This window comes from Microbacterium sp. LTA6 (assembly GCF_045690355.1).
Taxonomy (GTDB): Bacteria; Actinomycetota; Actinomycetes; order Actinomycetales; family Microbacteriaceae; genus Microbacterium.
In genome coordinates, this window is sequence record NZ_CP147855.1 from 512,388 (window position 1) to 624,366 (window position 111,979).

General features: G+C 67.1%; 113 protein-coding genes and 1 riboswitch (1 of these 114 running past the window's edge). Of the genes, 48 read left to right on the forward strand and 65 right to left on the reverse strand.

What is annotated here, in order from left to right:
- Positions 1-64 precede the first annotated feature (64 nt).
- Complete coding sequence (locus LTA6_RS02370; RefSeq protein ID WP_407358562.1) at positions 65-895, reverse strand: sulfite exporter TauE/SafE family protein; 831 nt, start codon at positions 893-895, stop codon at positions 65-67.
- 25 nt (positions 896-920) lie between these two features.
- On the opposite strand from LTA6_RS02370, the gene LTA6_RS02375 reads away from it, so the two are divergent.
- From LTA6_RS02375 to LTA6_RS02405, 7 genes are all read left to right on the forward strand, one after another.
- Positions 921-1,436, forward strand: coding sequence for a GNAT family N-acetyltransferase (locus tag LTA6_RS02375; protein ID WP_407358563.1), 516 nt, complete (start codon positions 921-923; stop codon positions 1,434-1,436).
- Between the two features lie 150 nt (positions 1,437-1,586).
- Complete coding sequence (locus tag LTA6_RS02380; RefSeq protein ID WP_363551157.1) at positions 1,587-2,726, forward strand: ABC transporter substrate-binding protein; 1,140 nt, start codon at positions 1,587-1,589, stop codon at positions 2,724-2,726.
- On the forward strand, positions 2,723-3,661 hold the full coding sequence (locus LTA6_RS02385; protein ID WP_407358564.1) for an ABC transporter permease: 939 nt from the start codon (positions 2,723-2,725) through the stop codon (positions 3,659-3,661). The genes LTA6_RS02380 and LTA6_RS02385 overlap by 4 nt, the downstream gene beginning before the upstream one ends.
- Positions 3,658-4,452: an ABC transporter permease subunit gene (locus LTA6_RS02390; RefSeq protein ID WP_341975868.1), complete on the forward strand. Its 795-nt coding sequence runs from the start codon at positions 3,658-3,660 to the stop codon at positions 4,450-4,452. The genes LTA6_RS02385 and LTA6_RS02390 overlap by 4 nt, the downstream gene beginning before the upstream one ends.
- Positions 4,449-5,528 (forward strand): ABC transporter ATP-binding protein, encoded by a 1,080-nt coding sequence (locus LTA6_RS02395; RefSeq protein ID WP_341975869.1) that lies wholly within the window; start codon positions 4,449-4,451, stop codon positions 5,526-5,528. Before LTA6_RS02390 ends, LTA6_RS02395 begins: the two co-directional genes overlap by 4 nt.
- Before the next feature lie 132 nt (positions 5,529-5,660).
- Positions 5,661-7,682, forward strand: a complete 2,022-nt coding sequence (locus tag LTA6_RS02400; protein WP_341975870.1) for an aldo/keto reductase — start codon at positions 5,661-5,663, stop codon at positions 7,680-7,682.
- Positions 7,661-8,695 (forward strand): LacI family DNA-binding transcriptional regulator, encoded by a 1,035-nt coding sequence (locus tag LTA6_RS02405; RefSeq protein ID WP_341975871.1) that lies wholly within the window; start codon positions 7,661-7,663, stop codon positions 8,693-8,695. Before LTA6_RS02400 ends, LTA6_RS02405 begins: the two co-directional genes overlap by 22 nt.
- 61 nt (positions 8,696-8,756) lie before the next feature.
- Here LTA6_RS02405 and LTA6_RS02410 read toward each other — a convergent pair whose 3' ends face one another.
- The 4 genes from LTA6_RS02410 to LTA6_RS02425 are packed head-to-tail and all read right to left on the reverse strand — an operon-like array spanning position 8,757 to position 12,125.
- A complete protein-coding gene (locus tag LTA6_RS02410) occupies positions 8,757-9,104 on the reverse strand; it encodes a DUF202 domain-containing protein (protein ID WP_341975872.1) in 348 nt (115 codons plus the stop codon).
- A complete protein-coding gene (locus LTA6_RS02415; protein WP_341975873.1) occupies positions 9,101-9,463 on the reverse strand; it encodes a DUF202 domain-containing protein in 363 nt (120 codons plus the stop codon). The genes LTA6_RS02410 and LTA6_RS02415 overlap by 4 nt, the downstream gene beginning before the upstream one ends.
- Entirely contained in the window at positions 9,460-10,314 is an 855-nt protein-coding gene (locus tag LTA6_RS02420; RefSeq protein ID WP_341975875.1) for a formylglycine-generating enzyme family protein, read from the reverse strand. The genes LTA6_RS02415 and LTA6_RS02420 overlap by 4 nt, the downstream gene beginning before the upstream one ends.
- Positions 10,311-12,125, reverse strand: coding sequence for a sulfatase (locus LTA6_RS02425; protein ID WP_341975876.1), 1,815 nt, complete (start codon positions 12,123-12,125; stop codon positions 10,311-10,313). The genes LTA6_RS02420 and LTA6_RS02425 overlap by 4 nt, the downstream gene beginning before the upstream one ends.
- Positions 12,126-12,278: 153 nt before the next feature.
- Between LTA6_RS02425 and LTA6_RS02430 the strand changes: the two genes are divergently transcribed.
- The 4 genes from LTA6_RS02430 to LTA6_RS02445 all read left to right on the forward strand — a co-directional run bounded on the left by LTA6_RS02430 (position 12,279) and on the right by LTA6_RS02445 (position 17,101).
- Positions 12,279-12,872 (forward strand): PadR family transcriptional regulator, encoded by a 594-nt coding sequence (locus LTA6_RS02430; RefSeq protein WP_341975877.1) that lies wholly within the window; start codon positions 12,279-12,281, stop codon positions 12,870-12,872.
- Positions 12,873-13,126: 254 nt separating this feature from the next.
- Positions 13,127-14,467: an MFS transporter gene (locus LTA6_RS02435; RefSeq protein WP_341975878.1), complete on the forward strand. Its 1,341-nt coding sequence runs from the start codon at positions 13,127-13,129 to the stop codon at positions 14,465-14,467.
- A 30-nt stretch (positions 14,468-14,497) separates the two neighbouring features.
- Positions 14,498-16,777 carry a glycoside hydrolase family 3 C-terminal domain-containing protein gene (locus LTA6_RS02440; protein ID WP_341975879.1) on the forward strand — a complete coding sequence of 760 codons (2,280 nt, stop codon included), beginning with the start codon at positions 14,498-14,500 and terminating at the stop codon, positions 16,775-16,777.
- A gap of 141 nt (positions 16,778-16,918) precedes the next feature.
- Positions 16,919-17,101 carry a YegP family protein gene (locus LTA6_RS02445; RefSeq protein WP_341975880.1) on the forward strand — a complete coding sequence of 61 codons (183 nt, stop codon included), beginning with the start codon at positions 16,919-16,921 and terminating at the stop codon, positions 17,099-17,101.
- 109 nt (positions 17,102-17,210) lie between these two features.
- On the opposite strand, the gene LTA6_RS02450 is transcribed toward LTA6_RS02445, so the two are convergent.
- From LTA6_RS02450 to LTA6_RS02500, 11 genes are all read right to left on the reverse strand, one after another.
- Positions 17,211-17,966 carry an amino acid ABC transporter ATP-binding protein gene (locus LTA6_RS02450; protein WP_341978520.1) on the reverse strand — a complete coding sequence of 252 codons (756 nt, stop codon included), beginning with the start codon at positions 17,964-17,966 and terminating at the stop codon, positions 17,211-17,213.
- Positions 17,963-18,760 carry an amino acid ABC transporter permease gene (locus LTA6_RS02455; RefSeq protein ID WP_341975881.1) on the reverse strand — a complete coding sequence of 266 codons (798 nt, stop codon included), beginning with the start codon at positions 18,758-18,760 and terminating at the stop codon, positions 17,963-17,965. Before LTA6_RS02455 ends, LTA6_RS02450 begins: the two co-directional genes overlap by 4 nt.
- A gap of 34 nt (positions 18,761-18,794) precedes the next feature.
- Entirely contained in the window at positions 18,795-19,601 is an 807-nt protein-coding gene (locus LTA6_RS02460; protein WP_341975882.1) for a basic amino acid ABC transporter substrate-binding protein, read from the reverse strand.
- Positions 19,602-19,743: 142 nt separating this feature from the next.
- Complete coding sequence (locus tag LTA6_RS02465; protein ID WP_341975883.1) at positions 19,744-20,046, reverse strand: Dabb family protein; 303 nt, start codon at positions 20,044-20,046, stop codon at positions 19,744-19,746.
- Positions 20,043-20,306 (reverse strand): glutaredoxin family protein, encoded by a 264-nt coding sequence (locus LTA6_RS02470; protein ID WP_341975884.1) that lies wholly within the window; start codon positions 20,304-20,306, stop codon positions 20,043-20,045. The genes LTA6_RS02465 and LTA6_RS02470 overlap by 4 nt, the downstream gene beginning before the upstream one ends.
- Positions 20,303-20,605, reverse strand: coding sequence for a rhodanese-like domain-containing protein (locus LTA6_RS02475; RefSeq protein WP_341975885.1), 303 nt, complete (start codon positions 20,603-20,605; stop codon positions 20,303-20,305). Before LTA6_RS02475 ends, LTA6_RS02470 begins: the two co-directional genes overlap by 4 nt.
- A 95-nt stretch (positions 20,606-20,700) precedes the next feature.
- Entirely contained in the window at positions 20,701-20,799 is a 99-nt protein-coding gene (locus LTA6_RS02480) for a 30S ribosomal protein bS22 (RefSeq protein WP_003792170.1), read from the reverse strand.
- Between the two features lie 115 nt (positions 20,800-20,914).
- Complete coding sequence (locus LTA6_RS02485) at positions 20,915-21,400, reverse strand: hypothetical protein (RefSeq protein WP_341975886.1); 486 nt, start codon at positions 21,398-21,400, stop codon at positions 20,915-20,917.
- 15 nt (positions 21,401-21,415) lie between these two features.
- Complete coding sequence (locus tag LTA6_RS02490; RefSeq protein ID WP_341975887.1) at positions 21,416-21,607, reverse strand: helix-turn-helix domain-containing protein; 192 nt, start codon at positions 21,605-21,607, stop codon at positions 21,416-21,418.
- Between the two features lie 75 nt (positions 21,608-21,682).
- Positions 21,683-22,618 carry a cyclase family protein gene (locus tag LTA6_RS02495; protein ID WP_341975888.1) on the reverse strand — a complete coding sequence of 312 codons (936 nt, stop codon included), beginning with the start codon at positions 22,616-22,618 and terminating at the stop codon, positions 21,683-21,685.
- A gap of 41 nt (positions 22,619-22,659) precedes the next feature.
- A complete protein-coding gene (locus LTA6_RS02500) occupies positions 22,660-23,592 on the reverse strand; it encodes a TetR/AcrR family transcriptional regulator (RefSeq protein ID WP_341975889.1) in 933 nt (310 codons plus the stop codon).
- A 102-nt stretch (positions 23,593-23,694) separates the two neighbouring features.
- On the opposite strand from LTA6_RS02500, the gene LTA6_RS02505 reads away from it, so the two are divergent.
- Both LTA6_RS02505 and LTA6_RS02510 read left to right on the forward strand, forming a co-directional pair.
- Positions 23,695-24,588, forward strand: coding sequence for an ATP-binding cassette domain-containing protein (locus LTA6_RS02505; RefSeq protein WP_341975890.1), 894 nt, complete (start codon positions 23,695-23,697; stop codon positions 24,586-24,588).
- Positions 24,585-25,400 (forward strand): ABC transporter permease, encoded by an 816-nt coding sequence (locus LTA6_RS02510; RefSeq protein WP_341975891.1) that lies wholly within the window; start codon positions 24,585-24,587, stop codon positions 25,398-25,400. Before LTA6_RS02505 ends, LTA6_RS02510 begins: the two co-directional genes overlap by 4 nt.
- A 49-nt stretch (positions 25,401-25,449) precedes the next feature.
- On the opposite strand, the gene LTA6_RS02515 is transcribed toward LTA6_RS02510, so the two are convergent.
- Positions 25,450-25,866 (reverse strand): metalloregulator ArsR/SmtB family transcription factor, encoded by a 417-nt coding sequence (locus tag LTA6_RS02515; protein ID WP_341975892.1) that lies wholly within the window; start codon positions 25,864-25,866, stop codon positions 25,450-25,452.
- Between the two features lie 107 nt (positions 25,867-25,973).
- Here LTA6_RS02515 and LTA6_RS02520 point away from each other — a divergent pair, with 107 nt between their 5' ends.
- Both LTA6_RS02520 and LTA6_RS02525 read left to right on the forward strand, forming a co-directional pair.
- Positions 25,974-27,404, forward strand: coding sequence for a TrkH family potassium uptake protein (locus tag LTA6_RS02520; RefSeq protein ID WP_407358565.1), 1,431 nt, complete (start codon positions 25,974-25,976; stop codon positions 27,402-27,404).
- Positions 27,397-28,068: a TrkA family potassium uptake protein gene (locus LTA6_RS02525; protein ID WP_341975894.1), complete on the forward strand. Its 672-nt coding sequence runs from the start codon at positions 27,397-27,399 to the stop codon at positions 28,066-28,068. Before LTA6_RS02520 ends, LTA6_RS02525 begins: the two co-directional genes overlap by 8 nt.
- Positions 28,069-28,075: 7 nt before the next feature.
- On the opposite strand, the gene LTA6_RS02530 is transcribed toward LTA6_RS02525, so the two are convergent.
- Both LTA6_RS02530 and proC read right to left on the reverse strand, forming a co-directional pair.
- Complete coding sequence (locus LTA6_RS02530) at positions 28,076-28,363, reverse strand: DUF1905 domain-containing protein (RefSeq protein WP_341975895.1); 288 nt, start codon at positions 28,361-28,363, stop codon at positions 28,076-28,078.
- A 3-nt stretch (positions 28,364-28,366) separates the two neighbouring features.
- On the reverse strand, positions 28,367-29,206 hold the full coding sequence (gene proC / locus LTA6_RS02535) for a pyrroline-5-carboxylate reductase (RefSeq protein ID WP_341975896.1): 840 nt from the start codon (positions 29,204-29,206) through the stop codon (positions 28,367-28,369).
- Positions 29,207-29,265: 59 nt separating this feature from the next.
- Between proC and LTA6_RS02540 the strand changes: the two genes are divergently transcribed.
- The gene (locus LTA6_RS02540) at positions 29,266-30,237 is read left to right on the forward strand and encodes a cation diffusion facilitator family transporter (RefSeq protein ID WP_341975897.1); all 972 of its coding nucleotides are present in this window, start codon (positions 29,266-29,268) and stop codon (positions 30,235-30,237) included.
- Positions 30,238-30,239: 2 nt separating this feature from the next.
- On the opposite strand, the gene tadA is transcribed toward LTA6_RS02540, so the two are convergent.
- On the reverse strand, positions 30,240-30,695 hold the full coding sequence (gene tadA, locus LTA6_RS02545; protein WP_341975898.1) for a tRNA adenosine(34) deaminase TadA: 456 nt from the start codon (positions 30,693-30,695) through the stop codon (positions 30,240-30,242).
- Positions 30,696-30,786: 91 nt separating this feature from the next.
- Here tadA and upp point away from each other — a divergent pair, with 91 nt between their 5' ends.
- Positions 30,787-31,419: a uracil phosphoribosyltransferase gene (gene upp, locus LTA6_RS02550; protein WP_341975899.1), complete on the forward strand. Its 633-nt coding sequence runs from the start codon at positions 30,787-30,789 to the stop codon at positions 31,417-31,419.
- A 64-nt stretch (positions 31,420-31,483) separates the two neighbouring features.
- Here upp and LTA6_RS02555 read toward each other — a convergent pair whose 3' ends face one another.
- The 3 genes from LTA6_RS02555 to nadE form a co-directional block, all read right to left on the reverse strand.
- Positions 31,484-32,263 (reverse strand): hypothetical protein, encoded by a 780-nt coding sequence (locus tag LTA6_RS02555; RefSeq protein WP_341975900.1) that lies wholly within the window; start codon positions 32,261-32,263, stop codon positions 31,484-31,486.
- Entirely contained in the window at positions 32,263-35,733 is a 3,471-nt protein-coding gene (locus LTA6_RS02560) for a TM0106 family RecB-like putative nuclease (RefSeq protein ID WP_407358566.1), read from the reverse strand. Before LTA6_RS02560 ends, LTA6_RS02555 begins: the two co-directional genes overlap by 1 nt.
- A gap of 62 nt (positions 35,734-35,795) precedes the next feature.
- The gene (nadE, locus tag LTA6_RS02565) at positions 35,796-36,614 is read right to left on the reverse strand and encodes an ammonia-dependent NAD(+) synthetase (protein ID WP_341975902.1); all 819 of its coding nucleotides are present in this window, start codon (positions 36,612-36,614) and stop codon (positions 35,796-35,798) included.
- Between the two features lie 112 nt (positions 36,615-36,726).
- Here nadE and LTA6_RS02570 point away from each other — a divergent pair, with 112 nt between their 5' ends.
- A complete protein-coding gene (locus tag LTA6_RS02570; protein ID WP_341975903.1) occupies positions 36,727-37,284 on the forward strand; it encodes a nucleoside phosphorylase in 558 nt (185 codons plus the stop codon).
- Positions 37,285-37,311: 27 nt separating this feature from the next.
- Here LTA6_RS02570 and LTA6_RS02575 read toward each other — a convergent pair whose 3' ends face one another.
- From LTA6_RS02575 to LTA6_RS02585, 3 genes are all read right to left on the reverse strand, one after another.
- Entirely contained in the window at positions 37,312-40,377 is a 3,066-nt protein-coding gene (locus LTA6_RS02575) for an AAA family ATPase (protein WP_341975905.1), read from the reverse strand.
- A 34-nt stretch (positions 40,378-40,411) separates the two neighbouring features.
- Entirely contained in the window at positions 40,412-41,581 is a 1,170-nt protein-coding gene (locus tag LTA6_RS02580; RefSeq protein WP_341975906.1) for an exonuclease SbcCD subunit D, read from the reverse strand.
- Between the two features lie 104 nt (positions 41,582-41,685).
- Positions 41,686-41,994, reverse strand: coding sequence for an N-acetyltransferase (locus LTA6_RS02585; protein WP_341975907.1), 309 nt, complete (start codon positions 41,992-41,994; stop codon positions 41,686-41,688).
- A 331-nt stretch (positions 41,995-42,325) separates the two neighbouring features.
- Here LTA6_RS02585 and LTA6_RS02590 point away from each other — a divergent pair, with 331 nt between their 5' ends.
- From LTA6_RS02590 to LTA6_RS02610, 5 genes are all read left to right on the forward strand, one after another.
- The gene (locus tag LTA6_RS02590; protein ID WP_341975908.1) at positions 42,326-43,027 is read left to right on the forward strand and encodes a winged helix-turn-helix domain-containing protein; all 702 of its coding nucleotides are present in this window, start codon (positions 42,326-42,328) and stop codon (positions 43,025-43,027) included.
- 156 nt (positions 43,028-43,183) lie between these two features.
- The gene (locus LTA6_RS02595) at positions 43,184-44,134 is read left to right on the forward strand and encodes a DNA-3-methyladenine glycosylase family protein (protein WP_407358567.1); all 951 of its coding nucleotides are present in this window, start codon (positions 43,184-43,186) and stop codon (positions 44,132-44,134) included.
- 45 nt (positions 44,135-44,179) lie between these two features.
- Positions 44,180-44,383 (forward strand): hypothetical protein, encoded by a 204-nt coding sequence (locus LTA6_RS02600; protein ID WP_341975910.1) that lies wholly within the window; start codon positions 44,180-44,182, stop codon positions 44,381-44,383.
- Between the two features lie 60 nt (positions 44,384-44,443).
- Entirely contained in the window at positions 44,444-44,857 is a 414-nt protein-coding gene (locus LTA6_RS02605; protein WP_407358568.1) for a VOC family protein, read from the forward strand.
- 36 nt (positions 44,858-44,893) lie between these two features.
- Positions 44,894-45,298 carry a VOC family protein gene (locus LTA6_RS02610; RefSeq protein WP_407358569.1) on the forward strand — a complete coding sequence of 135 codons (405 nt, stop codon included), beginning with the start codon at positions 44,894-44,896 and terminating at the stop codon, positions 45,296-45,298.
- Between the two features lie 10 nt (positions 45,299-45,308).
- Here LTA6_RS02610 and LTA6_RS02615 read toward each other — a convergent pair whose 3' ends face one another.
- On the reverse strand, positions 45,309-46,769 hold the full coding sequence (locus LTA6_RS02615; protein WP_363551116.1) for an MFS transporter: 1,461 nt from the start codon (positions 46,767-46,769) through the stop codon (positions 45,309-45,311).
- Positions 46,770-46,834: 65 nt separating this feature from the next.
- A complete protein-coding gene (locus LTA6_RS02620) occupies positions 46,835-48,190 on the reverse strand; it encodes a M20/M25/M40 family metallo-hydrolase (RefSeq protein ID WP_341975914.1) in 1,356 nt (451 codons plus the stop codon).
- A gap of 69 nt (positions 48,191-48,259) precedes the next feature.
- Between LTA6_RS02620 and LTA6_RS02625 the strand changes: the two genes are divergently transcribed.
- From LTA6_RS02625 to LTA6_RS02635, 3 genes are all read left to right on the forward strand, one after another.
- Positions 48,260-49,072: an acyl-CoA thioester hydrolase/BAAT C-terminal domain-containing protein gene (locus tag LTA6_RS02625; protein WP_341975915.1), complete on the forward strand. Its 813-nt coding sequence runs from the start codon at positions 48,260-48,262 to the stop codon at positions 49,070-49,072.
- A 97-nt stretch (positions 49,073-49,169) separates the two neighbouring features.
- Positions 49,170-49,583: a VOC family protein gene (locus LTA6_RS02630; RefSeq protein ID WP_341975916.1), complete on the forward strand. Its 414-nt coding sequence runs from the start codon at positions 49,170-49,172 to the stop codon at positions 49,581-49,583.
- Between the two features lie 57 nt (positions 49,584-49,640).
- Positions 49,641-50,039 carry a DUF1801 domain-containing protein gene (locus LTA6_RS02635; RefSeq protein ID WP_341975917.1) on the forward strand — a complete coding sequence of 133 codons (399 nt, stop codon included), beginning with the start codon at positions 49,641-49,643 and terminating at the stop codon, positions 50,037-50,039.
- Between the two features lie 12 nt (positions 50,040-50,051).
- Here LTA6_RS02635 and thrC read toward each other — a convergent pair whose 3' ends face one another.
- From thrC to LTA6_RS02655, 4 genes are all read right to left on the reverse strand, one after another.
- Positions 50,052-51,455 (reverse strand): threonine synthase, encoded by a 1,404-nt coding sequence (thrC, locus tag LTA6_RS02640; RefSeq protein ID WP_341975919.1) that lies wholly within the window; start codon positions 51,453-51,455, stop codon positions 50,052-50,054.
- Positions 51,456-51,573: 118 nt separating this feature from the next.
- Complete coding sequence (gene erm / locus LTA6_RS02645; protein ID WP_341975920.1) at positions 51,574-52,344, reverse strand: 23S ribosomal RNA methyltransferase Erm; 771 nt, start codon at positions 52,342-52,344, stop codon at positions 51,574-51,576.
- A gap of 221 nt (positions 52,345-52,565) precedes the next feature.
- On the reverse strand, positions 52,566-53,168 hold the full coding sequence (locus tag LTA6_RS02650; RefSeq protein ID WP_341975921.1) for a response regulator transcription factor: 603 nt from the start codon (positions 53,166-53,168) through the stop codon (positions 52,566-52,568).
- Entirely contained in the window at positions 53,165-54,364 is a 1,200-nt protein-coding gene (locus LTA6_RS02655; protein WP_341975922.1) for a histidine kinase, read from the reverse strand. Before LTA6_RS02655 ends, LTA6_RS02650 begins: the two co-directional genes overlap by 4 nt.
- 154 nt (positions 54,365-54,518) lie before the next feature.
- On the opposite strand from LTA6_RS02655, the gene LTA6_RS02660 reads away from it, so the two are divergent.
- Positions 54,519-55,061: a small multidrug efflux protein gene (locus LTA6_RS02660; RefSeq protein ID WP_341975923.1), complete on the forward strand. Its 543-nt coding sequence runs from the start codon at positions 54,519-54,521 to the stop codon at positions 55,059-55,061.
- Between the two features lie 80 nt (positions 55,062-55,141).
- On the opposite strand, the gene LTA6_RS02665 is transcribed toward LTA6_RS02660, so the two are convergent.
- Positions 55,142-56,497 carry an FAD-binding oxidoreductase gene (locus LTA6_RS02665; RefSeq protein ID WP_341975924.1) on the reverse strand — a complete coding sequence of 452 codons (1,356 nt, stop codon included), beginning with the start codon at positions 56,495-56,497 and terminating at the stop codon, positions 55,142-55,144.
- A 151-nt stretch (positions 56,498-56,648) separates the two neighbouring features.
- On the opposite strand from LTA6_RS02665, the gene sigJ reads away from it, so the two are divergent.
- From sigJ to LTA6_RS02690, 5 genes are all read left to right on the forward strand, one after another.
- On the forward strand, positions 56,649-57,596 hold the full coding sequence (gene sigJ, locus LTA6_RS02670) for an RNA polymerase sigma factor SigJ (protein ID WP_341975925.1): 948 nt from the start codon (positions 56,649-56,651) through the stop codon (positions 57,594-57,596).
- A 31-nt stretch (positions 57,597-57,627) separates the two neighbouring features.
- Positions 57,628-57,984, forward strand: coding sequence for a DoxX family protein (locus LTA6_RS02675; protein WP_341975927.1), 357 nt, complete (start codon positions 57,628-57,630; stop codon positions 57,982-57,984).
- A gap of 88 nt (positions 57,985-58,072) precedes the next feature.
- Complete coding sequence (locus LTA6_RS02680) at positions 58,073-59,173, forward strand: serine hydrolase domain-containing protein (RefSeq protein ID WP_407358570.1); 1,101 nt, start codon at positions 58,073-58,075, stop codon at positions 59,171-59,173.
- 90 nt (positions 59,174-59,263) lie between these two features.
- Positions 59,264-60,754 carry a class I adenylate-forming enzyme family protein gene (locus tag LTA6_RS02685; RefSeq protein ID WP_407358571.1) on the forward strand — a complete coding sequence of 497 codons (1,491 nt, stop codon included), beginning with the start codon at positions 59,264-59,266 and terminating at the stop codon, positions 60,752-60,754.
- Positions 60,751-62,007: a beta-ketoacyl-[acyl-carrier-protein] synthase family protein gene (locus tag LTA6_RS02690; RefSeq protein WP_341975930.1), complete on the forward strand. Its 1,257-nt coding sequence runs from the start codon at positions 60,751-60,753 to the stop codon at positions 62,005-62,007. The genes LTA6_RS02685 and LTA6_RS02690 overlap by 4 nt, the downstream gene beginning before the upstream one ends.
- Before the next feature lie 10 nt (positions 62,008-62,017).
- Here the strand turns inward: LTA6_RS02690 and LTA6_RS02695 are convergent, their stop codons facing one another.
- Genes LTA6_RS02695 through thiO form a run of 4 tightly spaced genes read right to left on the reverse strand, consistent with a single transcriptional unit; the run spans position 62,018 to position 65,337 of the window.
- Positions 62,018-63,211: a ThiF family adenylyltransferase gene (locus LTA6_RS02695; RefSeq protein ID WP_407358572.1), complete on the reverse strand. Its 1,194-nt coding sequence runs from the start codon at positions 63,209-63,211 to the stop codon at positions 62,018-62,020.
- On the reverse strand, positions 63,208-63,924 hold the full coding sequence (locus tag LTA6_RS02700; protein ID WP_407359241.1) for a thiazole synthase: 717 nt from the start codon (positions 63,922-63,924) through the stop codon (positions 63,208-63,210). The genes LTA6_RS02695 and LTA6_RS02700 overlap by 4 nt, the downstream gene beginning before the upstream one ends.
- A 52-nt stretch (positions 63,925-63,976) precedes the next feature.
- The gene (gene thiS, locus LTA6_RS02705; protein WP_407358573.1) at positions 63,977-64,216 is read right to left on the reverse strand and encodes a sulfur carrier protein ThiS; all 240 of its coding nucleotides are present in this window, start codon (positions 64,214-64,216) and stop codon (positions 63,977-63,979) included.
- Positions 64,213-65,337, reverse strand: a complete 1,125-nt coding sequence (gene thiO / locus LTA6_RS02710; protein WP_407358574.1) for a glycine oxidase ThiO — start codon at positions 65,335-65,337, stop codon at positions 64,213-64,215. Before thiO ends, thiS begins: the two co-directional genes overlap by 4 nt.
- 15 nt (positions 65,338-65,352) lie before the next feature.
- On the opposite strand from thiO, the gene thiE reads away from it, so the two are divergent.
- Positions 65,353-65,991, forward strand: a complete 639-nt coding sequence (thiE, locus tag LTA6_RS02715) for a thiamine phosphate synthase (RefSeq protein WP_407358575.1) — start codon at positions 65,353-65,355, stop codon at positions 65,989-65,991.
- A gap of 7 nt (positions 65,992-65,998) precedes the next feature.
- Here thiE and thiC read toward each other — a convergent pair whose 3' ends face one another.
- Positions 65,999-67,768, reverse strand: coding sequence for a phosphomethylpyrimidine synthase ThiC (gene thiC, locus LTA6_RS02720; RefSeq protein WP_341975936.1), 1,770 nt, complete (start codon positions 67,766-67,768; stop codon positions 65,999-66,001).
- Positions 67,762-67,869: riboswitch (TPP riboswitch) on the reverse strand. It overlaps the preceding gene by 7 nt.
- Positions 67,870-67,928: 59 nt before the next feature.
- On the opposite strand from thiC, the gene LTA6_RS02725 reads away from it, so the two are divergent.
- The gene (locus tag LTA6_RS02725) at positions 67,929-68,471 is read left to right on the forward strand and encodes a putative immunity protein (protein WP_407358576.1); all 543 of its coding nucleotides are present in this window, start codon (positions 67,929-67,931) and stop codon (positions 68,469-68,471) included.
- Positions 68,472-68,483: 12 nt separating this feature from the next.
- On the opposite strand, the gene LTA6_RS02730 is transcribed toward LTA6_RS02725, so the two are convergent.
- Positions 68,484-68,885 (reverse strand): helix-turn-helix domain-containing protein, encoded by a 402-nt coding sequence (locus tag LTA6_RS02730; protein WP_341975938.1) that lies wholly within the window; start codon positions 68,883-68,885, stop codon positions 68,484-68,486.
- 82 nt (positions 68,886-68,967) lie between these two features.
- Here LTA6_RS02730 and LTA6_RS02735 point away from each other — a divergent pair, with 82 nt between their 5' ends.
- Positions 68,968-69,369, forward strand: coding sequence for a nuclear transport factor 2 family protein (locus LTA6_RS02735; protein ID WP_407358577.1), 402 nt, complete (start codon positions 68,968-68,970; stop codon positions 69,367-69,369).
- 78 nt (positions 69,370-69,447) lie between these two features.
- On the opposite strand, the gene LTA6_RS02740 is transcribed toward LTA6_RS02735, so the two are convergent.
- The 3 genes from LTA6_RS02740 to LTA6_RS02750 are packed head-to-tail and all read right to left on the reverse strand — an operon-like array spanning position 69,448 to position 71,937.
- On the reverse strand, positions 69,448-70,125 hold the full coding sequence (locus LTA6_RS02740; protein WP_407358578.1) for a response regulator: 678 nt from the start codon (positions 70,123-70,125) through the stop codon (positions 69,448-69,450).
- Entirely contained in the window at positions 70,122-71,237 is a 1,116-nt protein-coding gene (locus tag LTA6_RS02745; protein WP_407358579.1) for a sensor histidine kinase, read from the reverse strand. Before LTA6_RS02745 ends, LTA6_RS02740 begins: the two co-directional genes overlap by 4 nt.
- A gap of 4 nt (positions 71,238-71,241) precedes the next feature.
- A complete protein-coding gene (locus tag LTA6_RS02750; RefSeq protein ID WP_407358580.1) occupies positions 71,242-71,937 on the reverse strand; it encodes a DUF2306 domain-containing protein in 696 nt (231 codons plus the stop codon).
- 131 nt (positions 71,938-72,068) lie between these two features.
- Between LTA6_RS02750 and LTA6_RS02755 the strand changes: the two genes are divergently transcribed.
- Positions 72,069-73,106, forward strand: a complete 1,038-nt coding sequence (locus LTA6_RS02755) for an NAD(P)-dependent alcohol dehydrogenase (RefSeq protein ID WP_407358581.1) — start codon at positions 72,069-72,071, stop codon at positions 73,104-73,106.
- Positions 73,106-73,579, forward strand: coding sequence for a DUF6326 family protein (locus tag LTA6_RS02760; protein ID WP_407358582.1), 474 nt, complete (start codon positions 73,106-73,108; stop codon positions 73,577-73,579). The genes LTA6_RS02755 and LTA6_RS02760 overlap by 1 nt, the downstream gene beginning before the upstream one ends.
- Positions 73,580-73,624: 45 nt before the next feature.
- Here LTA6_RS02760 and LTA6_RS02765 read toward each other — a convergent pair whose 3' ends face one another.
- On the reverse strand, positions 73,625-73,858 hold the full coding sequence (locus LTA6_RS02765) for a hypothetical protein (RefSeq protein ID WP_407358583.1): 234 nt from the start codon (positions 73,856-73,858) through the stop codon (positions 73,625-73,627).
- A 113-nt stretch (positions 73,859-73,971) separates the two neighbouring features.
- Here LTA6_RS02765 and LTA6_RS02770 point away from each other — a divergent pair, with 113 nt between their 5' ends.
- On the forward strand, positions 73,972-74,532 hold the full coding sequence (locus LTA6_RS02770; RefSeq protein ID WP_341975947.1) for a hypothetical protein: 561 nt from the start codon (positions 73,972-73,974) through the stop codon (positions 74,530-74,532).
- Positions 74,533-74,534: 2 nt separating this feature from the next.
- The gene (locus tag LTA6_RS02775; RefSeq protein WP_341975948.1) at positions 74,535-75,101 is read left to right on the forward strand and encodes a hypothetical protein; all 567 of its coding nucleotides are present in this window, start codon (positions 74,535-74,537) and stop codon (positions 75,099-75,101) included.
- 433 nt (positions 75,102-75,534) lie between these two features.
- Here the strand turns inward: LTA6_RS02775 and LTA6_RS02780 are convergent, their stop codons facing one another.
- The 4 genes from LTA6_RS02780 to LTA6_RS02795 form a co-directional block, all read right to left on the reverse strand.
- Positions 75,535-76,698 (reverse strand): hypothetical protein, encoded by a 1,164-nt coding sequence (locus LTA6_RS02780; protein WP_404904194.1) that lies wholly within the window; start codon positions 76,696-76,698, stop codon positions 75,535-75,537.
- A gap of 147 nt (positions 76,699-76,845) precedes the next feature.
- Entirely contained in the window at positions 76,846-77,310 is a 465-nt protein-coding gene (locus LTA6_RS02785) for an ASCH domain-containing protein (protein ID WP_404904193.1), read from the reverse strand.
- Positions 77,295-79,253 carry a GNAT family N-acetyltransferase gene (locus LTA6_RS02790; protein WP_407358584.1) on the reverse strand — a complete coding sequence of 653 codons (1,959 nt, stop codon included), beginning with the start codon at positions 79,251-79,253 and terminating at the stop codon, positions 77,295-77,297. The genes LTA6_RS02785 and LTA6_RS02790 overlap by 16 nt, the downstream gene beginning before the upstream one ends.
- 141 nt (positions 79,254-79,394) lie before the next feature.
- Positions 79,395-79,709, reverse strand: coding sequence for a hypothetical protein (locus LTA6_RS02795; RefSeq protein ID WP_404904189.1), 315 nt, complete (start codon positions 79,707-79,709; stop codon positions 79,395-79,397).
- 170 nt (positions 79,710-79,879) lie between these two features.
- On the opposite strand from LTA6_RS02795, the gene LTA6_RS02800 reads away from it, so the two are divergent.
- Both LTA6_RS02800 and LTA6_RS02805 read left to right on the forward strand, forming a co-directional pair.
- On the forward strand, positions 79,880-80,560 hold the full coding sequence (locus LTA6_RS02800) for a hypothetical protein (protein ID WP_404904188.1): 681 nt from the start codon (positions 79,880-79,882) through the stop codon (positions 80,558-80,560).
- 81 nt (positions 80,561-80,641) lie between these two features.
- Positions 80,642-81,121, forward strand: coding sequence for an HAD domain-containing protein (locus LTA6_RS02805; protein WP_404904187.1), 480 nt, complete (start codon positions 80,642-80,644; stop codon positions 81,119-81,121).
- Positions 81,122-81,300: 179 nt separating this feature from the next.
- Here LTA6_RS02805 and LTA6_RS02810 read toward each other — a convergent pair whose 3' ends face one another.
- The 6 genes from LTA6_RS02810 to LTA6_RS02835 form a co-directional block, all read right to left on the reverse strand.
- Positions 81,301-82,074 (reverse strand): SDR family NAD(P)-dependent oxidoreductase, encoded by a 774-nt coding sequence (locus LTA6_RS02810; RefSeq protein WP_404904186.1) that lies wholly within the window; start codon positions 82,072-82,074, stop codon positions 81,301-81,303.
- 11 nt (positions 82,075-82,085) lie between these two features.
- A complete protein-coding gene (locus LTA6_RS02815; protein ID WP_404904185.1) occupies positions 82,086-84,611 on the reverse strand; it encodes a glycoside hydrolase family 2 TIM barrel-domain containing protein in 2,526 nt (841 codons plus the stop codon).
- Between the two features lie 34 nt (positions 84,612-84,645).
- The gene (locus LTA6_RS02820; protein ID WP_407358585.1) at positions 84,646-85,278 is read right to left on the reverse strand and encodes a Gfo/Idh/MocA family protein; all 633 of its coding nucleotides are present in this window, start codon (positions 85,276-85,278) and stop codon (positions 84,646-84,648) included.
- A complete protein-coding gene (locus LTA6_RS02825; protein WP_407358586.1) occupies positions 85,229-85,648 on the reverse strand; it encodes a Gfo/Idh/MocA family protein in 420 nt (139 codons plus the stop codon). The genes LTA6_RS02820 and LTA6_RS02825 overlap by 50 nt, the downstream gene beginning before the upstream one ends.
- The gene (locus LTA6_RS02830; RefSeq protein WP_404904181.1) at positions 85,645-87,918 is read right to left on the reverse strand and encodes a glycoside hydrolase family 3 N-terminal domain-containing protein; all 2,274 of its coding nucleotides are present in this window, start codon (positions 87,916-87,918) and stop codon (positions 85,645-85,647) included. The genes LTA6_RS02825 and LTA6_RS02830 overlap by 4 nt, the downstream gene beginning before the upstream one ends.
- Positions 87,919-87,984: 66 nt before the next feature.
- Positions 87,985-90,471: a family 78 glycoside hydrolase catalytic domain gene (locus LTA6_RS02835; RefSeq protein ID WP_404904180.1), complete on the reverse strand. Its 2,487-nt coding sequence runs from the start codon at positions 90,469-90,471 to the stop codon at positions 87,985-87,987.
- A gap of 187 nt (positions 90,472-90,658) precedes the next feature.
- On the opposite strand from LTA6_RS02835, the gene LTA6_RS02840 reads away from it, so the two are divergent.
- Entirely contained in the window at positions 90,659-91,669 is a 1,011-nt protein-coding gene (locus LTA6_RS02840; RefSeq protein WP_407358587.1) for a LacI family DNA-binding transcriptional regulator, read from the forward strand.
- 70 nt (positions 91,670-91,739) lie between these two features.
- Here the strand turns inward: LTA6_RS02840 and LTA6_RS02845 are convergent, their stop codons facing one another.
- From LTA6_RS02845 to LTA6_RS02855, 3 genes are all read right to left on the reverse strand, one after another.
- Positions 91,740-93,101, reverse strand: coding sequence for an MFS transporter (locus LTA6_RS02845; protein ID WP_404904177.1), 1,362 nt, complete (start codon positions 93,099-93,101; stop codon positions 91,740-91,742).
- Positions 93,102-93,355: 254 nt separating this feature from the next.
- On the reverse strand, positions 93,356-93,766 hold the full coding sequence (locus tag LTA6_RS02850; protein WP_404904175.1) for a hypothetical protein: 411 nt from the start codon (positions 93,764-93,766) through the stop codon (positions 93,356-93,358).
- A 1-nt stretch (position 93,767) separates the two neighbouring features.
- Positions 93,768-94,259 carry a hypothetical protein gene (locus LTA6_RS02855; RefSeq protein ID WP_404904173.1) on the reverse strand — a complete coding sequence of 164 codons (492 nt, stop codon included), beginning with the start codon at positions 94,257-94,259 and terminating at the stop codon, positions 93,768-93,770.
- A 289-nt stretch (positions 94,260-94,548) separates the two neighbouring features.
- Between LTA6_RS02855 and LTA6_RS02860 the strand changes: the two genes are divergently transcribed.
- A complete protein-coding gene (locus tag LTA6_RS02860; RefSeq protein WP_241244671.1) occupies positions 94,549-94,725 on the forward strand; it encodes a helix-turn-helix transcriptional regulator in 177 nt (58 codons plus the stop codon).
- A gap of 1 nt (position 94,726) precedes the next feature.
- Here the strand turns inward: LTA6_RS02860 and LTA6_RS02865 are convergent, their stop codons facing one another.
- The 4 genes from LTA6_RS02865 to LTA6_RS02880 all read right to left on the reverse strand — a co-directional run bounded on the left by LTA6_RS02865 (position 94,727) and on the right by LTA6_RS02880 (position 100,572).
- Complete coding sequence (locus tag LTA6_RS02865; protein WP_127481804.1) at positions 94,727-95,773, reverse strand: TniQ family protein; 1,047 nt, start codon at positions 95,771-95,773, stop codon at positions 94,727-94,729.
- Between the two features lie 5 nt (positions 95,774-95,778).
- Positions 95,779-96,735, reverse strand: a complete 957-nt coding sequence (locus LTA6_RS02870) for a hypothetical protein (RefSeq protein WP_127481803.1) — start codon at positions 96,733-96,735, stop codon at positions 95,779-95,781.
- Positions 96,732-97,823, reverse strand: a complete 1,092-nt coding sequence (locus tag LTA6_RS02875) for a TniB family NTP-binding protein (protein ID WP_127481802.1) — start codon at positions 97,821-97,823, stop codon at positions 96,732-96,734. Before LTA6_RS02875 ends, LTA6_RS02870 begins: the two co-directional genes overlap by 4 nt.
- Before the next feature lie 2,005 nt (positions 97,824-99,828).
- Positions 99,829-100,572, reverse strand: coding sequence for a TnsA-like heteromeric transposase endonuclease subunit (locus LTA6_RS02880; protein WP_127481800.1), 744 nt, complete (start codon positions 100,570-100,572; stop codon positions 99,829-99,831).
- Between the two features lie 385 nt (positions 100,573-100,957).
- Between LTA6_RS02880 and LTA6_RS02885 the strand changes: the two genes are divergently transcribed.
- The 3 genes from LTA6_RS02885 (at position 100,958) to hrpB (ending at position 105,935) form a co-directional block, all read left to right on the forward strand.
- Positions 100,958-101,386 carry a MarR family winged helix-turn-helix transcriptional regulator gene (locus LTA6_RS02885; RefSeq protein WP_341975949.1) on the forward strand — a complete coding sequence of 143 codons (429 nt, stop codon included), beginning with the start codon at positions 100,958-100,960 and terminating at the stop codon, positions 101,384-101,386.
- Positions 101,387-101,484: 98 nt separating this feature from the next.
- Positions 101,485-103,095 (forward strand): SPFH domain-containing protein, encoded by a 1,611-nt coding sequence (locus tag LTA6_RS02890; protein ID WP_407358588.1) that lies wholly within the window; start codon positions 101,485-101,487, stop codon positions 103,093-103,095.
- Between the two features lie 281 nt (positions 103,096-103,376).
- Positions 103,377-105,935: an ATP-dependent helicase HrpB gene (gene hrpB / locus LTA6_RS02895; RefSeq protein ID WP_407358589.1), complete on the forward strand. Its 2,559-nt coding sequence runs from the start codon at positions 103,377-103,379 to the stop codon at positions 105,933-105,935.
- A gap of 29 nt (positions 105,936-105,964) precedes the next feature.
- Here the strand turns inward: hrpB and LTA6_RS02900 are convergent, their stop codons facing one another.
- From LTA6_RS02900 to LTA6_RS02920, 5 genes are all read right to left on the reverse strand, one after another.
- Positions 105,965-106,699: an ABC transporter permease gene (locus tag LTA6_RS02900; protein ID WP_407358590.1), complete on the reverse strand. Its 735-nt coding sequence runs from the start codon at positions 106,697-106,699 to the stop codon at positions 105,965-105,967.
- Positions 106,696-107,460, reverse strand: a complete 765-nt coding sequence (locus LTA6_RS02905; protein ID WP_407358591.1) for an ABC transporter ATP-binding protein — start codon at positions 107,458-107,460, stop codon at positions 106,696-106,698. Before LTA6_RS02905 ends, LTA6_RS02900 begins: the two co-directional genes overlap by 4 nt.
- A 187-nt stretch (positions 107,461-107,647) precedes the next feature.
- A complete protein-coding gene (locus LTA6_RS02910) occupies positions 107,648-108,244 on the reverse strand; it encodes a TetR family transcriptional regulator (RefSeq protein WP_407358592.1) in 597 nt (198 codons plus the stop codon).
- A gap of 55 nt (positions 108,245-108,299) precedes the next feature.
- Positions 108,300-109,055, reverse strand: coding sequence for an AAA family ATPase (locus LTA6_RS02915; protein ID WP_407358593.1), 756 nt, complete (start codon positions 109,053-109,055; stop codon positions 108,300-108,302).
- Between the two features lie 121 nt (positions 109,056-109,176).
- Entirely contained in the window at positions 109,177-110,673 is a 1,497-nt protein-coding gene (locus LTA6_RS02920) for an L-serine ammonia-lyase, iron-sulfur-dependent, subunit alpha (RefSeq protein ID WP_407358594.1), read from the reverse strand.
- Between the two features lie 68 nt (positions 110,674-110,741).
- Between LTA6_RS02920 and LTA6_RS02925 the strand changes: the two genes are divergently transcribed.
- Both LTA6_RS02925 and LTA6_RS02930 read left to right on the forward strand, forming a co-directional pair.
- The gene (locus LTA6_RS02925; RefSeq protein ID WP_407358595.1) at positions 110,742-111,377 is read left to right on the forward strand and encodes a hypothetical protein; all 636 of its coding nucleotides are present in this window, start codon (positions 110,742-110,744) and stop codon (positions 111,375-111,377) included.
- Between the two features lie 94 nt (positions 111,378-111,471).
- Positions 111,472-111,979: the 5' portion of a hypothetical protein gene (locus LTA6_RS02930; protein WP_407358596.1), read on the forward strand. The gene runs 35 nt beyond the window's last position; 508 of the gene's 543 nt are visible here — the first part of the coding sequence; it begins with the start codon at positions 111,472-111,474; its stop codon lies beyond the right edge, outside the window.

The following is a 111,979-nucleotide window of genomic DNA, read 5'->3' on the forward strand; positions in this document are numbered from 1 at the left end:
CGAGACGAAACGCGGTGATCCGACCTCGACTTCGGATCACCGCGTTTCGTCTCGCTCCGCTCGCTCAACGACCGATCAGTGCGAGCGCCGGCGCGATGTTCTCGTTCCAGACATCCACGCCGAGCTTGCCGATGAGCGCGACGACCACGACGAGGAAGACGACACGGATGAAGGTGGCACCGCGCGAGATCGCCATGCGGGATCCCAGGTAGCTGCCGGCCACGTTGGCCACCGCGAGGATGCCCCCGAGCAGCCAGAGCACCGCTCCGTGCGGGACGAACAGCATCAGCGCCCCCGCGTTGGTGGCGAAGTTCACGATCTTGGCCTTGGCGCTCGCCTGCAGGAAGTCGTAGCCCAGCAACCCGACCAGCGTGATCACGAGGAAGGTGCCGGTGCCCGGCCCGATCATGCCGTCGTAGAAGCCGATCGCGAGTCCCGCGGCCCCGGCCATGACGTGGTGCTTGTGTCCTCGGAAGCGCAGCTGCGTCGCTGCACCCAGTTGCGGCTTGAACGCCGTGAAGAGCGCTACCGCCAGCAGGGCGATCACGATGATCGGCTTGAACGCCGCAGAAGGCAGCACCGTCGCGACGGCGGCACCGCCGAAGGACCCGGCGAGCGCGATCGCCGCCATCGGCAGGGCTGTGCGGATATCGGGCTTCGCCCGCCGGTAATAGGTGACACTGCTCGTCGCCGTACCGAAGGCCGAAGCGAGCTTGTTCGTCGCGAGCGCCTGGAGCGGCGAGATGCCGGGGATCAGCAGCAGCGCCGGCAGCTGCAGCAGACCGCCACCACCCACCACGGCGTCGATCCATCCGGCCGCGAACGCCGCCACGATGACGAGGATCAGCATGCCCCAGGTGAGCTGCTCGAGCCCGAGTACTGCGCCGATGTCCATCCCGCCAGAATGCCAGACTGGCATCATGCTCGACGCGCTCCCCCTCCCGCATCCCTTCGATTCCCGTGTCGGACGCGCCGCTCTGCGTCGCGCCACGGCGGAGGATGCGGATGCGGTGATCCAGTTGTTGTCCGACGACGCGATCAGTGCCGCCCGTGGCGACCTGGCCTCCGAGGCGGACCGCCCGGCCTATGTCGCAGCCCTGGTCGGGATCCTCGCTGATCCCTCGAACGACCTTCTCGTCGTCGAACTCGACGGATCGGTCGTCGGCACGCTGCAGCTCACATCGATCCCCGGCATGTCCCGTCGAGGGGCACGTCGGCTGCTGGTCGAAGCGGTACGGGTGCACAGCGACCTGCGCTCCTCCGGCATCGGATCGGCGGTGATGCGATGGGTGTCCGACACCGCAGCGCCGGCGGTCGATGCGTCGATCGTGCAGCTCACGTCGGATGCCGCGCGCACCGATGCGCACCGCTTCTACGAGCGGCTGGGCTACGTGGGATCGCATCGGGGCTTCAAGTACAACGTGCCGCGCGGCTGATCCCGACTCGAAGCGCGCACGCCCCGCACCCGTTCCGCCACCACCCGGACATCTCCCATTCACCCGGCCCGCCTGTCCGAGTAACCCCCGCCCCATAGCCTCCTCTCGCAACCCGGCTTCACCCGCAGCCGGACACCGAGAGGAACACCCATGGCACGTTTCCCCCACCGCGCGCGCGTCGTCGCCGGCATCGCCCTCGCCGCCACCGCGGCGCTTGCTCTGACGTCGTGCGCCGGCGCATCGGCGGCCCCGGCCGACGGCGATACCGCCACTGACGCGGCAGCCGCAACATCGGTCGCCGACTTCGGCACATTCGCCGACCTCGAAGCCGCTGCCAAGGCCGAGGGCCAGCTGAACGTCATCGCCCTCCCCCGCGACTGGGCGAACTACGGCGAGGTTCTCGACCTGTTCGCCGAGAAGTACCCGGAGATCACGATCAACGAGGCTTCCCCCGATGTGTCCAGCGCCGAAGAGATCCAGGCCGCGAAGACCAACGAGGGCCTCGACACGGCCCCCGATGTGTTCGACCTCGGACTCGCCGTCGCGCTGCAGAACACCGACGTGTTCGCACCGTACAAGGTGCAGACGTGGGACGAGATCCCCGACGCGCTGAAGGAGTCGACCGGCCTCTTCGTCGGCGACTACGGCGGATACATGTCGATCGGCTACGACTCGTCGAAGTACAAGGCGCCGGCCGAACTCACCGACCTCCTCGATCCCGCGTACAAGGGTTCCGTCGCGATCAACGGCGACCCGACCCAGGCCGGCGCCGCGTTCGCCGCGGTCGGCCTCGCCACGGTGCAGTCGGATGGCACCCTCGACGACTTCCAGCCCGGCATCGACTTCTTCGCTGAGCTGCAGAAGGCCGGCAACATGCTCAAGGTCGACGTCACCACCTCGACCATCGCCAGCGGCGAAACCCCCGTGGTGTTCGACTGGGACTACCTGAACGCCTCGCACGTCGCGGACAACAAGGACTGGAAGGTCGTCGTCCTCAAGGGCACCGGCTACGCGGGCTACTACAACCAGGCGATCAACAAGGACGCACCGAACCCGGCCGCAGCGCGCCTGTGGCAGGAGTTCCTCTACAGCGACGAGGTGCAGAACCTCTGGCTCAAGGGCGGCGCTCGACCGGCGCGCATGGAGGCCATGACCGAGGCAGGAACGATCGACGCCGACCTCGCCGCCGCTCTTCCCGAGGTTCCGGCCGAGACGGTCGTTCCCACCGAGGAGCAGAGCACGATCGCCGGCACCCTGCTCGGTGAGAAGTGGGCAGCGGCGGTCCAGTGACGACCCTCGCTGCAACGGGAGCGGATGCCTCGGCGTCCGCTCCCACCGCGACCGCCGGCCCCTCGCGCGCTGCGAGGGGCCGGCGGTCCGCGCCGTCGTGGGCGTGGCTGGGACTGATCCCGTTCGCCGCCTACGTGATCGGTTTCCTCGCTGTTCCGACCTTGATCGCCATCGGCTCCGGCTTCTTCACGAAAGACGGTTCGTTCACCTGGACGAACGTCGCCGCCCTCGGCGACCCGGTCGTGCTGAACACCTTCGCGAACACCGGGTGGTTGTCGTTGATCACCGCCGTCGTCGGCGCGGTCGTCGGCGCCCTGGTCTGTTACGCGCTGCTCGGCATGAACCCCGAGGGCGCGATCCGCTCGACGGTGGATGCCGCCGCCGGTGTGCTCGCCCAGTTCGGCGGAGTGATGCTCGCGTTCGCTTTCATCGCGACGATCGGCCTCAAGGGCGTCGTCACCGAGTTTCTGCGCGGCGCATTCGGCGTCGACATCTTTGCCGGCGGCGCGTGGATCTACGAGCTCCCCGGCCTCTACCTGCCGTACATCTACTTCCAGATCCCGCTGATGGTGATCACGTTCATGCCCGCACTCGCCGCGCTGAAGCCGCAGTGGACCGAGGCGAACCTCACCCTCGGCGGCACTCGCGCGAGCTTCTGGCTGCGCATCGGATTCCCCGTGCTCGCCCCGTCCTTCCTCGCATCACTGCTGCTGCTGTTCGCCAACTCGTTCTCTTCGTTCGCGACCGCGGCTGCTCTGTCCAGCCAGGGCTCCCAGATCGTGCCGCTGCAGATCCGCACCGCGCTGACCAGCGAGACCATGCTCGGCCGGGAGAACCTCGCCGGCGCTCTCGCTCTCGGCATGATCATCGTCGTCGGAGTCGTCATGGCCCTGTACTCGCTCATCCAGCGTCGGGCAGCGCGGTGGCAGTCATGAACCGCCTCGGTCCCTCCCTCACGACCCGCTGGATCATCGGGATCGTCGTCGGCGCGTTCTTCGCGATCCCGTTGATCTCGACGTTCCTCTACACACTCCGTGATTCGGCCGGTGGCATGTCGCTCGAACGATGGGTGACGCTGTTCGATCCCGCGACCTCGGCGGCGATCAAGCCCATCTGGATCGGTCTCGGCAACTCGCTGGTGCTGGCTCTGGTCACGGTTCTGATCGTGCTGTTCCTGCTCGCACCCACGATGATCCTGATGAATCTGCGCTTCCCGAAGCTGAGGCCGGTCTTCGAGTTCGCCGTACTGCTGCCGATCTCGATCCCGGCGATCGTGCTCGTCGTCGGCCTCGCGCCGATCTATCTGCAGATCGGGCGGACACTCGGCACCGGCACCTGGACGCTCGCCTTCGCGTATGGGATCACGGTCCTGCCGTTCGCCTACCGCTCGATCCAGGCATCCATCGACGCGGCGGACATGAAGACGCTCGCCGAGGCTGCCCGCTCGCTCGGTGCGAGCTGGCCGACGGTGGTGCTCCGAGTGCTCGCACCGAATCTGCGGCAGGGGCTGCTCGCAGCATCGCTCATCTCGATCGCTGTCGTGCTGGGCGAGTACACCATCGCATCGCTGCTGAATCGGCAGGTGTTCCAGACGGCGTTGATCGTCGTGCAGAAGCAGGATGCCTACGCACCGGCGATCTTCACGCTGCTGGCACTGCTGTTCTGCTTCCTCCTGCTCCTCACCATCGGCCGCGCCGCCCGCGGCACCGGAAAGGCCCGCTCATGACCCTCCCCCGTACCGCCGACAACATGCTGCTCGCCGAGGCCGGCGAAGGTACACGCGTGCAGCTGCAGGGCATCGTCAAGAGCTACGCCGGAAACCGCGTCCTGCACGGCGTCGATCTCGACATCGCCCCGGGCGAGTTCGTCTCGCTTCTCGGTCCGTCCGGCTGCGGCAAGACGACGCTGTTGCGGGTGCTGGCCGGTCTCGAGGGCGCCGACGAGGGTGCGGTGCTGCTCGGCGGCGGCGACGTCTCGCGCGTGCCGACGAACAAGCGCGACATCGGCATGGTGTTTCAGTCCTACTCGCTGTTCCCGCACCTTCGGGTCGTCGACAACACCGCCTTCGGTCTGCGTCGTCGCGGTGCGGGTCGGGCGGAAGCCGCCAAGCGCGCCCTCGACGCCCTCGCTCTCGTCGGGTTGGATGCCTTCGCCGACCGGTTCCCCCATCAGCTCTCCGGCGGCCAGCAGCAGCGCGTGGCGCTCGCCAGGGCGCTGGTCACCGAGCCCAAGGTGCTGCTGCTCGACGAGCCGCTCTCCGCGCTGGATGCGAAGGTGCGGGTGCAGCTGCGCGATGAGATCCGCCGCATCCAGCTCCGCCTGGGGATCACCACGGTGTTCGTGACGCACGATCAGGAGGAGGCCCTCGCGGTCTCCGACCGGATCGCCGTGATGAACGCCGGTCGCATCGAGCAGATCGGCTCCCCCGAGCAGCTGTATACCGAGCCGACGACGGCCGGAGTCGCCGCGTTCGTCGGTCTGTCCAGCGTCGTGTCGGGTGTCGCCGAGGGCGACCACGTCATGGTGTGGGGACAGAGCCTTCCGCTGCGCTCCCCCGCCGACGGCCCGGTCGACGTCTACCTGCGACCGGAGAACGTGTACTTCGCTTCTGAGGCGGATGCAGCCACCGACGCGCTCGTCGAGGAGAGCACCTTCCTCGGCAGTATCCGGCGCACGCTCGTGCGTACGGAATCCGGCGAGCTCGTGCGGCTGCAGCACTCGCCGCGCTTTCACCCTGCCTTCGGCGATCGGGTGCGCATCGCGGTGAATCCAGAGCCGGTGGCGGTGCATCCGCGCGGTTGAGGGTGCGGTCGAGGGCTTCGCGCCCTTCAGTGAGACGTTCGCCGTGATCGTTCACGGTTCGCTTGACCACACCTTCGGATAGGACTATCGTGACAGGCTCGTGAACGTTCACGAATCTGGCTCGAAAGGACGATGGTGACCCCTCAGCTCGCAGTCGAAGAGACACACACCCGCACCGGTGGATGGGCCGTGCTCGGCCCGGGGAACATCGCGCGCACATTCCTCACCGGCCTCGCATCGAGCGCGGGTGAGCTCGTCGCGGTCGGCAGCTCGGATGCCTCGCGGGCCCAGTCGTTCGCCGACGAAGCGAAGCAGCAGGGCGCCGCCGACGTGACGGCAGGCGACTACGCGCACGCCCTCGCCGATCCTCGCGTCGACGCGGTCTATGTGTCCAGCGTGCACACGGCTCACGCCGCTCTCGCGATCGCGGCGATCGAGGCCGGCAAGGCCGTGCTCTGCGAGAAGCCCCTCGCCGTGAACCACGGGACGGCAATGGCGCTCGTCGATGCCGCCCGGCAGGCCGGAGTACCGCTCGTCGAGGCCTACATGTACCGCTTCCACCCGCAGACCCGTGCTGTGCTCGACCTCGTGCGCGCGGGAGCCATCGGCCGCGTTCTCCACATCGATGCGTCCTTCGCCTTCCGCGTCGGTGAGCGCCAGGGGCGACTGTTCGACCCGGCCTTGGCGGGCGGCGGCATCCTCGATGTCGGCGGGTACACCGTCACGATGGCATCGGCCGTCGTCGACGCCGCGGATGGCGTGCACGCATCCGAGCCCGTCGACCTGACGGCCGGCGGCACCCTCGGCCCCACCGGCGTCGACGAATGGACCGTCGCCAGAGCGACGTACCGCAGCGGCATCACGGCGACTCTGACGACCGGCGTCATGACCCCGGCGGCGAACACCGTGACCATCCTCGGCGAGAAGGGCAGCATCCGCGTGGCGGAACCCTGGGTTCCGAGCGGCGATGCCGAGATCGAGCTCGCCACCGGCGATGGCGTGCGCACCATCGTGATCGAGGCCACCGACGCGTATGCACTCGAGGCCGACGCGACCATCGCTGCGCTGCGCGAAGGGCGGCCCGACGCGCCGGAGATGACGTCGGCAGAGACCCTTGCGACGGCGCGCACCCTCGATCGCTGGCGCGCCGCCATCGGCCTGCGCTACCCCTTCGAGGCCGAGGATGCGGACATCGCGCCGGTGCGCGGTTCGTTCCGCGGCATCGGGGCCGACGGCGACATGCCGTACGGCGACATCCCGGGTGTCGGCAAGCGCGTCTCGCGCCTCGTGATGGGCGTCGACAACCAGCCCGACCTGGCTCACGCGTCAGCGATCTTCGACGTCTACGCCGAGCAGGGCGGCAACGTCTTCGATACCGCGTACATCTACGGTGACGGTGACCTCGAGAAGCGGCTGGGCCGCTGGATCGCGAACCGCGGTGTCCGCGAAGACGTCGTGGTCATCACGAAGGGCGGGCACACCCCGCACTGCGACCCGGAGTCGGTATCGCGCCAGCTTCTCGAGAGTCTCGAGCGACAGGGAACCGACTACGCCGACATCTACATGCTCCACCGCGACAACCCCGAAGTCCCCGTCGGCGAGTTCGTCGACGTTCTCGACGAGCACGCCCGCGCCGGCCGTATCCGCGTGTTCGGCGGATCGAACTGGTCGCCTGAGCGCATCGACGAGGCCAACGCCTACGCTCTGGCCAACGGGCGGCAAGGATTCGGCGTCGTGAGCGATCATTTCGGGCTTGCCGAGGCATACGACGTACCCTGGGAGGGTTGTGTGCAGGTGACCGATGCCGCGTCGAAGCGCTGGCTGGAGGAGCGGCAGATCCCGCTTCTCCCGTGGTCATCACAGGCACGTGGATTCTTCACCGGTCGCGCCCGTCCGGACGACCGCAGCGACGCCGAGCTCGTGCGCTGCTACTACAGCGACGAGAACTTCGAGCGCCTGCGTCGCGCCGAGACCCTGGGGGCCGAGCGCGGCGTGCCGACGACAGCGATCGCACTCGCCTACGTGCTCGCGCAGCCCTTCCCGACATTCCCCCTCTTCGGACCGCGTACGATCGAGGAGACCCGCTCGTCGATGCGGGGACTCACTGTCGATCTCACACCCGAAGAGGTGGCGTGGCTGGATCTTCGCAGCTGACCGGCGCAGGCGACCCCGGGGCATCGGGGCCGCCTGCCACGCGTCGGCGTGCGACCATCCTCGACGTCGCTGCGGCTGCCGGGGTGTCACGCCAGACCGTCACTCGCGCGGTCAACGATATGCCGGGCATCAGCGTCGAGACCAGGCGTCGGGTCCTCGAGGCCGCGAGCATGCTCGCCTACCGCCCCTCTCGATTCGGTCGAGGGCTCGTCACGGGCGGCGACAGCCAGCTCGGACTCGTCGTCAGCGATCTGCGCAATCCGTACTCCCCCGAGCTGGCCGCGGCGGTCGTCCGCCGTGCCGCTGCCGACGGATGGAGCGTCTCCCTCGTCGACATCGGGCTCGCCGGCTCCGCCGATCGGCTTCTGCATTCACTTCATGCGCAGGTCGATGTCATCGTCGGCTATCTCGGCGAGTGGGCGCTGGGGTGGGAGAGCCGGTTCGGCGCGACGCCTCTCATCCTGCTCGACGCGGATGCGGACTCCAGCCATGCCGGGGTGAATCTGGATCCGACCGCAGCGATCGAGGATCTGGCGGCTCACCTCGTGGCCGTCGGTACCCGCCGGCCGGTCGTGCTCGATGCATCCGAGCCTCATGCGACGAGTGGTCGCGGGATCGCGATGATGGCGGCCCTCGAGCGGCGAGGTCTCGCACCCGAGCTCGTGCACGCCTCCGCCTCGACACCGGAGCATGCGTCGGCCGTAACGGCGCAGGTCATCCGTCGTGCCACACCTCCAGACGCCATCTTCGCGTTCAACGATCTGATGGCGCTCGGTGTGCTCTCGGCGTGCCGCCACGCCGGCCTCGACGTGCCCCGCGACATCCGCGTCGCGGGAGTCGACGGTCTCACGATCGGCGCCCTCGTCGCCCCGACGCTCACGACCCTCGCGGTGGATTTCGACGAGGTCGCCCGCCACACTCTCGAGCTCGCCGTCGCGCTCCGCGAGGGCGTTCCCGGTGCCGACCTGAAACGCGTCTCGAAGCACCGTCTCGTGCTGCGCGAATCGGCGTAGGCCACACCGATCGCATCGGCGCTCCGCCCCGGTCCCGGCATCCGGCTGAGCGAGAGCGCCGCTACCGGATCAGGAGCATCCCCGATGCCGCGCCGCCGATGAGCGCCGAGACGGCAGCGAGGGTCAGGAACTCTCCACCGGCCCCGGGGATCGGCGCGCCCCTGACCAGCGCCTTCGCCACGCCACGGTATCGGGCGCCTCCTCGGATCCACGTCCAGATCGCGAGGGCGAAGCCGAGGAGCGCGGGGAGGAGAACCAGGCCCTGCATCCAGCTCGTCGGGGAGACCACCGGAACCACACGGAGCACGAACAGCGATCCGATGACGAGCGCGACCGCGGTACGGCGCCAGGCCAATGCAGTGCGCTCGAGCTGGAGCCCGGGGTCGAAGAGCGCAGGTCGCTTCGTCACCTCGTGTAGATCCCACCGAGAAGGACGAGTCCCACAACGGCTACGACGAGCCCGACGAAGAGGCTCATCACGGATCCAGGAAGCGGGTCGCTGTTTCGCAGTGCACGCTCGGCTCTCCCCCACTCCCACCACGCGATCAGTGGCAGCACGGTGCCGCTGTGGATCAGGATCAGCGATGCTGCGATGCGCATCGACTCCGCGATGTCGAGTCCGAGGACTTCGAGAGCCACTCCGGCCGCGAGCATACCGAGCGCGGTGCGGATCCACGCCAGGAACGTGCGTTCATTGGCCAACGAGAAGCGAGGGTCCGGCTCGCTCCCGTGCCGGTAGACGGCGGCGGGGAATCGGCTCGCTCTCATGAGTCGGGCGCCTTCGAAACGGTGCGGAATCCGCAGTTGGCCGCTGACGAATCCGGCGTGTTGCCGGTGCGCGCGGAGACCCGGTACCGATTGCAGTACGAGTCATGGCACAGATACGAACCGCCCCGGGTCGCGCGGCGGTCATCGAGCAGCGGAAGGGCGCGAGGTGCGCGTCGGAGACGCGGGGCGTACTGATCGCGTGTCCACTCCCAGACGTTCCCGGCCATGTCGTAGAGGCCGTATCCGTTCGGCTGATAGGTGCGCACAGGCGAAGTCGCCACCCATCCGTCCTCGGCCGTGTTCACGTCCGGGAATGCGCCCTGCCAGATGTTGCACGGCCACACGGAGCCGGCAAGAAGCTCATCTCCCCACGGGTATCTGGCGCCGATCAGTCCGCCGCGGGCCGCGGCCTCCCACTGATCCTCGCTGGGTAGGGTGCGCCCTGCCCACGCCGAATAGGCCGTCGCATCGTGCCATGAGATGTGCACCACCGGATGGCCACTGAGCCCCTCGAGATCGCTTCCGGGGCCCGCGGGGTGCCGCCAGTCGGCCCCGCGCACTTCGATCCACCACGGTGCCGAGGGCGACCGGCCGAGGACGTCTCGATCTGCGGCGGCGACCACGGAGTGGAACACGGCCGATGTTCCGAATCGCTCCGCCTCGGTGACGTGCCCGCTGGCATCGACGAACTCGGCGAACTGCGCGTTCGTGACGGGCGTCTCGTCGATGTCGAATTCGAGGAGGGAGACCGCGCGAACGGGAGTCTCTCCGTCGAAGTCGTTGCCGTCGTCGAAATGGTCTCCGAGAATGAAGACTCCCGCGGGAACGGCACGCACTCGTCGTCCGCTCATGTGGCGGTTCCGGCAAGTGCCGCCCGGCCCTCCTGCGCGGGCTGCGAGATCGATGCGAGCGCGTCGGCGATTCGATGCAGCTGCACGACGGGGAAGGCAGTGACGGCGGCGAAGTCGTAGAGAGTGGCGTCGCCGAGCATCCCGAGAATCTCGCTCTGGGTGAGCATCGGCGCGTATCTCGCCAGCACGTCGCGAGCACGCGGATGCCCGAGAAGCTCCGTGATCGGAGTCGCCACGCCGATCTCCCCGACGGCGAAGTCCTCGATCGGCGGCATCGGCGCCGCCGCCGCTGTCGCGATGCCGCTCTGCGCATGCACGAGCAAGTGCTCCACTGCGGGCTCCCCGTCGACGGGGATGCCGAGGCGGATGAACTGGCTCACCGGGGCCGCGTTCTCGTGAAGAAGCCGCGCGAGCAGTCGAAGCATGCGCAATTCCAGCTCCGGATCATCGAGAGGATGCTGTTGCCCCGGGTCATTCTCGAGATCGAAGAGCAGCGTCCCGTGCATATAGGGGTTGATCGGTGTCCGGCCGACCAGACGCAGCGGACGGATGCCCTTCATGAAGGGGAAGGGCTCGGCGAGTTCCGCCCCCTCGAACTCTCCGGGCGCGAAGCGTCCGCGCATGTGGGTCGGCATCAGGGTGTACTCCTCCAAGGGGGCGTTCTCGGGGGTCGCGCAGGCACGCATGTACACATATCGCCCGTCGGTGACGTTCACATGGCCGCCGTGCGCCCCGAAGAGCGCCCCCTCTCGCTCGACCGTCGAGAGAGGGCCGCCGAGCATGTCCGGTGTCGAAGGCACGCCGAAGAAGTCGAGCAGTGTCGGAGCGATGTCGATCGTCTGCACAAGCTCGGAACGGCGCTCCCCCGCACCGCCGGTACGCGGATCCCAGACGAACGCGGGAAGGTGCACGAGTTCGTTGAACCACGGCTGAACGGTCTTCGCCCACCAGCCGTGCTCTCCGAGAAGGAAGCCGTGGTCGGTGTTGACGATGAGCAGGGTGTCATCCCACATTTCGTGTTCGTCCATCAGGTCGAGCACGCGTCCGAGAGACCGATCGCACATGCTGACGAGCGCCTTGTACTCGGCCCGCGCATGCTCGACCTGATCGGCGGGTTCAGTGACTTTCGCGTACGGGGGCCAGTCGAAGGCGGGTCCCTCGTACTCGTGCGGATACATCAGTTTGTAGTCGTCGTAGGTGAAGAACGGTTCATGCGGGTCGAAGCACTCGATCTGCACGAACCAACGGTCGGCATCCATGTTCGTCTTCATGAACTCGATTCCCGCGTCGAACGTCTGCGTCTGCGGGTGATCGGCCTCGTGCCGGAGGTAGCCGCGGTTGACTTCGTCCTGCCGGTGCATCCGGCTCCTGAACCCCTGCCCTGGCGTACCGACCGGCGCGACCTCCCCCTTCCAGGGGTCGCCCTCCTGCCCGCGGAAGAACTCCCACGTCGTGTACCTCGGATGGTAGGTCGCGCCGCCGTCCTCCCAGTAGTGCGGGTGATCGCTGGCCAGGTGCGTGTGGACGCCCTGCCGTCCGAGCATCTCGGGCATGGAATCGTCGAAGGGCTCCAGCGGCCCCCAACTGCGGTGCAGGAAGTTGTGCCGACCGGTATGCAGCTCGCGCCTGGCCGGCATGCACGGCATGGAGCCCGCGTAGAAGTTGTCGAATGTGACAGTCCGTTCGGCGAGCCGCCGAAAGTTCGGAGCCTCGATCTCGTCCGAGCCGTACGGCGGCAGCATGTGCCGGTTGAGACTGTCGAACATCACCATGATCGCACGCATCTTCGCGGTCCCTTCGTTTCGTACCACTCGAGCGCCTATGACACTAGTGGAATCCTACGAAGGATTGCACATGTGTCATGAGTCGTCAACCGCGCCTCGCGCAGACCCGTGCATTGACGGGCCATATCACTTGTGTCACCCTTGGAGAGGCGCGCGCCACACCGACGCAGGACAAGGTCAATGAAGCTCGAACACATCCTCCTCGGCCTCCTCGGCGAGATGCCCAGAACCGGGTACGAGATCAAGCGGTTCCTCGACGTCCATGGACGCTTCCTTCGCGCGAACACGACCATGAGTCAGGTCTATCGATCCCTCTCATCGATGACCGCGAACGGATGGGTGGCCTACTCCGTCGACGAGCGACCCGGCGCGCAGGACGCGAAGATCTATCACGTCACCCCCGAGGGAACGACCGTCCTGTACGAGTGGCTCGAGGGGCCGTACGTGCCGCCGATCCGGTTCCAGGATTCGGAGCTGACCGTACGGCTCGCGTTCGCCGGATACCTGACGCCGGAGCAGCTCGTCTCACTCATCGACATCGAGCTGGCCGCGCGTCGCGACCAGGTGGCCAAGTATCGATTCCGCGATCGCACGATCGAAGTAGATCCGACCGTCGAATTCGACCGCGTCCTCTCCGCCGCCGTCAGCGAGCGCCTTCACGAACACGGCGCCCAGGCGGTCGACCTCCACATCGCGGGGCTGGAACGCCTCCGGAGCGACCTGCTCGACGGATCCCTCGTGGCGTCGAGCGCGTCCACCGACGCAGCCCCGTAGCACGGCACCATAACGACGCGCTGCGCTGAAACGCCGGGACTCCCGCCGCGACACGCGTCCGGGACTTCCCACCCCGTTGTTGACATTTGTATTCCACTAGTGGAGTATCTCAAGCATTCCACTTGTGTAATCATTCTGTCGGCGATTGAACTCACCGCCCGAGAGACGATGCACACTGCAGTGCCCATGGGGTCGGCGCGAAGCCGCCGACTGCAGCGCACACAGACAGACCGTTCAATGATGAAGGGCACCAGATGAACACGTCCACCACGGCACAGGTGAATCTGTCACCTCCGCCCGCGCCTGTCGGTACGAGATCTCGCTGGCGGAACCTCGCTGTTCTCACCGGCGTCACCGTCGTGGAGAGCGGCGAAGGAAGCCTGACGACCACGCTGTTCCCGGCGATCGCCAGGACCCTCGGGCTCGGCAACACCGAGCTCGGCCTGCTGTCGACGCTCGGCCGACTCATGGGCGTGCCATTCGGGCCGTTCTGGGTCTGGTACGCGAATCGCACGACGCGCAGACAGGCGATCATCGTCAGCACGATGCTCAGCGGTGCATTTGCGATCGCTTCCGGCTTCGCAGAGAACTTCCTCGCGCTCGTTCTCCTCCAGACCGTTCAGGCCGGAGCCGTGATCGGTCTGAGCCCCATCGCCAACGCCGTGATCGCCGACTCTTTCGATGACAAGTCGCGAGGCCGAGCTGTCGGCATGCTCTATGGCGTCTCCGCGATCCTCGGCGCCGTGATCGGGCCGCTCATCGGCCTCCTCTCGCTGTGGGATGCCGGCTGGCGCTGGGGCTTCTGGGGCATCGGCGCCCTCTTGATCCTCACCGGGTTCCTCGTGCTGCTGCTGTTCCGTGAACCGGAGATCGGCTCCGCCGACTACGGCGCGCAGGTCTCCAGAATCGAGTACACGCGCCCCCGCCTGAAAGACGCGATCGCCCTCCTGAAGATCCCGACCTTCAGCATCATGATGCTGTCGAGGCTCCTCTCCGGCCACCTCCTCATCATCGTGTTCGGCGTGCAGTTCCTCGTGACCGAGCGCGGATTCGACAACGCCGTCGCCGCGATCGTCGCGCTTCCGTTCGGGATCGGCTACTTCTTGGGAACGATCGGCGGCGGGTTCCTCGTCTCAGCGATCGACCGCCGTCGGGGACGGTTCAGTCGCGTCGCCTATCTGCAGATCGCGCAAGTGCTCTTCGCAGCGGTGGCCTTCATCGGGACGCAGTTCGACGTCGACTCGATCGCGTTCTACGCCATCGTGTGGGGGATCATGGGGGCCACCCAGGGCCTCAACCCCGGTATCAACCGGCCGATTCTCATGTCGGTGATGGCTCCCGAGCTGCGCGCTCAGGGCTTCGTCATCTATCTCTCGATCTTCGAGGTCATCGGCTGGGCGGCGTTCACGATCGCGGCAGGAGTTCTCGCTGACGCGTTCGGCCTCCAGGCCGTGTTCCTCTGGGTCCTCGTGATCCTGATGCTCGTCAACGCCGCTGTCCTCGGACTGCTCTACCGCTTCTACCCGCGGGATCGAAAGCGGATCGACGACCTCATCGCCACGCGGATCGCGCACGAAGCCGACCGCCCGAACTGACCCCCGACGACACCCCGCGAAAGGACCAGCATGACTATCCCCGAGATCTCCGACCTGACCCTGGAGGAGAAGGCCTCGCTCGCCAGCGGATCCAGCTTCTGGCACACTCAACCGATCGCTCGAGTCGGTCTCCCCTCCGTGATGCTCAGCGACGGCCCGCATGGCCTGCGCAAGCAGGTGGACGGCGGAGATCACCTCGGACTGAAAAGCAGCAAGCCGGCGACCTGCTTCCCGCCAGCGGTGGCGCTCGGCTCCTCCTGGGACGTCGAACTCGTCGAGCGCGTCGGCGCAGCCTTGGGATCGGAAGCGTCGATCGAAGACGTCGCGGTCGTGCTCGGACCGGGCATCAACATCAAGCGATCGGTGCTGTGCGGGCGCAATTTCGAGTACCTGTCCGAAGATCCGATCATCTCGGGCGTGCTCGGCGCGGCAATCGTTCGCGGGATCCAGTCAAAGGGGGTCGGAGCGTCGCTGAAGCATTACGCGGCGAACAACCAGGAGAACGATCGGATGCGGTCGAGTTCCGACGTCGACCCGCGTCCGCTGCGGGAGATCTATCTACGCGGTTTCCAGCGCGTCGTGCAGGATGCGCACCCCTGGACTGTGATGTGTTCGTACAACAGGATCAACGGCGTCTACGCATCGGAAGACCCGTGGCTTCTCCGCACCGTCCTGCGCGATGAATGGGGCTTCGACGGGCTCGTGGTCTCGGATTGGGGAGCCGTCGACGATCGTGTCGCCGCTCTGGCGGCCGGACTCGATCTCGAAATGCCCGCCACCGGAGGAGCCACGGACAAGCAGATCGTCGAGGCGGTTCGCCGTGGTTCTGTGAGCGAGGAAGTACTCGATGCCTCGGCTGGGCGCGTGTTGGATCTCGTACGCCGGTCCGTGAGTAGTGCCGGATCCGTCGCGGGACCGCTCGACATCGAAGCGCACCATGCTCTGGCCCGGGAGGCCGCTGCCCGCTCGATCGTGCTGCTCAAGAACGACGATCGCGTCCTGCCGTTGCCGGCCGGCGCTGACATCGCGGTCATCGGTGAGTTCGCGCAGATGCCCCGGTTCCAGGGCGCGGGATCATCACTGATCAACCCGACCAGACTCGACAATGCGCTCGAGAAGATCCGGGCACGTGCCGGCGGCGTCGTCACGTACGCGCAGGGCTTCAGCACTGCGGCGGATGCTCTCGACGAGCACATGGTCGCGCTGCGCGACGAGGCCGTCGCCGTCGCCGGTTCCGCTGAGGTCGTCGTGGTGTTCCTCGGGCTGCCCTCGCTGCGGGAGTCCGAAGGTTTCGACCGCGAGAACATCGATCTGCCTGCGGAGCAGCTCACCCTTCTCGACGACGTCATCGCAGCGAACCCTCGAACCGTCGTCGTCCTGTCCAACGGCGGTGTGGTCGCTCTGCCCTTCGCACAGCGTGTGCCGGCCATCGTGGAAGGCTGGCTTCTCGGTCAGGCCGGAGGCGGGGCCGTGGCCGATGTGCTGTTCGGGGACGTGAATCCCTCGGGCAAGCTCGCCGAGACGATCCCGCTGCGGATCGAGGACACCCCGGCCTTCCTGGATGCGCCCGGCGAGTTCTCCCACACGCGGTACAGCGAGGGACTCTTCGTCGGATATCGCTGGTTCGACGCACGACGCCTGGAAGTCGCGTACCCGTTCGGACACGGGCTCTCGTACACGTCATTCGCGTACGGCGACGCGTCAGCGGAGACACTCGAGAACGGCGACGTGCAGCTCACCCTGCCCATCACCAACACCGGTGAACGCGCCGGCCGCGAGGTGGTACAGGCTTACGTCTCCCTCCCGGACGGTGAGGCGCAACGTCCCGTCCGAGAACTCAAAGCGTTCACCGTCGTCGACCTCGCCGCAGGAGAGGTCGAGAACGCCGTGCTGACGATCCGACGAGAAGACCTCGCCTACTGGGACATCCGTCTGGACAGTTGGATCGTCGAGGAAGGCGACTACGTCATCGACGTCGCCGCTTCAAGCCGCGACATCCGGGGCCGTATCGTCATCCACATCGCCGGAGACGACGTCGTCCTGCCGATCAGCAGGTCGTCAACGATCAGAGAGGTCCTCCGGCACCCCGTCGTTGGTCCCGTCGTAGAGGCCGCGATCGCCCCGATGCTCGGCACGATGCGAGAGCGCAGCGCCTCGCTCATGCCGGAAGGAGTCGAGTACACCTCGCTCGCCGGCTCGTTCCCGTTCGGACGCGCCGGCATGGTGACGAGCCTCGCCGGTGGCGAAGGCTCCGGGATCGACGACGAGATGATCGAATCCTTGATCGTGATGGCCAACGCCCCTCGCTGAGCCCATCCGCACGCCGATGAGCCCCTGGCGCGGACCAATCCCGCCAGGGGCTCACCTCACTCTTCCGCAGCGGAAGCACGAGGGCTAGCGTGTTGCTCGAGGGGGCGTCGCTCTCTCTATTCGGAAGAGAGAGGACGCCTCATGGCGGGCAAGTTCGAGCTGTATCAGGACAAGGGCGGCGACTGGCGGTTCCGGCTGAAGGCCGGCAACGGCGAGGTCATCGCCACCGGGCAGGGCTACGCCTCGAAGTCCGGCGCGCAGAACGGCATCGATTCGGTGAAGCGCAACGCCGCCGATGCCGAGGTTGTTGAGACCGACGGCTGACGCCGACACCCCCGCTTGACGTCGAAACCCCCTCGTACTGACGTCAGTACGAGGGGGTTTCGGCGATATCCGGGGGTTTCGGCGCGTGGCCCGTGGCCGGCGTCCGAGACTAGAGCACCCGGGAAAGGAAGTCCTTGGTGCGCTGATGCTGCGGGTTGCCGAGCACTTCGCGCGGGTCACCCTGTTCGACGATGTGGCCGCCGTCCATGAAGATCAGGCGTGAGCCGACCTCGCGGGCGAAGCCCATCTCGTGGGTGACGACGAGCATCGTCATCCCCTCGTCCGCGAGCGAGCGCATCACCTGCAGCACCTCGCCGACGAGCTCGGGATCGAGCGCCGACGTCGGCTCGTCGAAGAGCATCATGTCGGGGTTCATGCACAGTGCTCGTGCGATCGCCACACGCTGCTGCTGACCGCCGGAGAGGTGTCCGGGGTAGGCATCCGCCTTCTCCGCCAGCCCGACGCGTGCGAGCATCGCGAGCGCGACTTTCTCCGCCTCGGCCTTGGACCGCTTCTTTACGCGCTGCTGCGCGATCATGAGGTTGCCCATGACGTCGAGGTGCGGGAACAGGTTGAAGCTCTGGAACACCATGCCGATGCGCGTGCGCACGCGGTCGATGTCGACGTCGGGATCGGTGATGTCGATGCCCTCGATGAGCACCTTGCCGCCGGTCGGTTCCTCGAGCAGGTTCACCGAACGCAACAGCGTCGATTTGCCCGACCCCGAGGGGCCGATCACGCAGACGACCTCGCCGGCGGTGACAGTGAGGTCGATGCCCTTGAGCACCTCGTTGTCGCCGAAGCTCTTCACGAGCCCTTGCAGGTCGATCGCCGGGGCGTGGACATCAATCAGGTCGGTGATCATCGCTGCTTCGCCATCCGTCGTTCCAGCCACGCGCTGAAGCGCGTGAGGGGGATCGTCACGATCAAGTACAGGATCGCCGCCATGATCAGCGGCGTCGCGTTCGTGTTCTGGGTCGCCGCATCACGGGCGAAGTTGGTGAGCTCCTTCGACCAGATGAACGTTCCCGCCACGAAGAGGAGCGAGGTGTCCTTCAGCAGCAGCACGAACTCGTTGGTCAGCGGCGGGATGATGATGCGGAACCCCTGCGGCACGATGATCCAGAACGTGGTCTTCATCGGGGACATGCCGAGGGAGCGTGCAGCCTCGGTCTGTCCCTTGGGCACTGCCTGGATGCCGGCACGAATGGTCTCGGCCATGTAGGCCGATGCCACGAGGATGAGACCGATGAGCCCCAGCACCACCGGGCCACCGAGGTCGCGACCCGAGACCCCCGATGCGACCGGCAGGATGAACGCCACCCCGAAGATCGTGAGAATCGCGGGGAGCCCGCGGAAAAGCTCGATCCACGCCGTGGCGATCCAGCGGAACGGGCCGATGCTCGAGAGCTTCAGCAGCGCCAGCACGACGCCGAGCACCAGCCCTGCAGTGAACGCCACCGCCGTGAACCACAACGTGTTGACGAGAGCGGTCGTGATGATCCCGGGGAACATCTTGACCGCGACTTCGGGGTTGAAGAACAGCGGCCCGATCCTCGCCCAGTTGGTGGTGATCGCCGCCCAGACGACGATCGCGATCAGCACCGCGTAGATGATGTACCGATAGAGCTTGCTTCTCGTGCTGCGCCTCAACGCCATTGTCAAGGTCTCCCTGATCTACGCTGCTCGCCGATTACTTCGCGGTGAAGTAATTGTCGTAGATGGTCTGGTAGTCGCCGCTGTCCTGCAGCTCCTTCAGCGCACCGTTGACCGCCTCGAGCAACGCGTCCTTCTCGCCCTTCGCGAAGGCGAAGCCGTAGGACTCGCCGGTCTCGTACTCCTCGACGATCTTGTACGCCTTATCGGCCTTCTCGTGCTCGAGGTTCACCGGCTGATCCTGCAGGATCGCGTCGATCAGACCCGACTGCATCGCGGGCCACAGCTCGCCATCCGACGGGTACTGCACGATCTCGGCGCCAGTGGCGTTCTCGTTGGCGTACGCCTCGCCGGTGGTGCCCTGCTGCACGCCGACATTCTTGCCTTCGAGCTCATCGATCGACTTGATGCCGGAGTCGGTGCGCACCAGGAGCGACTGCAGCGACTCGTAATACGGGTCGGAGAAGTCGATGTTCTTCTCGCGCTCTTCGGTGATCGTCATGGCGGAGGCTCCGACGTCGCACGTGCCCGATGCAAGCGTGGTGCCGGACTGCAGAGCTTCGAAGCCGACGTCCTGAACCGCGAGCTTCAGATCGAGCTTCTTCGCGATCGCGTCGAGCAGGTCGATGTCGAAGCCCGTGTAGCCGGTCCCGTTGTCGCCGCCTTCGAACTCGAAGGGCGCGTAGGGGATGTCGGAGCAGACGGTGAGCGTACCGGCCTCGATGAGGTCGAACTCGTTGTCGGCGGCGCCGTCGGATCCACCGCTTCCACCGGCGCAGCCGGCGAGGGCGAGAGTGGCGGTCGCCGCGAGGGCGATCCCGGCGAAGATGTTGCGACGCTGCATGTCAGCTCCTGGAGACGAGGGCCGGAGGCCACACGAACGGGTAGGAGAACATCTTGACACGCCGTCCATCGGCTGACCCAACAACATCGGCCCACCACGGGTCACAGTTGTGTTGCAAGTGACCGTTAACCGGATTCGACGGTCAGACCTCGAAGTCGACGGCGACCCGAGAGGCCACCGCCGAGCGGATGTAGACGGCGACATCTTCGTGAGCGGGGTGCACCTGGTACTCCTCGAGCGCGGCGACGGAGGCGAAGTCCGCGATGAGAGTGACGTCCCAGTTGGCGTCCGGGTACGCGGCATTCGCGCCGGCCGAGATCGACAGCAGCTGGGGAACGACGCCGTCCAGCGCGTTCAGCCGCCGAGCGACCTCCACCGCCTGTGCGGAACGCTCAGCGGCGTCCTCGGCAGCGAGTTTCCAGGTCACGACGTGCCGGATGGTCATCGAAGGGCCTCCTCGAGGGACTGGCGCAGACGGTCAGCAGACAGCCGCCAGTGCGCGTGGAGTTCGCCGTCGATCAGGACGACCGGGATCTTCTCCCACCACAGCTCGTACAGTGCGGGGTCGTCCTGGATGGATGCCTCGACGATCTCGATCTGCTCGGCAGCCGCATCCGGCAGGTCGGCGACGACAGTGTCGATGATCTCGGACGCGACGTCGCAGAGATGGCAGTCCGGCTTGCCGATGAGGGTGAGCGTGATCACGCCGAGGGCACCTCGACCGGATGCCCCTGGGCGACCCACTCGCCGGTGCCGCCATCGACATTGGTGACGTCGTAGCCGCGCGCCTCCAGCGCCTCGACGACTCGCGCCGAGCGCCCGCCCACCTGGCAGATCACGTCGAAGGCCTCCGCCGGAAGCTCTTCGAGCCGATTCCCGATCTCGGACATCGGGATGTTCACGGCGCCGGGAACATGACCCGAAGCGAACTCGTTCTTCTCGCGCACATCGATGAGCGGCGTGCTCTGACGCACGGCGAGATCGGCGATGGTGATCGACTTCATGGCATCCTCACGGTGGTTCACGTAATCGGTGTTCACATTCGGGCGCAGAGACACAAAGCGCCCGTCCGGAGACAGGCGCTCGGTGTCTTGGCCGCTTACTTCTTGTTGCGGCGCTGGTGGCGAGTCTTACGAAGCAGCTTGCGGTGCTTCTTCTTCGCCATGCGCTTGCGGCGCTTCTTGATGACAGAACCCACGGAAACCTCACTAAGTCAGGGGCTGGGCGTCTCGGATACCGGACGCCCGGGTTTGGGCACGGAAAAAATGCCTCGGATCAGTCTAGCAAACCGGAGCGCCCTCGCCGCACGGGCATCAATCGGGCGCATCCTGCGTGACCATGAAGCGCCACACGAGCGCGTGTCCGAGGGCGATCAGCGTGATCAGCAGCAGCGCCTCGACCTGAATCCCCTTGAGTCCGACAGAGCCGGCGATCTCTGGGGCGACTCCGATCACGGCGATCGCCGCGTACACGACGACGGTGCCGATCTGGGTCCACCGCACGGCCACCGGTGTCCCGTCACCGCGAGCCTGCGAAACCAGACGCAGCATCGACACTCCCCCGACGACGGCGAGCACCACGAAAGAGGCGCGCCACATGATGGGGCTTTCGGTGCCGCCGACCTGGGCGAAGAGTCCCATCAGCGCCGGCAGCAGGAACGACAGGTAGATGCCGCCGATCGTCCGGCGCATCGCCGGATCCGACGTCCAGTCGCGGCGTGCGCGGACGACGTTCCACCACAGGCCGGTGAGCGTGAAGCAGGTCGCGGAGAAGAGGGCGTAGAACGTGCTGGTGTCCACGTCTTCTCCTTGCGGCTAGCCGACGTCTGAGATGGGCCGCTGCAGGGCGTCGGCGACCGCCGACTCGGGCACGCGGTAGCTGCGACCGAAACGGATCGCCGGCAGTTCGCCGGCGTGCACGAGACGGTACACGGTCATCTTCGACACGCGCATGATCTCGGCGACCTCGGCCACCGTCAGGAACCGGACGTCAGGAACTTCGGGCATCCCCGGTACCCCTTTCTCAATGAGCACACTCTATGGGGAAGGTGCGACGTGTGTAAACCCATGTGGCTGATGGGATCAGTGGGATGCCGGGATCGTGGCGAAGGCTCGCACCGGGAATGTGCCGAATCCGCGGATCGCCGGTGGCGCGGCGGTGAATCGGGCGCCTCGCGCCGGCACGTCGTCAAGACTCGTCAGGTGCTCCACCACGTGCACCCCGGCTGCGAGGAGGATCGAGTGCGCGGGCCGCGTGCCACCGCTCTCGGTGTCGTCGATGTTGAGCGAATCGATGCCCACCAGGCGGACTCCGGCGTCGACGAGGAAGCGTGCCCCTTCCTCCGTGAGAAACGGGGCGCCGTGTGCGTACTCCGGGGTGCCGAAGTGACGGCTCCAGCCGGTGTCGAGCAGTACCGCTGCGCCCCGCAGCTCGCGATCGGCCAGCGTCGCCGCACGGATACCGCGCTGTTCCGCGCTCCAGGAGTCACGCAGATGGAACACCTCTGCGGGCAAGCCGACGAGGGAGCTCAGGTCGAGCGAGGCCAGATCGCCACCCTCGGCATACCGGTGGTACGGCGAATCCAGGTAGGTGCCGGTGTTGCCGATCATCGTGATGATGTCCATCGCGAACTCGGTGCCGGGGGCGTACTTGGAACGGGAATCCTCGCGGGTCAGATGCGCGTGGATCGTCGGCGCCGGCAGCCCCGGGTACGTCACCAAGCCCGCCTCGATCGGATGGCTGCAATCGATGATGCGTTCGGCGACGTCGGTTCCGGCATCCGCCTCCACGCCGCGGCTTCCCCGGTGGGGTTCTTCGACGATGCGCAGATCGCGCAGGACCACCTCGCTGACCAGGGCGAGCCCGAGGTGCCGGACCAGGAGCCTGCCGACCTCGGCATCCGTCATGTCGGCGTGGGGCAGATCGAGCCGGAAGCCTTCGCCGCTGATCCCTCCCCCGTTCGCGAACGAGATCGAGAAGTCGAAATGTGCCCGATAGTCGGCTGCCGCAGTAGTCATCCCCACATCATGGCAAACCCGCACCAGCGAGTGGGGTCGGATCAGACCGGCTTCTTCGCCTTCGCCAGACGCTCGCCCGCCTCGCGCAGCGACTGCCTCTCGAGTTTGCGAGCGGCGCGCAGCGCCTTCTCCGCCTCGCGCACCGCCTTTCGCGCCTCACGCAGCCGCCGGTCACCGGCGAGTTCGGCGGGCTCGACATCGACCCACTCCGACTCGCCCCTGTGCGGCTCCCCGCGGTCGAGCCCCGCGATGTACGCCTCGACGCCGTCGAGGATCCGTTCCAGGCCGAAGCGGAAGGGATCAGCGGTGGAGACGAAGACACCGTCGTCGATCGCGTGCCGAAGCGCGGGGTAGGCGTCGGCGGTGATCACCCGATCGAAGAGGGCCGCCTCGCGAGCCGAGACCTCGTCGGGCGAGAGACCGCTGCTTCGCGCCGAATCCGAGTACCCGGCGAGCACTGTTCCGTACCAGCGCGCGTGCCCGGTGACCGAAAGCGCGACGGCCACGCGTTCCTCCGCGGTGAGCGGCGTCGGCTCGAGAGCTGCGAGGCCCGCATCGAGCCAGGACGAGCTGTTCGGTGTGATCGGGGATCCTGAGATCGGCAGCGACAGCATCCACGGATGCCGCAGGTAAACAAGAACCTGCGCCTCGAAGAGCGCGCGCAGCTGGGCCTGCCAGCCATCCAGATCCTGGTGGCTCTCCGGCGGGAGGCCGGTCGCTTCCTCCTGCATCAGCAGCAGGAGATCATCCTTCGCGCTGACGTACCGGTACAACGACATCGGCGTGAAGCCGAGTTTCGACGCGACCGCGGCCATCGAGACCGCGCCGAGGCCCTCGGCGTCGGCCAGCTCGACCGCGGCGTCGACGATGCGCTCGACGCTCATCTCGCGTTTGGGTCCGCGCTGCGGATTGGCAGCCACACCCCAGGCCAATGCGATGCCCCGCGGCAGCTCGGGCGGTTCCTGCTCAGTCATGCCTTCATCGTACTTCTGTTTATTAAGTAAACAGTGTGTTATGGTCATACACAGTTGCTATACGTACTACACAGTTTTCATCATACACAGAAAGGACTCACGATGACGACAGCAATCGACGCACGGGGGCTGCGCCAGAGCTTCGGCAGCCGGACCGTGATCGACGGCCTGGATCTCACCGTCTCCCGCGGCGAGGTGTTCGCACTGCTCGGGCCCAATGGCGCGGGCAAGACGACGATCATCAACATCCTCACCACGCTCACGCAGGCGGATGCCGGAACGGCGAGCGTCGCCGGCTTCGACGTGCGCACGCACTCCGTGCAGGTGCAGCAGCGGATCAGCCTGACCGGGCAGTCCGCCGCCGTCGACGATGCACTCACCGCCACCGAGAACGTCGTGATGTTCGCGCGGCTGGCCGGACTCAGCAGGGCCGCCTCCGTGCGGCGAGCATCCGATCTGATCGAGCAGTTCGATCTGACGGATGCCGCATCGCGAATCGTCCGCACGTTCTCGGGAGGCATGCGTCGACGTCTCGACCTGGCGTTGAGCTTCGTCGTGACGCCGGAGGTCCTGTTCCTCGACGAGCCGACCACCGGACTGGACACACGAAGTCGACGTGACCTCTGGGACATCATCCGCTCGCTCGCCGCGTCCGGGACGACCGTCTTCCTCACGACGCAGTATCTCGAGGAGGCCGACCAGCTGGCCGACCGGATCGCGGTGCTGCACGACGGTCGCATCGCGGCGCTCGGCACAGCCGCCGAGCTGAAGTCCCGCATCGGCGGCGAGACCGTCGAACTCCACGACAGCCACGGCGACCTGCTCCGAGAGCTCCCGACCGACGGAACCGTCGCAGGCCTCCGGCGAGCACTGGATCAGCTCGACGAGGAGGGCGCAGACGGCGCCGTCACGCTGCGTCGCCCCACTCTCGATGACGTCTTCCTCGCCGTCACCGCCCGCACAACTGAGCACTCGACCGTGAAGGAGTCCGCATGAACATCGCCATCGCCCCATCGTTGCCTCACGCCACCGCATCCGTCCGACCCCGCCTCCGCGGTGCCACCGCCGAGATGGTCTTCGTCGGCCGGAGCCTTCGCCATTCGCTCCGCGACGGTGAGTCGCTGCTGATGGCGATCATGCTTCCCGTGATGCTCATGCTCATGTTCACCTGGGTGTTCGGCGGCGCGATCGATCCCTCCGGCGCCTACGTCGACTACGTCGTCCCAGGGATCATCCTCACCTGCGCCGGCTTCGGTGCTTCGTCCACCGCCGTCTATGTCGCCAACGACATGCGCAGCGGCATCATCGACCGCTTCCGGACGATGCCACTGCGCGCCGGCGCCGTGCTCACCGGGCACGTCGTCGCGAGCGTGCTGCGCAACCTCGTCGCAACGGCGATCGTGATCGGAGTCGGGATCCTCGTCGGCTTCCGCCCCACCGCCACCCTCATCGAATGGATCGGGATGACGGCGATGATCGCGCTCTACATCCTCGCGATCACCTACCTGTTCGCCGCGATCGGACTCGCCGCAGGCAGCCCGGAGGGAGCGAACGGCTACGGGTTCGTGCTGCTCTTCCTCCCGTATCTCTCTAGCGCTTTCGTGCCGGTGGCGAGCATGCCGGAGTGGTTGCAGCCCGTCGCCGCGAACCAGCCGATCACACCGATCGTCGAGACGATCCGCGGACTGCTGATGGATGCTCCGCTCAGCACGGAGCCGCTGTGGGCTGTCGGCTGGTGCCTGGCGATCCTGGCCGTGGCGGTCGTCTGGGGCGCGTGGCTGTTCCGACGCAAGGCTGCCCGGCGCTGAGCCTCAAGGCGCCTGGGCGTCGCAGGACGCGACGCTCAACGGCGGCTGATCAGGCGCCGAGCCTCTTCAACGCCGACGTGACCACGTGCTTGGCGGAGGCGGCGGCGCGGCCGACGACCTCCGCCGCATGTGCGGCGCCATCGGGCAGCGGCAGCGCCGAGTAGTCGAAGTCGGGTGCGCTGTCGCCGAACGCGTCGACGAGGAACGGCACCAGCCAGTCGTCCACGACCTCGAGCGGATTGACCTCGAGGCTGTAGAAACGCCGCTGGCCGTCTTCTCGCACAGTCACGAGCTCCGCGTCACGGAGCACCTTCAGGTGTTTGGAGACCGTCGGCTGGCTGATGCCGAGTTCGGCGACGATCTGACTCACGCTGGTTCCGGCATCCCCATCAGTGGTGCGTTGCAGCAGGAGCTGGAGGATGTCGCGCCTCGTGCCGTCTGCAATCACGTCGAAGATGTCCGTCATGTGATCAGGGTAGTCGTCCCAGCCACGGAGTACCATGACGAAGGCTCGACGAGAGGCGTCGTGCGGCCGTCTGGACGACGGGCACCGGTGATGAAAAGGGGGACGCGATGTCGAGCATCGTGTCTGCATCGTCTCCGGCGGAGCGCCTCAAGAGCGCGGGGGCCTGGTTCAAACGCCTCATCACCTCCTCGCCGTCACGCTTTGCGATCATCATCTTCGCCCTGCTGATCCTCGTCTTCACCGTGCTGCTGTCGCTTCCGATCGCGTCGGCGAACCGCACGGTCACGCCCCTCGCCGACGCGCTCTTCACCGCCGTCTCCACGATCTGCGTGACCGGCCTCTCGACGGTCGACATGGCGACGCACTGGTCGCCCTTCGGCCATGTGGTGGTCTTCGTCGGCGTGAACATCGGCGCTCTGGGCGTGCTCACGCTCGCCTCCCTGATGGGCATGCTGATCTCCAAGCGGCTGGGGCTGCGCGCGAAGCTCATGGCGGCGGGCGATACAAACCCGCTTCGGGCGCACGGCGGGCCGGTCAACGAGAGCCAGACCGTGCGGCTCGGCGAGGTCGGCCAGCTGCTGACGACCGTTGCACTGTCCACGCTCATCATCGAAGGCGTCCTCGCCGTGCTGCTGTATCCGGCACTGGTAGCGGCCGGTGTCGATGCGGTCACCGCGCTCTGGGAGGCTCCCTACTTCGCAGCGATGGCCTTCACGAACACCGGGTTCGCGCCGAACGCGGGCGGGGTCGCGGTATTCGCCGACGACTATCTCGTTCTCACGCTGCTGATGGCCGGGGTGTTCCTCGGCAGCGTCGGGTTCCCGGTGATCTACTCGCTGGCCAAGCATGTCTGGCACGTGAAACGCTGGTCGCTGCATACCAAGCTCACCCTCGTCACGACGATTCTGCTGTTCGTGCTGGGAGCTGCGGTCTTCCTCATCCTCGAGTACAACAACCCGCGAACGTTCGGCTCGATGGATGCCGCTGACACGACCTTCCAGGCCTTTTTCCTCTCCGCGATGACACGCTCCGGCGGGTTCTCGGTCATCGACATCGCCGACCTCAATGGCTCGTCGCAATTGGTTGCGACCATGCTCATGTTCGTGGGCGGCGGCTCCGCCTCCACTGCCGGTGGAATCAAGGTCACCACGCTCGCCGTCCTGGCCATCGCCGTGTGGTCGGAGGCGAAAGGTCGCCAGGCTGTCGAGGTGTTCGGCCGCCGCATCCCGAGCGACGTGCAGCGCGTCGCGCTCAGCGTCGTCGCTTGGGGCGCGACGATCGTCGCGCTCTCCACGATCGTTATCTCCCAAATCACCAAAGCGGACCTCAGCCACGTGCTGTTCGACGTCGTCTCTGCATTCGCCACCGTCGGACTCAGCTCGGGGCTCACCGCCGAGCTCCCCGACTCCGGTGCCTACGTGCTCGCCGCCACCATCTTCATGGGGCGCGTTGGTACAGTGACTCTCGCCGCGGCAGTCGCCGCGACGTCGCGATCGCAGCTGTACTCGCTGCCCGTGGAAAGGCCGATCGTTGGTTGAAGTCCTCCGGGGCGATGCGCCCGTTCTCGTGATCGGACTCGGCCGGTTCGGCGCCGCATGCGCGGGCGAACTCGACCGTCTCGGCCGCGAGGTGCTCGCGATCGACGGCAATCTCGAACTCGTCCAGAAATGGTCCGAACGCGTCACGCACACCGTGCAGACCGACGCCCGCAACTTCGACGCGCTGCGCCAGATCGGCGCAGCGGACTTCCAGGTCGCGGTCGTCGCCGTCGGCTCCTCGATCGAGGCCTCCGTGCTCATCACCGCGAATCTCGTCGACCTGAAGGTGCCGCAGATCTGGGCCAAGGCCGTCTCGCAGTCGCACGGCAAGATCCTCGCCCGCGTCGGCGCGAACCATGTCATCTACCCCGAGCGCGAGGCCGGCGAACGCGTGGCGCACCTGGTCAGCGGGCGGATGCTGGATTTCATCCGGTTCGACGACGACTTCGTGCTCGCGAAGATGTACCCGCCGAAGTTCATCCGCGGCGTGGGACTCAACGAATCCGGAGTCCGGACGAAGTACAAGGTCACCGTGGTCGGAGTGAAGAGTCCGGGCAAGCCGTTCCGCTACGCCGAGGCGAACACCATCGTCACGAACCACGACCTCATCATCGTCTCCGGCACTAACAGCGACATCGAGCGCTTCGCCGCCCTCGACCGCTGACCTCGCTTCAGGCGTCGATCTCGAGCACGATGTCGACGACATCGTCGACTCCGATGTCCTCGCGGTCCTGCAGCGCCTTCTTGATCGGCACGATGTAGCCGCCGTCCTTCGGCCAGAGCGCGGTGGTGACGGTGCTGGCACCGATGGTGACGGATGCCGGGATCATGCCCCACCCGTAGGTGACCACCGTGGACACGTCGTGGATCATCTCCGCTTCGGCGGGCGGGACCGTGACGAAATGGAACGGCGCAGGTCCGCGCCAGAACCAGATCTCGCCGGAGAAACGCAGCTGCATGGCTCAGGCCCCGGCCGCGAGCTCCTTGGCGCGGGCAAGCGCCGCGGCGGCCGCATCAGCGAACGTACCGTCGAGGTGCGCATCCTGCAGCACGGCGATCGCCCGTTCGGTCGTCCCCTTGGGACTGGTGACACGGCGGCGGAGCTCGGCCGGGTCTTCACCGGAGGCGTCGAGCAGTGCCGTCGCGCCGATGAAGGTCTGCTCCGCCATGAGGCGGGCATCTGCCTCGGAGAAGCCCATCCCGATCGCGGCCTTGGTGAACTCCTCGACGAGCAGATAGACGTATGCGGGGCCCGAGCCCGAGATCGTCGAAAGCGCGTCGATCTGCGATTCCGGCACCTCGATCACGGCGCCGACCGTCTCGAACAGACGCCGGACGAGTGCCAGGTCATCGGCGGACGCTGAGGCTCCCGCGGCGAGCCCGGTCACGCCCTTGCGCACCGTCGCCGGAGTGTTCGGCATCGAGCGGATGGCGCGCGCGTCGTCGCCGAGCGCGTCGGCGAAGGTGCGCAGGGTGACGCCCGCCGCCAGGCTCACCACGATCGCGTCGGGGGCGAGATCCGGAGCGATCTCGCGAAGCAGGTCCGGCACCATCGCCGGCTTCACACCGACGAGGATGATGCGGGCGCCGGCGACGGCATCCGCGTTGCCTTTCGGATTCTCCTCGAGCGCGATGCTGCGCACTCCTGGCAGATCGGCGAGCTCGTTCGCCTTCGACCGGGTGCGATTGGTGGCGGTGATTCCGCCATCGATCTCGATTCCGGAGGCCACGACGCCGCGAAGGATCGCGCCGCCCATGGAACCGGCGCCGAGGAAGGCGAGAGCGGGGAGAGAGGCAACCATGTCGCCATCCTATGGCGAGCGCTCGGCGGATCGACGGGGTGCGGAATTAGACTCGACACATGAGTGCATCCGGAGGCAATAAGGCCATCGTCGCGGCGTTCCTGGCGAATATGGGCATCGCACTGGCGAAGTTCGTGGCGTGGGCGCTTTCCGGTTCCGCGTCGATGCTCGCTGAGGCGGTGCACTCCCTCGCCGACTCCGGCAACCAGTTGCTCCTGTTGCTCGGTGGGCGCAAGGCGAAGCGCGAGGCCGACAAAGCCCACCCCTTCGGCTACGGCCGCGAGCGCTACGTCTACGCATTCGTCGTCTCGATCATCCTCTTCTCTGTCGGCGGACTCTTTGCCATCTACGAAGGCGTGGACAAGCTGACCAACCCGCACGAGCTGGATCCGGCGTGGTGGTGGCTCCCGATCGTCGTTCTCGTCGTGGCGATCGGCCTGGAGTCGTTCTCCTTGCGCACCGCGGTCCGCGAGAGCAACCTGGTGCGGGAGAAGGGCCAGTCCTGGGTGTCATTCGTACGGCGCGCGAAGGCACCCGAGCTTCCCGTCGTGCTGCTCGAGGACATCGGGGCGCTGATTGGCCTGACCTTCGCACTGCTCGGCGTCGGGCTCACGGTGATCACCCACAACCCGGTCTTCGATGCGATCGGAACGCTGATGATCGGCACCCTGCTGGTGATGATCGCGATCGTGCTCGGCATCGAGACCAAGAGCCTGCTCGTCGGCGAGGGGGCCAACGCGGGTGACCATGACCGCATCGTCGACGCGATCAACGACGGCCCTGAGGTGGAGAAGCTCATCCACATCAAGACCCTCTACCTCGGCCCGGACGAGCTCCTGGTCGCCGCGAAGGTCGCGCTCGCCTCGGACAAGAGCGTGCGTGAGGCGGCTGACGACATCAACGAGATCGAAGCACGGATCCGGGCGGCTGTGCCCGTCGCACGCGCGGTGTACATCGAGCCAGACGTCTACCGGCCGGCGATCGATCCCGAGCCGTCCACCGACGTGTTCGTGCTGAAGTCCTCGGACTGAGCTCAGCGCCGCTGCTCGAAGAAGTCGCGGAGCAGTGCGGTGGCGGCATCCGCTTCCACCCCGCCGATGACCTCGGCACGGTACGGCAGGCGGCGGTCGCGCAGGAGGTCGTACATCGATCCGGCCGCGCCGGCCTTGTCGTCCCAGGCGCCGAAGACGACGCGCCCGATCCTCGCCTGCAGGATCGCACCCGCGCACATCACGCACGGTTCGAGAGTCACGACGAGGGTGTGGCCCTCGAGATTCCATGTTCCGGCGGATGCCGCCGCCCGGCGCAGCGCCTCGACCTCGGCGTGACCGGTGGGGTCGTGCGTCGCCTCGCGTGTGTTGCGGCCCTCGGCGACGATGTGCCCGTCGCCGTCGAGGATGACGGCGCCCACGGGGATCTCATCGGCCGACGCCGCTTCCGTCGCCAGCGCGAGGGCACGCTGCATCGCACCGAGGTCGGCTGTGGTCATGCGTTGAGCCTACGACAGCGGGCGACGGTGGCCGGCTGGGTGCGAAGCATCCGATGTCGTGCGGGAGCGCACCGCGCATTAGCCTGTATTCATGCGCGTTCATGTGGCCGACCACCCCCTCATCACCCACAAGCTGTCGGTATTGCGCGATGAGCGCACTCCGTCGCCGGTGTTCCGTCAGCTGACCGAGGAGCTCGTGACGCTGCTCGCCTACGAGGCGACGCGCAACGTCAAGGTGTCGCCGATCGAGATCACGACTCCCGTGACCAAGACGATGGGCGTGAAGATCTCCGAGCCGCGGCCGATCGTCGTGCCGATTCTGCGCGCCGGACTCGGCATGCTCGAGGGCATGGTCAAGCTGCTGCCGACCGCCGAGGTCGGATTCCTCGGCATGGTGCGCGATGAGGAGACCTTCGAGCCGACGACCTACGCCGAGCGCCTGCCCGATGATCTGAGCGACCGCCAGTGCTTCGCGATCGACCCGATGCTGGCCACCGGTGGCTCATTGGGCGCGGCGATCGACTTCCTTTTCAAGCGCGGTGCGCAGGATGTCACGGCGATCTGCCTTCTCGGCACCCCCGAGGGCGTGGCCTTCATCGAGAACATGGTCGGTGACCGCGACGTCACCCTCGTGCTGGGTGCGCTCGACGAGCGACTCAACGAGAAGGGCTACATCGTGCCCGGCCTCGGCGACGCCGGCGATCGCCTGTACGGCACCGTCTGACGCCGCGCCTGCGGGCGACGTCTGACACCCTTTGCGGCAGCTCCCGACACCGGGTCGGAGCTGACTACGCGACGATGAGCCGATACGCGCGCTCGTCGCCGTGGTGCGTGAAGCCTGCCCTGCCCAGGATCGGCGCAGAGGTTGCGATGCGTCCCTTCACGAGGGCCGTCGTCGCGCCGAGTTCCGCACCGAATCGCAGTCGTTCGGCCAGTACCGCGCGGTAGGCGCCTCTGCCTCGAGCGCCCTCCAGCGTCGCTGCTCCCCACAGGCGCACGAAACCGTCGACGACCGTGCAACCGCCGGTGCTGGCCGGGGCTTCGTCGAGGCGCCCGAGCACGCGGGCTCCCCGCCCTGCGGTGAGCTCCTCGGCGATCTCGGTGAGTTCGGTGCGCAGCCCTTCGTCGTCCAGCGGCTCCTGCTCCCATACGGGCACGTTGATCGAGTCGACGTCTCGCACCTGCTCGAGGGTCTGCACGATCTCGGCGGTCGCATCGGATGGGACCTCGATCGGAGCGGCGTCGATCGAACGGGCGAGCACCGCGACGGTGTCGATGTGCTCAGCGCCGCGTCGGCGCAACTCGTCCTCGAGGTCGGGACGATCGGAGGCACTCGTCCAGAAGGTCAGACGCGACTCTCCCCACGCCCGCGTGCGCGCGACCGCATGATCGAGGACGGCTGCGGCATCCAGCAATGAGTCGACGTGCGAGCCGCGTACGCCCCCGCCCAATCGCGCCGGATAGCGCACCAGTTGAAGCTCGGTCTTCTCCTGCTCCCCACCGCGCGGGAACCAGACCCACGCGGCCGAGGCGCGGTGGATTTCGTCGATCGTATGCACAGTGCCCATCATTCCGCCGCGCCGACGAGACGCGCGAAAGCACTGAGCCGCGCCACGCCTTCTGGCGTATACGGCAGATCATCGAGCAGCGCCGGGGAGTGGATCAGGTACGCGACGCATTGCGCCCGGGAGATCGCGACGTTCAGGCGGTTCTGCAGGAGCAGGAACTCCGGTCCGCGCGGCGCATCCCTGCCGCTGGATGCCGCCAGCGACGTGATCGAGACGACGGCCTCCTTGCCCTGGAAGTTGTCGACCGTTCCGACCGGTACGCGCGGGAACCCGGCCGCGGCCAGCGCTTCGAGCACGAGCTGTTTCTGCGCGTTGTACGGGGTGACGACGATGATGTCTCCCTCGTTGAGCGGACGGCTCGTGGCGCCGGGATCGTTGTCGGTGAAGGTGCGCCCGATGAGATCGCGCACCAGGCGGACGACCTCGCCCGCTTCCTCCGGCGACTGCGTGGCGTTGCCGCGGTGCCGCAGCGGAACGACGTGGAGACCCGAATCGACGCCCTCGACGGAGCGTCGCTCGGTGCCGGGCGCGGATGCCAGCTTTCCGGCGTAGGCGAGCTTCGAGACGGGTGCGGCGATCAGCGGATGCATTCGCCACGACCGCGCCAGGAAGTAGCCGTATTCCGGTCGCACGACGGCGTCGCCGTCCATCACCCAGCCGAGCGCCGAGGTGTCGACGGGCTCGGGGTGCGCGCCCTGACTCACCTGAGGCAGTTGCTGCGGGTCACCGAGGAGCAGCAGCCGTTTCGCTCCCGCAGCGACCGCGATCATGGACGCGAGGGAGAACTGCCCCGCCTCGTCGATGACGAGGAGATCAAGCCCCGCGCGTTCGACGCGGTTGCTGTTGCTGAAGTCCCACGCGGTGCCGCCGACGACGACGCCCTCGCCCTGATGCTCGGCCAGGAACGCCGCCATCCCACTCTTCGGGATCACCGTGTATCCGGGGTCGATCCCGGCGTCCTTCGGCGATTTGGCGACCTGCGCCGGCGAGACGCCGTCGGCGACGATCCGCTCCAGCAGCGTCTCGATGATGGCATGCGACTGCGCGACCACACCGACCTTGAAACCGTGCTCGTTCACGAGCCGTGCGATCACCTGCGAGCCGGTGTAGGTCTTACCCGTTCCCGGGGGACCCTGCACGGCGAGGTAACTGCGGTCGAGGTCGAGCACGGCACGGACGATCGCGTCGATCAGGTCGTCCTCGGCCGCGGGAAGCGGCCCTCCGGAGCGCGTCCGTGGCGGGATCCGGCGGAGGATGTCGGTCGCAGCATCTTCGGGGAAGCCCGGCGCCGCGAGATGCACGGCATCCGCCCATTCGTCGATCGCGCCCTGCAGCGATACGACCCGCGGCGGCGCCGCCGGCGTCAGCGCGAGCGGGAGTTCATCCCAGGTCTGCCCTTGGATCGCGGATTCGGCCACGACGTAGCCGTCGTCGAGCACCTCGGTCACGGTCACCGTGTGCGGCACGTGCACGGCTCGGGACGCGACCTCGGTGTCGAACGGCGCGGGCACCTCGTACAGCGCGAAGGGCTGCGCACCCTCTCCGAGAGTCGTCCCCGGCGAGACCTCTCCGCGGATCTCCACCTCGCGAGACATCACTCGTCGCCCCTCGCCGACGCTCCACTCCCGCCGCACCACGCACGAGCCCGGATCGACCCGCACGACATCGCGCGTGCCCTCCCACATCGTCACCGGCTCGCGCAGGCGCTGGAAGTGCCCGACCCAGAAGCTCTTCGCCTCGCGCGGGAAGTAGTCGATCGCCGCGGCGGCGAGGCGATGCACCTGACCGTCACCGCCGGCCTCGACAGCGCGCTCGGCGTCCGCGAGCAGCGCGACGGATCGCGGAGACGGCTCGTAGATCACCTCTTCGGCCTCGTCGGGCGGCGCCGGGTGCACGCCCTCCCGTTTCGCGATCTCGATCAGCCAGTTGCGCAGCCTCCGCGTGGAGACGCAGTCGTAGCGGTTGTAGTCGGCGAGATCGGCGAGAACCGCGTCTGCCTCGGTCTGCTCCCCCGCAGCCGCGAGTTCCTTGGCCGCGACGTACTGCACGATCGAGTCGTCGCCCTTCTGCACATCGCTGGTGCGCACGTCATCACCCATGTACAGCGGCTCGAGCTTCTTGATCGAATACGACCTCGACCCCACGCGGACCGTCCGCAGCACGAGTGGATACAGATCGACGAACACGCCTTCGCGGAGCAGCCGATCGACCTCGCCCTCGCGCACGCCGTGGCGCGCGGCCATCGCGACAAGGTGCGAGGTCTCGTACGGGGCGTAGTGGTAGATGTGCATACCGGGGTGGGCGGCCCGACGGGCATTCACGAAGTCGAGGAAGGTCTCCAGGGCGCGCCGCTCATCGGCGAAGGTGTGCGCCCACAGGGGCGTGTACTGATCGGCGTTGTCGACCCAGCCGAACAGATAGTCGATCCCCCACTGCGCGTCGCCGTCCGGAGCCGGCTCCGTGTACAACGGGTCGCCCTCGAAGTCGAAGAAGATGTCACCGTGGCTGGGCACCGGGAGCGTGTGGATGGCCGCCGCGTAGTGCACGTCGTAGGTCGCGACGCCCTCCACGTCGGCGCGGATCTGCAGCCGTGCCTGTGCACGGAGGGTCTCGAAGGTATCGGCGTTCATCCCGTCGGGGACGCCCGACGCTGCGGCGAGATCGTCGATCGTCTCGATGCCGGCGGTCCGGAGTCGAGCGCGCTGCACCGGGCGCATCCGCGCGACCATGAGCAGGTCGCGGTGGGCGATCACCTGCTCCTCGCACGTGGCGCAGCGCCCGCAGGCCACGATCTCGAGGTCGCCGCGGTCGTCGCCCCAGCCGAGTGGCGCTCCGCTGTCTCCGTCTTCGATGCGACGGTCGGCGATGAGCGCCCGCAGTCGGGCGCGACGCACCTGGAACAGCGGCAGGAGGTGGTCGACCGCGTGCGTGCTGAGGCTGCCGTCGCCGAGGATCAGGTCGACTTCATCGGATCGGGGCACCCCGAGGCGGTCGAGCTGATCGACATATGCCGCAAGCTGCATGAGCGCGGTCACCCGCGCCTTGCGGGCGAGTTTCGAGTCCTGGACACGCCAGCGCCCGTCATCGTCGCGGCGCAGGAAATCGGCGAAACCGACGAACTCGGGAGTGGCGAAGGCGGCCTGGAACACCACCAGCGCCTCGGAGCGCAGAGCCTGCCCCGTCTCGGCGACGGCGGCGGCCAAGGCCGCAGCGTCTACCGACGAGACCTTGTCGACGCGATGCACTCGCGCGTCACCGAGGTCGTCGATGTAGCGCTCGAGGACGTTCTGCTCGTGCACATCGCCGAGCCTCGCGGCTCGGGCGAGCGTGGCATCCACAGGCTCCTCGACGGCCGGAACCCTGCCCAGCTTCGCGTCGAGGGCGCGGCACCACGCGAACTCGCATTCGGCGGCCGCCTTGAGGTCGCTCGCGCTCCAGATGACGCGCTGCGCCTGAGTGTCGATCCGCACGATGCTCCCGTTCCCTCGGATGCTTCGACACTAGCCGCGGCATCCGACACCGGAGATCGCGCTCAGCGCCACCAGGTGTCGTCGGGGACCACAGGGAGATGACGCTTGTGCTGCGTGGCGAGGTACTTCGCCTCGATGCGGCCAGCGACCTCAGCGTCCACCGGCAGCCCCTCGAGGAAATCGTCGATCTGCTCGTAGGTGAGTCCGAGTTCGTCTTCATCGGCGCGTCCCGGCTGGCCGTCGAGGAGATCGGCCGTCGGCACCTTGAACGCGAGGCGATCGGGGGCGCCGAGCGAGAGCAGCAGGGAACGTCCCTGGCGCTTGGTGAGACCGGAGAGCGGCAGAATGTCCGCCGCGCCGTCGCCGAACTTCGTGTAGAAACCCGTGACAGCCTCAGCCGCATGGTCGGTCCCGACCACCAGCAGACCGTCGTGACCGGCGAGCGCGTACTGCGTCACCATGCGGACACGCGCCTTGATGTTGCCGCGGTTGAAATCGCTGATGTCGCTGGTGACGGCGAACTCGATGTCCTCTTCCACCCCGTCGACGCCGTTCTGAATGTTCACCTCGACCGAGGCGTCCGGCACGATGTACGCGAGTGCGGCCTCGGCATCCGCGGCGTCCTTCTGCACCCGGTACGGCAAGCGCACCGCGAGGAACCGCGCCTCGCCACCCTCGGCCCGCACCCGCTCGACGGCGAGCTGCGCGAGGCGTCCGGCCAGCGTCGAGTCCTGACCGCCGGAGATGCCGAGCACGAAGCCCTTGGCACCGGTCGTGCGCAGGTAGTCCACCAGGAACTGCACTCGTCGCTCCACCTCGGCGGCGGGATCGATCTCGGCCTTGACGCCGAGCGCTTCAGAGATCTGCTGCTGCAGGGACACGGGCTCCTCCACTCTGTCTCGAACCAGTATCGCCCTTCCGTGTTACGCACGGATGACGCCGGGGGGCTGAGCACACAGAGGATATCCGGCTCCGACCTGGCAGGATAGTGCGGTGAAACTTCTCGTCGCCGCTCTGAGCTCCGAACTCGCCGCCTTCCCGGACGCCCTTCCTGGTTTCGATCGGCTGGTGACCGGACCCGGCAAACTCCAGGCCACGTACGCGCTCACCCGTGCGCTCGATGCGAAGACCTATGACGAGGTCGTCGTCGTCGGCACTGCCGGCGCGATCGACCCGGACCTTCCGGCAGCGGTGCACGAGGTCGGCACCGCATTCCAGCATGACGTCACCGACCTCGATGGCATCGCGGGTCAGCACGTTTCGCTGCCCGCGCGGGTCTCAACCGGACGCGACGGCGTGCTCATCGCCACCGGCGACCACTTCGTCGACGATGCCGAGGTCACCGCGATCATCCGTCCTACCGGCGCCGCGCTGGTCGACATGGAGACCTACGCCTACATCTGGGTGGCCGAGCAGTTCGGCGTGCCGATCCGGGTGTTCCGCGCCGTGTCGGACAACGCCGAGGACGGTGCGCTCACCGACTGGCGTGAGGCGGTCGCGCGCTGCAGCGAGCAGCTGCGCGCATTCATCCAGGACGAGTACGGCGTCTGATTCAGACACCGTCGCGGCGGGATCGCGTCAGCGCGCCTCGATGATGCTCGGCCCGTTCGCCGTGGCGCGCACCGTGAGCTGGGCTGGGATCTGCTCCTGCATGGCGTCGACGTGACTGATCACGCCGACCGTGCGCCCGCCCTGACGCAGTTCGTCCAGCGTGCGCATGGCGATGTCGAGAGTGTCGCCGTCGAGGGATCCGAATCCCTCGTCGATGAACAGGGTGTCAAGACGGATGCCTCCGGCCCGCGCCGTCACCACCTCGGCGAGGCCGAGAGCGAGCGCGAGGGAACTGAGGAACGTCTCGCCTCCGGACAATGACTGGGCAGGTCTCGTCTGGCCGGTGAAGGCGTCGAAGACGACGATGCCGAGACCGGATGCCGCGCCCCGCGCCGCGAGCGCGTCGGAGTGCTGCAGCTGGTAGCGCCCCGTCGACATGTCGTCCAGACGCCGGTTCGCGGCCCGGACGATCTCTTCGAGTTCGGCGGCGAGCACGAACGTCTCCAGGGTCATCTTGCGCGTGTTCGCTCCACGCCCTGCGAGGGTGTCGGCGAGGTTCTGCAGGATCTCGTGGTCGGCGGCCTGACCAGCGCTGGCGGCATGCTCTGCGTCCGCCGAGTCGATGAGACCGTTCAGCCGCCCCACCGTGGCCCCAGCGCGTTCGACGGCTTCCATCGCTGAGATCCACCGTGACCGGACGGCCGCTGCCGCTTCTTCTGCGGGTGCGGCGTCGATCGGATCTTCGGGAAGGGCCCGCAGCTCGAGCGGCAGCAGCACGCCCTTCTCCTTCTCCCGCTGCACGGAATGCGTCGTGATCCGCTGATCCAGGGCGGACTGCTCGGCCGGGGACCGCAGCGCGGACTCGACTTCGGCGTCAGCGTCGAACGGGGACTTCTCGAGTGCCGCGCGCAGCGCCGTGTCCGCTTCGGCGAGGGCGACGACACGCTGCGCGTGCTCGGTGAGCGCGGATGCCAGAGCCGACGCGGCGGCGATCCGAATGCGGGCCTCGTCCAGACGGGCCGCGACGGACTCGGCGTCACCGCGGGCCGCCTCGATCGATGAGACGGCTTCCCGCGCGCTCTCCTCTCGCACCGCAAGCGACTCGCGCGCGGCGGCGAGCGCGGATGCCGCTTCGCCGCGTTCCTGTTCGAGTACGTCACCCCGCGCCGTCGCCTCCGCCAGCTCGGCGTCGAGCGCCGTGACCCGAGCGGCGACCGTTTCTGCGTCGGCGAGATCTGCGGACGCGGATTCGAGTTCTTGCTGGGCCTGAGCATCCGAGCGACCGTCGGCTATGGCAACGGCTCCGGCGAGTTCTGCTCCCAGCGCCGCGAGGCGTTCGACGACGTCGCGCTCAGCCCTCGCCGCGGCGTCGCGCGCCGTCTCCGCCTTCTCGATGTCTTCAGCGGAGATCGGATCGGTGTGCGCGGCGGGAGCCGGATGTTCGGCCGAGCCGCAGACCGGGCATGGTTCGTCGGCCGTCAGCGTCGTGGCGAGTTCACCCGCGTATCCGTCGAGCCGACGCTGCAGGAGCGCCGCCAGCGCGGACTGGGCGATGGCCAGCGTGCTGTTCGCCGCTGCCCTGTCGCGGTCGGCCGCCGCCTTCTCCGCCTCGAGCCGTACGACCTCGCGAGCGGCCTTGCGGCGGACAGCCGCCTGATCGCGCGCATGGGTGAGACCGTCCAGACGATCCGCGCTGCGGCGGGCCGAGTCGCGTGCTTCGGTGACGCGGAGGATCAGCGCAGGAAGCTCACCGCGCTCCTCGTCGATGCGTTCCGCCTGGCGAGATGCCGCATCCACCGCCGAGCGCGCCGATTCCAGCTCCGCCAGGCGTTCGGAGGTGGCGGACTCGAGCTGCGCGGCACGCTGCCAATGCCCGCTTTCGCGGGTGAGGTGGGATGACCAGCTCTCCAACGCGACAGCGGACTCGTCGTCGAGTTCGACGCCGATGGCGCGCCACGTATCGCGGGCACGGTCGACAGCGGCCCGAGATGTGGTCTCGGCGGACGCCGCGCGCGTCACCGCCTCCAGCACACCACGGAGCGTCTCAGCGGACCGGGCACGGTCGAGCGTGCGTCGCGCCTCGTCGATCTGCGGCTGCTCCGCCTCGAGTATGGTCAGCGCGGATCGGGCTCGATCGCGCTCGGTCTGCGCGACGACCTGCTCTCGGAGATCGACCAGAGCCGCATCGGCCGACGCGAGAGCGCGCTCGGCGTCGTCACGCTCCGCGGAGCGGCGCTCCGCCCGGTATGCGGCGCGGGACGCGGCTCGTCGCAGGGCCTCGAGCCGATCCGCCGTGGTCATCGGCGCTGCGGAGGAGGGCACCGTCTGCGCCAGCTCCTCTTCGTCTCCGCTTTCGGCATCCGCGGGCTCTGCGCCGCCTTCTATCTCGGTGGCACCCGCGCCCGTAGTTCCCCAGAGCTCTTCGACGGTGACGAGTCGCTCGGCCTCCTCGATGCGCGCCGCCACCGCGGCCGTTCGCGTGCCGAGCGCCTGCTCCGATGCGCGGCGTCGCTCATCGAAGCGCGCCTGCACGTCTTCGAAACGCTCGGTGCCGAAGAGCTTTCGCAGCAGTGCCTGTCGGTCCTTACTGTTCGCCAGGAGGAACTCCGAGAACCGGTTCTGTGCGAGCAGGATCACCTGCAAGAACTGTTCGCGGCTCAGCTGCAGGATCGCGTCGAGCTCGTGCCCGACGTCGACGGCCCGCGCGGCACGGCCGATCCATCCGGCATCCGTCCGCTCTTCCAGCGCGACGGCCGGCGCCTGCTTTGTCATGCCGCCACCGCGCTTCGCCGGCCGGAGGTATTCGGGTGACCGGGTGACCCGGAAGCGACCAGCGGTGGTGCTGAACTCGACCACCACTTCGGTGATGTCGTCGGGCTCGCAGTGGTCGCTGCGCAGCCGCTTGTCACCGCTCTCGTAGCGAGGCACTCCGCCGTACAGCCCGAAGCACACCGCGTCGAGGATGCTCGACTTGCCGGCGCCGGTGCGCCCGGCGATCAGGAAGATGCCGTCGTCGGCGAATGCGTCGAAGTCGACGACCTGACGCGATCGGAACGGGCCGAACCCCTCGATCTCCAGGTGATGCAGCCGCATCAGCTCTTGCTCCCGATCACAACGAGACTCCGGATCAAACGAGCGCCTCCGCACGCACCCGGTCGTCGAGCACTTCGCGGATGAGTTCACCCTCGCGCTCGGTCGGCCCCTGCCCTGCGCGGACATGCTCGAGGAAGGCCTCGATGCGGTCGGTATCGGTCGCTGCGGCGCGAAGCCGCTGCGAATAGGAACGTTCGTCGGCCACGACGTCGGAGCTCGGCTGGTGCTGCACCATGGCGCAGTACGGGTATCGCTCGCGAAGTCGTCGCATCGGCTCGCGCTGCGGCAGCGCATCGGTGTAGATCGCGCAGACCCATTCCCCGGCGTGGGCCGCAACGTTGCCGGACGAGAGGATCTCATCGAGAGCGCCGGTCAGAGTGACGAGACCTCGCGGCACGGGGAGCGGCACCCACTCGACGGCGGCGAGACCCGCCGCGTCGAGCTCGACGAGCCAGGACCCGCGTTCCTTGTGCTGCTCACCGAAGCTGTAGTGCAGCGGCGCGCCCGCGTAGCGCACCCGCTCACTCACCTGCTGCCGCCCGTGGATGTGCCCGAGGGCGACGTAGTCGGGGCCGTCGAACACGCTCAGCGGCACGACGTCGAGCCCGCCCTGCCGTACTTCGCGTTCGAGACCGACGGTGGCATCGACGCCGGCGGCGAAGCAGTGCGCGATCGCGACCGAGCGGCCCGGGTAGGTGGACATCGCCGTGCGCACCAGATCCATCGCGTGCGCCATCGTCTGAGCCTGGGTGCGCAGGGGGCGCCCTTCCGAATCGCCGGCCGGCCAGTGCTGGCGCACGATCGCGGGCTCCAGATACGGAATGCCGAAGAACTGCACCGGACCATCGGCATCCGTCACCGTGATCGGTGTGCCGATGGCGAGCGGATCGGTGAGGACGTGGATGCCGTCGCGGAGCAGCCGGGCCTGGAAGCCGAGGCGCGCCGCCGAATCATGGTTGCCGCTGGTGACGATGACCCTGGCACCGGTCTCGTGGAGAGACACGAGCGTGTCGCCGAGAAGGGTGTACGCCTCGCCGGCTGGCGTGGCGGAGTCGAAGACGTCTCCGGCGACGATGACCACGTCGACGGCGTACTCGCGAACCTGCGCCGTCAACGCGGCCAGAACCTCGGCCAGCGCGCCCATGGTCGAGTTGCCATGGAAGGTGCGGCCGATGTGCCAGTCGGAGGTGTGCAGGATTCGCATACTCACACGCTACGAAGGGGGACGGACATTGCCCCTCAGGCGTGCCGCAACGAGGCAGGACGAAGATGACGGACGTCGTAACACGGCGTCACACAGCAGAGAGCTCAGGTGCGGCGGAGAAGCCTGGCGTGCTCCGGGTGCGCAGCGAACCAGTCGGCGACGTACCAGCAGACGGGTTCGACCCTCCGGTCGCCGCGCTGCTCGATATCGGCGACAGCCCCGGCTACGACCCGTGCTGCATGGCCGTGGCCGCGGAAACTCGGGATCGTGAACGCTCGGGTGAGGGCGATCGTACGTCCGTCATCGCGGTAGTCGAGCACGCTCACCAGCACTCCGTCGCGCATGAGCGTGTAACGCGAAGCATCCTTCTCATCGGTGAGGATGAAGCCGTCGACGATCGTGGAACCGGTCACCGTCACCAGATTACGCCGGGGTCTGCACGAATGGCGTGTTTTGACACGGAGCGACATCATCCGACATACTTCCTCCCATGACCACCAACGCAAGCCCTTTGTCCGCCCAGGAGGCGAACAGGACTGCCGGGATGATGATGCCCGGTCGCGTTGGCATGTGTTGCCGAATGTGTCGCTGAACGAACAGCCACCCCGCACGACCCGGTTTTTCGCGATCTGCGACGACTGAGTCCACGAGCATCCACCCTTTTGCTCGCTTCCCGGCTCGCCCGGTCATTCATGCAACGCATCAGAGCCGCATCGGCTCACTGTCCCTAAGGACTTCATCATCATGTCGAACATCGCACTCCTCGAGCGTCCCGCCGTCACCGCCCCGATCCGCACCGTCCGGGCTCAGCAGGAGCAGCCGGCAGCGGCCGATCTTCCGGCCGCCCGCTCCCCTCGCGGCTTCGCCCTCTACGTCGGCCTCGACGAGATCAAGGCAGCCGAGGCCGGCGTCAGCCTTCCCGTCCTCGTCGATGCGCTCCGTCGCACGCTCGCAGAGCTCGCGCCCGGCGCCGAGACCCACGCCACCGTCGCTCTTGCCCCGCACGGCTCGGGTGGCCGCGACCTCGATCTCGTACGCCTCGCCCTGCAGGAGCCCGGAGCGATCGCCCGCACGAAGGCAGCGGCAGAAGAAGAGGCCGCCAGCACCGAGGGCGGCGTGACCGTCGACATCTCGCGCAAGCGCGTGCTCATCGACGGCGAGTCGGCTGCCTTCACGTACAAGGAGTTCGAACTCCTTCAGTACCTGGTACTCCGCGAGGGGCGCACGATCGAGCGCACCGAACTCGTCTCGGCTCTGTGGCAGGCGCAGGACGACGAGACCCCCGGCGAGCGCACCATCGACGTGCACGTCCGTCGCCTGCGGGCCAAGCTCGGTCGCTACGAGGACATCGTTCGCACCGTCCGCGGCATCGGCTACCGCTTCGACCGGCACGCCGACGTCGTGATCCGCTACGGCCACGGCACCCCTTCGCCCGACCGGTTCTGAGTCCCCTTCGCCCTCGTTCCGCCGATCCCCAGTTCATAACTCAGGAGAATCGGGCGTCGTCGACGTGATTCCGGTCGATCTCCGCCCGAATCGGCGGACTTCTCCTGAATCATGAACGCACACATCGGTGTCAGGCCTGGCACGTAGGGTGGGCGCATGACGTTGACAGCGGGCACGGAGCAGGCCGACGCCGGCGTCCCGCTGGAGACGACCTACCGTCCGGCACACGCCGTCGATCTGGGCGCCACTGTCGCGGTGCTTCGCCGCGGCGGCACCGATCCGACCCTGGTGGTCGACGGCTCCGTGATCTGGCGCGCGATGCGCACGCCGGATGGCGCAGCGACGATCGCACTGCGTTCGGTGTCCGGCGAGATCCGAGCGACAGCATGGGGCGCTGGCGCGGACTTCGCCCTCGAAACCGTGCCGCGGCTGTGCGGCAGCGCCGATGATCCTGCGCCCCTCGACGCGTCCCGGCATCCGGTGATCGCCGAAGCCGCGCGGCGCAATCCCGGCCTGCGACTCACCCGCACCGACCAGGTGTTCGACGCGCTGGCCTGCTCGATCCTCGAGCAGAAAGTCACCGCGATGCAGGCGTTCGGCGCCTGGCGCTCCCTCGTCTCACGCTTCGGCATTCGCGCTCCTGGGCCGACGCCGCGGCCGATGTTCGCGCCGCCCGCCCCGGCCGACTGGCAGCGCATCCCGTCGTGGTCGTGGCATCGCGCCGGCGTGGAGCCGCCGCAGTCGAAGACGATCGTCCGCGCCGCGGCACGAGGAGAGAGCATCGCCAGGGCACTGCACGCCGCCGCAACTCCCGAAGACCGCGATCGCGTGCTCACGAGCCTGCCGGGCGTCGGTGTGTGGACCGCGGCGGAGACACGCATCCGTGCGCTCGGCGATCCGGATGCGGTGAGCGTCGGCGACTTCCATCTGGCTCACGAGGTCGGCTTCGCGCTCACCGGACGGCGCGTCGATGACGACGGAATGCTCGAGCTCCTGGCGCCCTGGACCGGACAGCGCCAGCGCGTCATCCGCCTGATCCTCCGCAGCGGCATCCGGGAACCCCGACGGGGACCGCGCCTGGCGCCCGAGGACCACCGCGACCGCTGAGTCCGCGCCGCTGTGACGGGCGCCGCGCTGACTATGCTGGGGGCCATGAACACCCCTCGCACCGGCATCCGCCTGATCGGAACGATCGGACTGCTCGTCGTCGGCGTCGTGGTGGGACTGATCCTGCAGAACGTCTGGCTCGGCGTGCTGCTCGCCGCGATCGTCTGGCTGGTGTGGTTCCTCGGCTTCGAGTCCCGCCGCGGGCGCAACACGGGGGTCAACGACGAAGATCACGGCATCGAGCTCTGATCCGCCTGCAGGCGCACGAGCTCATTTGCCCCGCGTCGGGCCAGCCGTAAGACTGGCCGCATGGCTCTTCTCGATCACCTCGGCATCACCGTCGATGACATCGACCGCGGACGCGAACAGTTCCACCCGGTCCTCGAGGCGCTCGGCTACGTCTACGGCGTCGAGGCGGAGCACGGGATCTCGTGGAACCGCGGCGACGACACCGAGATCATCATCTTCGCGCCCCGCGAAGAGGGCACCGGCCCGCACGTCCACGGCAGGGTCGGATGGCAGCACCTCGCGTTCGCCGTCGACTCCCGCGACGAGGTCGATCGCCTGCACCGGATCGCCACGGATGCCGGCTGGGCCGTGGTGCGCGAGCCCAAGCTCTACCCGCGGTTCAACGACCGGTACTACGCCTCCTTCGTCGAGGATGACAACGGCATCCGTCTCGAATTCATGCACAACCCGCCGAGGGAGGCCTCCGCGGGCTGAGTCGCGGTGTCGGCGGCATCGACCAGACTGGATGTCATGGCGACCTTCGATCATCTCGGCATCACCGTCGACTCCGTCCCGCGGGCATCCGCGCAGTTCAACCCGGTGCTGGAGGCTCTCGGCTATACCCGGGCGCACGATGCGGAGGACCTGGCGTACTGGCGCAAGAACGGCGAGCCGGAGATCCTGCTGTACCCGGCGCGCGATGAGGATACCGGGCCGCATGAGCACGGCCGCGTCGGCTGGCAGCATCTCGCCTACGCCGTCGATTCCCGCGAGGAGGTCGATCGGTTGCACGACATCGCGATCGCCGCCGGGTGGACCGAGGTGCGCGGCCCGAAGGAGTATCCGCGCTTCAGCGAGCGCTACTACGCGGCGTTCGTCGAGGATGCGAACGGCATCCGTCTGGAGTTCATGCACAACCCGAAGGGGTGGGACTGACGCCTGACGATCAGCGCGCCTCCGCGACCTCGGCCTCGGCGCGGCGATCGGTGAAGGCCTGCTTCGGGACGAAGACCAGCAGCACTGCAGCAGCCAGCGCCGTCACACCGCAGACGATCCACACGGTGAAGTAGCCGCTCAGCGACCCGGCTGTTCCCTCGGCTGCACCAGCGGCTCCCGTGACACCGTGCAGCAGTGCGATTCCGAAGATGCACGACGCCACGGCGCCGCCGACCGTCTTCACCGAGTTCGTCAAGCCCGTCGCGACACCCGTCTGCGTCGCCGGCGCTGCGGATGCCGCCGCCGCGGGCAGCGCCGCCACCAGCGCACCGGAGCCGAGGCCGACGACCACCATGTTGATGATCACCTGGGCGTAGCTGTGATGGAACGGGAGGAATGCGAGGAAGCCGATGCCGACCAGCACGGATGCCCCCATCAGTGTCACCCGTGGCGATGTCCACCTCGCAACGGTGGGGAACAGCAGCGCCCCGGTGATCATCCCGATGAGGTAGATGCCGATGATGAGCGACGTCGCGAATCCGGTGGTGCCGAGGCCGTACCCGTAGATCGCCGGATCGGTGCGGGCGAAGGTCGACAGCGGGGCCTGCGCACCGAGCACGCTCACCCCGAACAGCCCGGCCGTGAGGAACACCGGTCCGAGGGCGGGCGAGCGGAACATGCGCACATCGATCAGAGGATCGTCGTGCCGCAGCTCCCACAGGGCGAACGGGACGATCAGCAGGAGGCCGAGAGCGACGACGGCCCAGGACCACGGGTTCACGAGACCACCGTCGAGGCGAAGAAGGCTGAGCCCTCCGGTGAAACAGATCAGCGCGAGCGAGATCAGCACCAGACCGACGGTGTCGAACACACCCCCGGTGGGTTCCGGTGACTCCTTCACACCGAAGAGGATCACGAAGAAGCAGAGGACGATGAGGATCGCAGGAACCAGCAGCACGACGGTCAGCGGCAGCACGTCGATGAGCGCGCCGCCCGCGAGAGCCCCGATGATCGCCCCGCCCTCGAGCGCGGCGACCAGCAGTCCGGCCGCCTTCGCGGTGATCCCGGAACGCCCTTCCATCCGCCGCGAACGCGACCAGATCAGTGCGATCTCCAGCGGCAGCCAGACGACGTAGAAGCCCATCAGCGCCCACGCCGCGAGGAACACCTCGAAGGAATCAGTGAACGGCAGAACGAGCGCCGCGGCGGCCGTGAGGGCTGTCGAGATCAACAGCATCCGCTTGTGGCCGACCATGTCGCCGAGCTTCGCGAAGGCAGGGACGACGAGGGCGGAGAGCATCAGCTGCGCCCCTTCGAGCCAGTTGACGTCGGCGTCGTGGATGCCGAGGTGCCGGGCGATGTCCGAGAGCATGGGCGTGTAGTAGCCCTGCAGCACGCCGCTGGTGAATTCCACGAATGCCAGGAACCCGACGACGACCGCAAGAGTGCCCAGTGTTCCCGTGCGCGTCATCGCGGCTCCTGCTTCTTCTCGGCCCGCCACGTCTCGACGGGCTCAGCAGCCACCGCGCGGTGAGATCACCCTAGCCGCTCGATCAACGACCGGTGGAACAGCTCACCCCGCTCCAGGCTCGTGATCTCGACGCTCTCGTCGACGCCATGGATCGACGCCCGCTGCGCATTCGACATCTCCAGAGGCGCGAAGCGGTAGACGGCGGGAGAGAACCGATGGAAGTGACGTGAATCGGTTGCGGCCATCATCACGTAGGGCACGGGCGTGACGCGCGGATATGCCTCAGCCAACGCCTCGACGAGCAGGCCGAACTGCGGGTTGTCGGTCGGCGATTCCGGCGAGGGCTCGCTCGCCTCGAGCACCTCGACGGTGACGAGCGGGTCGCGGATGCGCCGGCGAACGCGCAGCACCGTCTGCTGCGTCGTCTCGCCGAGGGCGATCCGCAGATTGACAGTCGCCGATGCCTGCGACGGAAGCACGTTGGCCGCGGTGCCACCCGACTGCATCGTGGCCGCAACGGTCGTGCGAACGAGCGCGGCTGCCTCACCACCCAGACCGGTGAAGACCCGGGCGGTCACCAGCGGAGCGGCGGCGAGCGCTCGCAGGGCATAGCGCGCCGGGCCGGGGGTCTGGGCGGCGAGCTGCGACAGCATCCGTGAGATCGCCCGGGGGACGCGGGGTCGGAAGGTGGACGGACCCAGCCGGTCGACGGCGCGCGCGATCCGCCGCACGGCGGTGACCTGCGGTGGGGCGGAGGCATGGCCGCCTTCTCCGCGCGCGGAGAACTGCAACGTCATCACGCCCTTCTCGCCGACGCCGATCATCGCAGCCCGTCCCGGCACGAACGGGAGAGGCGCGTCGACGACAGCACCGCCTTCGTCGATCACCAGCCACGGGATGAGATCGCGCCGCCGCAGGACGTCGGCGATCGCGATCGCAGCACCGCCGAAGGTCTCCTCGTTGCCGCCGAATGACAGGTAGACATCCCTGGCGGGAACGAAGCCCGAGGAGAGCAGGTTCTCGACCGCCTCGAGGATCACGATCAGCGGTCCCTTGTCGTCGAGCGTTCCGCGCCCGAACACCGACCCGTCCGCGATCACCCCGTCGAACGGCGGGTAGGTCCAATCGTCGCTCTCATCGACCGGGACCACGTCGTAGTGCGCCATCAGGACGAGCGGACCGTCGGATGCTGCCCGCCGCCCTTCCCAGCGGAAGAGCAGCCCGAAGTCGGTGTGGCGTTCGAGTGTCAGCCTCTCGTGGGTGAGCGGGTAGAGCTCGGCGATCAGGGCGACGAACTCCTCGAAAGGTCCGGATCCGCGTTCCGCGAGTTCGGCCGACACTGTCGGCAGCTGGATCATCTGCGAGAGGCGCTCGGCGATGCCGGGCCGTGGGAGATGGGCGGAGGCGCTCTCTGTCGACATCGCGCCAGGATATCGCCGTCGGCATCCGCGCACTCCCCTGCCGTCCGGCCTGCCGCCTAGCATCGAAGCATGCCCGTCCCGTTCTCCCAGGTGTCCGATGTCGACCGGCATGACGCATTTCCCACGACCCCGTCCGGCGGCGGGGTGCTGCTGTTCGCCGGGTCGAGCGGTCGCATCGAGCAGGAGCGCGCCGACCTCCTCGCCGCGCACGGCATTCGCGTCCGCGCGATCCGCTGGTTCGGTGGCGCCGGCCAGCGCGCCGTGCCGCACGAGGTTCCGCTCGAACTCTTCATCGACGAGCTCGACTCCTTGCGCGCGGAGTGCGATCACGTGAGCATCTTCGGCACGTCGTTCGGCGCCGAGGCGGCACTGCTCACGGCGACTCTGAGACCGGTGCATGCGGTCGTCGCCGCATCGCCGTCGAGCGTGGCATGGGGCGGCGTCCAGGACGGACGCTGGTCATCGCATTGGACGCTCGACGGGCGAGCACTGCCCTGGGTCCCTTTCGACGAGGAGTGGATGCCGCGCCACGATCCGCCCGAGTACCTCAGCCTGTACGAGACGAGTCTGCACCGCGACACCGCCGCCACTGAAGCGGCCACGATTCCAGTCGAACGCATCGCCGCGCCGGTGATCCTCACGGCCGGAGGCGATGATCGGGTGTGGCCGAGCGCGGAGTTCGCTGCGGCGATCGTGAAACGTCGCTCGGACCATGGTCTGCCGACCGAGCTGTTCTCCGCTCCTGACGCAGGACATCGACTCCTCCTCCCCGGCGAAACGGTCGCCGCCGGCGGGATGTCGATGCGGCGCGGCGGCGACGATGAATCCGATCGGGCGCTCGGCAACCGGGTGTGGCCGCGGGTGCTCGACGCCCTCCGGTAGCGCCCGCACACGGCTCTTGCGGATGTCGGATGCTCGGCGCAGACTGTTCCCGCAAGCGGGGCCGGCCGAGACATCTCTCTTCTCCCAAGGAGCAACCATGGCAAATCTCAACCCGTATCTGTCGTTCCGAACCGAAGCGCGCGAGGCGATGGAGTTCTATCAGAGCGTCCTCGGCGGCGAGCTCGAGGTCAACGTATTCGGGGAGTTCCCCGACATGGTGCAGGACCCGAGCGAGAAGGACCTCATCATGCACGCCCAGCTCACGACGCCGGACGGCCTCGTTCTGATGGCGTCCGACTCCCCCAGCGGCATGCCGTACGAGAAACCGCAGGGATTCTCGGTGTCGTTGAGCGGCAACTCCGAAGAGCAGGCTCAGGCTGTGTGGGACAGGCTCGCCGACGGCGCGACGATCACGATGCCGCTCGATACGCCGCCGTGGGGTGGAACCTTCGGGATGCTCGTCGACCGCTTCGGCGTCCCGTGGATGATCCACGGCGACCCCGAGGAATGACCCCGCCACCGAACATCGGGTATGGCCCGCCGCGGGGGTCCGGGCCATACTCGAGGCATGACGCGCGCGATCGAGATCGACGACTACCACCAGGCTCTCCGCCCGGGTGATCGCGAAATCTGCGAGCTTCTCGCCACGGAGATCGAACGCGAGCTGCCGGATGCCACCGGCAAGGTCTGGCACGCGCATCCGGTCTGGTTCCTCGACGGGAACCCGATCGTCGGATACAGCCGCCTCAAGGACGCCGTGCGTCTGCTGTTCTGGAGCGGTCAGTCCTTCGACGAGCCCGGGCTTACACCGGAGGGCACGTTCAAGGCGGCCGATGCGCGCTACGTCGACGCGTCAGAGGTCGACCGAGATGCGGTGGCCCGCTGGCTGACCGCGGCCCGGAGCATCCAGTGGGACTACGAGCACATCCGCACGAATCGCGGCTTGGTCAAGCGCACCGAGTTCTGACTCGGGACGCCGTCAGTGCAGCGCGTTCTTCGTGATGTACGAGCGCAGTGCCGGCTCGTCGTCCGGCATCTCGGCGACGCGCTGCGGAGCATCCAGCATCTGACGCAATTCGGGTGAGAACTCGAGCTCGATGCCGATCGCCTCGTGGATCGTCTCGGCGAACTTCTGCGGCTTCGCGGTCTCGAGGACGAGCATCGGGACGCCGTCCTCCAGATACGAACGGGCGACTTTCACGCCGTCTGCGGTGTGCGGGTCGATGATCTCGCCCGACGCCTCGTAGACGGACCGGATCGTCGCCAGACGGTCGGCGTGCGTCGACGTACCGCTGACGATGCCGAACTCGGCTTCGAAGCGCGGCTGCTCTGCCGAGAGGTCGAAATGCCCCTGCTCGTCGAGCTCGCGCCACGCCGTCACCACGCGCCGCGGGTCGCGGTCGACGAGGTCGAAGATGAAGCGTTCGAGGTTCGAGGCTTTGGAGATGTCCATCGACGGGCTGGAGGTCGCGAGCGTCTGCGCTGCGGCACGAGGCCGGTAGATACCGGTGCGGAAGAACTCGTCCAGCACGTTGTTCTCGTTCGCCGCGAGGACGAGACGGCGGATCGGCAGCCCCATCTGCTTGGCGAAGAAGCCGGAGAGGATGTTGCCGAAATTGCCGGACGGCACCGTGAACGAGACCTCGACGGGTCCGTCGGCATCCGTCGCCCGCAACCAGGCCCAGAAGTAGTAGACGATCTGCGCGGTGATCCGAGCGAGGTTGATCGAGTTGACGGCGCCGAGGTGCTGCGCTCGCTTGAACTCCAGGTCACCGGCGAGGCTCTTGACGAGGTTCTGGCAATCGTCGAACACGCCCTCGACGGCGATGTTGTGCACATTCTCGTCATCGATCGAGAACATCTGTGCACGCTGGAAACTGCTCATCCGCCCCTGCGGCGACAGCATGAAAACGGAGACCCTTGCCTTGCCGCGCAGCGCGTGCTCGGCGGCCGAGCCGGTGTCTCCGGAGGTGGCGCCGACGATGTTCAAGACACTGTCCCGCTGCTCCAGCGCGTACTCCAGCACCTGGCCGAGGAACTGCATCGCCATGTCCTTGAACGCCAGCGTCGGCCCCTCGGACAGTCCGACCAGCGTGATTCCCTCGCCGATCGATCGCAGCGGGACGACGGCCTCCGGGAAGTCCGCGTACGCGTCGGCGCACATCATGGCGAGGTCGTCGCGCGGGATGTCGGTCGCGAACAGGCCGAGCACCTCGGTGGCAAGCTCCGGGTAGCTCAGACCGCGCCAGCTCTCCAGCGTTGCGGCGTCGACCTGCGGCATCTCCTCCGGGACCGCCAGGCCGCCGTCGGGCGCCAGGCCCTCGAGCAGCGTGTCGCTGTACGGCAGCGGCTCCATGCCACCTCGGGTGGAAATGAACTGCACGGTGGCTCCTCGGGTCGGAATCGGCGAGTGACGCGGGTTCCATTCTCGCAGGTGCGACGACGGGGTGACGAAGCGGGCCGGTGTGCGCAACGGGCATCCGATGCGCACACCGTGGCGCCTAACCGCGTGACCGTTTGAGGTGCCGCCACAGACTCGACCACTGCTCCCCCTGGAGATCCCGCGGGAGAACACGGGGGGAGATACCTGCGTGCGCGAGTGCCTGCCGTGCGGACACGACATCGACGCGCGCAGCGCGTGCGACGACCACCGCCAGACTGGCCCCGCGGCCCGTGAACACCGCACCGATGAATGCCTCATACGCCCGACGCTCCGATCGCGGGATGAGGGCGGTCGCGCGTCGGCGGACCGTGAGCACGCCGCCGTCGACGCTGGGCTGCGGCGAGAAGCCCCACGCCGGTACCCGTCCCTGCAACTCGAAGTCGAACCAGGGCGCCGACTGCGCGGTCATCATCGTGCCGCCGCCCACGCCTGCGCGCTTTCGAGCGACCTCCCACTGCGTCAGCAGAACTGCGTGCCTCCATCCCTCCGAGGAGAGGAGGCGACGAAGAATCGGCGTCGTGAGGTGGAACGGGATGTTGCCGACGACGACCTCGGCGTCGAGCGGGTAGCGAGTGGCATCCGCCGCTTCCACCCGCACCGCGGGTAGCGCCTTCCGAAGGCGCCGGACTCGATGCTCATCGATGTCGATCGCGGTGAGGGGCCTGCCCAGCTCGGCGAGCGAGCGGGTGAGGGCGCCGTCGCCCGCGCCGAGTTCGAGGATCGAACCCGAGGTGTGCGCGACAAGAGACGTGAGACGGCCGAGCGTCGGCCGGTGGGTGAGGAAGTTCTGGCCGAGTTCGTGTCGGCCGCCATGAAGAGAACGAGGCATGAGTGCGCTCCAGAAGAAGAATCGGAGCACCTCGAGGGAGGGAACGCGCGAGAGCGCGGAGAAGCTGCCCGTCCCGAGGTGCAGATGGCATCTCGGAGGACGGCGCGTACGACGAGCGAGCGCGCCGTCAGGCGCGGCGGTCGCGGAACGTGAAGGAAGGCGCCGTCACCAGCGCGCTGTTTATTGTTCCCATCGGACCAGCCTACGATATCCGCGCAGCGTCAGATCCAGCCGCGTTCCTCCGCAAGGAGGACCGCCTGCTGACGGGTGCCGACGGCGAGTTTGGCGAGCACCGCGGAGATGTGGTTGCGCACGGTGCCGGGCGCCAGGGACAAGCTTCGGGCGATCTGACTCGTGGTCTCTCCCCGGCGTCCGGCGCGCAGCACATCGAGCTCTCGGTCGGTGAGCGGGGAGCGCTCGTCGCTCAGCGCATCCGCTGCGATCTCCGGGTCGACATAGCGTCCGCCCGCAGCAACGCGGCGGATGATCGCCGCGACCTCGTCGGCGCCGCGGGACTTCGGGAGGAACCCGGCGACGCCCGAGGCCAGCGCCCTGCGCAGGATTCCCGGTCGCGCGTGGCGGGTGACCACCACGCACCGTGTCGCGATGGCGCGGTTCAGGCGCTCGGCGACCTCGACGCCGTCGAGTCCGGGCATCTCCAGGTCGAGCAGGCACACATCCGGCAGCAGTCGCAGCGCCTCGGCGACCGCCTGCTCGCCGTTCTCACATTCGGCGACGACCTCGATGTCGTCTTCGAGACGGAGGAGAGCGGCGAGCGCAGAGCGGATCATCCCCTCGTCGTCGGCGAGCAGAACCCGGATCATCGTGCTTCTCCCTGTCGTGCCGGCACCGTCACGACAACCGTGAACTCGTCTTCGCCGCGGTGCACCTCCAGCGCGCCCTCGGCCTCGGCGATCCGGCGCCCGACGCCCTCGAGTCCTGAGCCCTCACGCCCGGGCTCGATGCCTGGAACGACGTCGTTTGAGATCTCATAGCGCCAGGCATCCGCTTCCCGCGCGAGCACGAGCCGTGCGCGCTTTCCGCCGCCGTGCCGGATCACGTTCGTCGTCGTCTCGCGGATGACGGGGCCGAGATCGGATGCCGGTGCCTGATCGGCATCCGCCGCGATCGCCGTCTCGACATCGAGCCCGGCCGCCCGCAGCAGATCGCGGGCGTTGGCGAGCTCGTCGCTCAGCGGCACCGAACGGAACCGCATCGCGAGGTCGCGCGTGCCCTGCCGCGCTTCGTCGACGCTCGCCCGCGCCGCACGGAGTTGCTCCATCCCTGCTTCCGGGTCGCGCGGCATGAGTCGTTCGGCGAGCTCCAGCTGCAGCGCGATCACCTGGAGGTGGTGCCCCTGCAGGTCGTGGACGTCGGTCGCCACGCGCAGACGCTCCTGCGTCGCGGCGAGTCGCGCCTCGGAGGCGCGAGCCCGATCGAGTGTGATCAACACATCCCACCACCACAGCGAGCTCACCGTCATCGCCGGCAGGATGAGCGTGTAGACGACGGGGAGCGTCCAGGCCTCGTCGTACGCCGGGCCACCCGAGGACGCATCGACGAAGGCCGCGCCGACGAGCACGAGAGTCACCGCGATGACGAGGCGGAGCCGAACACCCCTCGGCCAGTTCAGCAGAACGAGGAACTGCGCGACGGGCATGATTCCGAGCAGCCAGCTGTCTGTGATGGTGCCTGCTGTGATGCCGAACGCCAAAGAAACGCCCGCCGGCACCGCCAGCGGGACCCATCGAACCCCTGGCTCAGCGTCGATGCGGTGTCGGTAGGCGGCGATCACCGGCACCGTCGATGCGCACCAGAGCAGGCCGCCGATTCCGACGATGAGCGCGATGGCACTTCCCGGCGTCACCGCGAACGCGATCGCGGTCCACACCAGCACCAGAAACACCTCGAAGAACATCACGGCGCTCGCGGTGTACCACCACGTCGCGGTGATCCCGCGGGCCAGCTGCTGGGCGCCGGGCCCGGGCTCTGCGCCTGCGGCGAGGGACTTCGTGCTCATTCGAACCACGATAGAGGCATGACACTTGTCAGGGATCCGGCAGGTGTTGCGCACGCGAAGAGGTGACAGCCCGGCACTGCCGCGCCGAGGCGAATGCCGATGAACTGGACTCATCGCGACGGACACACCGATCGCCCGGAGACCAGGAGCCACCGTGAACCTCATCGAAACCTTCCAGAACCTCGTGGCACAGGTGCCCGAGCTCGTGCAGCCGCTGATCGTCGCCCTGGCCGGCGCTGTCCCCTTCATCGAAGGCGAAGGCGCCGCCGCCATCGGGATCATCGGCGGCATCCACCCGGTGATCGCCGCCATCGCTGCGATCGCCGGAAACTTCCTCTGTGTCGCTGTCCTCGTGCTGCTCAGTTCCGGTGCCCGACAGGCCATCGTCACCCGACGCGACCGGTCTCGCGAACTCGTGCCGGCCGGTGGCACGATGCCGCTCGACGACGACATCGTCGGCGACTCCGGCCGCAAGACGGCACGCAAGGAGAAGTTCCAGCGGGCGCTCGTGCGTTACGGCGTTCCCGGTGTGAGCCTGCTCGGCCCGCTCCTGCTGCCGACGCAGTTCACCGCGACCATGCTCGCCGCGGCCGGCGTCGGCAAGGTCCGCATCCTGATCTGGCAGGCCATCGCGATCATCGGCTGGACGACCGTCATCACGGCGATCATCGGCAGCGCGGTGTACGCGATCCACTGAGTTGTGACCATGCAGCCTGGGCTGAGAGACCGTGCGGTCAATCAGCCCAGGTTTCGCGTCTCCAGCACAGTGATCATCGTTCAATCCTGCCCACGCTCGGCGCCGGTGGAGGCAGGACGCGCTCCGAAGTTGCGCGAGAACAGGTCGGCGGAGTCGTACGCGGCTTTGACCGCTGCCAGGCGCTCGCGCGTGCCCTCCGGATAGATCGAGGCCACGGCATCCGCCGATGACCCGTCGAGCGAGTTCGCGTACGCACCTGCAACGTGCGGCTCGAGGTCGCGCCACACTTCGGTCATTCGCGCGTGGATGCCACCGACCGCCGCATCCGGACCGACCGCGAAGGTCGTGACCATGAGCTCGGCGTAGCGGTGGGCGAAGGCTGTGGCGTCGGCCGGGACCTCGGCGAACGCGCCGCCGAGACTGTGCAGGACGATCGCTGACGGCTGCGACTCCCCGGCGATCCGGGCGACGGCGAGGGCAGCGGCATCCGCGGCGTCCGGAGCGACGAATCCGTTGCGGACCACGGCGCGCAGCCCGAGCGGCAGTTCCGCTCCCGGGTGCAGGATCTCGGCGTAGGTGCGACGGCGTGCGTCCACCGACAGCGGAGCGGCGATCGCGCGCAGCGCGTCGACGGACTCGACGAGATCACCCTCGTCGGAGCGCACCATCGTGACGACGATGGGAGCCTCCTTCCCGCCGGCGAGCGGGTTCGCCAGCACGACGGTCGATCCGATCGCGTGCGGCGCGTGCCGCATGTGGGCGGCCCATCCGGTGACGATCCGCTCTGCCTGGTCGGATGAGAAGGTCAGGGCGGCGAACTCGACCGTTCGAGTCGCCTGCGCCTCGAACTCGAACGCGGTGACGACGCCGTACGCTCCACCCCCACCGCGCAGCGCCCAGAACAGCTCGGCGTGGTGCTCGGCATCCACCACGAGCACGTCGCCAGAGGCCGTGACCAGTTCGACGGCACGGAGGTGATCCAGGGTGAGCCCGTCTCGACGCACCATCCAGCCGATCCCGCCGGAGAGGGTCAGCCCGCCGACGCCGACGTCTGCGGTGTCGCCCGACGAGATCACGAGGCCGTGCGGAGCGAGGGCCTCGACCACCTGCCGCCAGAGCGCGCCACCGCCGACGCGCACCCGGCGATCCGGGAGCACCTCCACGGCGTCGAGGGAACGCAGGTCGATGACGATTCCGCCATCGACCGTGCTGAATCCGGCAGCCGAGTGACCGCCACCGCGCACGGCGAGCGGAAGATCGGATGCCGCCGCGAAGCGGACCGCGCGGGCGACGTCGGCGGTGTCGGCAGGACGGAGGACGAGGACCGGTGCGGCCGACGCCATCGGCGTACGGGCAGCGGCCGAGTACTCCGCCGAATCGGGAGTGATGATCGCGCCGGTGAATTCGGCGAGCTGGGTGTCGATCTCGGCAAGCATGATGTCTCCTTCGGATGCCCGCCGAAATGGCGAGTCATGAAGAAGACGATGAGAGCGATCGGAATGTGACCGGATCCGAGAAATCGGTGTCTGCCCGCCGAGTTCACGGCGGACAGGTCACGTGACGCACACTCCGATGCAAGGATGAATCATGACCGACGTCGACCGTGAGATCTCGACACCCCCGTCGATCGCCGGACCGGATTCGATCGCGTCATTCGCCGAACATCGCGGACTGCTGGAGGCAGTCGCCTACCGGGTACTGGGAAGCATGGTCGACGCCCAGGACGTGGTGCAGGACGCCTGGCTGCGGTGGAGCGGCGTCGACCCGGCCGGCATCCTCGACCCGGAGGGCTACCTGGTGCGCATCACCACCCGGCTTGCGATCGACCAGCTGCGCAGTGCTCGCGCCCGGCGGGAGGCATACGTCGGTCCGTGGCTCCCCGAACCGATCCGCACCACGCCCGATGTGGCAGACCGGGTCGAACTCGCCGACTCCGTCTCGACCGCCGTCCTTCTCGTGCTGGAAGCCCTGACCCCGATCGAGCGCGCTGTCTTCGTGCTGCGGGAGGCGTTCGGCTACTCCTATGCCGAGATCGCGGAATTCGTCGACCGGCAAGAGCCCGCCGTCCGGCAGATCGCGCATCGCGCGCGGAACGCCGTTGCTGCTCGCCGGCGGCGATATGACACGGATATCGAGACGCGCCGGGTCGCGACGGAGCGGTTCCTCGCGGCCTGCGTCGGCGGAGATCTTGAGGCGCTCATGGCCGTGCTGGCACCCGGCGTCACGATGATCAGCGACGGCGGCGGACGAACCTACGCGCCGCGCAAGCCGATCATCGGACGCGAGGCCGTCGCCCGCGCGATCCTCAAGCTCACGCGGCAGGCACCCGAGGGAACCCGACCGTTCATCGCGCCGCTGAACGGCGGTCCGGGAATCGTGCTCACGGCATCCGGCCCGGTGCTCGCAGCGACGCTGCACCTGCGGGACGGAGTGATCGAGATGCTGCACGTCGTGAGCAACCCCGCGAAGCTGACGCACGTGCGCCACGGAAATCCGATCCGAGTGTCACGTATCGCTCTGCTGTCTCGTCCGTGAGGTGAAGCATCCTCAACGAACGGAGCAATACGTGTTCATCCTCGGACTCGCCATCACCCTTCTCACCGCGGCTCTCAACGGCGCCATCGCCGTCTTGAACCTCATCGGACACGACTATCCGAAGTCCCAAGCCGATCAGATGCGCATCCCGCACTCGCTCCTCCCCGTTTTCGGCACCATGCTCGGCGCCGGGAGTCTCGGGCTGGTGGTGGGACTCGCGGTGCCCTCCCTCGGCATCGCGGCGGCCGCAGGCTTCGTGATCTACTATCTCGTCGCGCTGGGCGCCCACTTTCGGGTGCGTGATTTCCGCCTGATTCCCTGGGCGACGATGTTCGCGCTCGCCTGCGCGGCGCTCGCCGTCGCCACGTTTCGGGCTGTCGGCGCATGATCCTCTCGATGCGCCGGCACCCTCCTGCTTCTTCGAAGACCTCTCCACGACCCAGTGGCAGGATGGGGATCTCAGAGCGAATCGAGGAATGATGAGCGCACTCCTGCAGATCCTGACCACGCACGTCGCAGACGGCACCATGCCCGGAGCCGTCGCTGCGACCGGCTCCCCCGACGGAGAGGTCGAGATCATCAGCGTGGGCGACATGTCACGCGATGCCATCGTGCGCATCCAATCGATGACCAAGCCCGTGACCGCGGTCGCGACGTTGCGTCTCGTGCAGTCCGGTCGCCTGAACCTGGATGACCCGGTGGAGACGTGGCTGCCAGAGTTGGCCGACCGGCAGGTACTGCGCTCTCCCGAGGCAGCTCTCGATGACACCGTGCCGATGAGCACGCCGATCACGGTGCGCCACCTTCTGACGAACACATCGGGTTACGGCATGACGACGGCCCCCAGCCCCCTGCGTGAAGCCATGATCGCGAATCGCACCGAGGCTGGACAGGAACCGGTCGAGTTGGGAGCGCAGGAGTGGCTCGATGCCCTCGCCGACCTGCCGCTCGCGTTCCAGCCGGGCACCGCCTGGCGCTATCACCATTCGTTCGGAATCCTCGGCATCCTCCTGTCGCGCGTGGTCGAAGGGTCGCTCGAGCAGCACCTGACCGACGACCTCTTCCGTCCGCTCGGCATGGTGGACTCGGGCTACACCGTCCCGCTCGAGAAGGCGCACCGGCTACCCACCGCGTACCGCCACGACGAGACGGCCGGACTGACGCAGACCGAACCGGCGGCCGGCGGGTTCTATGTCGCGCCGGCCCCGTTCGACCTCAGTCATGCCGAACTGGTGTCCACGGCTTCCGACTACGCGGCGTTCGCCCGCATGCTCGCCGGCGGCGGACAGCACCAGGGGAAAGCCTTCCTGGAGCCCGCTCTCCTGGAGCAGTTGCACACCGACCAGGTCCCCGCGGGGGCCAAGGCGGACGACAGCTTCTTCCCCGGGTTCTGGAACGGCACCGGATGGGGATTCGGGGTCGCGGTGCGCACCGCGGGAGAGCACGCCGGACGGTACGGGTGGTCAGGCGGCCAGGGTACGGATTTCTTCGTCGACCCCGACGGCTCTTTTCAGATCGTGCTGACCCAGGTCGAGATGGGCGAGCGGATCATGGGGCTGTTCAGCGACACGCAGTGACGACACCTCACCTGAACACCGTTCAGTACACTGGGCTGGGTCATTCCGAGCCGCCCCAGAGAGAAGCCGATCACGCCTGTTTCGTCATCCGTGCACCGCGTCGCGACCGTCGATCCTGACCGCGTCGCGATCGTCGGCGACGGCGCGCACCTGACCTACGCCGAACTGGCGCAGGATGCGCGCGGGATCGCGGCATTCATCGACGGTTGCGTGCGCGCCCTGCCGGTGTCGACAGACCTGCCCGTGGTCGGGATCTGTGTGCGCTCGGCGTTCGTGACGGCACGGCTGGTGGTGGGTCTCGAGGCCGGGTCGACGATTCTCACCGTCGTTGATCCTCAGTGGCCCCAGGCACTGCAGATCCAGATGATCCGGAACACGAGAACGCAGATCCTGCTCACCGATGTGCCCGGTCTGCCTGACGCTCTGCGGGCCGCGGGCTGGGGCGGAACCATCATCCCCGCCTCCGATCTCGATCACCTTGCATCCGCCGGCAGCACGCCCGGCGAGGGCGCGTCGATGATGGATTCGGCGAAAGATGACGATGCCCCGTTCCTGATGCTGTTCTCCTCGGGAACGACCGGCACTCCGAAGGCGTTTCTGAAGACCCGGGCGCAATACCTCGCGAACGTCGCGGTATCCCGCGAGTTCCTCGGCGCGCACCCCGGAGTGGCGACGTTCGCACCCGGACCCCTGTCGTACAGCCTCACCCTGTACGCCCTGTTCGAGGGGCTCGCCACCGGTGGGCGCGTGCATGTGGCAGACCGGCTCGATGAGTTGTGGTTGACCGGTCGCGCCCGCGAGGAGAACGTCACACGGCTGGTGACCGTGCCCTCGGCGCTGCATGCTCTCGCCGATGCCGCTCACCGTTCCCCGGCGCGTTTCGAAGGACTCCGCCTGATCATCACCGGCGGCGCGGCGCTCTCCTCGGCGACGCGCGCCCGGGTCACCAATGAGATGCCTCAGGCTCGCCTGGTCAGCTATTACGGGGCGGGCGAACTCGGATTCATCGGCGACAGCCGCGACGGCGACGGCACCCGCATCCAGTTGTATCCGCGCGTCGAGGCTCTCGTTCGCGACGATGCCGGGCACGCACTCGAGCCGGGCGAGCTCGGAACACTCTGGGTCCGATCAGGGTCCTGCACCACCCAGTACCTGCCGCACACCACGGATGCGGAGTTGTCGGATGCCGAGGGCTGGGCGACCGTCCATGACCAAGGTTCCCTTGACGGCCGCATGTTCGTGTTCGCGGGGCGGCGGGGCGAGGTCGTCGCGACCGGAGGGCACAAGGTCGCTCTGGCCGAGGTGGAGCGCGCCTTCGACGGGATGCCGGGGGTCGGCGTGGTCTGCGCGATCGCGCTCCCCCATCCAAGCCTGGGCTCCGTCGTCGGCCTCGTCCTCGAGGGCGACGATCTGCCGTCGAAGCGAGTCCTCCGGGAGTGGGCGGCCTCGCAGCTGCCGTCAGCGTCAGTGCCTCGACGCTGGCACGCCGTTCCGAGCCTTCCCCGCACCGGCGGAGGCAAGGTCCGCCGAGGAGCGACTGTGCAGCTCGTCCTCTCCGGAACCGGAGCGACGCGCCTGTGATCGCGTCACACCGCGAGGTGGTCGTCACCGGTGTCGGCGCCGTCACCGCCAGTGGAACGACGGCGGCCGCACTCTGGAACTCGGTTGTCGAAGGGCGCAGTGGAATGAGCGTCCTCCCCGACAGCCTGACCACGGGGATGGCGGTCAGCGTCGGCGGCGTCATCGCAGGGTTCCCGGAGCCGCCGGATCTGCCCGCCTCCCTCGCGCGTCACCTCAGCCCCGTGCAGCGGTGGGCGATCACGGCCGCCGATGAGGCGCTGACGGATGCCGGCTGGGATCGGTCCCGTGGCGCATCACCCTGGGAGCCGTATCGCGTCTCCATCATCGTTGCGACCGGATCCGGGCCGGTCGATGCGATGCTGCGGGCCGGATCCGCCTTCGAGGCCGGCGGACCGCGAAAAGTCCCGCCAGGCCTGGTCGTCTTCGGAACAGCCGACGCTGCGGCCGGAATCCTGAGTCAGCGATACGGGTTCCGCGGCGCGACGCACGCTGTCACCGCGGCCTGTGCCAGCGGGGCAGTCGGAATCGGCGAAGGGTTGCGGCGCATCCGGCACGGTTATGCGGACGCCGTGCTCGTCGTCGGCATGGAGGACTGCCTGAACTCCGTGCACCTCGCCGCGAACACCAACCTCCGCGCACTGGCCACCGGGTACGCCGACGACCCGTCATCCGCATCGCGCCCGTTCGATCGGTCCCGTTCCGGATTCGTGATGGCGCAGGGCGTGGGAGCCGTCCTTCTCGAAGCCGCCGACACCGCAGTCCGCCGGGGCGCCGTGCCGCAGGCCACCGTCGCCGGATTCGGTGAGACGACGGACGCCCACCACCCCACCGCCCCGCATCCCGATGGGCAGGGGGCGGCCGCGGCGATCCGTGCCTGCCTCGCCGACGCGCACACCTCCGCCGCGCAGGTCGATCACGTGAACACGCACGGAACGGGGACTCCCCTCGGAGATCGCGCCGAGATCGCGGCGCTCGCCCACGCACTCGGCGAGCGCGCGCACCGCGTTCCGCTCACGGCCACGAAATCGTCGACCGGTCACCTGCTCGGAGCCTCCGGAGTCATCGAAGCCATCCTCGCGGTGCTGACCCTCCGCGATCAGACGCTCCCGCCGACGCTCAACCTCACCGATCCCGAGTTCGACGATTGGGTCTTCGTCCGCGACCGCCCTCAGGCGGTCGCGGTCGAGACGGTGCTCTCGAACTCCTTCGGATTCAGCGGGCACAACGCGGCGCTGCTGTTCACCAGCCGGTGACCCGCGAGCCTCACTCGACCAAGACGTTCGTCGGGTCGCCGCGCAGCCGCGCTGCCGCCTCGACGACGGCTCCGACGGCACCGGCCAATGAGCGGATGTCGCGGAAACCGCGCTCAGCGAGCAGAGACCCTGCTCGCGCGGCACGCACTCCAGAGGCGCACACGGTGACGATGCGGGTCGATGGAGCGAGCTCGTGGAGTTGCGGAGCGGTCGCGATGGAGCCGAGCGGAATCCGCAATGCGACCGGCAGCGCCCCCGTTGTCTCTGCGGCCTCACGCACGTCGATGACGACGAGCGCTTCTCCTCTGGCGAGCTCGCGAGCGAGAACCGACGGCATCACGATCGGGACGACCGGCCTCGTCGACGCGGATGCCGCGGCATCCGTCCTGCACTCGGCCCTCTCAGCGGTTGCGTCCGGCGCCGTCCGATTCGGATCCGGATCCGGCGACAGGGTGAACGTGCGCCAGGTCGCATCCAGAGCATCGAACTGCAGCAGCCGTCCGAGGAGGGTGCGGCCGGTCCCGGTGATGAGCTTGACCGCCTCCGCCGCCATCACCGCCCCGATGGCGTGGCAGACCATCCCGAGCACGCCGCCGGTCGCGCAGGTGGCCGCGTCGCTCGGGGTGTCCGGATGCAGGTCTCGGTACCCCGGGCCGTACGGAGGCCAGAACACGCTCACCTGGCCGGAGTATCCGAGCACGGCACCCCACACGACCGGCATGCCGAGACGTTCGGCGATGTCGGCGACGAGGTAGCGCGTGGCGAAGTTGTCGGAGCCGTCGATGACGAGGTCGTAGCCGGCGAGGATCGTCTCGGCGTTCGCGACGGTGAGGCGCTCGCGGTGCTCACGCACGGCGACCCCGGGATTGATCTCCTGCAGCGCGTCGCTCGCCGACGAAGCCTTCAACCGGCCCAGATCCGACATCCCGTGCAACAACTGCCGATGCAGGTTGCTGATCTCGACGGTGTCATCGTCGATGACGCCGACGACGCCCACACCTGCCGCGGCGAGCGCAGCCAGCACCGGAGTGCCGAGCCCGCCGGCCCCGACGACGAGCACCCGGGCCGCCGCGAGTCGGCGTTGCCCCGCTTCGCCGATGCCCGGCAGAGCGAGCTGGCGCGCATAGCGGGCACGGGCATCCGCATCGAGGGGGCCGGCGGGGTCGACCAGCGGGTGGGGCGGCCCGTGATGCGTGCGGTTCACAGGTCGGGCCTTCCCGCCGTCGACGAGGATGCCAGGGCATGCTCGCGGCGTGGAATCCGGCCGGACCGCGCCGCGAGGCGCCCGGCGATGACGGCGTGCTGGAATGCCTGGGCCATCCCGACCGGGTCGATCGCGCGGGTGACGGCGCTGGCGAGCAGCACCGCATCGCAGCCGAGTTCCATCGCCAGCGCCGCATCCGAGGCGGTGCCGACGCCGGCGTCGAGCACGACAGGTACCGATGCCCGGGAGACGATCAGTTCGATGTTGTGCGGGTTGAGGATGCCGAGTCCAGTGCCGATCGGGGCCCCGAGCGGCATCACCGCTGCCGCCCCCAGATGCTCCAGTCGCAGCGCGAGAGCCGGGTCGTCGTTCGTATAGGCGAGCACGGTGAAGCCGCGCTGCACGAGCTGTTCCGTCGCATCCACGAGCTCCACGGCATCCGGCAGCAAGGTGTCTTCGTCGGCGATGACCTCGAGCTTCACCCAGTCCGTCTCGAACGCCTCGCGCGCGAGCTCGGCCACGAGAACCGCTTCGCGGGCAGTGAAGCAGCCAGCGGTGTTGGGGAGCAGGCGGATGCCGCGCTCGGCGATCATCGAGTAGAGCGTGCCCGCCTCCGGCGAGTAGCGACGCACCGCGACGGTGGTGAGCTCGGTGCCAGAAGCGGTGAGTGCGGCTCCGAGATCGGCAAGGCTCTCTGCCCCGCCCGTGCCCATGATCAGCCGTGAGGTGAAGCGGACTCCGGCGACCTCGAACGGGTCCTCCCGCTCAGCCACCCTGCACCGCCGTGAGCACTTCGATCTCGTCGCCGGTGCTCAGGACCGTCGTGGTCCAGCTGCCTCGCCTCACGATGGCCGCGTTGACCGCGACGGCGAGGCCCAGCGATTCGCCGTCGGCTGCCCGGCCGTCGGCGCCGATGGCACGGCCGGTGAGGTCGGTGACGACGTCGGCGACAGTGGCGTCTGGTGCGATGCGGGCGGGAGCGCCGTTCAGGCGAACGTCGATCATGAGACCTCCAGGGGTATGGGGGATGCGGTGAAGCGGTCGGGTCGGAAAGGGGCGATGCCGGTCGGGGCGACGCCCGAGATGAGCGAGGCCACGGCCTCGGCCGCGATGGGCGCGAGCATGACGCCATGGCGCCCGAAGCCGGTGGCGATGATCAGCCCCGGTGCCGCGCGTCCGAGCAGGGGCGCGTTGTCCGGAGTCGTCGGCCGGGCCCGCGCCGTGACCTCGAGCAACTCGAGTTCGGCCACGGCAGGCACCACCGCAGCGGCGTCGCGCAGCAGTTCGTAGACGCCGCCCGCCGACGCTGCCGGCCCGCCGTGTTCGCGTTGCGTGGCACCGAGCACGACGGTGCCGTCAATACGCGGCAGGAGGTACACCGACGCACCGTGCACGCGAGCGCGAACGGTGCAGTCGAGCAGCGGGCGCAGCCGATCGGGAACGCCCAGGCGCAGGATATCGCCGTACACCGGGCGCAGCGTCGGCACGAACGGCATCCCGTCGAGGCGGCCGGCGGCGAGGCCGTTCGCGACGACGACCTCTCGCGCCGTGATCACGGCGTCGTCGAGGCGCACTCCGATCGCGGGCGACATCGGATCATTCGGGTCTTCGTGCAGGATGCCGCGCACCACGGTGCGCACGATGCGATCTCCGAGGGCGGCGAGCAGAGCGGTGGCGAGGGCGCGGGGGTCGATGCGATGCTCGCGCACGCGACGGACCGCGGTCGTCCGCGGACCGAGGAGGGGTTCGAGGCGTCGCGCTTCACGCAGCGTCAGCGGCTCGATCGCTCCTGGCTGGAGGGCGGAGAGATCGTCGATGCTGCGGCGATCCGCGTCGTCGACGGCGAGGAGCAGAGTCGATACGGCCTCGAAGCCGCACCGGCCACCACCGGGGATCGTCGCGAGGAAGGCGGGATACCGCGCCGCCGATTCCTGAGCGATGACATGCAGCGACTGCTCGGTGGGGCGGTGCTCGCTGATCGGCGTGATCATGCCGGCCGCGGCATACGTCGCGCCCGACGCCGGTTCCGGATCGATCAGACGCACATCGCGGCCCGCCCGCGCGAGCTCCCACGCGATCGAGAGCCCGATGACTCCCCCGCCGATCACGACGGTATCGCAACGCACCGATACACTCGCCGCATGCTGCTCTCCTCCGCCCGGCTCTACCTGTGCACCGACGCCCGCCGCGATCGAGGGGACTTCGCCGAGTTCGTCGACGCGGCCTACTCCGGCGGCGTCGACATCGTGCAGTTGCGCGACAAGGCGCTCGAAGCCGCCGAGGAACTCGAGTACCTCGGCATCCTGCGCGAGGTCGCCGAGCGGCACGGTCGACTGTGGGCCGTCAACGATCGGGCTGATATCGCGGCCGTCTCCGGCGCGCCCGTCCTGCACCTCGGCCAGGGCGACCTGCCCCGTCCGGCTGCGCGCCGCATTCTCGGCGGCGACATCGCACTGGGCCTGTCGACCCACGACGCCGACCAGCTCGCCGCCGCCCGCGCCGAGCCCGGACTCGACTACTTCTGCGTCGGACCCGTGTGGGCGACGCCCACGAAGCCCGGCCGCGCCGCCGTCGGCCTCGACCTCGTACGCGCGGCCGCCGATGCCGACCTGGCCGGTGTCGCGCGGCCGTGGTTCGCGATCGGAGGGATCGACCTCGACACGGTCGACGAAGTGGTCGCCGCCGGCGCGAGCCGGATCGTCGTCGTACGCGCGATCACCGAGGCCGGCGACCCCGCCGATGCCGCGCGGAAACTGCGCGCGCGGCTGCCCGAGATGTGACATCCACTCAGCCGCGGAGAGTCGGCTCTGGCAGTTTCTCGCCCGCCGGATCCCGCAACGCGGGCGCCGGCAGATAGACGGTTCCCCCGGCTTCGCGGAAGGCCTCTGCCTGCTGCTGCATCCCGGCGATCGCCGTCTGTTCGGCGACGCCACCGAAACGGTCGCGGATGTCCTGCGAGATGCGCATCGAGCAGAACTTCGGCCCGCACATCGAGCAGAAGTGAGCCGTCTTCGCGGGTTCTGCCGGCAGGGTCTCGTCGTGGAACGCCTCGGCGGTATCCGGGTCGAGTGACAGAGCGAACTGGTCGCGCCAGCGGAACTCGAACCGCGCCTTCGACAGGGCGTCGTCGCGGTCTCGGGCGCCGGGGTGGCCCTTGGCGATGTCGGCAGCGTGAGCGGCGATCTTGTAGGTGATCACACCGGTCTTCACATCGTCCTTGTTCGGCAGCCCGAGATGCTCCTTCGGGGTCACGTAGCAGAGCATCGCCGTGCCGTAACGGGCGATCTCGGTGGCGCCGATCGCCGAGGTGATGTGGTCGTAACCGGGCGCGATGTCGGTCACGAGCGGGCCGAGCGTGTAGAACGGGGCGCCGTGGCAGAGCGCCTGCTGCCGCTCGACGTTCTCGCGCACCAGGTCGAACGGGATGTGGCCGGGACCCTCGACCATCACCTGCACGTCGTACTGCCATGCCCGCGCCGTGAGCTCGGCGAGGGTGTCCAGCTCGGCGAACTGAGCGGCATCGTTGGCGTCTGCGGTGGAGCCTGGCCGCAGGCCGTCGCCGAGCGAGAAGGCGACGTCGTACCGCGCGAAGATCTCGCACAGTTCATCGAAGTGCGTGTACAGGAAGTTCTCCTGGTGGTGCGCGAGGCACCAGTCGGCCATGATCGACCCGCCGCGTGACACGATGCCGGTCACCCGGTTCGCGGTGAGCGGCACGTAGCGCAGCAGCACGCCGGCGTGGATCGTCATGTAGTCGACGCCCTGCTCGCACTGCTCGATCACGGTGTCGCGGAAGATCTCCCAGGTCAGGCTGCGCGACTGGCCGTCGACCTTCTCGAGAGCCTGGTAGATCGGCACGGTGCCGATCGGCACCGGCGAGTTGCGCAGGATCCACTCGCGGGTGGTGTGGATGTCGTCGCCCGTCGACAGGTCCATGACCGTGTCGGCCCCCCATTTGGTCGCCCACCGCAGCTTGTCGACCTCCTCGGCGATCGAGCTCGTCACCGCGGAGTTGCCGATGTTCGCGTTGATCTTCACCAGGAACGCCCGTCCGATGATCATCGGCTCGGACTCGGGGTGGTTCACGTTCACCGGGATGATCGCCCTTCCCGCGGCGACCTCGGAACGGACGAGTTCGACGTCGCACGCCTCACGCACCGCGACGAAACGCATCTCGGGCGTGATCACGCCCTGGCGCGCGTAGTGCATCTGGGTGACGGTGCGCCCATCGAGACCGCGGCGCGGCGGGCGGCTCGCGCCTCGCCATTCGGCGGAGGCTGCACCACGTCGAGTCGCACTGCGACCGTCGTCGTGGAGGTTGCGGGCACGACCCGAGTATTCCTCGGTGTCGCCGCGCGCGGCGATCCAGCCGTCGCGCATCGGCGGAAGGCCCGCCTCCGGCTCGCACGGCGGCCCTTCGGTGCGGTACACATCGAACGGTTCGTTCGCCGAGGCATCCGGCGAATCGGCGAGCGAGATGCGGGTGACGGGCACCGAAATGCCGTGTTCTTCATCGTGATGGTGCGCGAGAACGCGCACCTTTTCAAAGGTGCTCACAGGCTCCTACTTCCTACGCCGGCATTACCCGGACAGGTTCTACGGTCGCAGGCAGCTTCAGCCAGATCTCAGCCCGTGCTCGGGCACCCGTGTGGACGGGATGATGCTAGCACGCGGGCGACGACGAAGTCGGCGCCGACCGCCCGCTTAGAGTTGGCAGGTGACTTCCTCCTCCGGCGACTTCGAGCTGGCGATGGACGAGATCCGCGTGGTCGCCGGATTCGCCGCCGAAGCAGCGGCACGGATCCTCCCGATCTTCGAACGGGTTCACCCGGATGATGCCCGCCCTCGTGAAGCCGTCGATGCCGCACGGGCGTTCGCCGCCGGGGCGCCCCGCACGATGCTGCAACGCACGACGGCGTTCGCCGCTCACCGTGCGGCGAAGGAATCGACCGATGAGCGCGCGAAGCTCGCCGCGCAGGCCGCCGGTGACGCAGCGGCAGCGGCGTACCTGCATCCGATCGCCAAAGCGCACCAGGTCGCGCACATCCTTCGCGCCACCGCGATCGAGGCGTACCTCGCCGAGCTGGACGACGCGGGCGATGAGGAGCCCGGCGCTCTCGCTGTCCGGCGCTGCGCAGAATCCGCGAGCCCCGGTCTGATCGACGTCCTTCGCCGATACCCTCCGGCGCCACCGGGGACGAACCGCGTCGCGCAGATCATGAGCATGCTCGACACCGCACTGCGAAACGCCGGTAGGTAGTCGGCAGAGCGCTCAGCGCAGAGTTCGCACCGCTCCGGTGTCGGTGGGCATCGTCATATCGTCGTACGCGGCGCGGGCGACCTCGACTTCCTCGATGTGCGATTCGGCCCACCGCCCGAGTGCTGCCAGCGGTTCTTGAAGGGTGCGCCCGAGTGGAGTGAGGGCATAGTCGACGCGCGGAGGCATCTGATCGAACGCCGTCCGGGAGACGATCCCGTCGCGCTGGAGTTCTCGCAGAGTGTCAGCGAGGACTTTTCCGCTGATACCCCCGACCGCTTCGCGGATCTCCCCGAACCGCAGGGCCCCACCACTGAGGGCGACAACGATCATCGCCGTCCACTTGTTGGCGATCCGCGCAAGCGATGTCCGCGAGGGACACGTCGCGAGCATCACGTTCCACTCCGGTCTTTCCATAATCACGCCCTTAGTTACGTTGAGGTAACAAGTTACCAAATGTAATCATAGGTCAGATCACCTCGATAGAAGGAGAAATGCAATGAGCGAGAACACCCCTGCTGCTGTGGCGGATGCCTACTTCAGTGCGCTCGGCAACGGCGACGTGCCCGCCGCGATGAGCCTCATCAGTCCGGACGTCGTCTGGCACCAGCCCGGAGCAAACCGATTCTCCGGAGATCACGCCGGTATCGACGGTGTCGGCGCCATGATCGGCGGCATGATGGAGGTCAGCGAAGGCACCTTCCAGCTCTCGGTGTCCGGGCCCGCCATGGTCAACGGCGAGTTGGTCGCCGTTCCGGTTCGCTTCACCGGCCAGCGCAGCGACGTATCGATGGACATGAGCGGCGTCGATCTGCTCACCGTTCGTGACGGGAAGATCGTCGAAGTGCATCTGTTCTCGGAGGATGGTCCGGCCGAGGACGCATTCTGGGGACGCGCCTGAGGCGCGCGCTCGGGATGCTGTGGGTTCAGGCGCGAGCCGTCTGAACCCTGCCTGCCGCCCGGTCGAGAGCACGCAGTGTCAGTGGCCGTCGCCGGCGGTTCGTGCACGCATCCGCCCTGTCTGGTGCGCCCAGATGGCGATCTCGACGCGGTTGCGAGCGCCGAGCTTGGTCATCAGGCTCGCCACGTGCGTCTTCACCGTGCTGAGGGTGATGAACAGCTCAGTCGAGATCTCGCCGTTGCTCAGGCCGCCAGCGACCTTCGCGAGCACCTGTTCCTCGCGCTCGGTGAGCTGCTCGATCGGCTGCGGCGGCGGCGCAGCCGGCCCCGCTCCGGCGAAGGCCTCGAGCAGCCGCACGGTGACGTTGGGGGCGATCAGGGCATCCCCGCTCGCGGCAGCGCGGATCGCCTGGGCGAGCAGCTCGGAACCGGCATCCTTGAGCAGAAAGCCCTTGGCGCCCGCCCGCAGCGCCGCGAAGACGTACTCGTCGAGGTCGAAGGTCGTGACGATGACGACCGCCATCGGGTCGTCCACGCCCGGGCCGGCGAGCACGCGGGTCGCCTCGATGCCGTCGAGGTCGGGCATCCGGATGTCGAACAGGCAGACGTCCGGTCGCAGGCTGCGGGCGAGGGCGACAGCTTCGTTGCCGTCGACCGCCTGACCGACGACCTCGATGTCCGGTTGCGCGTCGAGGATCATGCTCAGCCCGGTGCGCACGAGCTCCTGGTCGTCGGCGATGAGCACGCGGATGGTCATGGTGCCCATCCAACACGAGGAAGCACCGCGGTGACGACCCATCCGCCGCCGGGCGCAGGGCCGACCTGGCAGGTGCCGCCGAGCAGAGCGGCGCGCTCCGTCATGCCGATGATGCCGAAGCCCGGCGTCGGCGACGCGGCGACGTCGCCATCGTTCGTCACGCTCAACCGCACCCCGCCCTCGTCTGCCTCCACGAGCACGTCGACACGGGTGACCTGCCGCCCGTGTCGGAGGGCGTTGGTCACGGACTCCTGCGCCAGACGGAAGACCGCGGCAGCCACCGGCGGCGGGATGCTGCCGTCGTCGCCTTCGACCTTCACGGTGACGTCCGCGCCGCCCGGCCTTGTGCCGGCGAGCTGCTCGATGTCGTCCAGCCGCGGGCTCGGCGCGAGCTCCGCCGTCTCGCCCTGCCGCAGCACTCGCACCATCGACCTCAGTTCGCTGAGGGTCTTGGCCGCCTCCGCCTCGATCACACCGAGCGCGTCCTGCGCTGCGCGCGGGTCTCGCGCCGCCACCGCAAGACCCGCCTGGGCACGGATCGCGATGGCGGAGACGTGGTGGGCGACCGTGTCGTGCAGGTCACGGGCGAGGTGCTCACGCTCCCGCATCCGGATGCTGTCGAGGAGGCGCCTGCGGGATCCTGCGCGGTAGCGAAATGCGGTGCCGAGCAGCGCCATCGTCAGCAGCAGCGCGAACCCGCCGACGAGCTCGTTGAGCCCTCCCCCTCGGACGAACGTGAGCCCGAGGCTCACGAGGAGAATGCCCGATCCGATCATGAGGTCGCGACCGGATCCCCAGCGGTACAACGCGTACACGATCACCATGACGAAGAGGTTCGTGTAGAGGACGGGGTCGGGCAGGAGCAGGTCGATCGGCACCATCACCACGACGAGCATCAGAAGCGGCTTGGTGCGGCGCCACAGCACGGTCGGCAGCACGGCGAGCAACACGATCACCATGAGGACCGGCTGCGACAGGTCGGTTCTGAACATGCCCTCGATCACCGCCAGCACGGCGACAAGAGCCACGAGAGCCCAATCCCGCCAGACCCGGCGCGGCGGAGGGGGCGCCGCGCTCGGCGCACTCCACGCGGAACGCAAGAGGCCGGTCACCAGGTCAGGATACAAGCGCACCACGGCCCGACACCCCGCGCATGCGTCGGCCGGACCGTCGGCGGCGTCGTCGTCGGATGAGCAACTCCGCAACGACGCTGTTGATCACGAAGCCCGCAGCGACGAACCAGGCCTCACCGTATACGTCGACGTCACCGAGGGGGATCGTCCACAGCACCAGCACGAGGGCTTGGGTACTGCCAGAGAGAGCGAGCGCATAGGCGCGCGTCATCCATGCTCCGTGCGCAGCGAAGTCGCGCCGCGTGATCGCGATCACGGCCCGCACGATAAACACCATCATCGCTCCGGCGAAGACGAGACGAACCATGGCGAGTGCGAGCTCGTCCGTCGGCCCACCGAAGAAGATCGCGAGCCACGCGGCCGACAGTGCCCCGATGAATCCCGCAGGAATCAGGACACGGCCGGCGATGCGGTGCCACCCACGCCGAGTTCGCAGTGCCGGAGAGAACTGGAATGCGCCGAGAACGCAGTACACGGTCATCGCCACGATGTGCGCGACGATCGGCACCGACGAGAGCACTGTGTCTGCGGGTTCGGTGCCCACCTCCTCCAAGCGAAGCACTCCGCCGATCACGGGGAGGACGCTGAGCAGCAGGAGACCGGTGATGGCCAGCCATCCGCTCCTCGGCCGCCGCTTCTGCTCGGCAAGGGGGCGGGTGGTCTTCATCTGTTGCGACATGTCTCGATGCTCGCCTGATCGAGCGCCCTGGACATCGGCCTTCCGCACGGACTCAGAGCCGTACTTTCGGCCGACCGGATCCGGGCCGTCCGGCCGATGACGCGCTTCACCGAGACGGCGAGCATCGAGTCATGACAACCAACACGACCATGACCGCGGCCGTCTACCGCCGCTTCGGCGCCCCCGAGGAGGTTCACCTCGAGCAACGCCCGACCCCCTCGCCGAAGCCCGGCGAAGTGCTCATCCGAGTGCACGCGAGCACGGTGAGCGTCGCCGATCACCGAGCCCGCGCTCGGGACATCCCGTCGGGCCTCGGGATGCTCGCCGCCATCGGGCTCGGCCTGTTCCGGCCCAGCCGGCCGATCCTCGGCATGGATGCCGCGGGCGTCATCGCGGCGGTCGGCTCTGGCGTCACCGTCTTCGCCCCCGGCGACCGGGTCATCGCCTCGATGGACGCCGCGTTCGGCGGTCACGCCGAGTACGTGTGCCTGCCCGCCGACGGCGCGATCACCCGGGCGCCCGCCACCATGACCCTCGAGGAGGCGGTGACGCTGGTGTTCGGCGGCATCACCGCGCAGGGCTTCTTCAACCAGGTCGCGATCGGGCCGGGCACCTCGGTGCTCGTCAACGGCGCTTCCGGCGCGGTCGGCACCGCCGCGATCCAGCTGGCGAAGCATCTCGGCGCCGATGTCACCGCCGTCACGAGCGGCGGCAACGCCGCACTGGTCACCTCCCTCGGCGCCGACCGGGTCATCGACTACACCCGCCAGGACTTCGCCTCGGGAGGCGGCACGTATGACGTGATCGTCGACTGCGTCGGCAATGCCCCCTTCAGCCGAGTAGAGGCATCCATCAACCCGGGCGGGGCGCTCCTGCTCGTCATCAGTGACCTGTGGTCGATGCTGCGCAGCCGCGGGCAGAGCCGCCGCTCGGGAAAGCTCGTCACCTGGAACGTCGGTAAGCCCGGCGCTGACGAGCTCGCGTACCTCGTCAGCCTCGCGGACTCCGGCCGCTACCAGGCCGTCATCGACCGGTCCTTCGATCTGGCCGACATCGTCGATGCGCATCGCTACGTCGACACCGGGCGCAAGCGGGGCAACGTCGTGCTGCGCGTCACTCACGCTGAAACGGACACCGTCGTTCCCTCACCCCGACAAAGGAGTATCTGATGAGAACTCGTCAATCCACCGCCACGGCACTGGAAGAGCAGCAGGTACCGGTCAAGGCCAAGCTCGCCGCCGCGTGGGCGAGCTTCATGTTCCTGTACATCTATGTGGACATTCTCGCCTTCTACAAACCCGGCGTCGTCGATGACATCCTCATCGGCGTGGTCTGGGAGTTCGACATCACGCAGACCTGGGCGATCACCGCGCTGATCCTCCTGGCGATCCCGATCTTCATGGTCGCGCTGTCGATGTTGCTGCCGGCCAGGGCCAACCGCATCGCGAACCTCGTCGTGGCTTCGATTCAGGTCCCCTTCGCGGCCTTCAACGCGGTCGGCGAGCTGGGCGGGTCGTGGATGTACTTCTACTTCCTCGGCGTCGCGCTGGAGCTGATCCTTCTCGCCGTCATCCTGCGGTACGCCTGGACCTGGCCGCGCACCGCACCCATGACCGGCCGTGGCGACCAGCCCAGGCCATGAGATCCGGCTATCAAAATTGCGCTGGGGAGGATGCCGACGCGGTCATCACGGCATCGGAGTTTCGCCGTTGGCAACGGCCTCGATCCAGTCGGTGACAGCGTCGGCGAGTGTGGAGTCCGACGGATCGTCGCTGATGCTCCACCACAAGGGCGAACCGCTCACCGCACCCGCCGCTACGACTCGCGATCGGAGGGGCTCAAGAACCTCGTCCCCGTTGTTTGCGATCAGATACTGCTGGTCCTCGGTCGCAAGCCGAAGCCACCACGATGCGATGTCCATCCCAGGGAGGCTAGCGAGCGACGCGACGCGCGGCAATAGTGCAGGTGCCCTCCCGCGCATGGGTTCCGTGAGGTCACTGTCGCACGGGTCGGAGGGCGGCGTAAGACAGGGTCATGACTCTTACCGAGATTCTCCCCACGCTGCGTCGCAGCATTCCTGTTCCCATCGCCGCCCACTGCTGGCCAGTGCACACGGAACCGACGACCACAGACGTCGTCGTCGGCGGGATCTCACTGATGCGGCTACTGGAGATCAGCGACTCGCCTGCCATTCTCACCGGCGACCTTCCCCGACCGAGATCGCAAGGCACCCGCGACGTAGGCTCCGGAACGGACGTCAGTGTGTTGGTTTTCCGCATAACCCTCCGGGTCGACACGCAAGAGAGCAAGCGGATTGCCCTCACCGACTGCACATTCGACGCGATCGACGCCCGCTGGGAGGAATGCCGCCTGATCGGTCGCGCGTCCACGTCACGAAACGTGGAGATTGAGCTGATCCCCGGAGAGGATGGTGGATCCAGCTGGCCGCATCCAACCGTGAGCGTGCCGGAGGACCTCCGGGAGGGCGACATCCTCACCGTGCCTTGCGCTGGTGCTATCACGCTGCACGATGTACGCCCCAAGACGGCCCGCCTCACGCCCGCCCTGGCGTCACCGACGGCGAGGACCAAGTGACCATGATGCACACCCTCATCCACACGACCTCGCTTCTTCGAAACGATCGTCAACGCGAGTCCCGAGATCTATGGCCCCAGAACACCACGATCAGCGAACACGACGTCGTCGTGGGCGGACGCTCATTGATCGACCTCGCCAGAGAACGACGCACGCCCTGCGTTCTCATCGCTCCTGCGGCTGCGTCCGGGATCGGTGACAGCGGTGGCGCGTACCGAACCCTGGTGGTCGCGACCGTCACCGCGCGTCGGGAGAGACGGCGCTGGCATCGCGAGGTAGATCTTGATGTCGATTGCGACCTGCGCCCGATCATTCCCCGCGTCATGCACGCTGAGCTCTTGAACAGTCCGCGCGGCCGTGATCTTCAGCCCATGCTCATCCACTCATCCGACGAAGAGAGCCCGATGCGAGTGCGCCTCCCGGAGCAGACCTCCCCCGGCGACCTCGTCGTCTTCGCATGTGCGGGCACACTCGCCCTGAGCCAGATCACACCGCACCGCGCCGCACCCAGGGTGTCCGAAGACGACGAAGATCTCGATCAAGGGCCGGGCCGTTGCATGAAGCACTGACCTCACTCGCCGACGCTCCAGCATCCACGTGATGCTCCGGCGCTTCGTGAGACAGGTGTCCGATCTCACTGGAGTTGTCATGAGGTGAGACGCGACTGAGCCGGAATCACGCGAAATCTCAAGCACGCGCCGGCCCCTATGCGTCTCATCCGAGTTGTCAGAATCTGCGCCGATGGCCCGCCTTTGCGGTTTCAGTCTTCTCGACACAAACCGCGGCGGCCTGCAGTCTGGCGACCATGTCGTCGTACTCACCGGGAAGCGGTACCTCGAACGGCAGCTCAATGATGAGCGGAGCGATCTGTGCAGAGTTGTTGATCGGGCCCCGCCATCAGTAAGAACATCGCATCGCATCGCGGCTATCCACGAAGCAGTTGAGCAAGCCGTAGGGCGCGAGAGCGCGGCTGATGCGAGTCTTCGGATCCAGGTCAGTGGATCAGAAATCCATGTTGTCGATCTGATCTTGGCGGTACTCCGAGTAGCTCAGGAATGACTCGAAGCGCTCCTGGTCGGCGTGGCAGAGCTCGAGTTCGTTGAGGAACTCCGAATCGAACCTCACCGCCAGCCCGGAGTCGATCCAGGCGAAGGCTTGTTTCCATGTTCCCGCGAACCACTCGTCGATTTCGTCGAAGAGTGCAAACACCTCGGCTACAGAGATCGAATGCGTGATGCCGAGTGCGAGGGATGGACGAGCTCGTGCGGCACTCAACCCGACTGGCAACGCGCCGGCGACGGGGGTGTGGATGTAAACCGTCGATCCGTGACCCTTTTCAAAGCCACCGTGGGCATAGGGGTTGCGCCACGCCTCCACCACTTGGATGAGGCGTTCCAGTAGCGAGCGCGCCCGCTTGTCTCCGCCAAAGATTCGGTCGAACTTCAGGCCCCACCTCATCCCTATGAACTGGGTCAGGTGGTCGGAGGCAGGATCGAATCCGGCAAACGGCAAGGCCAGTACGAGGTCATGCTCGAATCTGCTCAGGTACGCCGTCACGGCCGCGGCCGCATCGTGGCTGGAGTTGAGCTCCATCACGGCCTTGCCGCTCCGGAACAGCCACGACGTACCAAAGGTGGTTTCGCTCTCTTCATTGAGATCCTCAACGACTTCCGGGTTGACCGCCCGGTCCCGAAAGTACTCGTAAACCCGATGCAGCCGGAAGTGCTGATTGATGACAGTGGCGTCGCCTCGGTCGATGAGAGTTTGGGACTGCTTGCTGACTTCTTTCTCTACGATCTTGGTTGCCGAGACGAGCCGCTTGATGGTCGCTCGCATCCGCGACTCGACGTCTGCCGGATCAAGACCGTCTGAGGCTAGTCGCAAGCGCAGACCGAACTTCTGGTGGGCGAGTTCGTACCGCGCGCCGTCGAGCATGAACGTCGTCCACCAAGCAACCTTCTCGCCGGGGCCGTTGAGTCGGAGCCCCACGAGTGAGCAGGCGAGTGCCATCACACCCGGCACCGGACAACCGAGACGGTCTATGTCGGCCCGCGTTGACCCACCCCAGGGTGGCGCCTGCGAGCTTTCCGGAACCGGAACAAACCCTCGCAGGGCGGTTTCTCGCAAACGTTGACCGATTTCAACGGCATTAGGAAGCTGATCCACCCTCGCATCCTCGCACTGTCTCCTCAACGGCGTCACGCGGCGCTGAATCGAAGGGCGATCGGGTCGAGCCGTGTGCAGAACCGCCGGAGGACTGGTGCATCGCCACGCGCCGAGTAGCGAGAGTGCGTCGGAGAATCTAGCGAACCGTTACTGTGACGGGCCCGTCGAGTGCGTCGAGTTCGCACCGCTCGTCGCGATTAGAGCCACCTGATCCGCGTCGAGATAGCGGAAGCTCTGAGGTGGCTCAAGGCCGAGGAGAGCCCGCAAGGACGTCAACGAGACAGGGCGTGCCCACGTTTGCGGGTCCTCCACTTCAAGCAGAGTGGAGTCTTCAGCGCCCTCAAGGTACTCGCCGAGCGCGTCTTCGGCGATGTCGATCGCGCTGGAGTGCATCTCCCACACGCGATCGGAAGGAACTGTGATTGTCTGTTTGAGGCGCACCGTTCCCAGAACAGCTCTCTCCGGGGAACTGGAGTACAGAACAACTGTGGTGCCGGGTGGCACCTCTGGGAATCTCCGTCGCACTTCGACGGTTTTCCGTCCTTCGAGAATCGCGCGCGCGTAGCGCGGTTTCACTGAGATCAGCAGCGCCCTCTTCATCTGGCGTCCCATCCTGGCTGCGTGCGGATGATGTCGTCGAAAAGACCCGGAGCTCCGGTACGCGTTGTGAGTAGCGACGTCGTGATTCCGTGCTTGCGGAGCAGAGCGTCGAACGAGCGCTTGCCGACGGGCTGGTCAAGCACCTGCGTGTCCTCGAACCTCAGCACAAGCACCTTTCCGTCAATCGCATGACCTTGAATCTCGTCTCGGTGCAGGACGCCGAGTGATCGATACTTCTCAGCCGCGTCCTGGACGTCCAGTACTTCAGCATCGAGTACGCGGGAGTGTGCCACCACAGCTCGGACGGCGCTGCTCTCTCGCGCCCTGGGATCTTTGGTCACATACCAAAGCACGCGAGTCGGGATGTCCCAGTGTCTCATCTTCGGTGCAGCGAAATAGACGAACTCGCGGGCGAGCCCCAGCGCAGGCCGTTCGCGTAGCTGGATCAGCGTGTCATTGAACCCGAGGAGCTCGCGCGCGTACCGCGGTTGAATAGGCACGATTCGCACTGGAACAGCCTTGTCGAGCACGATTTGGGGCCAGTTCTTCCGCTCGTAGTCGGCGACCGCGCCTGGGGTCTCCAGCGACTCAGTCTGGGCCGCACGAGGGTGACGACCTAGTTTCACTTTGAGAGGCGCCCCCTCGAAACCGTCTGCGACCAGGGCGGCTCGAAGCACTTCGTCGACGACGTCGTCGACGACCTCAACAGCCGTTGCGCCTCGTTCCAACGCCAACGCCCGAAGGTATCGTGTGAGCTGAAACGCGATGGTGCCGCCGAGTGATCCCCGCGCGACGCGGATCACCGCAACCCACAGCACTTCACCGCGGACCTCGGCGGAGAGCAGGGCACGTTTCCGCCCTCGCTCGTCAACCAGCAGGTCGATCCTCGCACTAGCAGGTCTCGCAAGAACTGCATGAAGTCGTTTCCGGAACTGCTTGCCTTTTTCGCCTTTGTGGACTTCAACGAACACCTCCTCGAGACCAGAGGATGATGCCGTCACTGCTTCCCAACGAAGTCCGACCGACTCGAGTTGGCCTGAGCGGAACTCCGTCGGGGCGGACGGCGGAATGAATGTCCTGAGAAGATCAACTGGCCGGAGAACATCGATCGCGTACTCTTTGCGTGACCAACTCGCGGTCGCGGCGAGGAAGGTCTCGTCCCGCGTCACGAAGTAGTCAGCCCCGGCAAGCACCGCATCCGCCAGATGCTTGGCGTCGCTACGAAGGCTGCGGTCTCGTGCCGTGAGCTCGGCCGGCATTCTTCGGAGGATGTCCGACGCGAGGGATCGCATGCCGTCTTGCCGCCGCAAGGCGACCAGTCCGCTGAGGTTGCGCTGCACACGTTGCCGTTCGGACGCAGGCTCAAGATGGTTTACCTCAATAGACACCTCGGGCGAAACGGCGAGGTCAACTACGTCAACTAGCCAGTCCGCCGCAAGTCCCTTGGATTCTTCACGATCCGGGCGATCCATCTGACCTGAGACGTACAGATCGATCACGACGTTCGAATCAAGGACAGCGATCGGTCGAGATGACTCGTAGAGCGCACTCTCCAGCAGGTCGAACTGCCCGATCTTCCTTGTCCAAATCGTGAGCACCGAGCCCTTCGCCGCCCTGCCCGGGCGCTCACCCGTCGGCGCCATGTCAAGCGAATGCCAAAACCCATCGATCTCGTAGTCTGACCGGCAATGCGCCGTGATTAGTGCTCGATCTGGATTCGCTGTGATCGCTGCGTGGACCATTTCCTTTGCAAGACCAGTACCGCGGGCAGCCTCACCGACGCAGACGTGGACGAGCTTCAGAGTCTGCTGTCGAGGCGTGCTGTACAGCACGTATCCCTGCACCGTGCCATCAACGCTGCCCACAATCAACCGGCCACGGGATCGAGCCTCTTCGAACGCCGCATAGGGCAGATGCCCGAGCGTGGAGCGATGATCTCGGTGCAGCTCCAGCACGCGAGAATACTCAGAATCGGCCTGCGAGCGGTCAGCGCTCCAGGCGAATATCTGAACCCGCGCCATAGCGCCTAGCGTACGGGCTAGTTGCGCGCGAGCGGCCAGCGCCACAGCGCGGCATCGCAGCAGCCCCCTCTACCGTCACGATCGGTCGAGGGTATGCCCGAATACCGCCTCCGGCGAGAGAGCATCCGGATCCCGGCGGTAGCGCGCGAGGATGTGGACGAACGAGTGTTCGTCGCGGAGGCCGACTCCACTCAGGATCGCTGCCTCCGCGGCCTGCTGATCGAGTGGTTCGTAGGTCATCGTCTGGTCGAAGTAGAAGTCCTCGTAGAGCCCAGCGTTGAGATGAAACTTCCCGGTGTTTTGCACGTACGAGTACAGGCGCTTCTGGTCATCTTCGAGTGCCACCCAGACAGGCACGCCGTCGGGGTTCCTTACGAGGTAGAGATTCATCGGCATCGCCTCCCGTCTACATCTTGCGCCATCCTGGCGGGCCCGAGCGGTTGTGTGAGCAATGCCTTGGTGCGGACTAGGTGCACGCGGCGGTGTCCATGAGTTGATTACCACGCGGGCGGTCAGCGGGGACAGTCACGATGTCGGTGGCAGGATCCAGTATGCGATTCATGCCTGAGACTTCTTTCAATCCTTTACGTGTCGAGCGCGGCAATCTCCGATTGGGCCGGCATTCCAGCGTGCTCGGCGTGATCGCGAACTCGCTAGCCGTAGTTGCGCCGATCGTGAGCGTCGCGCTCGGGGTATGGGTGACAAGCTTGAACTCAGACGTCGCGCATCTCAACGCCACGATCAATGGGCTGCACCAAGATGTGGCGACCGCCGAGGCGTTGCTCACTGATCGCGAGGAGATCGTCGAGGACCTCCGCGCAGAGAACCGCGAACTCCTCGCCGCGCTCCCGCCGAGCATCCCGCCGGAGCAGGTTCCTGATGCACGCAACATCGGCACCGTGACTTTGGCCGCCGGCGGCGATTCGGTCGACCTGAACTCGACGCTCCCCAACTTCGGAAACGGTGCTGATCGGATCCAGAAGGACACCCTCCAATTCGCAAACGGAGTCCTCACGTCGCTATGGGGTATCGACGTACTCCGACTTCCCGAAGGAGAAGCCTCATACGAGACCTGCGCCGTTGCCACCGGCTACGCTCCGACGAAGACGATTGAGCCTCATCGCCTGGATGGACGCGTCTGCATCCGCCTGCAGTCCGGGAACTATGCCCGTATTACAGTGAACGCATCCGAGGAGGAGCGCGTCGAGCTCACGATCGCGACCTGGGATGCTCCGCTTTAAAGTGTCTTGACCGGCGCACGATGACCAAAAGGAGCCGAGAGCGTGCCACCGTCAGCTCGGCAACGCCTACGTAGGCTTCTCGTGCTCGACGTCGACGGAACTATTTCTCGGATCTACGGAGACGAGGAGCGCGTTCTGCATCAAGACGAGCCTGGTTGGCGTTCGTGGATGAGCGTTGACGATGACGTGGTCGATGCCCTCGACGCGCTCGTCGAGGGCACTGAAGTTGACGTTGCGTGGCTGACAACGTGGCCTCACGATCAAGTCGCTTGGCTCATCCAGGAACCTCTTCGCGGCAAGCTTTCAGGCCCCTACGTGCCCTGGCAGAACTGGCCGAAACAGGGCTGGCGACTGCAAAGCCTGATCTCATACGTGCGCGACGTGAAGCCAGCCGCCGTCGCCTGGGCGGACGACCGTGCGCCAGACGATGCCGAACGACGGCTCACGGGAATGACCGAGGTTCCCTCGTTCGTCGTGCGGCCGAACAAACATGTGGGTCTCACGCTCGAGGACGTCGACGGAATCGCCGCCGTTCTCGAGCGCACTGATCAGAACCGCTGAAGTCTCAGTTGGTTCTGAGTGGGATTCAGACCAGCTCGCTCACCAACTGCTCGATCCTGACCGGCAGGGTCGTCGAGCTTCCAGTCCTCGTATCGCTTGCCAGGGAAGAACGGGCAGGCGTCACCGCATCCCATCCTGATGACGACGTCCGAGGCCTGACCGGATGACATCCGAGGCGTCTAAGTGTGCGCGCCGCCGTCAATCCTGATCTCCGTTCCGGTGATGAAGGCGCCGTCGTCCGAGATCAGCATGGCGATGACTCCTGCGACGTCTTCAGGCCTGCCCATTCGTCCGTCGTTCAGCGGAGCGCCGAGGTGCTCGAGCAAGGTCCAGTCCGTGTCTGCAGGCAGGTTCTGCGGGGTCGTGTTGGTGATCCCGCTCGTGATCCCTCCGGGCACGATGTTGACTGCGCGAAGTCCTTGCCTGGCGTATTCGAGGGCGACCGAGTGCGTGAATGACGCGATCGCCCCCTTGGTCGCGGCATATGCGGCCATGTAGGGGTGCGCGAAGAACGCCGAGGTGGAAGCGAAGTTGATGATGACACCGTTCGCCGTCGTCAAGAGGTGGGGAAGGCTTTCTCGCACCATGAGGAACGTGCCGGTCAAGTTCACCTGAATCAGGCGGTTCCAGCGGTCGAGGGTCATCTCGTGAGTGTGATCCCCGTAGAGGATGCCCGCGGCGTTCACGATCGCGTCGAGTCGTCCGAAGCGAGAGACGACGTCTGCGACCGCGGTGCGGACGGACTCCTCGTCCGCGATGTCGACGCGGTGGATGAGGAGTCGCGAGCGCGCGTCTTCCGGTGCCGCATCGACGAGGTGAGCGAGGTCTTCTTCGCGCAGGTCGAGCGCGGCGACGTTCGCGCCTTCATCGAGCAGTCGGAGGGCGGTGCCTCGTCCGATGCCAGAGCCGGCACCGGTGACGATGATGATCTTGTCGGCGAGTCGGGCCGTCATTCGTGCTCCATTCATGCGGGGATCGATTCGGAGTGTGCGGACAGCGTGTTGCGTTCCGGCCGAGGCGAGGGACCGTGTTCGCGTACCTCCGCACGCACCATGACTTCGGGGGTGCCTTCTGCGGCGACCGCGATCTCGATCGTGCCCGCGCGATCGGGGCGGATGACCGCGAGCACACGACCGTCGTAGGTGCCGTGGGTGTTCTGATCGAAGCGCTCGATAGTGCGAGGGCGGCCGCTGCCGAAGGCCGCCAGCGACCCTGCCCCGGTCACCGTCACCGTGACTGGACGATCGGCGTCATTGATGAGGCTCCCGCCGCCGTCGCGAAGTTCAATCTCAGCGAAGAAGAGCGTTCCGTCTCGGAGTTCTGCGGTGGTCTTGTCGAGTCGGACATCGAGGAGCGCTTCGCCAGCAGCTGATTTCAGGATGGAGCGACTGACTTCTTCGCCGTCTCGAAGGGCGACCGCCGTGAGAGCGCCGGATTCGAACGGGATCTCGAAGTCCGCCACGAACGCGCGTCGAGCACCAACGCGTTGTGTGGCGATCACACGGTCGTTGAGCTGGAGCCTGATCTCGTCGGCGTCGCTGTAGACCTCCAGCGCCATCGGGAAGCCATCTTCAATGTTCCAGCTCCAGCTGGAGACGGCGTCCGTCCAACTCCACTGTCCGAGTGTGAACGCACGTCCGTGGTTCGAAGGTCGCCGCACGGCGATGTAGGGCTCGGTGCGCAAGCCGAAGACGGTCTCGCGGTAGTACGACATCGGGCGGCGGTGCCCGGTCATGTCGAGGTCTGCAGACCAGGACGTCAGCCACGGGAATTCGCCATCGAATGCGTCGGGTTCGCCTTCGTATTTCACGCGCCCGACTCCGACCTCGCCGAGGTAGTCCCATCCGGACCAGGTGAAATCCCCGATCACGTGCGGGTGTTCTGTCACGAGTTTCCAGTTGCGGTCGATGCGCGACGGGAACGTCTCAGTCCCGACCACGATGCGATTGGGGTGTTCGTGGCGCTCCATCTCATACCGGGCGTCCCCGTAGTTCAGGCCGACGATGTCGAGGACTGCAAACGATTCTGCCGTGGCTGCGGTGACCAGCGGGGACGTCGCGACCCAGTCCATGAAGTCTTCGGTGCTCCCCATGAGGGCGTTTACTCCGCCGTCGGCCTCGGCATCCGCAGTCTCGCTCGAGGCAGCGGTGTCTGCGGCGACGGCCTCGATCATGTCGGTGATCTCGCTCAGCGCGGACACGAAGCCGTTGATGCCGTTGGTCACGTAGCGTGTGTCGTCCAGCTCACGGACCTTCTCGGCGAGCTTCCGTCCCCATTGGCTCGCGATCGCGTTGCCCGTCTCCGGGATCTCGTTGCCGATCGAGTAGATGATCACACTGGCGTGGTTGAAGTCCGTGGCCACCATTGCTTCCACGTCTCTCTCCCACCACTCGGGGAATGCCAGCGAGTAGTCGAAGGGCGACTTGGATTCGGCCCACATGTCGAACGTCTCGTCCATGACGAGCATGCCGTGGCGGTCGCACGCATCGAGCATGGCGACGCTCATGGGGTTGTGGCTGTTGCGAATGGCGTTGAACCCCGCGGCTTTGAGGAGGAGGACGCGGCGCTCCTCAGCGTCTGCGAAGGTGGCTGCACCGAGGATCCCGTTGTCGTGATGGATGCATGCGCCGCGTAGCTTCACGGTGTCACCGTTGATGCGGAGACCATGGGCGGGATCGAGCTGCAGCGTGCGGATGCCGAAAGGCGTGGTTCGAGTCTCGGACGTGTCTGAGATGCCGTCGAGGGTGGTACGTGCGGTGTAGAGCGCAGGGTTATCGACGCTCCACCGCTGCGGAGCGGGAACGTAGATGCGCTGCCTTACGGTCGCCTCTGTCTGAGGGAACGTCGTGACGGGGCTGTTCTCGAGGCCGACGATTCGACCCTGGGGGTCAAGGATCTCTGTCGTCACGGTTGCTGTGCGCGTCAAGGTGCCCGTGTTGGTCACGCGGGTGACGACGCTCACCACGGCCCGCTCGTCGTCGACGTCCGGTGTCATGACCTGGACGCCCGCCTGTTCAGGGATGTGTATTCGTTCGCTGACCCAGAGGTGAACTTCGCGGTAGATGCCTGCGCCGGTGTACCAGCGAGAGTCTGCGTGAGCGCGGGCGTCGACGCGGATAGTGTTCTCAGCGCCGTACTCCAAGTAGCCGTCGAGGGAGACGATGAATGCGGCGTACCCGTTGGGACGCTGGGCGACAAAGGCGCCGTTCACGTAGATCATCGCGTCGCGATAGACGCCCTCGAACTCGAGGGCGACGTGCTTGTCGCGCCAATCGAGTGGCGCGTCGAGCGTGGTGCGGTATTCGAATGCGCCGCCGGGGAAGAACGCGCCGGCGGCGCCGCTGGGTGCATCGGCATGCCGCTCGAGCGAGATAATCGCGTCGTGCGGCAGGTGAACCGGCACGCCGGGCGACGATTGCCCATGCGCGTCAGCGAAGATGCTGGTCTTGGGGCGGTACGTCCAGTTGGTGTTGAGGGGTGAACGGCTCATTGCTGCCTTTCGAGAAGGATCGAGGGAGAGGCAGTCAGGCGGACGCCGTGACTGCCCATTCGGAGCGGAGGATGTCCAGCGTTTCCAGTACCGCGATGCTGTCGGACAGAGGATGGTGCGAGTGTTGAGTCGCGCCGGTGGACAGTGCTTGATGGACAGCGCGGAGCATCGGCACGTATCCGAAACCTTGCTGCGGAAACACACGATCTGCGGGTTGGCCGAACGCCTCGCCGAGGTCGCCCGAGTGCAGGCGGTATCGATCGGTGGCCCAGAAAGGCGGCGCGACGGTTGCCCACCCATTCGTGCCACTCACTGCGGCGGTGGGCTCGAGGTACGTCACCATGGATGCCGCGAGTTGCGCGAACCGGCCTCCGGCGTACTCGAGTGTTGCGTGAAGCGTGAGATCAACACCGTCTGCTCTCACGGTCGCTCCGCTTGTCACATTCAGCGGTTCACCGAGAAAGTCCCGAGCAAGCGTCACAGCGTAGATGGCCTGGTCGAGAAGCGTGCTGCTGCGAAGGTCGCTACTCCAGCGCTCCGACTGCGGATGACCGAAAGGCAGCCCGAAAGCGGCACGCACGCCGCTGATGTCGCCGAGCGCCCCGTTCGCCACTTCCTCACGCAAGGCCACATACGCGGGCGCGAATCTCATCCACATCGCCTCCATGGCGAAACGACCGTTCGCTTCCGCCGCCCGTTGCGATGGCCTTGGCCTCGTCGGCATTGACGCCGATCGGCTTTTCTACGAGTACGTGCTTTCCCGCTTCGAGGGACGCGATCGCAAGACGGGCGTGCGTTGCGTGCGGTGTCGCGATATAGACGATGTCAATGACCGGCGCGGCAAGCACATCGTCGATCGAATCAAATGCTCGCTCGAATCGATGCATCGCTGCGAACGACTCGGCCTTTTCCGCGTCGCGTGACCAGACGCCGACCCGCCGCGTTGCATCGACGGCGCTCAGGTCGGAAGCCACCGAGTGCGACACGGTTCCCGTCCCGAGGATCGCCCATCCGAACGCAGCAGGTCGGTCGGTCATGTTGTCACCGTGAGCGTTTCCGCGAATGGCGCGGTCGAGTCGCCGCCGATCGCCACATCGAAGGTCGTGGCGTCTTGGATGGTGCACGAAGTGACAGCACTCCAGTACTGGAGTTGATCGGGCCCGAGTTCGAACTCGACGCGACGCGACTCCTCGGCTGCGAGCGTGATGCGGCGGAAGCCTTTCAGCTCTCGCACCGGACGCGTCGATGTCCCGTGTCGCTGGTGAATGTACAGCTGGACGACCTCGTCGGCCTCCCGACCGCCGATATTCGTGACGACGACGCTGACCGAGGTCGACTCGCCTCGCGAGATGCGTGACCGGTCCAGCTGCAGATCGCTGTATTCGAACGTCGAGTACGACAGTCCGTGACCGAACGGATAGAGGGGTGCGTTCGATTCCTCGTAGTACCGCGCGTCGTTTTCCTCCGGGAGGAAGGTGCGATTGTGTGCGTAGACGAGCGGAACCTGCCCGACATGCCGCGGCCATGTGAAAGGCAGGCGACCGGCCGGGCTCGTCGCGCCCAGAAGCACGGATGCCACCGCCTCGCCGGCCCGGGTCCCCGGGTACCACGCCTGCACGATCGCCGGCACGTTCTCGTCAGCCCAGCGGAGGTCGAGTGGACGTCCGGAGACGACGACCACGATGACCTTGGTGCCCGTGGCATGGATTCGCTGGAGCTGCTCGAGCTGACGGCCCGGCAGGTCGAGCGTGCTGGTCGACGACTTCTCGCCGATCTGGTTCTGTCGCTGTCCGACGACGACGATCGCGATGTCGGAGCCTTCGGCGAGGGCGACCGCGCGGTCGATAGCGGCGTCATCGTCGTGATCTTCGGGCGTGCGCTCCACGGTGGTGTCCATCACATCGAACATGGATGGGTGGATGCGTTCGGGGATTCCGGCGCCCGGTTCGTAGCCGATCCGGGCGCCGCCGAGCGAGTCACGCAGCCCATCGACGATGGTGACGGTCTCGTCGGTATCGTGGTCGAACACCCACGGTCCGAGAAGGTCGCGCTTGCTGTCGGCGAGTTGTCCGATCACCGCGATGCGCCCGACAGCGGAGGCATCCAGGGGCAACGCGGCATCATCGTTCTTGAGAAGAACGATCGACGCCTCTGCCACCGAGCGGGCGAGAGCCGTGTTCTCGGGAGCGTTGAAAGCGGCCGCGGTGCCCGCCTCATCCGCGTAGGGGTTCTCGAACAGGCCGAGGCGGAACTTCGCGGTCAGCACTCGTCGCACCGCGGCGTCGAGCACGCTCTCGCTCACTCTTCGCTCTGCGACGGCCTGCGGGAGGGTGTCGAAGGCCGGCTCGTACATGCACATCTCCATGTCGAGCCCGGCTTCAAGAGCCCGAACCGCGGCGTCGGCGTGATCCTCTGCGAAGTGTTGAACGGCGAGGGAACGCACGGCGTTCGCGTCCGAGACGACGAACCCGTCGAAGCCGAGCTGATCTCGAAGGATGTCGGTGAGCAGGGTCCGGCTCGCTGCCGCAGGGACACCGTTGAGGTCCATGTACGCGCTCATAACGTTTCCCGCGCCAGCGTCGATCGCGGCGCGGAATGGCGGTATGTAGACGTTCCAGAGCTCGTGGTCCGACACCTCGGCGTCGTCATAGTCGCGGCCGCCTCGGGAGGCGCCGTATCCGACGAAGTGCTTGGGGCCAGCGAGCAGGCGATCGGTTCCGAGATCGCCTTGGAAGCCGCGCACTTGAGCTGCGGCCATCGCAGAGGCCAGCACCGGATCCTCGCCGGCGCCCTCGATGATGCGGCCCCATCGAGGATCCCTGGCGATGTCGATCATCGGGGCGAAGGTCCAATGCACACCCGCTGCCCGAGCCTCCCGCGCGGCCGCCGCCTGTGCAGCTTCGACCGTCGGCTCCGACCACGTCGCGGCAAGGGCGATCGGGGCGGGGAAGATCGTTCGCCACCCGTGGACGACATCGAAGCCGAACAGGAGGGGGATGCCGAGACGCGACTCTTCAACGGCGTACTTCTGCAGCTTGTTGCTTAGCGCAGGGTCACGCAGGAACAGCAGAGAGCCAGCGCGACCGGAACGGATCGCAGCTTCGATGAGCGCGGGGAGCTCGACGTGAATTCGATGCTCCGGGGGAAGGGAGTCGATATCGAAGTCGTCGGGAATGGGCTGACCATCGCCGGTATAGAAATACTGCGTCAGCTGGCCGGCCTTCTCTTCGACGGTGAGTCGTGAGAGGAGGTCCTCGACGCGTTCGTCGACGGGCAGGCTGGGGTCTCGGTAGGGCAGGACAGTCATCGGTTCCTCCGTGGAAGCGTGAGAGAGCGGTGGTGATCAGGGGCTCGCGCGGTTGCGAGGTGGGGCTCAGCGGGATGTTCCCTCGAGAGCGCTCTGCAGCTCATCTCGCAGTTGGTCAGAGGCACCGGGCACGTAGTCGAGCATTGTGCGGATGGACATCCCTGCAGCTTCGGGGGCTTTCCCGTCTAGGGGGACTCCCGGGTAGTGACGGGCGAAGGCTTCGGTGAAGCGGTGCCACCCAGCCGGGTCGTCGGACACTTCGCGAAGGGTGGAGTCCAGGCTCAGCGGGGCACGATCTGCGACGGCTGCGACGTCGTACTGCCACGCGTGGTCTCCTCCGCTGACCTCGATGACCGCAGAATCGGGGTGCATCGGCAGTGCCACTTCCGCCGTGGTGCCCTCGGGGATGGTCACATCGACAGAGACCCGCTCGCCGTCCATCCGCCAGGAGACACACACCTTGCCGTGCACCGTGTCGTGCGTCAGGTCGGCGTGGGTTAGCCCGCCTCCGGGCTGAGGGGCGATGCGCATGCGGCGGTACCCGGGGGCGGTCGCCGTGAGGCCGCCGATCGTGCGGTGCATCCAGTCGACCACCGCGCCGAGCGCGTAGTGATTCAGTGAAGTCATCCCAGAAGGGTTGATCGTTCCGTCCGGGCGGACGGAGTCCCATCGCTCCCAGATCGTCGTCGCGCCCATGGTCACGGGGTAGAGGAACGACGGGGCTTTCGTCTCCAGGAGAAGGAGGTAGGCCTCGTCGAGGTGTCCAGTCGAGGTCAGAGCATCCGTGACCAGCGGCGTTCCCGCGAATCCGGTCGAGATGCGATAGCCCGCTTGCGCGACCACGGCTGCCAGGCGATCACCCGCATGGCGCGTCTGCTCTTCATCGAGGATCCCGAACGAGATCGCGAGCGCGTACGCGGTCGCCGTCTCATTGACCAGGCGGCCGTTCGGGCTCACGTACTCGCGGCGGAAAGCCTCGCGCACCCTCGACGCGAGTGCGTCGAACTCTGCCGCGTCATCGTCGTGCCCGAGGATGCGCGCGCTGTCCGCCATCTCGCGTGTGGTGCGGCACAGGTAGGCGCCCGCGACGAGGTGGCGGTCGGTCTTGCCGCCGGCGGGGTTGTCGTCGGGGGCGTCGGGGTCGAGCCAGTCGCCGTATTGGAAGCCGGTGCTCCACAGCCCGTCGTCATCGAGGAGGTCGGCTACCTGGCGGATGAATGTGCTCATCGACACATACGCGTCCTCGAGGATCTTTTCGTCGCCGTATTCGCGGTACAGCGCCCAGGGAAGGCTCACGGCCACGTCGCTCCAGAGGGCCGTCGGAGAGGAAGGGGTCGACAGGACGTCCGGCACGACCCAGGGCACGAACCCCTTCTCCGCCTGCTCGACGGCGAGATCTCTCAACCAGGATCCGAGCACACCTCGGACGTCGTAGAGAAAGGCAGCGGTGGGAGCGAACGCGTTGATGTCTCCGGTCCAACCGAGGCGTTCGTCACGTTGCGGGCAATCGGTCGGGATGCCGACGAAGTTGTCGCGCATGGACCACACGGCGTTGGAGTGCAGCTGGTTCAACTGCGGGTTGGAGGTCGTCAGCCATCCCGTCCGGGTCATGTCGGAGTGAACGACGATTGCTCGGATCGCGTCGTCCGCCAACTCACCAGGCCACCCGTCTACCTCGACGTATCGGAAGCCGTGGAACGTGAATCGCGGCTCCCACGTCTCAACCGCACCACCACGGAGAACATACTGATCGGTGGCCGCAGCAGTGCGCAGCGTCTCGATCTCGATCTCCCCGTCGACCATGACTTCTGCATGGCGCAGCGTGATCGTCGACCCGGGGTCGCCCTGAACGGTGAGACGGACCCAGCCAGAGATATTCTGCCCGAAGTCGACGACGAGCTTGCCGGAAGGCGTGCGCAGAGTCTGTTTCGGCGTCAGCTCTTCGATGCGGCGGATCGGCGGCGCGATCGGCTCCGTGAGGGCATCGAGCGGCCAGTCGAAGGCCTCGACCGGACCCCACTCGCTGTCGTCAAAGCCCGGCCGATCCCATCCATCCGGCTCGTTGCGAGCGTCGAACGTCTCCCCGTCATAGATGCTGTTCGCGCCTACTCCGCCGCGTGACGCTGTCATCGATGTGTCACTGACGATCGTGTCGCGACTCCCATCGGCATACTCGATCTCGAGTTCGAACCACGCCGCAGGACGATCGGAATAGTGGTGACGTCGCTCTTCCCAGCCCAAACGTCCGATGGCCCACCCCTCGCCGAGCACGGCGGCGATGACATTCGCTCCTGCTGTGATCTGGTCAGTGACGTCGTGGGTACTCACGACGAGCCGATGCCGGTATGAGGTCCATCCGGGTGCGAGGACCTCGTCGCCAACCACGGCACCATTGAGGTGCGGCTCGATGAGTCCCACGGCGGTGGACCGCAGGGTGGCGCGGCGGGGGACGCTCGACGCGACGAACTCCTTGCGGAGGTACGAGGCATGTTCCCCAACGGCGCCCTGTGCAGAGGGCGGGCTGACGAAACTTGCGGATCGGGGTTCGGGCATCGGATCGGCGCTCCTTGAGTGAGAGCTTCGACAGTCGGGCTGCCGAGACTCCATTGTCTGACTGACTAGCGCGAGCTAGTGAACAATCAGAATAACATGAGTGCTAGCGCGCACAAGTCAATCCTGCAGACTGTTCCTTGCTGTGGTGGACTTGGTGAGGAGCACACCCTGCAACGAAGGAGCGACAGTGGCATTGCAGAAATCACGCCGTCGGGTAACCGCGGCAGACATCGCTCGATCACTCGGAGTCTCGCGAGCGACCGTGGGGTTCGTTCTCAACGAGACCCCCGGGCAGACGATTTCTGCAGCGACGACCGAGCGCGTGCTCGCGGAAGCGAGACGCCTAGGGTATCGGCCACACATCGCTGCGCGGGCTCTGGCCAGTGGACGAAGTCACCTCGTACTGCTCGTTCTTCCGGACTGGCCTATCGAGTACAGCCTTCGAGAGAACATCGATGAGGCGACCCACGCGCTCGATGAGCACGGGTACGCGCTGATCACCTATACGCCGCACGAAGGGGCGCGCGCACGCCCGCTGTGGGAGACGCTGCAGCCGGACGTCGTGATGGGCCTCTTCCCGTTCTCCGACACGCTGATCGACTCAATGCGCGCAGCGGGAGTCGAGCGAATCGTCCCGGACCCTGAGGAAGTCTCGGAGGTTCGCTACAGCGAGGGCGGGCCTCGACTACAGGTGGAGCATCTTCACGACCTGGGCCACCGTCGGCTCGGTTTTGCCCGACCGAGCGATCCACGGCTGTTCGAGCTCGCGGACGCCCGCGAGGAAGCGGCCACGGCCGCAGCGATCGAACTCGGTCTCGAGACGCCCGCTACCCTCGAGCTCAATCCTGCAGCTTCTGAGGTCGATCCGCCCGTCTCGGAATGGATCGAAGCCGGCATCACAGGTGTGGTGGCGTTCAATGACGATGTCGCAGCGGCCATCATCGGGGCCGCCGCGCGTGCGGAGATTGCTGTGCCTCAGAGCCTCGCGGTCATCGGACATGACGACACCCCTATGGCGCTGATGTTCGAGCCGCGTATCTCGAGTGTTCGGATCGACTCGACAGGCCTGGGGCACTACCTCGCCGCTCTGGCCATTCATGCGATGGATGAAACGCCGACTCCGGAGTGGGAGCAGACGTCCGCGGTCAAGCTCATTGCCCGAGCGTCGACATCCGTGACCCCGACCACTCAGGAGTAGTCGGGCTCACATCCACACCCTCGGGGCCCGCAGCGACGCTAGTCGCTGCGGGCCCCGCCATCTTGTCGACTCAGCGCACTTGCCGAACTCGCATCACGATGAGACCGCCGACCAGAGTGATCGCTCCGGCGATGAAGTAGAGCAAGGTGTAGTTCTTGTCCCCGGCCGAAGTCACCCCGATCGCGAGGATGAGCGGAGCAACGAACGGCGCGATCGCCTGCGGAATGGCAGTGGCGAATCCGGCGATTCCCATGAATCGACCCGCATCCGTGTCACGCTCGGGAAGGACGTCCAGGAGGAGCGCCTGATCCACTGCAGAGAACGCTCCGATGCCCACGGACGCGATGAGCGATCCGACGAAGAGCATCGTGATGTCCGTCGCGACAGCTTCCGTCACGACGCCCGCGGCGAAGATCACGGATGCCAGGAGAACGAAGAGCCGACGGCGGCGCAGCTTGTCGGAGAGGAAACCTCCACCGATTGCCCCGATGGTCGTGGCTGCGATGCCGACCAGGCTCAGAGTGGCGAGAATGCCTGCGATCTCCTCGACACTGATGTTCAGGCGAGCCGCAAAGAAGAAGGCGGTGAAGGCGGTGTTCAGGGTGAGCCCAAAGTAGAAGCAAAACCGGCCCGACCAGACAAGCGAGAAATCGGGGTACTTCGCAGGGTTGAACAGGTACTTCCGGAACGTCGTTCCGATGGTGAGAACGCCCGAGATAATCATCTCGCGGCTGTCCTGCTCTCGAGAGAAGAGCAGGAAGAGGGTGAGGAAGAAGACGCCCACCAGGCCGGGGACCAAGAAGAGCAGGAGCGAATCCGCGACGAGAGTGCCGGCGATAATCACACCGGCGACGGGTGCGACCTGAGTGGCAAACCCGACAAGTCCGGCGACCTTGCCGCGCTGGTGCTCAGGGAGGGTATCTGCCATCGAGGTGGTGAGGATGGCCAGGGCCTGGCCCCACCCGATCTGAGCCAGGATCCAACCCACCCCGAGCAGAAGCACGTTCGGCGCCAAACCCATGACGAACAGCGACCCCACGCCGACGAGCATTCCGCCGAGGATCCACGGACGTCGACGACCCAGACGCGAGCGCGTCCGGTCGCTGAGGATTCCGACAATAGGAGTGATGATCATCACGACGATGGAGGCCGCCCCGGTGATGTAGCCCAGGTACACCTCTTCGAAGCCCGGCGCCAGTGCGCTCACCCGCACCGCAAGAGAGATCGCGAGCGGAGTGATGAACGCTACGAAGATTCCGAACTGTGCCAGGACGAGCAGCCAAATGTATGAGCGCGTGGCCTGAAGCGGACGAACGAGGCCCGTAACCGTGCGGATGCCCTCCTGGAGCGCACCAGGCGCGGGAGGAAGTGGCGACGGCAGCTCGGTCCTTGATCCCTCGGCGGGAGTGCCGGGATGAGAGGGCGTGGTCATGATGACTCCATTGTCGAAGGGGGTACCGAACTCGGCACGGTTGCTAGACGGCAAACCGCTCAGGATTCGGGACCTGCGCGGTAACTTGCACGCGCAAGTTGACATGACTGTAGCCGGTCGCACTTGCGCGCGCAAGTTGCAATCGATCAAGTGTCGCTCGCACCGTTGTTAGGCGCGACCACATGGCTGCTGGCACTCGGTTTCTTGAAGAGTTTGAAGAACTTGAATCCAGAGCGATCCTGCATGGCCTGCACCTATTCGAACAGTCGGTACTCGCCTTCGAGGCCCTCTCGGACCGCGTCACCTCTCGTCTCGGCCGCGTGACCTAGGCAGAGTGTCGAGACCCACATTCTGATCACATACTGCTTAGCCTGCGCCCCACATACCTCGCACGTCTCGATACTCTCCCACTCAGCCGCACGCACCGCCTCCGTAAATGCCTCATCGAAGCTCGACGGGTCATCAGACGGGTCGGCGTAGAGGCTCAGGGCGCCAAACTTCGATTTCACCTGCTGTATGACGTAGTTCGGGGCGATGACGGACAGTGTCGCATCGAGTCTGGTCAGCAGCGGGTACCAGCCGGCTCCGACTTCCAGCAGTTCTGGCCAGCCTGGAGCGATCCGCTTGAGGAGGCCCTGGAGTTCCGGCGGATATTTCTCGGTCAAGTTAACTTTCTCGTTCCGTGATGGCGGTCATGACGGTGAGTTCCGAGCTCGGTTCGCGATCGGTTTCGCACTGATGGCGTGTGGCTTCTCGGGCCTGTTGGCGACGCCGCGACCGCTCGCGAAACTCGCGTCCTACGCGAAGGCTGCGCATGACGCCGTTGTCGAAGCTGATCATTCCTCGTCGGCGCCATTCGATTGCCGCGTGGCCGCGGAAGCCCGCGACTGCGCGGCGCCGCTGCATGAAGTCTAGGTTTCGTGGCAGGGGTCCGGGGAGCCCGTCAGTGTCTGGCAGAAGGTGTGTGAAGAGCTCTGCAAAGGTCGGACCTGCTGTTGTGCGGCGACGAGTCTGAGCGATGAAGATCGCCGCCGCCAACGCCCACTGCTCGGCTGTGTCGTCACCGGTGAAGTCCTCGAACATGAACACCCACTCAGCTGGCGGCGGCGAGTCGATTTCCTGCCACCAGATCGGGTACGACTCGAGCATCTCAACCATCACAATCGCGGTCGCTCGCACGGGCCTTCCCGCGACGCGACCGCCTGTCATCGGGATGGGCAGCACACGTGCAGGGAAGAGCGGAGCGATCCGACGAGGACGAGATTGTTTCGTATGGCCTTCCGAATTATGCCATACCGATTAGGCCATGCGAGGAGTGGCCCGTCGAGACGCTTGGTAGGTGCCCCGACGGAACGATGAGATTGAAGCGGAGTGGAGCGCGTACTCCCAGCGCTTCGCGACCTCGCTCCGTTCCGCACGCGAGCGTGCCGGGCTGAGCCAGGAAGATGTGGCATACAGATCGGGCCTCACGCGGTACACGTATCAGAAGTACGAAAAAGGAGAGTCGCGTCCTGGGAACCCGGCGAACCCGACGCTTCGAACGATGCTCGCGCTCTCGCAGGTGCTTGGTCTGCCTCTGGCTGATTTAGTCCCCGACGGCGCCCCGGATCTCCGCAGCCGCTAGGTCACGGCAGCGCCAACTCATCTGGTTCCAGGGGAGATCTTCGGGTCACGCTCAGTCGCGATGTGCCCTCAGTGTGGCCTCGCATGAGTCCGTCCAGTATTCGTGGCGAGACGTGTCGGAGCAGGCATGCCCGTTGAGTACCGGACGCGACGATGAGCGCGCGATCTTGCGGGCATAGGGCGTTCTTGGCGCTTTTGGTTCGTCTGAGCCCCGCAGCGTAGAGGACCGCGCGGTGCGCGTGACCGATGACGGCGCCCGCCCAGTCGTGTAGGCGCTCGTTTACTGTTGCACTTAGCGCATTTGCGATGATGTTTGCGAAGCCATCGATCTGCGGTAGTGCCGATCGCGACACCTGAAGGACGCCGCGGAGTATTCGTGGGCTCATCGCGACTTCGACAACTCTCACTACTTCGGGATAGCCGCACAACATCACCTCCTCAAACGTGGTCGGTGCAGGTAGGCCGAGCCGTTGGGCGCGCTCGTCGAGGAACGTGTCACCGTCGTGCCCTTGGGACCACGCGAGTACCGCTGCGGTCGCGAGGTTGTACTCGCCGGTGTGCAGGGCGATGCCGCGTTCCCACAGTGGTCCGCGCAGGGTCTCTTCGGCGCGGCGCGCGGACGCCCCAACGGAGACCTTTATGTCCAGTCCGCGAAGCGTCCAGCGGCCATGCCTCAGGCAGAGAGGTCCGGTTCTCGCTCGGGTAGTGGTTGCGAGCCCACCGGCACATTCCACGCAGGCAGTGCGTGGTTCGGCAAGCGTGCGGCACCGCGGGCACTTCTGAGGCTTCCAGCGCGGATGACCGCAGCGAGTCCACATCCCGTGGTCTTCGAAGGACACCTCGAGTGCATCATCGGGCAGGCCGCAGAGCCGGGCGAGCGCGAGCGCGATACGTGGATCGGTGTCGCTCCACGTTGAACGCCCCGCCTCTCGAATCAGCATGCGGCGAATCTCCCCAACCTCCAGGCAGTGCGTCTGGGCGATGCGCCCGATATATCCACTGACCGTCTCGGCGGGCACCGGGTCGACGTAGATGGGCAGGGTACGCATCGCGTCTATCGATGGCGTGGAGGTTGGTCGCGCAGCGTCGGCAGTGGACGACGAGCGTCGTCGTGGCGCAGAAAGACCGCTCGAATACGAGGGACACTGTCACGGACCAGACCACCAAGCGCTCCAACTTCAAGGGGGCGCCCGTGCCGCAGGGGCTTGGTTTCTGAATCGCCCAGTCGTAGTTCACGGCCGGAGGCCTGGAACATCCCGTGCACGGAGCTGAGTCGGTGCCGTGACCTCGACGCGACTGCCGTCACAGCCGCCTCGACCATCGCGGCGACGGGAAGGTGCCCGATCTGTCTGTTGCGAAGGAACGCCAGTGCCGAAGGCGCCGTGAGGAATGCGGTCAGTTCGACAGCATCAGGATAGAAGTCGCGCAGGCGCTGGTCTGCGCTGCGGGTGGAGTTATCGCGGTAGACGAATTCACGGTAGGTCGAGATGATCTCGCAGGCGAGCTCGATCTCGCCCGTGTCGAGGCCGATCCCACGCGCCCAGAGAGTTCCTGTCAGGCATCGTTCCGCGCGGGCATACGCGACGGGGATCCCAATCGCCTCGTCGCGCCCGTCGTAGTGCCAGCGCTCGTGGCGTGCACAAAAGGCGCCGGCCCGAGATTGGACCTCGACCTTCATACCACTCGCGCACCGCCGACACATCGTGACCGGCTTGGGAAGCGCGGAACAGCGCGCGCATTGCGCGTGGGCCCAGTTGTTGTGGATGCAGCGGCTGAAGAGTCGGTTGGTGGTGTCGTCTCGGTCGAACCAGTTCGCTGGTAGATCGTCGAGTTGCGCGACCACGTCGGGCGCGGCCGCCGGCGTTGTCCGCAATGGAAGCCCCTGCTTCGACTTGCGGATGGCGGTCCAGAGTTCTCCGGCCGTCAGGGAGTTGCGTTCGACGAGCCTGTTGTAAAGGCTCCGCACGGTTTCGCCCGGGAACGGGCTGACCGTCGCCGGCAGCACTCTCATCGGCCAGCCTTCGCCCGTCGCCCTCGTGATCGTCGTGTGCTCTGTGCCGCTTCGTCGGCTACGCGATCTTCAAGTCGCCGTATCGTCTCGAGAACCACTAGGAGATGATCCAGGTCGAGTTGTTCGGAACGATCACGAATCGCATCGCGAGCGCAACGCCGAATCGCCTTGGCCATGCGTCCCAGCGATCCTCGCGAGATCTCGCGAAGCTCCGCGGCAATCCTCAGAATGTCGCCTTCAGTCTGACGGATGAGGCAGAGCGAGTCTTCAAGTTCAGTGAGGACCCTTCCCCAGACCGCAGCTCCCTCGTTGGTTGCGACGTCGTACTCGTCGAACTGGACAGTCTCAAATCTGGCCATGATCTGTTCTCCCCGGGACCCCCAGAAGAGCCCGTTCTGCGCGACGTTCACTCCGGCGTAGATCATCGTTCCGGGGCAGCGTTCCGAGAGTTCCTTGAGCGCGTCCGCCGCTTGTTCGCTCGCGCGATAGCGCAGATCGAGGCGATGGATATCGTCGATGATGACGATCTCCGTCTCACAGGCCCGCATCACGTTGCTCACCCGACCCAGCAGCGTCTCGTAGGACGCTGTCTGAGAGAACGGAAGCGCGTAGAACTCCGCGAGCTTCTTCATCATCGTCTTCTCGGTCGCGTGCGTGGGCACTTGAGCGAAGGCGACGGGGATCAGGTCCTTTCTTCGAGTACCCGCACGTTCTCGCCGCGCTCGTTCATATGCTCGCCCGAACTCTTGGACGGCCGTCGTCTTCCCCATACTTGGTCGTCCGGAGATGACGACTCCGGATTTGCTCGCGTCGGGCGAGCGATTGTCGGCCATCGCACTGCTGGCTGCCGCAACGAATCTCCGAAGTGAGGGTGTGGCGATACGAGCACCCACCGACATGAAGCGCTCGCGAGCGATGTTGTAGATTGCTCGGTCCGATGAGGCCATCTCCTCGTACGCGCTCATGGTGCAAGGCGCGGGACGTGGAGCATCGAACTCGACGAACTCCCGCCATCCTTCCTTCGTCGTGTAATCGAAGTTCACGGTCGGGGCATCGAAGTCGAACTGGGCGAGCAGATCGTCGAACATCACTCCGTTCCTTCCGCTTGACGCGTGAGCCCGAACGGAGGCGCCACCGGCCAGCTGGACGCAGCCTCTTCGGTCGAGTCGTCGCTGCTGGTCGGCGCGATCTCTCGCTCCGAGTCCGTGGGTGCTGGGGAGAGCGTCGCCAGCTGGTTGGTGATCCCGAGAGGGTCGGTCATGTTCGACTTCGCGCGCTTGCGCTCGCGTGAGGTCAGGGACTTATTGCCGGTGCTCATGAAGCGGCGGAGGACCTCGTTCAGGTCGTCATTCGTCGGCGCTTCCTCACCGCGCGCTGCGGCTTGTGCGCGTGCGATTCGCCAGATCTCATCGGCCATCGGCATATTCGAGTACGGGGATCGCCAGCTGAGTGGGATGAATTCGTCCTCGAGTTGGAGCCAGACGATCATGGGGTTGTATGGATCGACGTGAATCGGCCATTGACCCGCGTGTCGGCGATCGGGCGATCGCTTGTTGCGCAGGGTGCCCAGCGCTTCGGAGTCGTATCGTCGGAGGTCGAGGTTCACTCCGTAGTGATGGATTCCGCGCCATTTCTTTGGGAGCAGTGCGATGTAGTGATCGGCGGTGAGTGGGATCAGCAGCTCGGGGACGGCTTGTCGGTATGCGCTCACCATCTGATTCGGGCTGAGCTTGAACTTCGGGTGGCGTGGGTCCCGTAGTGAGCCGTGGGGGCGGTTCTGCCAGATTGCCGCGATCCAGTCTTCGAGCAGCTCCTGCAGTTGTTCGAGCGTGAGCAGCCGGTCGGTCGGGAACCTCTCGTCGCCGCGCATGTCGGCGCTCTCGCCGAGAAAAGAGACCACGTACTGCGTGAAGCGGTTCTTGATCGTGCGGAACATACGCTCGATCTTTGCCTTCTGGGTGGGCGTGTATGCCGCCGCGAGGTTCAGGGAGATGCCGAGTGTGCGACATGCATCGGTGAAGTGTCTCGACACATAGGATGCTCCTCGGTCTGTGGTGATCGTCTCGGGGAAGATGTACTGTTGCGCGTCGCGTGCGTCCTCAAAGCGTTGCGCAATGAGGTCGTCGTCTCCCACCCAGGCTTGGGCGATGTTTCGACGGTTGGCGCGAACACCCTCGGGCCGGTAGGCGTACGGGACGAGAGCGCGTGCGAGCAGGACAACGAGATCGATGCTGCGCGTGCCGATCGTCACGATCGCGCCCGGAACGCTCCGAGAGCATTCGTCGAGCAGGATCGTGAGGTCAGGACGCACCTGTTCCCCGTCGCAATCGACGAGAATCTCCATCGGAGTGGTGTCGATCAAGACCTGTTCGCCGGGGCGCATCCCAGTCCGGTTGCCGAAGACGTGGCTGGGCTGGTTCGCCGTCGTCCTGCGCGTGCGCGCCGTTCCGAATGTGTGCCGTCCGGCTTCCAACCGTTCCATCAGGCGATAGACCGTTGCCCTGCTGGGCACGTCAACCGCGCCTTTTCCGTACCGGGTTTCGAGATCGCGCTCTACCATCCAGATCAGACGGTCGGCCGTGCCGGTCGACGCTCGAGTCTGACCGTCCATCGCGGAGACGATCGCTTCGATGAGACGCGGATCCTGTGTTGATCGAGGCCTGTCCGCCATCCCGAATCGGCGCCGGTCAAGAAGCCCAGCGACGCCGAACTCGTCGAGAGCGGCAAGCTGCCGCGTCACCTTGATCGCGTTGTAGTCCGTTCCAAGTCGACGATTCACATTGTCGACGGTCACCTGGTAGGCAGGCGTCTTCTTCGTCCCGGCTTCAAGGAGGTCCGAGAGTCGGTCGAGTTCTTCGAGCCACACGTCCACGACTTTGCGGTCGGCGGGTGGGAGCTCGTCAAGGACACCCAAGTCCAACACGTCGGTCGTCGACCGCACTGTTGCTGGCTCGCCGCGCTCAGCGAGATCGGCGTTCAGTACCTCGAGATCCTCGCCCATCTCGGCGTTGCGCAGCGTGGTGTAGGTCGCCCGGACAGCGACGACTTGCAGGTCTTCGTCGTTCCATCTCACCAAGTCGCCGGGATGGACGATCATCGGTCTGGCCCGAATCGGACTACGGCGGACATGCTCAGCGGACGGCTGAGATCGCATCGAGCGATGTCGGACCATATGAGGGCGTATGCCGCTCCGAGTGCGCTGTTTGGCGCGTCGTCGAGGAGCGCGACGAGGTCGACGAGTCGAATCGCACCGGAATCCGGTAGATCCCTGAGAGCCACGCCCTCGAGCCACTGCGGGTCGCGGTAACGCAACAGGAACCTCAGGTTCTGTTGCGTCGCTCCGGGTAGATCGTCGAACACGAGGTAGTCCCATCCCAGAGCGGCCGCCATTCGCCGAGTGAGCTCGAACTTCGCCGCATCCTCCGGTTCGATCTCTGACCTCTCCCTCACGTCGACGAGAAGAGAGGTGCCGTCCTTGCGGCGAACGAAGTAGTCGGGGGCATGCCGGCGCTTCGGGTTACGCCAATGAATCCACATCGGCTGACTCGACACCACCTCAGCACTCCGGGTTCGATCGAGACTCATCAAGAACGCCCGCTCCCAAAAGGACTCGAAGGGCACGTGCTGGCCCGTCGAGGCAAGCCAGAAGCGTCCCTCGACATTGCGCTTGTGGGGGTAGTCCGGAAATTTCCGGACTGGGGCCGTCTCCTCGAAGGCGATCGACCCGGCATCCGCTGGTGTCGCCTCCCGGGCGAACCCGTGAAGCGAGTATCGAATTGTGGCCGCCAGGGCGTTCGTTCCATCGATCGCCTGAAGCCAGTTGGTGGTCAGCGTCATTGCGGACTCCGTTCGGCCCCGGTGTCCGTGGAGGTGTTCCGCGGTGCGGGTCCTGACTTGTCCGGCAAGTTACTCCGCCATTCGGCGCGGAACCGGCAACACGCCGCCGATCTACAACTCGGGTGCGAATCTACAACTCCCGTGCGACGTTCTACAGGTAGATGAGATTTCTACAGATCCGGTGAGACAGGACAACAGGCATCCTCCCCAAATCTCCGTGACCAAACCGTTGCATTCGTTACCGCGCCGTTATACAGTGATCGCACGGTGAATGTTTGCTGTGGCACTCACCGCATGTGATTGCAGGACACTCTTGGTGCAAGGGACAAGGGCCGGTCGGGAGCCTCTCCGACCGGCCCTTTACTGTTCCCAGTACGCTGTGAGAATGACCGACCGCAAGCTCGCCATCGAGGCGTGGGAGAGCCTTTTCCGGGCGCAGCACGAGCTGTTCGGCGAGATGATCGCCGACTTCGACAACGCCGCCCTCACGCAGGCCGAGTACGACGTGCTGCTCACCGTGACCCGGTGCTCCGACATGACCGCGCGCCTGCGGGACGTCAACGCCAACATGCTGATCAGCCAGCCCAGCGTCTCTCGCCTCGTCGACCGGATGGTCGCGCGCGGCCTCGTCGCGAAATGCCCCGACCCGCAAGACGGCCGCGGAGCGGTGATCCGCGCGACGGATGCCGGCGCCAAGGCATTCCGCTCACTCGCCACCGTGCACGGCCGCACCATCGCCGAGCGGATGTCGCACCTAGACGACGACGAGCTGCGCACCCTGCGCGACCTCGCCGAGAAGCTGCGCCAGGGCTGAGCATCCGCCGTCGAGCGCGCACCGAGACGGCGCTTTCCCACGATCTGGCATAGTTCCTCGTAAGGCTCCGCGTCAGCGGAGTGGACACGGAGGAAGTCATGCAGTTCACCGACGCCGTCGGCACCCTTTTCTTCATAGGCATCGGCATCGTCGCCGCGATCGTCATCGCTCTGGTCGTGCTGCTGCTCGCACGCAGCTGGATCAAGGTCGCCCGCGCCGATGAAGCCCTCGTCATCTCGGGCCGCAAGCAGAAGGTGCAGCGCGCGATCATCTCGGCCGACGGCTCGAGTCACTCCGAGATGGAGGAGTCGCCCGTCACGGTGATCGTGAACGGCAAATCGCTGGTCAACCCGATCACGCAGCGCCACGAGATCATCTCGCTGCGCTCACGCCAGGTCTCCCTCAACGCCGAAGCCCAGTCGCTCGACAGCGTGACCCTGAACGTCGACGGCGTCGCGATCGTGAAGATCGGCTCCGACCCCCTCTACGTGCGTCGGGCCGCCGAACGCTTCGCGTCGCAGGACAGCGCGATCGAACAGTTCACCACTGAGCAGCTCGAAGGAGCGCTCCGAGGAATCGTCGCCACCCTCTCGGTCGTCGAGCTGATGCGCGAGCGCAAGAAGTTCTCCGACCAGATCGCGGCCGAAGTCTCCCAGGAGCTCGCCGAGCAGGGCCTCATCCTCGACTCGTTCCAGATCAAGGGCATCACCGACGCGGTCGGCTACATCCAGTCGCTCGGCGCCCCCGAGATCCAGGCGAAGCGTCAGTCGGCGGAGATCTCGCAGACCAACGCCGACCGCGCGATCAACCAGAAGAACATCGCCAACAAGGAAGCCAACCTGATCGAGCAGACCGCGCTCGACACGAACACGGCGAACTCCGACTCGGGCATCGGCCGGGCACGCGCCGAAGCCGAGCAGGCCGAGCACCTGGCCCGCGCACAGGCTGAGCAGGCCGTCCTCCAGCAGCAGGCGGAGAACAAGCAGGCGCAGCTGGATGCCGACATCAAGCGCGTCGCCGACGCTCAGCGCTATGAGGCGGAGACCCGCGCGCAGGCCGAACTGTACACACGCGAGCGCGCAGCCGAAGCGGCCGCGATCGAGCAGGTCAAGCAGGCCGAGGCCCGCACCCGCATCGCCGAGCAGCAGGCACAGGCCGACCGCGCCAAGGCCGATGGTGAGGCGGCGGCGACTCAGGCGAAGGCAGCCGGTGAGGCGCACGCGCTGCGGGCTCTCGCCGAGGCCGAGTCCGACGCGCGCCGCCTGCGTGCCAACGCCGAGGCCGATGCCATCCGCGCCGAGGGCGACGCGAAGGCCGCCGCGCTCGAGGCCGAGGCGAAGGCCATCGCGTCGAACCAGGACGCCTTCCTGTCTCAGCAGGTGCTCCAGGTGCTGCCGTCGATCATGGCCGAGTTCGCCAAGGGGTACGCGGCGATCGGGAACGTCTCGATCATCGGATCGTCCGGCGAGGACGGCGCCTCGAGCGTCATCGGCGCCGACAGCGCGAAGGCGCTGCGTTCGGTGTTCGACAGCGTGCACTCGGCGACCGGTCTCGACCTCGCCGGAATCATCCAGGGCCAGGCGGTCGGCCGCGGCTTCGGTACCGGAGTGGCCGAGGCGACGGCTACGGCGAGCGCGCCGTCGACGCCCCGCACGCCGGCCCCGACCACGCCCCCGCCTCCCGCCCCGGCGGCCCGCGCCGCGGAGTAGTCGACACCGGAGAAGAGCGGATGCCGCGGCCGATTCGGTCGCGGCATCCGCTCTTCTGCGTCCGCGGCGTGCCGGTGCCGGCGACCGCCGGTTCATAACTCAGGAAGATCGGCACCGGCCGGCACCGGGGCCCCCGGAATCACGCGACTCGCACTGCCGGAACCGCCCGGAGTCCAACAGATCTCCTGAATTGTGAACGGCCCCTCGACGACGCCCTCACCCGGCGACTCCGCCGGGCCTCCCCGAACGCCGCGAATCAGCGCATGCGCGAGACTGGACGAATGATCTCCGGGGCGTTCGACCTGACGACGATCGGCGAAGGGCTCGCTTTCGCCGCCGCCGTCGACGACCTGCGCGCCGCCCTGGACCAGAGCTCATCGGCCGTCGTCAGCGCACCACCCGGTACCGGGAAGACCACGCTCGTGCCGCCGTTGCTCGACTCCCGCTCCCCCGGCCGGGTGATCGTCACGCAGCCGCGCCGGGTCGCCGCTCGAGCGGCCGCGCGTCGGCTCGCGCAGCTCGACGGATCCCCGCTCGGCACCAGGGTCGGCTTCACCGTCCGGGGCGAGCGCCAGGTGGACGCGTCGACGCGGATCGAATTCGTCACCGCGGGTGTGCTGCTGCGGCGGATGCTCGATGACCCGGGTCTCGAGGGCATCGACGCGGTCATCATCGACGAGGTCCACGAGCGCGCGCTCGAGACCGATCTGCTGATCGGACTGCTCGGCGAGGCTCGACAGCTGCGCGATGACCTCGTGCTCGTCGCGATGTCGGCCACGATCGACGCCGACCGCATCGCGGCCGTGATCGGTACCGGCGACTCTCCCGCCCCGGTCGTCTCCCACTCCGTCCCCGCGCACCCGCTCACCGAGCGCTGGGCCCCGAGCGCGACACCTCGCCTCGACGAGCGTGGCGTCACCAGGAGCTTCCTCGACCATGTCGCGCATACCGCGGCATCCGCCGGGCGCGAGCTGGTCCGCGACCTCCCCTCGGCTGACGTCCTGGTGTTCGCCCCGGGCGCCCGGGAGGTGTCCGAGATCGCCCGCCGCATCCGTCAGCATGCCCCCGATTTCGATGTCCGCGAGCTGCACGGGCAGATCCCGGCGGCCGAGCAGGATGCCGTGATCCGGGGCCGCGGCAAGGATCAGCCGCCGCGCATCATCGTCACCACGTCTCTGGCGGAGTCGTCGCTCACGGTCCCCGGCGTCCGCCTCGTCGTCGACAGCTGCCTCTCCCGGCATCCGCAGCGCGATGCTGCGCGCGGCATGAGCGGCCTGGTCACGATGGGCTCTCCGCGCTCGTCCGCCGTCCAGCGCGCCGGACGCGCCACCCGTCAGGGCCCGGGCACGGTGATCCGCTGCATCGATGAGCGCACGTACGCTGCGGCTCCGGCCAGACCCGCCCCCGAGATCGCGACGACCGACCTCACTGATGCCGCCCTGCTGCTGGCATGCTGGGGCGCACCAGGCGGAGCCGGCCTGCGGATGATCGACCCGCTGCCCCTCGACAGCCTGCGTGAGGCGCACGCCGTGCTGCGCGGGCTGGGCGCCATCGATGCCGATGGGCGCGCGACGCCGGAGGGCCGCGAACTTGCCCGTATCCCCGCCGATCCTCGCCTCGCCCGTGCGCTGCGCGACGGCAGCGCCCTCGTCGGGGCGCGGCTCGCGGCCGAGGTCGTCGCGCTGCTCAGCGGCGATATCCGGGTCACGGAGGCCGATGTCGCCGGCGCGATCGTGGCTCTCCGCGGCCGGCGCGGACCGGATGCGCAGCGCTGGGCGCGCGAGGTCGATCGACTCCTGCGCTACACCTCGTCCGACGCCGCTGCTCCGCGCCGCGCGAGCGTCGACGACGCCGGGCTCGTCATCGCCCTCGCCTTCCCGGAGCGGATCGCCCAGCGGGTGCAGCGTTCGGCGGACGGTGCGACGTTCCTCCTGGCATCCGGAACCCGCGCCGCCGTGCGCGCCCCGCTGGCGGATGCCGAGTGGCTCGCCGTGGCCGATGTCGCCAGGGCTTCCGGGCGTCTGGCCGCCGGTTCCGGAGCGGTGATCCGCGCCGCCGCCATCATCTCGGAGCGCCAGATGGAACTGGCCGCCGGCCATCTGACCACCGACCGGGTGGAGGCGGGTTTCGTCGATGGTCGCGTCGTCGCCCGACGCGAGCGCCGCGTCGGCGCCATCGTGCGCTCATCGGTTCCGGTGCGCGTAACGGCCGAGGAAGGGCACGACGCGGTGCGCCGGGCGATCCAGGACCGTGGCCTCGACGTGTTCACCTGGTCGGATGCCGCCGACGATCTGCGCCGTCGGCTCGGCCTTCTGCATCGCGAACTGGGGGCACCCTGGCCGGACGTCTCCGACGACGCCCTGCTCGACGGGCTCGACGCCTGGCTCGGCCCCGAGGTCGATTCCCTCGCGACGGGCACTCGAGCCGAGCGCATCGATCTGGCATCGCCGCTGCGCCGGATACTGCCGTGGCCAGCGGCATCCGATCTCGACGCGCTCGCCCCCGACCGTCTCGAGGTGCCGAGCGGCTCGCGGATCCGGATCGCCTACCCGCCGCTCGATGACCCGATGGCGCATCCGGTGGTCGCCGTGAAGCTGCAGGAGTGCTTCGGCTGGGCCGAGACGCCGCGCCTGGCCGGCGGTCGTGTGCCCGTACTCTTCCACCTGCTCTCACCTGCGGGCCGGCCGCTGGCCGTCACCGGAGACCTCGCCTCGTTCTGGTCGGGGCCCTACACGCAGGTGCGGGCCGAGATGCGCGGCCGCTACCCCAAGCATCCGTGGCCGGAGGATCCCTGGCAGGCGCCGCCCACCCGGCACACGACCCGACGTTTGCGGGGCTGACCCGCCGCGCCCGCTGGGACGTGCACCTGCTACCTCGTACGGCGCCGCAGGGTCAGCGAGGCGAGTACGAGGGCGCCGACGGCGAAGGCCACCACGACGAGCAACGGGCCCGCGACATCCCATCCCGATTCCCCGGCGGCGACGGCTCCTACCGCATCGATCGCGTAGCTCAGCGGAAGCCAGTCCGAGATCGCGTACAGGACATCGGGCATCCGGTCGCGCGGCATGAAGAGGCCACCGAGGATGATCTGCGGGAACACCAGCAACGGCATGAACTGCACCGCCTGGAACTCGGTCGCGGCGAATGCACTGGCCAGCAGCCCGAGCGCGGTGCCGAGCAGTGCGTCGACGACCGCGACGAGGCCGAGCTGCCAGAGCGGGCCGTCGACGTCGAGGCCGCAGACGCCGACCGCGAACGACACCGTGATCGTGGCCTGCAGCAGCGCCATCAGGCCGAAGGCGAGCGCATACCCGAGGATGAAGTCCGCCTTGCCGAGCGGCGTCGTCATCAGCCGCTCGAGGGTGCCCGACTTGCGCTCGCGAAGCGTGGTGATCGAGGTGATCAGGAACATCACGATGAACGGGAAGAGTGCCAGGATCGCACCGCCGACCTGGTCGAAGACCCCCTCCTGGTCGCTGAAGAGCCAGGAGAAGAGTCCGACCAGAAGGCTCGGAGCGATGAGCATCAGCGCGATCGACCGGGGATCATGCCGCAATTGGGTCAGCACGCGGCCTGCTGTGGCGAAGATCCGATTGCCGTTCACGACCCGGCCTCCTCTCGATGTGCACGGCGCGAGGAGGGATGCTTCCGCTGATCCCGCTTGATGAGGGCGAGGAACGCGGCATCCGGGTCCTCCTCGCCCGTGTCGGCAAGCAGGGATCGGGGCGTGGTATCGGCGATGATGCGCCCTTCGCGCATGAGCAGCAGACGATCGCAGCGCAGCGCCTCGTCCATCACGTGGCTGGAGACGATCAGGGTCACACCGCGGTCGGTGAGCTGCCGGAAGAGCGTCCACAACTCGGCTCGCAGCACCGGGTCGAGCCCGACGGTCGGCTCGTCGAGGACGATGAGCTCCGGCACGCCGATGAGCGCCATCGCCAGTGAGGCGCGGGTGAGCTGCCCGCCGCTGAGGGAGTCGACCATCTGATCGGCCTGTGCGCGGAGACCGACCTCGTCGATGACCCGGGCGATGTCGCCCTTCGGCGATTTCAGCAGCGCAGCGACGTAGCGCAGGTTCTGCCGCACGCTGAGGTCGCCGTATACCGCGGCGCCCTGTGTGCCATAGGCGACCCGGCGTCGCAGTTGCCGCGATCCGCCCGGCTCACCCAGCACGGTGACATCACCGCCCTCGATGCGCTGGACGCCGACGATCGAACGCATCAGGGTGGTCTTTCCGCATCCGGACGGACCGAGGAGGCCCGTGATCTCGCCGCGCGGGATCGTCAGGTCGATGCCGTCGAACACGCGCGTCTTCCCTCGCCGCACCCGAAGCTGCGCGATCTCGACGGCCGGTTTATTCATCATGCGATGAATTATGCGCCTGTGAGTGCGCGCGGTCAATGGGTGGCGTGCGCGGGCACGCCTTCTGAGGCGAGCACAACTTCGGATGCCGGATACAACACGCCCCACATGCACCGCCGTTCACGGCGCGCCGAAGGGCGACGCCCGAAGTTGTGCACGGCGGGCGAGGGCGGATACCGCCGCGCCCGCTTCAGCCGAAGAGATAGCGCTGCAGGGTGGGGCCGACCTGCACGACGATGTCGTCGACGGAGGCATCGGCGAGCGGCGGCAGTTGCAGCACATACCGCGCCATCAGCAGCCCTCCGATCTGCGACGCGACCAGCCCCGCCCGCAGCTGGGCATCGGGACCATCGATCACCGCAGCGACGCGCGCGAGCAGCTCGCGCGTGAGGAAACCCGCGAGCAGGGGCGTCGTCAGCTTGCTGCCGACGGTCGCGCGCAGCAGGAGCACCCCGCGTCGACGCACCTCCGGCTTCTCCCATTCCTCCAGGATGTAGCGGACCAACCGCGCTCCGACTTCATCGCGCGGGCCCGCGAGGATGCCGGGAACATCGATGTCGGGTCGCATCGGCACGCCCACTGCTTCAGCGAACAGGTCGGCCTTCGTGCCGAAGTAGTGGTGCACGAGCGCGGAATCCACACCGGCACGCGCGGCGATCGAACGGACGGTCGAGCCGTCGTAGCCGTGCTCCCCGAACTCATCGACAGCAGCGGCGATGATGCGCCCACGCGAATCGGTGGCGCCCTTGGGGCGACCCCTTCGTCGCGGTGCGCTCTTGTCGCTCATGCCCGCCAGCCTACGACTTCGTCGGTGCCGGATCGCGAGGATGCAGTGCCGAAATCTAGTCGAGCAGATGGCGCAGGTAGCGCTCCGGGGAATCGAGAAAGGAGCGCCAGTGGTTCACGATCTCGAGGTCGCCCCACTCGGCGGGTCGCACACCCCAGTCGCCGACCTCGAGGATCCGTGCACCGGGAAGCGCGGCGAGCACCGGAGAGTGCGTCGCGCAGACGACCTGCCCGCCTTCGTCGGCGATGCGCCGGAGCACCGCGATGAGCGCCAGGGTCGATTGGAAGGACAGCGCCGCCTCCGGCTCATCGAGGCAATAGAAGCCCGGCTCGTCGAAGCGGCTGTCCAGGAGAGCGAGGAAGGACTCGCCGTGGCTCATCTCATGGAAGGGCACATCGGGAGCCCGAGTCGACGGGTTCTCCTCGAGATATGTGTAGAACGAATGCATGGTCTCGGCGCGCAGGAAGAATCCCCACCGGCTGGCGCCGACGCCGCGCTGCAGACGAAGCCAGTCGGAAAGCGGTGACTCCGTCGGCCGTGTGCGGTGCTGCGCCTGACGGGAACCGCCCTCGGGTGAGAGTCCATAGGCGATCGCGATGCCCTCGACGAGGGTGGACTTGCCGCTGCCGTTCTCGCCGACGAGGAACGTGACGCCGGGATCGAGATCGATGCCTTCTCGCAGCAGTTGAGCGACGGCGGGGATGCTCGTCGGCCACTGCGCACCGGGTGCCGGGGCATCATCAGATGGGCGAACGGACACCACCGGCTGCTGGCGACGCCGACGGCTGCTCGGCTCCCAGAACGCATCCATACCTGTCCTTCCGCGGACAAAATCGACATGTGCACGAACATCGCGCAGTGGATGTCGCCTCGTACGCAGAATGCCGCTCCGCGCACATGTGCGATCCTGCCTCAGGCCACGGACACCGCGCTCAGCACTCGATGACGTTGACCGCGAGGCCGCCCTCGCTGGTCTCCTTGTACTTCGTCGACATGTCCAGCCCGGTCTGCCGCATCGTCTCGACGACGGCATCCAGCGATACGTAGTGCGAGCCGTCCCCGCGCAGCGCGAGCCGCGCCGCCGTCACCGCGGTCGAAGCGGCGATCGCGTTCCGCTCGATGCACGGGATCTGCACGAGCCCGCCGATCGGGTCGCAGGTGAGCCCGAGGTGATGCTCCATCGCGATCTCGGCGGCGTTCTCGATCTGGCGGTTCGTGCCGCCCATCACCGCGGTCAGGCCACCGGCGGCCATCGCGCATGCGGATCCCACTTCGGCCTGGCATCCGCCCTCCGCTCCCGAGATCGAGGCATTCGCCTTGAACAAGGAGCCGAGGGCAGTTGCGGTGAGCAGGAAGCGACGGATGCCGCGGCGACGGTTCGCCTCGGCGACGAGGTCGTCATCGGCGCTGGACGCTGCCGTCTCCAGCGCTCGCGTCCCGTCGAAGCCGAGCAATGCGCTGCCGACGAGTTCGCCGTAGGGCGTCACCGCGTTTCCCGCGCCGAGGCCCGAGTCGGCCAGGAAGCGCCACCAGTACATCGCCACGGCGGGGAGGATGCCGGCCGCGCCGTTCGTAGGGGCAGTGACGACCCGGCCGCCGGCGGCGTTCTCCTCGTTGACGGCGAGCGCGAACGCACCCAGCCATTCACCGGGAAGCTCGCGGTGCCCGCCGGACTCGGCCTCTTCGAGCTGCGCGCGGATCGTGCCGGCGCGGCGTTTCACTCTGAGCATGCCCGGCAGAGTCCCGTCGGCGCGCAGACCCGCGTCGACGCACGACGCCATCGCATCCCAGATCGCATCGAGTCCGGCAGCGACCTCTTCTTCTGTGCGCAGTGCGGTCTCGTTCAGCCTGGCGACCTCGGCGATCGAGAGGCCGTGTTCGTCGCAGAGGGCGAGCAGCGAGGCGGCATCCGCGTAGGAGTACGGGAACGCACTGGTAGCGAGCTTGGCCTCTTCGCCGTCACGGCGGATGAAGCCGCCGCCGATCGAGTAATAGGTCTCCTCGGCGACCACGTCGTTCTCGGCATCCCAGGCGGTGATCGTCATCGCGTTCGGATGGCCGGGAAGCCGCGTGCGGGGGGCGAAGACGATGTCGTCTTTCGTGAAGGGGACGTCATGGACGCCGTCGAGGCGGAGCAGCGCGCCAGGGCGCAGGTCGGTCCACGCAGCCCGCACGTCAGCAGGGTCGCAGGATTCCGGGGCGAGGCCGCGAAGACCGGCCACGACGGCATCGGGGGTTCCGTGTCCGATCCCGGTCGCGCCGAGCGAGCCGAACAGTGTGCATCCCACGCGAGCGACGCGGGTGAGCACCTCCGTCGCGCTCAGCCGTCGAGTGAAGTCGAGGGCGGCCCGCATCGGTCCGACCGTATGGGAGCTCGAGGGCCCCACTCCGATGGAGAACAGGTCGAAGGCCGAGACGTACGCAGTCACTACATAAGGCTACGCCCCTCAGGGCGGCATCGCCCGGCAGAGCGCCGACTGCCCGCTACGCTGTGTGCGTGAGTGACGACACCGGCATCCTTCTGTTCCTCGGCATCGGCGCGGTCATCCTGATCGGGATCGTCGTGTTCGGCGTTCTGAGTTCACGGCGGAAGAAGAACGCGCAGGCGCGCACCTGGACCGTGCGGACCGAGTGGATCGGCGACCAGCCGTACCTCGCGAGCACTGATCTGACACAGGACGACAAACGTCAGGAGGAGCTGTTCCGCCTGACGTACACGATCGGTGGAGTGCTGCCGATGACGCTTCCCGATGAGAACGGCGACCCGGTCGAGCGCGACCTGCGTGTCTCGCGGATCGGCCGGAGCCTGCGCGGAGGATGGCCCTACGCAAAGCTGGGGCTCACCGCGTATTTCGCCGAGTGGGAGAACAGCGAGTTCCCGGCGACGTTCCCGGTCAAGGCGTCGGACAAGGTCGTGACGATCACGACGGATGCCGACGGCGTCGCCGCGCGGGATGCCGTCGGCGCAGTCGTGTGGTCTTCGCCGTGGAGCTCTCTCCTCTTCTCGAATGGGCCGGATATCGTCCTGTCCGACGGCGCCGCCCACACGCTCCGGATCGAGACTCCCGAGGAGCATCCCGAGCTCGAGGAGATCCTGATCAAATACGGCACCCTGAAGCAGATGCACTTCTGAGCGACGGCCGTCGCGGCCATCCGTCAACCCCCTTGGCCGGGGCGAGCCCTCGACGCATGCTGTCGTCACCAGGCCGCAAGACCAAGGAGCGATCATGACGAACAGTGCAGCCCCGCAGGAGCAGAGCGATCCGGCGGAGGGGCCGACATCAGCCCCCGCCGCAGAGCCAGCACCCGCACCGCAGACGGAGGAGCGGACAACCGCCCCGGCCGCGGCAGAGCCATCATCCACTCCGACTGCGGACGAACCGTCGGATGCGCCAGCAGTCGACGAGGCCACGACCGCCGAGTCCGCGACCGACACATCGCCAGCGACGGAGCCGACGACGGACGAGTCGACGGCGGAACCGGCGACGGACGAGTCGGTAACCGAAGCGCCAGCTGCAGGCGAGTCGACGACGGAACCGGCGACGGACGAGTCGGCAACCGAAGCACCAACGGAGCCGGCGACGAACGCCACTTCCACGACCGAAGAGCCGACCACCGAGCAGTTGCAGGAGCCGAGCACCGAGAAGGAACCCAGCGAAGAGCCGAAGGCTCCGGCGAAGAAGGAGCGTCCCGAGCCTGACCACGAAGCGGTGGGAATCGGCGTGGTCGGACGAC

Bases quoted from the DNA above. Each gene is read 5' to 3' on its own strand.
- LTA6_RS02370 (WP_407358562.1), bottom strand. From the start codon at position 895: ATGGACATCGGCGCAGTACTCGGGCTCGAGCAGCTCACCTGGGGCATG.
- LTA6_RS02375 (WP_407358563.1), top strand. From the start codon at position 921: ATGCTCGACGCGCTCCCCCTCCCGCATCCCTTCGATTCCCGTGTCGGA.
- LTA6_RS02380 (WP_363551157.1), top strand. From the start codon at position 1,587: ATGGCACGTTTCCCCCACCGCGCGCGCGTCGTCGCCGGCATCGCCCTC.
- LTA6_RS02390 (WP_341975868.1), top strand. From the start codon at position 3,658: ATGAACCGCCTCGGTCCCTCCCTCACGACCCGCTGGATCATCGGGATC.
- LTA6_RS02395 (WP_341975869.1), top strand. From the start codon at position 4,449: ATGACCCTCCCCCGTACCGCCGACAACATGCTGCTCGCCGAGGCCGGC.
- LTA6_RS02400 (WP_341975870.1), top strand. From the start codon at position 5,661: ATGGTGACCCCTCAGCTCGCAGTCGAAGAGACACACACCCGCACCGGT.
- LTA6_RS02415 (WP_341975873.1), bottom strand. From the start codon at position 9,463: ATGAGAGCGAGCCGATTCCCCGCCGCCGTCTACCGGCACGGGAGCGAG.
- LTA6_RS02420 (WP_341975875.1), bottom strand. From the start codon at position 10,314: ATGAGCGGACGACGAGTGCGTGCCGTTCCCGCGGGAGTCTTCATTCTC.
- LTA6_RS02430 (WP_341975877.1), top strand. From the start codon at position 12,279: ATGAAGCTCGAACACATCCTCCTCGGCCTCCTCGGCGAGATGCCCAGA.
- LTA6_RS02435 (WP_341975878.1), top strand. From the start codon at position 13,127: ATGAACACGTCCACCACGGCACAGGTGAATCTGTCACCTCCGCCCGCG.
- LTA6_RS02440 (WP_341975879.1), top strand. From the start codon at position 14,498: ATGACTATCCCCGAGATCTCCGACCTGACCCTGGAGGAGAAGGCCTCG.
- LTA6_RS02445 (WP_341975880.1), top strand. From the start codon at position 16,919: ATGGCGGGCAAGTTCGAGCTGTATCAGGACAAGGGCGGCGACTGGCGG.
- LTA6_RS02450 (WP_341978520.1), bottom strand. From the start codon at position 17,966: ATGATCACCGACCTGATTGATGTCCACGCCCCGGCGATCGACCTGCAA.
- LTA6_RS02455 (WP_341975881.1), bottom strand. From the start codon at position 18,760: ATGGCGTTGAGGCGCAGCACGAGAAGCAAGCTCTATCGGTACATCATC.
- LTA6_RS02460 (WP_341975882.1), bottom strand. From the start codon at position 19,601: ATGCAGCGTCGCAACATCTTCGCCGGGATCGCCCTCGCGGCGACCGCC.
- LTA6_RS02465 (WP_341975883.1), bottom strand. From the start codon at position 20,046: ATGACCATCCGGCACGTCGTGACCTGGAAACTCGCTGCCGAGGACGCC.
- LTA6_RS02475 (WP_341975885.1), bottom strand. From the start codon at position 20,605: ATGAAGTCGATCACCATCGCCGATCTCGCCGTGCGTCAGAGCACGCCG.
- LTA6_RS02490 (WP_341975887.1), bottom strand. From the start codon at position 21,607: ATGCCCGAAGTTCCTGACGTCCGGTTCCTGACGGTGGCCGAGGTCGCC.
- LTA6_RS02495 (WP_341975888.1), bottom strand. From the start codon at position 22,618: ATGACTACTGCGGCAGCCGACTATCGGGCACATTTCGACTTCTCGATC.
- LTA6_RS02500 (WP_341975889.1), bottom strand. From the start codon at position 23,592: ATGACTGAGCAGGAACCGCCCGAGCTGCCGCGGGGCATCGCATTGGCC.
- LTA6_RS02505 (WP_341975890.1), top strand. From the start codon at position 23,695: ATGACGACAGCAATCGACGCACGGGGGCTGCGCCAGAGCTTCGGCAGC.
- LTA6_RS02510 (WP_341975891.1), top strand. From the start codon at position 24,585: ATGAACATCGCCATCGCCCCATCGTTGCCTCACGCCACCGCATCCGTC.
- LTA6_RS02515 (WP_341975892.1), bottom strand. From the start codon at position 25,866: ATGACGGACATCTTCGACGTGATTGCAGACGGCACGAGGCGCGACATC.
- LTA6_RS02520 (WP_407358565.1), top strand. From the start codon at position 25,974: ATGTCGAGCATCGTGTCTGCATCGTCTCCGGCGGAGCGCCTCAAGAGC.
- LTA6_RS02530 (WP_341975895.1), bottom strand. From the start codon at position 28,363: ATGCAGCTGCGTTTCTCCGGCGAGATCTGGTTCTGGCGCGGACCTGCG.
- proC (WP_341975896.1), bottom strand. From the start codon at position 29,206: ATGGTTGCCTCTCTCCCCGCTCTCGCCTTCCTCGGCGCCGGTTCCATG.
- LTA6_RS02540 (WP_341975897.1), top strand. From the start codon at position 29,266: ATGAGTGCATCCGGAGGCAATAAGGCCATCGTCGCGGCGTTCCTGGCG.
- tadA (WP_341975898.1), bottom strand. From the start codon at position 30,695: ATGACCACAGCCGACCTCGGTGCGATGCAGCGTGCCCTCGCGCTGGCG.
- upp (WP_341975899.1), top strand. From the start codon at position 30,787: ATGCGCGTTCATGTGGCCGACCACCCCCTCATCACCCACAAGCTGTCG.
- LTA6_RS02555 (WP_341975900.1), bottom strand. From the start codon at position 32,263: ATGGGCACTGTGCATACGATCGACGAAATCCACCGCGCCTCGGCCGCG.
- LTA6_RS02575 (WP_341975905.1), bottom strand. From the start codon at position 40,377: ATGCGGCTGCATCACCTGGAGATCGAGGGGTTCGGCCCGTTCCGATCG.
- LTA6_RS02580 (WP_341975906.1), bottom strand. From the start codon at position 41,581: ATGCGAATCCTGCACACCTCCGACTGGCACATCGGCCGCACCTTCCAT.
- LTA6_RS02590 (WP_341975908.1), top strand. From the start codon at position 42,326: ATGTCGAACATCGCACTCCTCGAGCGTCCCGCCGTCACCGCCCCGATC.
- LTA6_RS02595 (WP_407358567.1), top strand. From the start codon at position 43,184: ATGACGTTGACAGCGGGCACGGAGCAGGCCGACGCCGGCGTCCCGCTG.
- LTA6_RS02600 (WP_341975910.1), top strand. From the start codon at position 44,180: ATGAACACCCCTCGCACCGGCATCCGCCTGATCGGAACGATCGGACTG.
- LTA6_RS02605 (WP_407358568.1), top strand. From the start codon at position 44,444: ATGGCTCTTCTCGATCACCTCGGCATCACCGTCGATGACATCGACCGC.
- LTA6_RS02610 (WP_407358569.1), top strand. From the start codon at position 44,894: ATGGCGACCTTCGATCATCTCGGCATCACCGTCGACTCCGTCCCGCGG.
- LTA6_RS02615 (WP_363551116.1), bottom strand. From the start codon at position 46,769: ATGACGCGCACGGGAACACTGGGCACTCTTGCGGTCGTCGTCGGGTTC.
- LTA6_RS02620 (WP_341975914.1), bottom strand. From the start codon at position 48,190: ATGTCGACAGAGAGCGCCTCCGCCCATCTCCCACGGCCCGGCATCGCC.
- LTA6_RS02625 (WP_341975915.1), top strand. From the start codon at position 48,260: ATGCCCGTCCCGTTCTCCCAGGTGTCCGATGTCGACCGGCATGACGCA.
- LTA6_RS02630 (WP_341975916.1), top strand. From the start codon at position 49,170: ATGGCAAATCTCAACCCGTATCTGTCGTTCCGAACCGAAGCGCGCGAG.
- LTA6_RS02635 (WP_341975917.1), top strand. From the start codon at position 49,641: ATGACGCGCGCGATCGAGATCGACGACTACCACCAGGCTCTCCGCCCG.
- erm (WP_341975920.1), bottom strand. From the start codon at position 52,344: ATGCCTCGTTCTCTTCATGGCGGCCGACACGAACTCGGCCAGAACTTC.
- LTA6_RS02650 (WP_341975921.1), bottom strand. From the start codon at position 53,168: ATGATCCGGGTTCTGCTCGCCGACGACGAGGGGATGATCCGCTCTGCG.
- LTA6_RS02655 (WP_341975922.1), bottom strand. From the start codon at position 54,364: ATGAGCACGAAGTCCCTCGCCGCAGGCGCAGAGCCCGGGCCCGGCGCC.
- LTA6_RS02665 (WP_341975924.1), bottom strand. From the start codon at position 56,497: ATGCTTGCCGAGATCGACACCCAGCTCGCCGAATTCACCGGCGCGATC.
- sigJ (WP_341975925.1), top strand. From the start codon at position 56,649: ATGACCGACGTCGACCGTGAGATCTCGACACCCCCGTCGATCGCCGGA.
- LTA6_RS02680 (WP_407358570.1), top strand. From the start codon at position 58,073: ATGATGAGCGCACTCCTGCAGATCCTGACCACGCACGTCGCAGACGGC.
- LTA6_RS02700 (WP_407359241.1), bottom strand. From the start codon at position 63,924: ATGGGCACGGGCGGGGCAGAGAGCCTTGCCGATCTCGGAGCCGCACTC.
- thiS (WP_407358573.1), bottom strand. From the start codon at position 64,216: ATGATCGACGTTCGCCTGAACGGCGCTCCCGCCCGCATCGCACCAGAC.
- thiE (WP_407358575.1), top strand. From the start codon at position 65,353: ATGCTGCTCTCCTCCGCCCGGCTCTACCTGTGCACCGACGCCCGCCGC.
- LTA6_RS02730 (WP_341975938.1), bottom strand. From the start codon at position 68,885: ATGGAAAGACCGGAGTGGAACGTGATGCTCGCGACGTGTCCCTCGCGG.
- LTA6_RS02735 (WP_407358577.1), top strand. From the start codon at position 68,968: ATGAGCGAGAACACCCCTGCTGCTGTGGCGGATGCCTACTTCAGTGCG.
- LTA6_RS02740 (WP_407358578.1), bottom strand. From the start codon at position 70,125: ATGACCATCCGCGTGCTCATCGCCGACGACCAGGAGCTCGTGCGCACC.
- LTA6_RS02750 (WP_407358580.1), bottom strand. From the start codon at position 71,937: ATGTCGCAACAGATGAAGACCACCCGCCCCCTTGCCGAGCAGAAGCGG.
- LTA6_RS02755 (WP_407358581.1), top strand. From the start codon at position 72,069: ATGACAACCAACACGACCATGACCGCGGCCGTCTACCGCCGCTTCGGC.
- LTA6_RS02760 (WP_407358582.1), top strand. From the start codon at position 73,106: ATGAGAACTCGTCAATCCACCGCCACGGCACTGGAAGAGCAGCAGGTA.
- LTA6_RS02765 (WP_407358583.1), bottom strand. From the start codon at position 73,858: ATGGACATCGCATCGTGGTGGCTTCGGCTTGCGACCGAGGACCAGCAG.
- LTA6_RS02770 (WP_341975947.1), top strand. From the start codon at position 73,972: ATGACTCTTACCGAGATTCTCCCCACGCTGCGTCGCAGCATTCCTGTT.
- LTA6_RS02775 (WP_341975948.1), top strand. From the start codon at position 74,535: ATGATGCACACCCTCATCCACACGACCTCGCTTCTTCGAAACGATCGT.
- LTA6_RS02785 (WP_404904193.1), bottom strand. From the start codon at position 77,310: ATGGGACGCCAGATGAAGAGGGCGCTGCTGATCTCAGTGAAACCGCGC.
- LTA6_RS02795 (WP_404904189.1), bottom strand. From the start codon at position 79,709: ATGAATCTCTACCTCGTAAGGAACCCCGACGGCGTGCCTGTCTGGGTG.
- LTA6_RS02800 (WP_404904188.1), top strand. From the start codon at position 79,880: ATGCCTGAGACTTCTTTCAATCCTTTACGTGTCGAGCGCGGCAATCTC.
- LTA6_RS02810 (WP_404904186.1), bottom strand. From the start codon at position 82,074: ATGACGGCCCGACTCGCCGACAAGATCATCATCGTCACCGGTGCCGGC.
- LTA6_RS02815 (WP_404904185.1), bottom strand. From the start codon at position 84,611: ATGAGCCGTTCACCCCTCAACACCAACTGGACGTACCGCCCCAAGACC.
- LTA6_RS02820 (WP_407358585.1), bottom strand. From the start codon at position 85,278: ATGGAGGCGATGTGGATGAGATTCGCGCCCGCGTATGTGGCCTTGCGT.
- LTA6_RS02825 (WP_407358586.1), bottom strand. From the start codon at position 85,648: ATGACCGACCGACCTGCTGCGTTCGGATGGGCGATCCTCGGGACGGGA.
- LTA6_RS02830 (WP_404904181.1), bottom strand. From the start codon at position 87,918: ATGACTGTCCTGCCCTACCGAGACCCCAGCCTGCCCGTCGACGAACGC.
- LTA6_RS02835 (WP_404904180.1), bottom strand. From the start codon at position 90,471: ATGCCCGAACCCCGATCCGCAAGTTTCGTCAGCCCGCCCTCTGCACAG.
- LTA6_RS02845 (WP_404904177.1), bottom strand. From the start codon at position 93,101: ATGACCACGCCCTCTCATCCCGGCACTCCCGCCGAGGGATCAAGGACC.
- LTA6_RS02855 (WP_404904173.1), bottom strand. From the start codon at position 94,259: ATGGTTGAGATGCTCGAGTCGTACCCGATCTGGTGGCAGGAAATCGAC.
- LTA6_RS02865 (WP_127481804.1), bottom strand. From the start codon at position 95,773: ATGCGTACCCTGCCCATCTACGTCGACCCGGTGCCCGCCGAGACGGTC.
- LTA6_RS02870 (WP_127481803.1), bottom strand. From the start codon at position 96,735: ATGAGAGTGCTGCCGGCGACGGTCAGCCCGTTCCCGGGCGAAACCGTG.
- LTA6_RS02875 (WP_127481802.1), bottom strand. From the start codon at position 97,823: ATGTTCGACGATCTGCTCGCCCAGTTCGACTTCGATGCCCCGACCGTG.
- LTA6_RS02880 (WP_127481800.1), bottom strand. From the start codon at position 100,572: ATGACGCTGACCACCAACTGGCTTCAGGCGATCGATGGAACGAACGCC.
- LTA6_RS02885 (WP_341975949.1), top strand. From the start codon at position 100,958: ATGACCGACCGCAAGCTCGCCATCGAGGCGTGGGAGAGCCTTTTCCGG.
- LTA6_RS02890 (WP_407358588.1), top strand. From the start codon at position 101,485: ATGCAGTTCACCGACGCCGTCGGCACCCTTTTCTTCATAGGCATCGGC.
- hrpB (WP_407358589.1), top strand. From the start codon at position 103,377: ATGATCTCCGGGGCGTTCGACCTGACGACGATCGGCGAAGGGCTCGCT.
- LTA6_RS02905 (WP_407358591.1), bottom strand. From the start codon at position 107,460: ATGATGAATAAACCGGCCGTCGAGATCGCGCAGCTTCGGGTGCGGCGA.
- LTA6_RS02910 (WP_407358592.1), bottom strand. From the start codon at position 108,244: ATGAGCGACAAGAGCGCACCGCGACGAAGGGGTCGCCCCAAGGGCGCC.
- LTA6_RS02915 (WP_407358593.1), bottom strand. From the start codon at position 109,055: ATGGATGCGTTCTGGGAGCCGAGCAGCCGTCGGCGTCGCCAGCAGCCG.